This window comes from Pseudoalteromonas gelatinilytica (assembly GCF_001641615.1).
In the GTDB taxonomy this organism is placed as follows: Bacteria; Pseudomonadota; Gammaproteobacteria; order Enterobacterales; family Alteromonadaceae; genus Pseudoalteromonas; species Pseudoalteromonas gelatinilytica.
The window spans coordinates 1-115,343 of sequence record NZ_LRRU01000016.1; the positions used below are offsets into that span (position 1 = coordinate 1).

Genomic DNA, 115,343 nt, shown 5'->3' on the forward strand with positions numbered 1-115,343 from the left:
CTGTATAAATTGACTATATAGTCACTCATAAGAAATTGAGACTCTAAATTTGTTTGCTCCACTTAGTAAACTAAGCTTCGCTGTTAGAACTCAATCTGTACGAGTGCCCACACAGATGATTGCTTTATATTGTTAAAGAACGTTTGAGATACTTTTTCGTCTCAAGGGCTGTGCATTCTACGCAAGCCGTTATTTTTGTCAACTCTTAATTTTGAGAAAAGTTTATTTTTTCAAAACTCAGTCTTACTTGACTCAACCAACTCGTCGTTTTGCTTTTCTGTAAGCAGTCCGCCGTGTCGGTGGATGCGCATTATAGGGAGATCCGAATTGAGATCAACTGTTTTTTGAAGTTTTTATGAAAAAAATGACTGTTCGCGCAAAATACGAACGAAACGCGTAAAAATAGCACTAAATCACTCGTATTAGGCCTATATAGCCACTGTATTTTATATATATGCCTGTTTTTAACTTCTATAACAGAAGATGTTGCTATTAAAGAACGCGGTGTGATCTTTATCTGTGATCTTAGTTGCTAGGTGCTAGGTGCTAGGTGCTAGGTGCTAGGTGCTAGGTGCTAGGTGCTAGGTGCTAGTTGCTTCAAGATTGTATGGTGATGTTTGGGAATTGATAGAGTTAATTTATCGATAGTGAATTTCAGAAAGTAAAAAGCCGAGCATAAGCTCGGCTTTTTGGTGTCTTTACGACTTACTCTGCAGACTGCGCGTCTTCTTGAACTTCTTCGTTTGTCGCTGGGCGACCAACTAGTTCAATATAAGCCATTGGTGCATTATCACCAGCACGGAAGCCACACTTAAGAATACGAGTGTAACCACCAGGACGGTCTGTATTACGTGGACCGATTTCGCTGAATAATTTACCAACTACTTCATTATCACGCGTGCGAGCAAACGCTAAACGGCGGTTTGCTACACTGTCAGTCTTAGCCAGTGTGATTAAAGGTTCAATTACACGGCGCAACTCTTTAGCTTTAGGCAAAGTTGTTTTGATGATTTCATGTTTCACCAAAGAACCAGCCATATTGCTGAACATCGCTTTGCGATGGCTGCTGTTACGGTTTAATTGACGACCACTCTTACGATGGCGCATGACCCTATCCTTCTAACTAAACTAATATAGTGATTTAGATTATTCAGCTAGGCTTGCAGGCGGCCAATTTTCTAGGCGCATACCTAGAGAAAGACCACGTGAAGCTAGCACGTCTTTAATTTCAGTTAGAGACTTCTTACCTAAGTTAGGCGTTTTAAGAAGCTCAACTTCAGTGCGCTGAACTAAATCACCGATATATTGAATTTGCTCGGCTTTCAAACAGTTTGCTGAACGTACTGTTAGTTCAAGATCATCAACTGGACGAAGTAGAATAGGATCGAATTCTGGCTTCTCTTCTTTCTCTTCTGGCTCAGTTACATCACGTAAATCTACGAATGCATCTAATTGCTCAGCTAAGATAGTAGACGCACGGCGGATCGCTTCTTCAGGATCTAAAGTGCCGTTCGTTTCCATATCAATGATTAACTTGTCTAAGTCTGTACGTTGCTCAACACGGGCTGATTCAACCGAGTACGCAATACGTTCAACTGGGCTGAATGATGCATCAAGCAGCAGACGACCAATTGGACGCTCATCGTCATCAGAGGATAAACGACTAGATGCCGGCACATAACCGCGACCGCGCTCAACACGAATACGCATGCTGATCTCGCTGCTATCTGTCGTAAGGTGACAGATAACGTGATCTGGGTTGGCGATAGTTACATCACCATCGTGCTGAATATCAGCCGCAGTCACAGGGCCTACACCAGATTTAGTCAGGGTCAGAAAAACTTCATCTTTGCCTTCTAAAGTTACTGCTAGACCTTTAAGGTTTAACAGAATTTCAATGATGTCTTCTTGTACGCCCTCTTTCGCGCTGTACTCATGCAATACACCGTCGATTTCTACTTCAGTTACTGCACATCCAGGCATAGATGATAACAGTATACGGCGTAAGGCATTACCCAAAGTGTGACCGAAGCCACGCTCTAATGGTTCTAAAACTACTTTAGAACGCGTAGGGTTGATAGCGTCGATATCGACTAACCTTGGTTTTAGGAATTCGGTAACAGAACCCTGCATTTTATCCTCTCTTAACTCTTAACTTTACTTAGAGTAAAGTTCGACGATTAGTTGTTCGTTAATGTCCGCAGACAGATCTGAACGCTCAGGTAGGCGCTTGAAGCTACCTTCCATTTTCTTACCGTCAACTTCAACCCAAGTCGGCTTTTCACGTTGCTCAGCCAACTCTAGAGCAGCGATGATACGTGCTTGTGTTTTTGACTTCTCACGAATTACAACAGTATCTTCTGGAGTAATTACGTATGAAGGGATGTTCACTACACGACCATTAACTAAAATCGCTTTGTGGCTAACTAACTGACGTGCTTCAGCGCGTGTGCTAGCAAAACCCATGCGATATACAACATTGTCTAAACGTTGCTCTAAAAGCTGTAACAAGTTTTCACCTGTATTACCTTTAAGGCGAGCAGCTTCTTTGTAGTAGTTACGGAATTGCTTTTCTAATACACCGTAGATACGACGTACTTTTTGCTTTTCACGTAACTGTAAACCGTAATCAGATAAGCGACCTTTACGAGCGCCGTGCTGACCAGGTGCAGTCTCAAGTTTACACTTAGAGTCGATAGCTCTTACGCCGCTTTTAAGGAACAGGTCAGTACCTTCACGACGACTCAGCTTGAGCTTAGGGCCCAAATATCTTGCCATGTTATTTCTCCTAACCTATTGTTAAACGCGACGTTTCTTCGGTGGACGACAACCGTTATGAGGGATTGGCGTCACGTCAGTGATGTTGGTGATACGGTAACCAGCAGCATTCAAAGCACGTACAGCAGATTCACGACCTGGACCTGGACCTTTAATGAAAACTTCTAGATTTTTTAAACCGTATTCTTGAGCAGCAGTACCTGCACGCTCTGCAGCAACCTGAGCCGCGAATGGAGTAGATTTACGTGAACCACGGAAACCTGAACCACCTGCTGTTGCCCAAGATAGTGCATTACCTTGACGGTCGGTAATTGTTACAATAGTGTTGTTGAAAGAAGCATGAACGTGAGCCATACCATCAGCAACTTGCTTTTTAACCTTCTTACGACGAATTGGTGCTTTAGCCATAATCTACCCCACCTTATTTCTTGATAGGCTTGCGAGGACCCTTACGAGTACGCGCGTTAGTCTTAGTACGTTGACCACGTAGTGGTAACGAACGACGGTGACGTAGGCCACGGAAACAACCAAGGTCCATAAGGCGCTTGATATTTAATGTAACTTCACGACGAAGGTCACCTTCTACAGTGTACTTGCCAACTGCTTCACGCAATACGTCAAGTGTTTCGTCTGAAAGTTCACCGATTTTTGTGGTCTCGGCGATACCAGTCGCTGCTAAGATAGCCTTAGAGCGAGTCTTACCTATGCCATAAATAGCAGTTAAACCGATAACTGCATGTTTATGATCAGGGACGTTAATGCCAGCGATACGGGCCACTAACACATCTCCTATATTTGAATTTGGTTATCATCTGTTTGAAAAGCCCGTAAGGATACTCAAACGAAGACCAAATCACAACTAAAAACACAGGCCGAGTGAATAACTCAGCCTGCACGACTGTTTAATTAGCCTTGCCTTTGCTTGTGCTTAGGCTCACTGCAAATTACGCGTACTACACCAGCACGTTTAATAACTTTACAGTTACGGCATATTTTCTTAACGGAAGCACGTACTTTCATTGCTCAACTCCGTAAAATGACCTTATCGGCCGTAGCCTTTAAGGTTTGCTTTTTTCAGCACAGAATCATACTGATGTGACATCAGATGCGTCTGTACTTGTGCCATAAAGTCCATGATTACAACAACGATAATCAAAATTGATGTACCGCCGAAATAGAATGGCGTTTGCCATGCCATAGTCATGAATTCGGGCACCAGACAGATAAAGGTTATATACAAAGCACCTGCCAATGTCAGGCGTGTCATCACTTTATCAATGTATTTAGATGTCTGCTCACCTGGACGAATACCTGGGATAAATGCGCCAGATTTTTTCAGGTTATCTGCTGTTTCACGCGGGTTAAATACCAACGCGGTGTAGAAAAAGCAGAAGAAGATAATAGCCGCAGCTAAAACCATCGCATATAAAGGCTGACCTGGAGTCAACGTTGTAGCGATTGCTTGTAGCACATCAGCGACCGGACCTTCACCCTGGCCGAACCAGCTTGCAATTGTACCAGGGAACAGAATTATACTGCTAGCAAAGATTGGTGGAATAACACCCGCCATGTTTACTTTCAGTGGTAAGTGCGTGCTTTGAGCTGCAAATACCTGACGACCTTGTTGACGCTTCGCATAGTTAACGACGATACGACGTTGACCACGCTCGAAGAATACAACTAGGTAAGTAACAGCGAATACGATTACAGCAATCAATAACAGTACAAGTACATTCAGATCACCTTGGCGCGCCATTTCGGCTGTCGAACCAATAGCAGACGGCAGGTTAGCTACGATACCAACAAAAATCAGAACTGAAATACCGTTACCGATACCGCGTTCTGTAATTTGCTCGCCCAACCACATTAGGAACATAGTACCTGTTACTAAACTCACTACAGCAGTGAAGTAGAAACCGATACCAGGGTTAACAACTAACCCGTCCATCATGCTCGGTAAGCTGGTAGCAATACCGATTGATTGGATAGTAGCAAGCACAAGCGTGCCGTAGCGTGTGTACTGGCTAATTTTCTTACGCCCTTGCTCACCTTCTTTCTTAAGCTCTATAAACGGCGGATACATATGCGTTAATAGTTGCGTAATAATCGAAGCCGAGATGTACGGCATAATACCCAGTGCTAACACTGAAGCGCGCTCAAGCGCACCACCGCTGAACATGTTAAACATTTCAACAATGGTGCCCTTTTGTTGCTCGAAGAAATCGGCAAGTACAGCGGCGTCAATCCCAGGGATCGGCACGAATGAACCTAGACGGTAAATAATGATAGCACCTAATACAAATAGTAATCGACGCTTCAATTCCGAAAGCCCACTTTGTGCACTTTTCATATCTTGACCTGGTTTAGCCATTAGTACTTCCTTAGTCTTCTACCTTGCCTCCGGCAGCTTCGATAGCTTCGCGAGCACCTTTAGTCACTTTAAGACCTTTAACGGTAACTGCGCGTGAAACTTCGCCAGATTTTACTACTTTAACGAACTGGATGTTCTTTTTAACTAGACCAGCTGCTTGTAACGCGTTTACGTCTACTACATCGCCTTCAACTTTAGCGATTTCAAAAAGGTTAACTTCAGTAGATACTAATGATTTACGTGAAGTGAAACCAAATTTAGGTAGACGACGTTGCATAGGCATTTGACCGCCTTCGAAACCAACGCGTACTTTACCGCCAGAACGTGATTTTTGACCTTTATGACCACGGCCACCAGTCTTACCAAGACCAGAACCGATACCACGACCTAGACGTTTCTTTTCAGTTTTTGCACCAGCAGCAGGTGAAAGTGTATTCAAACGCATCGAATTAACCCTCAACCTTTACCATGTAAGAAACTTGGTTAATCATACCACGCACACATGCTGTGTCTTCTAACTCAACAGTGTGATTGATACGACGTAGACCAAGACCACGTAATGTAGCTTTATGCTTCGGTAAACGACCGATAGAGCTCTTTACTTGTGTTACTTTAACAGTTTTATTAGCCATGGTTTACCCCGTGATTTCGTCAACGCTAAGACCACGTTTAGCAGCGATAGCTTCTGGAGAGTTCATGTTCTCAAGAGCAGCAATCGTTGCACGAACGATGTTGATCGGGTTAGTTGAACCGTATGCTTTTGACAGTACGTTCTGTACACCAGTTACTTCTAGTACTGCACGCATCGCACCACCGGCGATGATACCTGTACCTTCAGAAGCAGGCTGCATGTATACTTTAGAACCCGCGTGGCGACCCTTGATTGGGTGCTGTAGCGTGTTGCCGTTTAGTTCTACGCTGATCATGTTGCGACGTGCTTTTTCCATTGCTTTTTGAATAGCAGCTGGAACTTCACGTGCTTTACCATAACCAAAACCTACTTTACCTGCGCCGTCACCAACTACAGTTAGTGCAGTGAAGCTAAAGATACGACCACCTTTAACCACTTTAGACACACGGTTTACCGCGATTAGCTTTTCAGCCAAATCAGGCTGTTGTTGCTTTGCTTCTACGTTAGCCATTGTCTACTCCTAGAATTGCAGACCGGCTTCACGCGCTGCATCAGCAAGCGCCTTCACACGGCCGTGATATTTAAAGCCACTGCGATCAAAAGCAATCTTTTCGATGCCTTTGTCAGCTGCACGTTCAGCAACCGCTTTACCAACTGCTTGAGCAGCTGCAACGTTACCTGTGCCTTTAACTGTTTCGCTAATTGCTTTTTCAACAGTAGAAGCAGCAGCCAGTACAGTACCCTCAGCAGTAACTACTTGAGCGTAAATGTGACGTGGCGTGCGGTGGATAACAAGACGCGTTGTGCCTTGTTCAATGTAATTTCTACGAGTGCGTTTAGCACGACGTAGACGAGCTGTTTTTTTATCCATCGTCTTACCTTACTTCTTCTTAGCCTCTTTACGGCGTACATTCTCGTCCGCGTAACGAACACCTTTACCTTTATAAGGCTCAGGTTTACGGTATGCACGGATGTTAGCAGCTGTTTGACCAACTAACTGCTTGTCTACGCCCTTAACTAGAACTTCTGTTTGGCTTGGTGTTTCAATCGTAATACCTTCTGGTACTTCGAAATTAACTGGGTGTGAGAAACCAAGAGTTAAGTCTAATACTTTGCCCTTAGCTGCTGCACGGTAACCAACACCTACTAACTGAAGTTTCTTCTCGTAACCTTCATGCGTACCAACAACCATGTTGTTGATAAGAGCGCGAGCAGTACCTGCTTGTGCCCATGCATTGACTACGCCTTCACGAGGTAAAGTTGTAATAACGTTGTCGTTAACTTGTACTTCAACAGCGTCGTTGATAGTGCGAGTTAATTCACCGTTTTTGCCTTTAACTGTGATTTCCTGGCCTTTTAATGTAACTTCTACACCGGCAGGAACATTGATTGGTGCCTTTGCTATGCGAGACATAGTTCCCCTCCGATTAAGCTACAAAGCCAATGATCTCACCACCAACGCCGGCACTACGTGCTGCGCGGTCTGTCATTAGGCCTTTAGAAGTTGATACGATAGCGATACCAAGACCACCCATTACCTTTGGTAATTCGTCACGTTTCTTATAGATACGTAGACCAGGGCGGCTAACACGCTGGATATTTTCAATAACAGCTTTGCCTTCGAAATATTTTAATTCGATAGAAAGCTCAGGCTTCGCTTCACCGCTTACAGCGTAATCTGCGATATAACCTTCATCTTTTAATACTTTAGCTACTGCTACTTTCAGTTTTGAAGTTGGCATCGTTACTGATACTTTCTTCGCTGACTGACCGTTACGGATACGTGTAAACAAATCCGCAATAGGATCTTGCAAGCTCATAGTCTTACTCCCGTGATACTATTACCAGCTAGCCTTTTTAAGGCCAGGAATTTCACCGCGCATAGCTGCTTCGCGAACTTTGATACGGCTCATGCCGAATTTGCGAAGGTAACCGTGTGGGCGGCCCGTAACGTTACAACGATTACGTTGACGTGAAGGGCTAGAATCACGTGGTAAAGCTTGTAGCTTTAATACCGCGTCCCAACGATCATCGTCAGATGTTTTCACATCGCTGATGATAGCTTTTAGTGCCGCACGCTTTTCAGCGAACTGAGCAACTAATTTAGTGCGCTTTGCTTCGCGCGCTTTCATAGAATTCTTTGCCATAACCCTACCCTTATTTCTTGAATGGGAAGTTAAACGCTTCTAACAACGCACGGCCTTCATCATCTGTTTTCGCAGAAGTAGTGATAGTGATATCAAGACCACGTACACGGTCTACTTTATCATAATCGATTTCTGGGAAGATGATTTGCTCACGTACGCCCATGCTGTAGTTACCACGTCCATCGAAAGACTTAGCACTTACACCACGGAAGTCACGGATACGTGGGATAGCGATTGAAACCAAACGCTCAAAAAAGTCCCACATACGCTCGCCACGTAGGGTTACTTTACAACCAATTGGGTAACCTTCACGCACTTTGAAGCCAGCAACTGATTTGCGTGCTTTAGTGATTAGAGGTTTCTGACCAGAGATTGCTTCTAGATCCGCAACAGCGTTATCTAGGATCTTCTTGTCAGCTAGAGCTTCGCCCACACCCATGTTTAATGTGATCTTTTCGATCTGAGGGACTTGCATGACAGAGCTGAAACCAAACTTCTCTTGAAGCTCAGCAACTACTTTGTCTTTGTATAATTCATGCAGTTTCGCCATCATTCTACTCCAACTATTAGATAGTTTTACCAGTAGATTTAAAGATACGTAATTTCTTACCATCTTCAATCTTGAAACCTACACGATCTGCTTTACCCGTTTCCGAGTTGTAGATCGCAACGTTTGATACGTCGATAGACGCTTCTTTCTCAACAATACCGCCAGCTTGGTTCAACTGAGGAACAGGCTTTTGGTGCTTCTTGATTAAGTTGATGCCTTCGACAAATACTCGACCAGATTCAGCAACAACTGAAAGCACTTTACCGCGCTTACCTTTGTCTTTGCCTGCTAGTACGATTACTTCGTCATCACGACGGATTTTTGCTGCCATGATAGACTCCTTATAGTACTTCTGGTGCTAGTGAAACGATTTTCATGAACTTTTCAGTACGAAGTTCACGAGTCACAGGGCCGAAGATACGAGTACCAATTGGCTGTAAGTTATCGTTTAAGATAACAGCCGCATTGCTATCGAAACGGATCAAAGAACCGTCCGGACGACGAACGCCTTTTTTAGTACGCACAACTACCGCGTTTTTAACATCACCTTTCTTCACTTTACCGCGAGGAATAGCTTCTTTTACAGAAACTTTGATGATATCGCCAACCGCTGCGTAGCGACGGTGCGAACCGCCAAGGACTTTAATACACTGCACTTTGCGAGCGCCGCTGTTATCAGCAACGTCCAGCTGAGTTTGCATTTGGATCATGTTAATGACCTCCGGTGTAGAAATTACAACACGCCTTAATTTTGTTTAAAATCAAGACATTTCGGTTAAATTCCACTCAAAAAACAAGCAAGTTGTCTCTTAAGGGCGGGCAATTGTAGCAGCAATGGCAAGGAAGTGGTAGGTTATTTTTTAATTAATTTGGAATTAATCGCAATGCCTGCATTGAGGAATTACAGCAGCTTGCTGGTTTGTTATTGATTATAAAACAAACAGGGCGCAAATGCGCCCTGTTTTAGTATTTAATTAAATTTTAATTAATTACCAAATAGACCTTTTAATTTGTCTTTAATTTTATCTTTAGCTTTTTCTTTCACTTCTTCTTTCGCCGCATCACTAACATCTAAGCTATAGCCAACATCATGAAATGGACCTTTGATACGCAGTGGAATTTTAAAGCCTGTGCTGTCATCGGTCGTGCCTTGACCTTCGATTGAATCAACAATACCTGTCACTAAACGGTAATCAACAGTCGTCATTGGTAAATCAACCTTACCTGAACCAGTAATACGGACAAGCGGGCTAAGTAGCGACAAGTCTTTATTTTCACCTACACCATTAGTGAATACAAAACTGCCCTTCAATGCCGAGAAGTCTGTTTGCTGTGAGTTATCAAAGCCAGTATCTAACCCTTCAGATACTGCACTTAAGTTACCTTTTATAAGCTCTTTTGCTTTACGAACCATCTCTGCGATGTTGGCACCTTTTACCGCACCATCTGCAAACTCAAAGCCTAACTTACCATTTAATGCATTAATAAAGCTCTTTTGACTTTGACCTGTGGTCGTAAGATCCCAGTTTAGAGAGCCTTTACCCATCAACTTATCGAAACCAGCTGCATCAGTCAGTAATGGCTGTGCATCAATTTTATCTAAAGCAAAGTTGGTACTAATTTTATACGGTGTTTGCTTGGCATTGACGGTGATCACACCTTTACCATTGCCTTCATAAGCAACAAACTTATCTAGGCTGATTTTAGCCACTGCATTTTTTAGGTTCACCGTTAACTGGTTTTCACCAAGAGTAATATCATTTGCTTTTAAGCCACTTGAACGCACGACTACATTTGCATCCAATGCATTTAAGCCGCTCATGTCAATTGCAGTATCATCCCAAACAATTGGCTGTGCAGGCGCATCTGCTGCAGGCTCTGCTTGTTCTTCTTTAGCTACGCCCTCCGGTAAGTAAGGGTTTAAATCAAGCATCCCTAAATCAATATCGGCATTTACAGCTAAACGGTCACCAAGCTTAATATCGCTTTTACCTTTAATTTGCAGCTCATCTAGCGTGGCTAGTAGCTCAGTAAGCTTAAACTGCTGTCCTTTTAGGTGCATTGAACCTTTTACATTAAAGGCATTAAACGCATTTTCTTTTGCATTAAGCTCTACACCTTGCCAGCTCGCAATGTTTTTAACAGAGTCACCACTAACAGAAAGAAGCCCTTGCACATCATTACCCATTTCTGCAATTGCACCTTTAAAGTTCAAGTCGACTAAGCGAGAATCAACCTCAGTGCTGACATTAAAGGTTTCGCCTTCAATTGCTTTTACCGGTGTATCTAGCGTGACATCTAAGTTAAAGCGCTCACCCATATAGGTAATACCGCCTTTTAACTCTAAGGTCTTACGAAGAGAAGGTAATAAGATGGCTAACTCTAAATCGCTTATCTGTTGTTTTGCCCCGGTTTTACCGTCTAGATAAGTAAAAGTACCGCCATAGATTGCCACTTCACCAAGCTCGATATCAAAGTTATCTGGTAAGTTAACTGCGCTAGAACTCTTTTGCTGCTCTGTCTGTGGTTGCTCAGCAACCGCATCAAATAATTGCCAGTTTGCTTTACCATTTTTATCGGTTTCTAACAAAATCGTTGGTTCGTTAATCACAAATTTATCTAGCTTAAACTCACCGCCAAATAACGACATCCAAGGGATACGAATAGCAAGTTGTTGCATGCTCGCCATATCTTTTTGCGAGCCCGTTTGCATATTGGCAAAGTGCACATCATTCAATTCGAGTTTTAATGATGGAAATACCGACAACTTTTTATCGCCGTTAATAGTCAGACTACGACCTGTGGTTTGTTCTACTTGCTCCGATACTTTATTAAATATCGCGTCTGTAGGTATGAGAAATGGTGCTGCGACTACCAATGCAATCAGTAATACGAAGATGACACCAACGATTTTCAGTAAGGTTTTCATAATCATCCTTAAAAATGGGCAAACAATGTTCATATCATAGCGGGAGTTAGGCGCAAATGCATTGCCCAACACATAAAAAGGTTCGTAAACAAGCTTAGGTACAAGAATATGAATCAGCGCTGAAACTTTTTGATACCTACAGGTTACAAAAAAAACTTGACCACATGATACCCTAGGGTTACATTGATACCTATAGGTTACATTTGAGTTGAAAATAAAAGGAAACGATTATGTCTAAGCAAGATATCAAAACGGAAGAAAAGTTTATGAGTCATAACGCATGGTTTTCAATATTCATGGGGGTCACGTTATTAATTATTAGTGTTTACCCAATGCTCAAGCAAACATCAGTGCCTTTACTGTTTATTGGTGGTGCCGCATTTATTGGTTCATTCTTTATGTTTGTAATTAGAGGTGGATTTACATGGAAACTTGGCTATCGCCTTACATATAAGGATGAATTTTTAAATACGGTTGATACCATCGCTTATAAACATGTTGTGCTTGGATTACTTTTTAGCATGGGGGCTATTTTTTTATTAGCTGATGAACTTGCTTTAAATGTATCTCATAGCATGATGGCCACATTTTACCTTGCCTTGATGTGTTTGATATATGGCGTATCAATTATTTGGCAAAGTAGAGACTAGGTGTAAAAGTGCAAAATAATATCGCTAAATTCCGTAAAGATAAGGGGTTATCGCAGCAAGAACTTGCTGATGCCATTGCAGTATCACGTAAAACCATTAGCACAGTTGAAACAGGCCGCTTTATACCCTCGGTGATTATCGCGTTAAAAATTGCTGCTCACTTTGAGCTCAGTGTTGAACAATTATTTACACTCGATGACAATGATTAATTAACCACGTCAGACGCAATCTTACTTATAAATTATCAGTAAGATTGCATCATTTCATTACTTCGGTATGATGCACGCCCCTGTTGTTTTTGCACCCTGTGTACTAAAATTAAACAACCCAATTTAGTCAAAACTGGAGTATCGATTAAGCATGAAGAAACTGCTTATTTCACCGTCAAAAATGGCGCTTGGCGAGCAAGAAAGTCAAATTTATCAAAACATCCTCAAGCAAGCCTCTGATATCAGCTTAAACCTAATGGCAGTTAAAGTAGAAAATCACCCTGAAGACTTTTTAGGTTGGTGCTATGAGCTATTAAGTGCAAGCCGCGATCGCATTAACTACGATCTGTTAGAAGATAAGCAATTACCGACACTTAAAAAACTTCATGACTTATTAATTTCTGCAATCAGCTTTTTGCAGCTAAAAACACTAAGGGTTGCGCCATGGCCTGTTATCGCAGGCTTCATCGAACAGCATAAAGAACTGATAGCGCTTGATGAGCAACTACGCTTGGCTAATTACCTTGCAGCAATTAAATCGCAATCACTCAAAGAAATGATCCCTGAAGACCGTTTAGCGTTTTCAGGTAAACACAGTGCTTCACTAGACCCAAGCAGCTATAACTTCGACGTTGAATGGTTTGCTTCTACCAAGAACGCAAAAGGTTTCCACCAAATGTTGAGTGATTTACCTGGCGCATTTGATGAAGCGCTTGCACACATTCCACTCGAGGGTGAAGTAACGCAAGAACATTATCAGCATTTTATGGTTGCTTACTTCATGGCATTTAATGGCAGCGATGAAAAACCAACGCTTGCTCCTGCTACTCGCTTACTTGCGATGCGCCGACCTGACGTGTTTACACCAATCGTAAATAGTAAGCTCGATGCTCTTTGTGCGGCATTAGGCATTACTAAGCTTAATAACCGCGATTTTGAGCGCTACTGGCAAGATGTTGTCGAAGCCATTCATAGTATGCCTTGGTTCAAAATGGCCAACGCAGCAAATGAGCTTGAACACTCTCTGGTTGAAATCAAAGCCCTATTACCGAGCTTCTTTTATTATGCAGATAAAAGTACCGCTGATAACTCAAACTATATTAAGTTGTTAAACAAACCTAAGAGTACCACGAGCTCAGCAGGTAAAAAGACCGTACGCCGTGGCAAAGAATCAGCTGAGATACTGGTAGACCGTGCACTAGCAAGCGATGATATCCCTGAACATATCAAAGCTAAGCGCGATTCAATCATCAGTGAAGTTGAAAAAGGCCGCAGCGTCGAAGAAACAATTAGTCTAATGCGTGCAATTTTCGGCTAAGTCACTCTCAAATAAGCAAAACCCGGTTGCTTCGCAATTGTGCAATCGGGTTATTTATTGCACCACACGTGTGCGCATGAATAATTCAAATAACCACCCCTTCCAAAATTAAACAAGCTTAAAAGTCTGTTTTTAAAGCGTTTAAGCATAAAATATCCCATACAAAATGAACTTGGCACAACCAGTGCAATATCGTATCCAGACAACACATAGAAAATGTCCTCAAATAATAACCAGACTGCAATCTGAAATGGGACAAAATCAACATAACAACAGGATACAGAAACATGCTAAAACTAAAAAAAACGGTCGCAGCAAGCGCCCTTGCGCTATTAACTTTGAGCTCAACATATAGCTATGCAGAAGTCACAGCAAACGCTGCGGCAACTTCAAACTACTTATGGCGTGGTCAAGAGCAAGGCGGTGGTGATGCTGCAATCCAGGGTGGTATCGACTACGCAAGTGAATCTGGCTTTTATGCAGGTACTTGGGTGTCGAATGCTAGCTGGGCTGACGACATGACTTACGAGCTAGACCTTTATGCTGGTTTTGGCGGTGAAATCAATGAAACCTTTAGCTACGATGTTGGCTACATTTATTATGCATACCCAGATGCAGCATCTTACACAGATGCAGACTTCTCAGAAATCTACGGTAGCATTAGCATGGGTAGCTTCACCTTTGGTGCAGCAATACTAGCAACATCAGCAGCAAGCGGTGACGGTACAGATTTTGGTGATTCACTTTATTTAAATGCTGACTACAGCTTCCCAGTTGGTAGTACCGGTGCAGAAATGGCCCTTCATTTAGGTCATTACTCAGGGGATTTCATTGGTGATGATGACATCATCGACTACGGCGTTTCAGTGTCGAAAGACGGCTTTACTTTCGGTCTTTCAGACAATGACATCGATGGTTCAGATGTAAAAGTGTACGTCGCTTACGCGGTTGACTTCACTTTATAAAGAATGTGTTACTTGCTGCAACACGAAGGGCCGTAAGGCCCTTTTCTCATTTTGGGCTGTACGTTAAGGCACACTATGACCAGTTGAGCCTTGCCAAATGCGATACCATTGTTCACGGTTCATTGTAAGCTGCTTAGCTTCAACCGCTGATTTAACACGCTCAATATTCCCCGTACCGAGTACCACAGACGGTGCACTTGGGTGCATTAACAGCCAAGCATAAACAACTTGATCAATGGCTGTCGCGCCAATTTCAGCACCAACCTGCTCTAGCACTGCACGTAAACGTACCGCTTTTTCATCATCACTTGAGAATATACGACCCCCAGCTAATGGTGACCAAAGCATAGGTTTGATATCGAGCAATTGGCATTGGTCTAAGCTGCCATCATCAAGCGCTTTCATTTCGTAAGGAGAAAACTCAATTTGATTGGTCACAAGCTCAAAGTCTAAACGCGACTGCAACAGGCTAAGTTGCGATGGCGTAAAATTAGATACACCAAAGTCAAGCACATCACCATTTGCTTTTAGGGTATTAAATGCTTGTACCATTTCATCGGCGTTCATTAAGTAATCAGGGCGATGGATAAGTAATACATCTAAACGATCAGTGTTGAAGTTTTTAAGTGACTGCTGTGCTGAGGCAATTATATGCGCGGCACTTGAATCATAATGGTTTGCTTTGCCTTGCAATCCTAGGCTTGCAAACGCAGGCTTGATACCACACTTAGTGATTATTTTGATTTCATCACGAATACTTGGTTTTAGTTTAAGTGCTTTACCAAATTCGGCTTCACAACCGTATTCACCGTAGATGTCAGCATGATCGGTATGTGACACCCCCATCTCTATTGCATTTTCTAAAAAACTTAAGCATTGCTGTGGCGTTATCTGCCAATCTAACAAGCGCCAGAATCCTAATACCAACTCATCAATACAACGACCTTTGCTATTCACCATAACGACCTACTATTCCTAATAAATTCGACTCAAATTAATCCTTAAACCATATCACAGATTTACTAATCACAGCTGTTAACATACAGTTACAAAACAAATTGCTAATTTGTTACTAAACAGGATATTTTAGTACCTAAAAACAAATGTTATAAAACAAGGAATAAAAAATGAAATCATCAAATGTCATGACTGCTTTGGTTGATATTTTTATCAGCCCGAGCAAAGCTTTTAATGGCTTAAAAGAAGCAAAAGGTTGGTCTTTTGTTGCCTTTATCTTACTTGCCGGCATTCTCGCTGCCAGCATGTTTGCTTTTTACAATAAAGCTGACCCGCAATTTTTAATCGATCAACAAGTCGCTGTTGCCAGTGTAGATGCCACTATTGCAGAACAAAAAATGATTCGCCAAAGCATGGAGCAAACCATTGATTTGCAAGTTTGGTTTGCAATGATTGGTGGCATTATTGGTCTAGCTGTTATCAATGCCCTGATGGCAGGCTATTACCTATTTGTATCGAAGCAAGACCCAGAAGCTAATTATGGTTATGGGGCTTGGTACGGCTTTGGTGTGTGGACTATGATGCCAATGATTATCTCAAGCCTTGGTTTACTCATCTTAGTATTAACTGCAAGTACTGACCAAATATCACAATCATTATTTAACTATGCTTCAATTAACCAACTTTTGATTGGCTTAGAAATTGGCCACCCATTTTACACCTTACTTGAAAGTCTCAATATCTTTTCTATTTGGGGCATTTTCATCGCAGCTATCGGTTTGAAGAGTTGGACTAATTTCACTTTCAATAAAGCGCTACTGTTTGCAGCCCTACCAAGTATTGTTATTTACGGTATTTGGACTGTAATCGCGCTCGTTTAATTCTGCTTTGAGCGGCAATATGCCGCTCTTAACATCAAGGAAGTAACATGAAAAAAGCCATTATAATTGGCCTCGCTGTTACAGCATTTGTCGCTTTACTAATCTCAAAACAAGTCACCGGCAATAAAGATGCACCAGAAATGCATATTGCTGAAGTTGAACAAGGCAATATTGCCGATTCAATTTTAGCCTCTGGTAACCTAGTCTTTAATACCCAAGTGCAACTGCGCTCAGAAGTGACAGGCCGTGTAGCGAAAGTGTTTGTAGAGGAAGGTGAAAGTGTCACTGAGGGCGATATTTTAATGCGCCTAGATACGACCGCGTTTGAATCTGAAGTTGCCCGCAACAAAGCCGTGCTTCGCGCGACCGAAATCGACATTAAGCATAGCGAAACCCGATTAAAAAATATCGAGCGTCAATTAAGCCGCCAAAAAGAGCTTTATGAAGTTGGCCTTGCTGGCCAAGAAGTGTATGAAAACCTACAAAATGCCCGCGATTTAGCAAAAATAGATATTGAAGCAAAACGTGAAGCTTACAACCAAGCCCAAGCATCATTATTGATTGCTGAAGACCGTTTAAATAAAAGTGTGTTTCGCGCTCCAATGAGTGGCCTACTTGCTTCGGTAAATATTAAAGAAGGTGAAACCGTTATTGCGGGAACAACCAACATTATTGGCTCAGACTTGATGCTAGTAGCCGATCCAAGCGCAATATTAGCCGAACTTCGAGTGGATGAAACCGATATCGCCGGTATCAAATTAGACCAACATGCAGATATCTATGCCGCCGCTTACCCAAATCAACCTTTTACTGGCAAAGTAATAAACATTGGCACATCAGCAAAAAATCAAGCCGGTTCACAAGGCTTATCATTTAAAGTCAAAGTACTACTTGATGCCACTGACCGCCAGCTATATGCCGGAATGAGTTGCCGCGCAGAAATCGCCACGAGCATTGCCGAAAATGGCTTAAAACTCCCCATCGAAGCCATTCAAAAAGAGGATGATAGCTACTTTGTCTGGAAGCTTAACGCAGATAACACAGTAACTAAAACAGCTGTTACGGTAGGTATTTCTTCAGATATCGAACAAGCGCTAACCAGTGGAGTTTCTCAGGGAGATCGTATTGTTATCGGCCCTGCTAGACCACTTAGTTCACTTAAAGAGGGTGATACGGTAGCCGTTAAAAACAGCCCTGAAAAAGGTGCTAAATAATGTCTGCGGTGATCAAGCTCAGCAATATCAATAAACAATACAAAATGGGCGAACAAGTTTTCAAAGCCCTTGATGATATTAATATTGAAATTGCTCAAAATGAGTACGTTGCCATTATTGGCCCTTCGGGTTCAGGTAAATCAACCCTGATGAACTTGCTTGGCTGTTTAGATACTCCCACCAGTGGTGACTACTATTTAAAAGATAAGTTAGTAAAGCGCATGACCGAAACGGAGCTTGCTCACCAGCGTAATGAAAGTGTTGGCTTTATTTTTCAAAGTTTCAATTTATTACCACGAGCATCCGCTCTTGAAAATGTTATGCAGCCTTTGGTGTATCGATTTATCTCTGCCAAAGAGCGAAAACAACAAGCGCTCGAATCATTACAACGGGTCGGCCTTGGCGATAAGGTCAATCACCTTTCGAGCCAGCTTTCTGGTGGCCAACGTCAACGTGTCGCTATTGCTCGCGCTCTAGTTACTAAACCCCATATTCTACTTGGTGATGAGCCTACCGGTAACCTGGATAGTAAAACCACCACTGAGATCATGGCGCTATTTGATGAGCTTCATAACGAAGGGCACACCATTATTTTGGTTACTCACGAACAAGATATTGCTGATCACTGCCAACGGGTTATTCGTTTGGTTGATGGCAAGGTTGTCAGTGATACCCGAAAAGGTGAAGGAGCAAGGCAACATGTTTAAATCTGCTATCGCTGTAATGGAAGGAACAAAAGCCGCATTGATGGCAATTAAAGCCAATGCAATGCGCAGTGCACTTACCTGCTTGGGCATTATTATTGGAGTTGCTGCGGTTGTGACCGTGGTGGCAGTAATGCAAGGGTTTACCAAACAAATTAATGATCAGCTTGCTGATATGTCTCCCGATGTCACCAATATCAAACCTTACACAAGTATGGAAAAAGAAATGGTGGGGCAACAAGCAAAGCTGACTTACAACGACTTTTTAACTCTAAAAGCACGCGTTAAAGAAGCCGAAACCTTTACTGCACTGATGTTTACTTGGCGCTTTTCTGGCGCAGCTGAGTATGGCAATAAAAGCCATGCTTCTCGGGTAATGGGCACCGAGCAAGACTACCAAAAAGCTTACCGCACCTACCCAGAACTCGGCCGATTTATTCGCGCAGAAGATGATGAAAAACGCCGTCGAGTGGCATTTATCGGCCCTTCAATTATCGAAAAGCTTAACCTACCTGAAAACCCTGTAGGTGAATATATCAAACTCGGTGGTGAGTGGTTTCGCATTATTGGTGTTGCTGAAAAACAAGGTAGTTTATTAGGTTTTGACCAAGACGATTACATCAATATTCCGATAAGTACCATGAGTGCATTAGAAGGCGGCAGTGTTGATACCAATGTACAAATGATGTTTCGGTTGAAAGACGATGCTAACGAAGCGCAAGTACTGGGTAAAATTCGCCGCATCTTACGTCAATTACATAAACTGAAAGACGGTGAAGATGACGACTTTGAATTTGAAACAGCTGAAAAAGCCCGTGCTAATATCGATAAATTTACCGGAAGTGCTACCGCAATTACCGCGGGGATAGTGGGTATTAGCCTGGTAGTTGGTGGTATTGGTGTGATGAATATCATGCTGGTTTCGGTAACAGAGCGTACTCGTGTGATTGGTACTTTAAAAGCATTAGGGGCAACACCAGGCTTTATAATGCTGCAATTTTTAGTTGAAGCGGTGGTGCTATCACTGTTTGGTGGTTTAATTGGTTTAGCGATAGGGTATGGTGCCGCGGCACTGATTTCGTTATCAGTGCCGAGCATGCCAGATGCCTACATACCGGGTTGGGCGATTATGCTGTCATTTGGCTTTACTTCATTGATTGGTATTGTATTTGGCTTAGCACCCGCTATTAAAGCGGCACGCTTAAACCCAATTGATGCACTGCGTTATGAGTAACTAGTCTGGCTTGTAAGGTACTTGAGCACAGCTTATTTCAACTGTTTTTGGGTACCAAATAGGCCCAACTTGGTTTACTGCAACTTCAGCTAGACCATTAGTGAACGACTTATAAGTGTGAACGGTTTGCCACTCGGAATCTGGGCACTCCTCAGATAAGTCGACTGGCTTTGAACCTTCGTAAAGCGCCGCGGCAAAGTTATGATGCCATTGCTCTGTTGCAGCTGCTTTATTAGCTTGAACGGCACTGCCGTTATCAAAGTAGATATTTGTGCAACCACTTAAGGTTGCCACTAACACAGTTGTTATTAGTAGGCTTTTCATAGTTGTTGCTCCTGTGCTTGTTGCTCACACCATACTTTTACTGTGTGAGGAGCATAAATTCCGAGTGTAACGAGTCCTAATGCGCCATCAGCGAATGTTTGTTGCGATTGCATTTGGGCAACTTTTTTATCTTGGCAAATAGCCTTTACATCAACGCGCTCTTCACCAACGAGGCCCCACAAAAAGAATGGGCGGCTATCTTGGTAATCAGCTTTAGTGGCTAATTTATTGGTTGTTTTTTCTGGCACTATGGTGACTGATGAACACGCTGTCACCGATAAGGCAAGCAGCATACAGGCCATTTGTTTCATGAGTAGTTCCTTTGTCTGAGTTGTTAAGCTCAGTAAGTATAAGAATATGAGTACTCATTTTGGGTAAGAAAGCGTATAGAAATTGTAGAAAATACTACAGTTTCTAACATTTAGTCTTTGAACTAAACTGAGGCTTACAACGACTAACTCTCAAGGAAAGTAACTAAAGGTCATTATGACGGCATATCTGCGTATATTTTTATTACTTGTGTGTTTGAGTGTGCTGTCTTGGTATAGCTTTTCAAGCGATCCTAGCTCTGATGAGCAACAAGGTATCACCAAAACCGCTGAGAACCTTGCTAATTGCCAACAGCAGTTAGCACAAAGTCGCATGCAAACTTACGCAGAACATTATATTTTGCCCTATCAGTTTAAGTTATTGAGTTGGAATATTTACAAGGCACAAATAGATGGCTTACTCACCGATTTGCAAAACCTAAATGCCGATGCTGATATTGTGTTACTGCAAGAAGCTATCGAAGAACCCGCGCTTACAAAACTCAAACCCTATTGGCGCTTTGCTAAAGGCTATAAGAGCGGCAGCGTGCAATCTGGGGTTATGACACTCAGCCGCTGGCCCGCCGCAGTACATTGTACACTCACCCATAAAGAGCCTTGGCTACGTAGTCCAAAAGCGACCAATATTGTGGAGTATGCGCTGCCAAATCAACAGTTATTACTGAGTATAAACCTGCATGCCATTAACTTTACGATGGGTGTTAGTGACTTTAAACAACAGCTCGACGATGCCGCCGCTATTATGCGAATGCATAAAGGCCCTATCGTATTTGCTGGTGATCTCAATACCTGGAGTGATGAGCGCCAAGCCTTATTACAGCAAACATTAACCCAGCTAGGTTTACACGAAGCTATTTATTTAAATGATAAACGCACCAAAGCATTTGGATTAGCACTTGACCAAGTATGGGTGCGCGGTGTCAAAATAGAGACAACTATAGTGCCTGAGCTTGTAAGCTCAGATCATAATCCAATAATTGCAACCCTAACCATAGAGCAAAAAGTACAGTGAAAGTAACAATGAAAGGATATTGGTTAATCGCATTAATGTTATTGAGCATTAGCCAATTCAGTGATGCAGCAACCCCAGAACAAGAGATAAATCACCTCATTGATTTTGTCGCTAAAAGCGATGCCGTATTTATTCGCAACGGCACCGAGCACTCAAGCCAAGATGCTGCCGAACACCTTGCTATGAAGTATCGAAAAGCGACCCGCTATGCAAAAACGGCCGAAAAATTTATCGAAAATTTGGCGAGTAAAAGCTCATGGAGCGGTAAGCCCTATAAAGTAAGACTCAGCAATGGGTCGTTACTCAATGCAAAAGATTGGTTGAGCAATGAATTAAAAGAGTACCGCCGAAACCAACATATTCATAATTAAAATCATCAACACACAAGAAGCGAAAAGCCATGCAAGAACACAAAAATCAGCCTCTCAATGACTTTATTGAGTACCCTCATGACGAGATGCTAAAACGCGCCGAAGAGTTTTTAGCCGTGAGTCAGCGTCGCCACAGTATTCGCAGCTTTAGCGATCGCCCAGTGCCAAAAGAAATTATCGAAACCTGTATTAAAGCGGCAGGCACTGCACCGAGTGGTGCCAATCATCAACCTTGGCACTTTGTAGCAATACACAGCAGCGATGTGAAAAAACAAATTCGTGAAGCCGCTGAAAAACTAGAGCGCTCATTTTATGAAGGTCGCGCAGGTGAAGAATGGTTAGATGCCTTAAAACCACTTGGCACCGATGCCAGTAAGCCCTACCTTGAGCATGCACCTTGGCTAATTGCCGTGTTTAGTCAAAAGAAAGGCGGTATTTCTGCCGATGACAAAAATACCAATTACTATGTTCATGAATCTGTTGGCCTAGCAACCGGCTTTTTAATTCAAGCACTACACAGAGCTGGCCTTGCTACCCTTACGCATACACCAAAACCAATGAGCTTTTTAACCGAAATTTGTGGTCGTGATAAAGATAATGAGCGCCCTTACATGCTGCTAATTGCAGGCTACCCAGGCACAGATGCAACCATCCCTGAGCATGCCTTAGTGAAAAAGTCGCTGGACGAAATAGCGACCTTTATTTAGCTTTAAAATCAACAGCCAGCACATCACCCGGGTTTAAACCTGAAACGATGTGCTGCTTACCATCGAGCATTTCGCCAAGGCGCACATAGCGACGCACTATCTGATTATTTTCAAGTAAATAGACCATACTCAATTGGCCATATTGCTGCACCCAGCTTGACTCAATCAACACCCCTTTTTCAGTGGCGAGTGGTAATTGTAATTGCGCATAAAGACCAGGCATTAACCCAGTTTGGGCATCTGTTTCTAAACGAATTTCCATACTACGCGCAGCACTATCAGCAACGGGCACAATTTCTGTCACTGTGGCAGGCATTGACGTAGATAAAGCAGGTAATTTGACCGTTAGAGTTTGCCCAACATTCAACTTAATTGCTTGTTGTTCTCTGACATTAAATGCTAATTGCAATTGTTGTGGGTTATACAGCGCGAGTAATGGCGTGCCAGGAGTTGCGGTATCGCCAGGCTCTGCAAAACGCTCAACCACAACACCTGAAATCGGCGCTTTAATTTGCGTAAAACTCAGTGCAACTTGCGCTTGTGTTTGCTGCTGTTTAGCAATCGCTAGGTTCGCAGTTAAATTATCGAACCTTGCTTTTGCATCGTCGTATTCGCTAACAGATACCAAACCTTGCTTGTATAAATCGTTAATACGCTTAAGTTGTTTCTCTGCTTGAGTCAGCGACGCATTAATTGCATTTATTTGTGCTTCGCTTTGAGCAAGCCCAGCTTTAAAGTCATCTTGCTGCAAGGTAATTAACACATCACCCTGTTTTACAGTATCGCCAGCGCGTACATTTAAACGCTCAACTTGTGCCATAACCCGTGATGAAATTTGCGTATTTTGTTTTGCAATCACGGTGCCCGGTACAACTTCATCACGCGCAATATCTGCCAGTGTCACTGTCACTAACTGACCAGTGTAATCATTTGCTGATGGGTTTTTCATGCCTGCAGCTTGCTTATCAGAGAAACTGCCCGCCATGTAAAGTACCGCCACAATGATCACAGATAACGCGATGATTGAACCAATAAGTTTCGATTTACCCTGCATGAGCTTGTTCCTCTTTGGCTGCATCCTTTGCAAACACTAAATAATAAACCAATGGCACAACAAATAATGAGAACAATGTTGATGCCACAATACCAAAAATAATTGCGATCGCTAGACCGCTAAATACCGGGTCTAGGGTGATCACCAAGTTACCTAATAAGGTGGTTCCCGCAGTCAGTAACACAGGGCGCATACGCACCGTACCTGCGGCAATCAAAGCCTGTTTAATTGCCATACCTTGGCCGCGAGCTTGATTAATAAACTCAACTAAAATAAGTGAGTTACGAACCACAATACCAGCAAGTGCAATCATGCCAATCATGGCTGTTGCAGTGAATAACACCGGCTCAGGAGCACCAGCAATGCTGCGCTCTCCAAATTGATTTAATAGCCAAAAGCCCGGCATGATCCCTATTACGGTTAATGGAATAGCCGACATGATAATCAGTGACAAACTCGCAGAGTTTGTTTGAATGCGTAAGATGATGAAAATGGCTGTTAGCGCAAATGCAAAGGCAATACCCATATCTCTAAATACATCAATGGTAATTCGCCATTCGCCTTCACCACTAAAGGTCACGTCAGTGCCAACAGGTAATTGCCAAGCTTGGCTACCGCCATTATTGAAAAAGTGCCTACTTTGCCAATCAGTTTGGTTAAATTCGTCAGCGCTAATACCTAAGTCGGCATTGACGTCAGCAATAATTTCAGCGGGTGTACGGCCATTTAGCTCAGCCATTACATACACAACATTACGCTGATCTTTACGCATAATTGGCTTGGCAACATCTTGATGCTGAAATTCACCTAACTCAGATAGCGCCACCAGCGGACGTGGTGCACTTTGTAGCCCAAATTCATCACTGGTTTTTGCAAGTTCCCTATCACCACGAACTTGTAATGCCAGCAATTGAGCAAATTGGTTACGATCTTGATAAGGCAGTTGTAACTTTATATCGACAGGGTCTGTTTCGCCGCTAACATATAACACCCCAACATTTTGTCCATGTGAGGCAATGGCTAAGGTCTGGGCAATATCTTGCGTAGACACCGCCGACAATGACGCTTTACTTTTATCGGTAACAAAACGCTGTAAGGGCGCATTGGCAGCAATACTGGTATCAACTTCAACCACATGCGGCTCTTGTTTTAACCTTGCAGCAACAGCAAGGGCTGCTTGATAGTGCGTGTCTGTATCAACAAATGGCTCACTGTAAACTTCAGCCACTAAGGTACTTAAAACCGGCGGACCCGGTGGCACTTCAACCACTTTAATTACAATGCCATCTGTTGCCAGTGGCGCTAATGCGGCACGCAAGCGCATGACCACGCCATGAGATTGATGATCACGCTCAGTTTTATCGAGCAGTAATACTCTGAGCTCAGCTAAATTAGCAGCTTCACGTCGATAATAACCACGCACCATACCATTAAAGTCCATGCTTGATGGCTGACCAACGTAGGCTGCCGCCTCACTTACTTCATTTAATTGCCAAGTGATGGTTTGTACTTGTCGAGTGAAAGCGGCGGTTTGCTCAAGGCTTGTACCTTCTGGCATATCGATTAAAACTTGCAACTCGTTTTTATTATCAAACGGTAATAGCTTTAAAGGCACTGCACGCATTACGGGTAACATGGCACTGGCGACAAACAAGGCTAATGTAGTCCATAAAACGAGTTTGGCGCGGCCTTTAGACTCAAGTAATGGTGATAATATGCGCTCATATAAGCCATGCTGATTGGCATCAAGTTGTACGCTGTCATCGACTGGCGCTTTAAGTAGTTTCATTGCCAACCAAGGCGTAACAAAAAATGCCACTATGGTCGAAACCATTACACTAATTGGCACATTAAATGCCATTGGTGCCATGTACGGCCCCATCATGCCAGTGATAAACGCAAGTGGGATGAACGCCACCATAATGGTTAATGTAGACATAAACAGCGCCACACGAATTTCGCTCATGGCATCAACTATGCGTTGTTTTTTATCGCCTTTGTGGGTTAAAAAACGACTTATGTTGTCTATCCCAGTAATTGGATCATCAACTAATAACCCCAAAGAAAGTATTAGTGCAAATAGTGTGACTCGGTTAATTGTATAGCCAAAGGCAAAATCAAGTGTCAGGGTGATGCCGTAGCAAATAGGCACCGCTAAACCAACCACAATTGCTGGTCGCCAACCTAAAAATACGCCAACAAAAATAACCACGGTAAATACCGCAAACACTAAGCTTGAGGTAAGGTTATTTACTTTCTCGTTCGCGGTTTGGCCATAGTCACGCAGTACAGTGTAGTCCACTTCATCAGGCAATAGATTAGCCGATAAAGTGTCCATCATGCTGTGCACTTCGTTGGCCACAGCGACCGCATTGGTGCCAGCTTGTTTAGCGACACTAATGGTCACTAAAGGAAGTTGTTGCTGGTTATCTGATTGAGCCAGCCATTGATAGCTTTGTGCTTCGCTTGGACCATCACTCACTTCGGCGACATCACTTAGGTAAACACTCTTACCGTTTACCACGTTGACAACAAGCCGTTCTATCGCAGATTGAGAGCGTAAAACATCCCCCACTTGTAAAGCAATTTGCTGCTTACCTTCAACAACACTGCCCACGTTCACCAATTGATTAGATACGCTAAGCGCATAATACACATCGGTTAGGGTTGTTTGATGTGCAGCTAAAGCGCTTGCATCAAGGTTAATCGTTAATTGACGAGTTCTACCAGCAATCACTTTCACTTCGCTGGTATTTTCGATGCGCTGTAAACTGTTAGCGATTTCGTTGGCAAAACGAGTTAGTTGATAGTCATCGTAAAGTTTTGGATCTTTACTAAATAAGCCCAGCATCACAATGGGCACATCGTTCACTTCAACCGGACGTATTTGCCATGAGCTGATCACTGACGCCATCGTGTGTTGATAGCTATAGAGTTTAGCGTAAGTGTCGAGAATGGCTTGCTCACGATCGTGACCGACTTCAAAGCGAAGAGTAACGACAGCAGCATTACTTTGTGTGGTCGAGTAAATATGCTCAACGCCCGTTAACTGCGCCAATAACTTCTCCAATGGTTCAGTTACCAGCCTAGCTACTTCTGGCGCTTCAACGTTTGGTGCTGCCACATATATATCAAGCATCGGAACCACAATTTGCGGTTCCTCTTCACGCGGGGTTTGCTTTAATGCCATTAAGCCAAGCAGCACCGACATAATAAAAATAATAACGGGAAGGCGGCCGCTCAAGCTGTTTTTTACTGCATTATCGATAGCATTCATTGCTTAACTACCTTTTGCAAAATAAACCATGAAGGGTTTCAAGGATTGCCATAACACTTTTATCGACCACGCGATAATAGATAGTTTGGCTTTCACGTCGAGTCGCGACGATCTGAGCTTTTCTCAGCGCCGCTAAGTGTTGCGATAATGCTGACTGCGCCAACGGCACAGCTTCGTTTAATTCGCTCACGCTCATTTCACCATCTTGCAGCGAACATAAGATCATCAAGCGATTTTTATTCGCCAATATCTTTAGCATTTGCTCTGCTTGCTCCACATTGTCGGCCATAGCCGCAAAATCGATGTTCATAATCACACTACTCTATATTCTTAAAATACCGCTAAAGTATAGATTGATATATTAGAAAAGTCTAATATTAGAATTTACTAATGTAGTATTTTCTAATATATTAAATACATCACTCTGTTATCGAGGTCTTATTATGAAACTAAATGACGCGCTTCGCCTAATTGCTGGTGTAATGATCTGTATTTCATTGTTGCTACAACAGTTTCACAGTCCGCTGTGGATTTGGTTTACGGTATTTATTGCTCTAAACTTAATTCAATCGGCATTCACTAAGTGGTGCCCAATGATCACTATTTTACGCAAACTTGGCATGGAGGATTAGTATGCTGACACCAATTCCTGACTTAATGAAAATTGTTGCCCCAAACCAGCGCCGCATTAGCGCTGACCAAGCAAAACAAGAATTAAGCGAAAACCATGGTTTATTAATAGACGTACGTGAACCTGCTGAGCACGCAACTAAAGCAGCAACAGGTGCCATTAATATCCCACGCGGTGTACTTGAAATGAAATTAATGGAAATTGAAAAAGATCCTGCAAGACCCATTTACTTACACTGTGCAAGTAGTGCCCGCGCCACACTAAGTGCCGAAGCACTGACTCGTGTTGGCTACGAAAATGTCACAGTAATCACCTGTAATGCAGAACAAATCTGTCAGGTTTTTTAACGCTTTTCATCTAATAGCGTAACTAACATTTGCTCAATGTTTTTTGCGCTATACGTAAGTGAACGCAGCAATTCTAACTGGCTATCTTCAGCTTGATGCTCAGGTTTTGCACTGCTGCTTTGAGTCATCTCATCTTTTTGCTTCAAGATTGCTTCGCGAAACGCCTCTGCATCAACCACTCCGAGCAATGATACCAATGCCCCTTGCCCTGATTGACCTGCCGTTTCAAAGCTCAGTCGATAAAGGCCAAATTGACGCATCAATGGACCTTGGCTAAGTGCCACATCGGTTATTTTTTCAAGGGGGATCGATTTTTCTTCTTTAAAGAAGACACCGCGTTTTACCACTAACTTACGTGTTAACAACGTGGCTGACATCGCCGCCAAAATACGCCCTGCCACTAGCCAGATTATTAACGCAACAATGGGAATGAAAGGGATACCTACCATACTAATCACACAGGTAAAAATACCCAGTAATAACCAATACTGTTTTACTTTTGGATCAAAGCTGGCACTCAATAAACTGGTTTCTGTCATCATAGGCTCCTTGATAGAGAGTTATGACAATATACAAACTTTTCATTAAACACAAAAAAAGCCGAGCAAAAGCCCGGCTTAAGGGTACTGCAGGGAAAGCTATTCCACTGCTTCAACCGTCACTGTTAATTTACTCAGATCAGGTCCTTGCACTGTAAAACGATAATCGCCAGCAGCTGCAATACTCAGGGCGATATTGGCGCCAACGGCTTCTAATAAAGCGGCTTCGCCAAGTACAGCAACAGGGGCATCACCACTGCCGCCATAATCTACGGTACTCCAATCTTCAGAAGCGACTTTGAACTCATAGTCACCAGCTTCTAAGGTCATGGTGGTACTGTACATCGCATCACCAGCATAAATTAGTGGGTTATCTGTGCCCCAACCATTAACGCTTCCGCGTAAGTACACCTGAGTTGCGCCAAACATTTCTGCATTAAATACACTCATGAGTGGCTCTTCAAGGTTGCTGGCATCAAACACAAACTGATATTGACCATCGCTTGCAATATCCATTGTCATGTTTGCACCTTTTACTGCGAGCAGTTTTTCTGTACCCACAATGACTGCCGCGCTACTTTCACCTGAGCCATAATCCACCGTGCTCCAGTCACTTGAAGCCACTTTGAATTCATAGCTACCTGCGGTTAACTGTTTAGTGAAGGTATAAATGCCTTTACCTTGATACATCAACTCATCACTGGTACCCCAATCGTTTAAGCTACCACGTACATAAATTGGCGTGCCAACAAATGGCTCTTCGTTATAGACCTTAAGCACAGGGTTATCGGTGTCTGTGGCATCGAATGAGAATACATAAATAGCATCCATTGCCGCCGTAAAGGTCATATTAGCGCCACTGCGTGTTAGCGGCTCATCTTCACCTTCGATCACTTCAGCAACATCGGCAGAAAGCGCACCAAAATCAACGGTAGACCAATCTTCAGAAGCCACTTTAAACTCATAGCTGCCTGCTGTTAGAGGAATCGCAATTTTGTACTCGCCATTACCCACATATTCAAAGCTATTTGCCGTACCCCAGTCGTTTAACGAGCCACGAACATAAACTGTTGTGCTACCAAATGGTACGATATCAGGTGCCCCCACAGTCGCATCCGCACTTAGGCCTTCGCCTTGAGCATCACCTTGTGGTTTCACAAACACAGCAACAGTATATGGCGGAACATTAAAGGTACCTTCGCCCTCACCAGCTATAAAGCTTGCCGCTGACATACTAGAGTCAACACTCGCTTTTAAAACAGGATGAAGCTCAAAACCCGCAGCCGTTGATACCGTATGCGATAAGCTTTGCTCAGTGCCGTTCATCACCACGACAATGGCATCGTATTGGCTATCTAGGTCAGTTAAACCAACGCCATCATCGATACTCATCACGACTAAGCCTTGCTGTTGACGCTTACCAATATTGTGGAAGCCAACGCGGTCTAAGATATCTTGCTCTGTGGTTAAACTAAATAATGGGCTGGCACTACGAATTGCTAAGAACTCAGTAAATATATTACTTGCGTACTCAATGTCGCTAGCCATCGCTTGCGCATTCGTATTTGCTGAAATAGGTGCTATTTCACCCCACTTCGCTTGGTTATCTTGCGCAGGCGGTAAACCTACATTCCAGTTGTTGGTTTCTTTACTGAAATCAACAAAGTTGAACCAATCACCAGAATCATAGCTGTTACGATCCATTGATTTAGAACGCAGCATATCAGCACCCATTTGCATAAATGGAATACCTTGGCTCATCAGCGGCATAGCTAAAGCCATATTGTGAACACGCACACGATCTTCAATACTTAAGTTAGTGCCATGTTTATATTGCAGCTGATCCCATAGTGTTTCGTTATCATGCTTAGAGACATAGTTAATGCTGTCAGCTGGATCGAGTGCATAAGCCGCAGGCTGACCACCCCAACTAAAGCTACTGCCTTTTGCTGAATTACCTTTAAAGTCTTTAAGAATGTAGTTTTGTAAGTTACCTGCCAGTGATAAACGCAACGTATCTTGCTCAGATAAATTGCCATCTGTGGCATTATTACTAAAGAACGCACCGCCGCGAATTGCCTCACGGATACGGTCATTAAAGGTACCTACTTCAGTGCCTGCCATATCCATTTGTTTAGCTTGCACAAATAAACGGTTATCTGCGACTTCACCAAAGTTCCACCCTTCACCGTAAAAGTAGGTATCAGGGTCAACCGCTTGTACTGCACTAAGCGCGGTCATAATTGATGCTTTTGGCATATGCCCCATCACATCAAAGCGGAAGCTATCGTAACCAAAATCACGAGCTAGAATCACCATAGAATCAGCAACAAACTTATCCATCATGACATGTTCTGTTGCTGTATTTTCACAACAGGTTGAGCGCTCGATATCGCCTGATGTTTCGTTATATCTGTGGTAGTAACCTGGTACCAGTTTATCGAAGACTGATTTATCCCAAACACCTGATGAGGTCGTGTGGTTATAAACAACATCAAGCACGACACGTAAACCAATTTCTTGTAAAGACTGGATCATCGCACGCGTTTCTTTGACTCGTGCAATACCTTCAGGTGATGAAGCGTAAGAGCCTTCAGGCGCAATAAAATGATGCGGATCATAACCCCAGTTAAAGCTATCAACACCACGCATTGCATTAGCAAGTGCTTGAGCATCATCAGAGCCAGGTAGGTATGACGCCATTAAATCAACTATCAATGCACTCTTATCTTCGGTTTTACATGCATCGGCATCATCGTCAATGCGGCTACATAAATCACCTAAGGTCGCAGTGATATCAACACGCTGACTGACATCTTCATCTATAGTGCCAATATCTGTCAGTGGCAGTAAATGGAAATGGGTTAAACCATTATCTGCTAGCTTTTTAAGATGTTGCATTGGTGCGCTATCAAGCTCAGTAAACGCAAGATACTTACCACGGTTTGCTTCACTGACTGTTTCATCACGCACACTAAAATCACGCACATGACCTTCATAAATTACCGCTTGCTCAGGGTAATCAATCGTTGGCACCATACGCTCATCCCAGCCAGTCGGTTTAGAATCTTCATCATCAAGGTTAATTAGTTGGCTATATAAACCATTGGTTGAAACGTTTAATGAATAAGGATCTGTGCTCCATAAGCTTTCAATTTTCTTAGTCGTCGGATGATAAACATCAAACATGAAACGGTAGTAATGGCGATCGTGACTGATATCGACATTGCTAGACCAAATACCCGTTGCGCTATCAAAGGTCATAGCAAGTTGTTCAAGCTCTGTTTTATTAGCATCATAAAGCGCTAATTTCATATTGCTTGCAGTCGGTGCCCATACCGACACATCAATACCATTATTGGCGTAATGCACACCTAGTTGTGCTTCATTAGCGTCACTTTCGCCACTGGTGTATAAGTCATCAAGGGCTTTAGCGGTTTGCACATAAGTGGCTTCTGTTAGCTTGCCATCAGCATCATAGCCCGCAACAACTAATTGTTGTTTAATAAGCTCTTTTGCAGCGGCTGCATCCCAGCTACCTTGGTACGCATTCCATCCAGCAAGGTGTGGTACTTTAGCGATTTGCTCATCGCTTAAAGATGTCGATGTAAGCTCAACCACTTGACCATTTAGCTCACCGGTATCTTCATCGACAGCTAAATCAGCACTGCTTGAAGAGTGTAATTTAATGATACTTGTCAGCTCATTACTTGGCTGATAAATCACAGTAGATAAATCAATCCAATGCGCTGAGGCACCAGAAATACTCACTGGACGCTCACCTAAGCTTATAATTGGATATTCAAATACTGATGGTTCACCATGAATGGTAAAGTTCATACGTTGGAACTTTTCATCGTCCTGCATCAATGGCATTTTTAAATCGACATCACCAAACGCTTTGCCAGACCCTTCTGTGCCAATATGCACGATAAAGTTAGCACACTCGTTGTAACCCTCTTTTAGTTTTACAATCCAGTACGCGCCATAGTTAGGATCAATACCATCGTATTCATGACCATTTGCCCAATCAGTGGCATCAAACGGCGCTGCGTACGCATCACAGTCATCGTTATTCCATGAGTGTAATCGATAGCCTTCGTAGGCATCATCACTGGTGCGGTTATAGAATAAGATGGCTTCGTCATCTGCAGGGAAAACCACAGGATCAGGCAAAGTGGGATCAGCGCCTACTACGCAGCTCTCATTATTCTCATCGGGTACCGTTGGTGCCGGACAACTAATCGGTGGTGGATCAACACATTCAGTCCCTGCTTCATTGGGAACTTGCGGGACACTACAGGTCAATAAAACTTGCCCAGAATCTATATCGTTACTTGCGCCACCACCACATGCTGCTAGCAATACCATGCTACATGCAATCAGTAAGCGGCTAAAATTAGCTATTATTTTCATATTATTATCTCCAGCTTACTGATCAATGGTTATAGGTAAAACCTAGATAAAACTGACGACCAAAGAATTGCGTGGTGCCTGTTTTACTGGTTGTTCCAAAGTAGCTTTGTGTAGGTTCATCAGTTAAGTTATTCACTTGTAATAACATGCCGAATGAATCTGTGAACTGATACGATGTTTGGAAATCGATAACTGTTTCCGCATCAAAGTTCACCACTTGCTCATTGACAGCAACTTGCTCTGAAACGAAATCATCGCGATAACGCACATTCAAACGTGTTTCAAAGTTTTCATAGCTGTAAAAAAGAGTGCCGTTAAAGACATTATTTGACAGGCCAGGCAAGTCTTGCGATACAGAATCACCACCTAAATCGGTAATAGATTGCACCTCACTCTCGGTATACGAGTAACTGGCGTTAATACCTAGGCCTTCAAACGGTGAGGGTAAGAAAGAGAAAACTTGCGTATAGGCAAGCTCAATACCGCGAATATAACCGCCTTTGGCATTGTTAACCGCAGTGGTGTACACACCATTTGTGGTTTCGATTTGCTCACCACTGACAGGGTCAACAATGTATTCTGGTACGTTAAAACCATTACCCTTAAAATCAAAGTTCTCTATAGCTACCGTATCTATGAATGAGTCGATATTCTTATAAAACGCAGCAACTACCAGTGCACCATCGGTGTCTTCAAAGTATTGCTCGTAGGAGATATCGTATTGATCAGCATAGAAAGGTTTTAAGAATGGGTTATTAGTACTTGAACCGTTAATTTCGCCGTCATTGTTAACCGATGCACTGGCATCACCCGCTAAACGGTTAATCGGAGCACGTGCCATCACTTTTGCCGCAGCAAAACGAATTTGTGTCGCGTCACTGACTTTAAAGTTCAGGTTTAATGAAGGCAGGTAATCAGTGTATTTAATGCCTAACACGCTTGGTGCATAAAGGTCGTTAACAATGCCATTGTCATCGACAATATATTGCGCACCGAGTTGTGGATCGCCACCGACGTTTTCGAGTACCGTCGCAGACTGATCGGTGTCTACTCGGCGAATACCAATATTACCTGTGACTGGCAGCTTGCCAATTTCGGTATCAATATTAAGCATCAGATAGGCTGACACCACTTCTTCATACACTGAACCACTTTGTAACATGGTCCATGAGTAGTTAGTGGTATAGCCTTGTGCATCTGGCTCACCATCACCATCTAAGTCAACAACACCATCGGCATTACCCCAGGTTTGTACTGGTTGCGGAATACCATTTGGGAACCATGCGTTGAGTGCTTTATCTAAATCTATCGCTAAATATGATGGGAAATAGCTAAACTCGCCTTGCCAATCGACTACTGTAGTCATGTCATCAGTAAGACGAAGCGGTGGTTGAGTCGAGGAGAATGCACCGTCGTTACCGTATTCAAATACAGAGCGATTATTGCTGTACTCACGGTCTGAATAACGAGCACCAAATTCAATTGAGCTAAACCAGTTATTCTCTAACTCATATTTAAAATCGAGTCGAAATGCTTTTACTTCATCTTCATTTTCATACGGATAAATACCGTATTTACTCACCATAACTCGGTCAATATCGCTAAATGCGTCTGCTTGGTTAAAGCCGACATCAGGCAAATTTAAGCCGTTCAATTGATAGTTAAGCGATACATTGGTATCGAACACTGGGTTCTCAACGGTAGCATCTTCTGCTACCAATGCCCAAAGTAAACCATTACGGAAATTACTCTTAGCACGTGATAGCGACACATCAGCATTGACGTTCAAACGCTCAGTAATTTGCCAATCGGCATTAATGCCGTAGCTGTCTACTTCATCAAAGTCTTGGTTATCATCATTAACGATTTCAACACGGGTAAAGCTATTTGATGTGCGGTTAATCGCACCACCAATCACCGCATTACCGTCAAGTACTGGATTAGCATACACCGCAGACGGACCACCAAACTTAACCCGAAAACCACGGGCAAATGATTCGCTATCAAAACGCGATAAAAACGCATCCCCTTTTAGTTTAAAGTTATCGGTTGGCGCCCATTCAATTGAGGTTAAATAACCATTACGGGTTTCTTCACCACCTAAATGCTGAAGCTCAAACCCTTCACTGATGTATTCATTAGCAGGGTTATCAGCTGGGCCATCGATATCATTGGCCAGCCCATCAACATCTTTATTACCGTTATAAGCAAAACCGATAAATTGCGTCGCCACACTCGGCTGGAATAAGCGCGCGTAACCTAGTGCGACACCTAGCGTATCGTCAAGAAACTTGCCTTGGTAAGAAAAACTAATACGGTCGCCATATTCGGTGGCATCAAATACCTCTGAGGCACGGTCGTTATACATACCGCGCACATTCGCGGTAAATTTGTGTTGCTGATCATTATCCAAAGGGCTTGCTGTTTGTAGCTCGACTGTACCCGCGACGCCCCCTTCAATGAGCGATGCCTTAGGCGACTTGAAGACCGCCGCTGAGCTGATTAACTCAGACGGATATTGGTCAAACTCAATACTACGGCTACCACTGGTAGATACTTGCTCACGACCATTTAATGTCGAAAAAACAAAGCCACCAGATAAACCGCGAATGTTGATTTCGGCAGCTTGACCACCGGTACGTACCGCCGAGATCCCCGGTAGACGTGTTAATGCATCAGCCATAGATACATCAGGTAATGCCCCTAAATCATCGGCTGAAAGTTGCTCAGAGACAGTGTCGCTAAAGCGTTTTTGATTTAATGATTGAATTAAGCTGCGACTAAAGCCGCGCACTTCGATTACTTCAAGCTCAGGATCGATTTCCTTTGCTGATGTGCGTTCTTCTTCCGTCGCCGCCATTGCACTGTTTGCCGCTACTAAAGCTAGCATAAGCGCACTTAGCTTGAATTTCCCCATTGGATTTCCACCCTGTTGTCGTTGGAGGTGTTGTATTTGTGGTTATTGTTGTTGTCAAAAAACAACCAATAAAGTGTAACCAAAAGGTAAATATTGTGTGATGAATACGTATGCAATAGGAGCTTGCTGGGGAGAGCAGCGATCACAACCCTTTTTTATTAGTGATGGAATCGCAATATAGAGGGATTTATAGGGTAATAACGACGCGAACAGCTAAGGCAATAAAGATCACCCCTAGCAATTTTTCGAGCCATGGATTCGTCTTGGTAAAGCCAAAACGCTTTTTTGATATGTCGGTTAACAGTGCAACAAGTAGATACCAGCCAGTATCAAGCACAAATACCGTTAAACACATGATTAACCCAACTTGCAAAGTCAGGTTCTCAGGGTCAATAAATTGCGAAAACAGCGCTAAAAAGAACACCGCTAGTTTTGGATTTAAAAAGGCAATGGCAAAGCCGTCTTGCAGCGCGCTGCGAGGGCTCGGCTTAGTTTGCTCAACATTCAGTGTTTGCGAGCTGGGTTTAGCTAACAGAATACGAATACCCAAATATGCGAGATAGGCTGCACCGCCATAGACCAGCACTTGATAAAGCGTTGGTAACTGAGTCATCAGCGCACCTAAACCTAGTAACGAGGCACACGCATAAAAACCAACCCCAATACCATGGCTTAACGCCGCCAACATGCCGTTCTTCATACCGCCATGTAAACTGTGTTTTAAAACCACAGCTAAACTCGGCCCCGGCGACATTGCCCCCATCACGCAAATTAAAACTAAACTCAACCACTCAGTTAGTGTCATTATTCGTTATTCTCGATTAGTAATAAAACGGATGTTATCTGACCATAAACCCCAGTGGCAGTGGTGATTGTTTTCACTTGCCAACCAGCTTGGCCTAATTCGAACACCCGTTGATTTAATGCATCAATATCGATGCCGCCGAAAAAGCGCTTCTTTTTAAACTCAACTACTTTTTGCATGTTAGTCCATCAGTTGGTATTCAAAGTCATAATGATGAATACCCGATTCAATTCGAATTGCCATTTTACCAGAAAGACCTTCAAGCTCTCCTGCGCCTGAGTCTGGCACCACTTCTAAAATCAATCGGTCAGCACCTTTATCCATGGTGCCAAAATGTTGCAGCACAAAACTGCCTTGTTTACCTTCTAAACTACCAACAACTTGTTCTATCGCTACATAACCTGCACTACCTTGAGTTGCAGTTATGGCACTGAGCATTTCGCCTTGGCTTGTTGCTTCTAAAGGACCTGAAAACTGTTTATCAATCGACATGCGTCCTAAATTTACGCCATCTTTACCTGTTGCATAGCCACCAATTGGGTTTAATTTTACGGTGAATTGACCACTGATCGTTGTAGATTCCATACTAATCCCTTAATAACTGTTGAATTTTAGAGCATTGATAACCATATCTATACCCTATTCACCAACAAGAATCTAGCATGTCTAACAACAAAGAAAAGGCCGCATTTAGTAGCCTGTTACCGATTTTAGCTTTTATAAAACCTTATAAATGGGTGGTGTTTGCAGCCCTTGGCGCCTTGTTGCTTACGGCCGGTGTTAACTTATCACTCGGACAAGGCGTTAAATTTGTTATCGACCATGGCTTTATTGCAGGCTCGCAAGCTCAGCTTCAACAAGCGGTGATGGTGTTGATTGGTTTGATTAGCTTATTAGCAGTAGGTACTTTTTGTCGCTTTTATTTAATGTCGTGGATTGGTGAGCGAGTCAGTAACGATATCCGTAAAGCCGTGTTTGATCGCATCGTTACATTACACCCGAGCTACTTTGAAGAAAACCGCAGCGGCGAGCTGATGTCGCGCCTGACCACCGACACCACCTTGTTGCAATCTATCATTGGCTCCTCTTTTTCGATGGCATTACGCAGTAGCTTAATGCTAATTGGTGGTTTGGCAATGCTACTTATCACCAACCTAAAGCTAACCCTTGTGGTTGTTGCCTGCGTACCTGTGGTACTACTGCCGATGATGATTTTTGGCCGAAAAGTGAGAAAGCTGGCAAGCTCCAGCCAAGATGCCATTGCCGATATCAGTACCTATGCCGGTGAGATCATTCAAAATATCAAAGTCGTGCAAAGTTATAGTCACGAAGAACGTGAAAAAGCAGCATTTAGCGAAGAAACCAACAAAGCGTTTCAAGTCGCGAAGAGCCGTATCAAACAGCGCTCGTTTTTGATTGCAGCGGTTATATTTCTGACCTTTAGTGCTATTAGCGTGATGCTGTGGGTCGGTGGCAGCGACGTATTAGCTGGCACCATGACTGGTGGTGAGCTCGGTGCTTTTGTGTTCTATGCAATTATGGTGGCGATGTCTGTAGCAACGGTTGCCGAAGTGTACGGTGAGTTACAAAGAGCAGCAGGTGCAGCTGCACGATTATTAGAACTACTCGCCGTTGAAAGCATGATAAAAAGTCCAGATACAAATCATGATGCACAACTTGAGGAAAACAAACTTAATCACCCTGCTATCGAGTTTAATGAAGTGTCTTTTCATTACCCTTCAAGGCCAGATAAAGCCGCTTTAAATGCGCTTAATTTACAAGTAAAACAAGGGCAAACTGTTGCGATTGTTGGCCCGTCAGGCGCTGGTAAAACAACGTTGTTTGAATTACTGCAGCGCTTTTATGACCCAAGCTCTGGGAGTATTTCGCTGGCAGGAATAAACATAAAAGCACTCTCTCTTGATTGCTTACGCCAGCAAATGGGGATGGTGGCACAAAACCCAATTTTATTTAGCTCAGACGTAATGCATAACATACGTTATGGCAACCCAAGCGCCAGCGACGAGCAAGTATATGCGGCGGCCAAATATGCCCATGCTGATGAGTTTATTAATCAACTCCCTGATGGTTATCACAGCTTTTTAGGGGAGCAAGGTGTTAGGCTTTCAGGTGGGCAAAAACAACGCATAGTGCTAGCGCGCGCAATATTAAAAGATCCTGCAATTTTGTTGCTTGATGAAGCAACCAGTGCACTCGACGCACAAAGTGAGTTTCATGTACAAGCAGCCCTTGAGCATCTGATGAAAGACAGAACAACACTGATCATTGCCCATCGTTTAGCAACGGTTAAACACGCCGATGTGATTGTTGTGATGGATAAAGGAGAAATTATTGCAACGGGTACGCATCAGCAATTGTTTGAAACTAATCCATTGTATAAACAATTGTGCGAACTACAGTTTAATCGAGATTAAGAAGAGAAATGTCAGGTTTGAAAGGGCATATCAAACCTGACCACAAATCTAGATGTAATATCTAACCTTGTGTATTCGGTACGATTTGAATTTCTACGCGGCGGTTTAAAGCTCGACCATTTGCTGAGTCATTGCTCGCCACAGGACGTGTTTCGCCATAGCCTTGCGTGCTGATACGTGCAGACATTATTTGATGATTAACTAAGTAATCTTTTACGCTTTGCGCACGTTGTTGAGATAACGTCATATTGTAGCTATCTTTACCTGTGCTATCGGTATGACCTTCAACGCTTAAGTAGGTTTTTTCGTATTTGTTCATCACCTTCGCAATCGCGTCTAGGGTACTGTGAAAACCCGACGAAATATAAGATTGGTCAGTTGCAAAGGTAATGTTAGATGGCATGACTAAACGAATATTGTCGCCTTCACGAACCACTTCAACACCTGAACCTGCTAGCTCATCGCGAAATGCTTCTTCTTGCTTATCCATATAATCACCAACAGCGGCACCCGCTAATGCACCAATAGCCGCACCAATAAAGATACGTTTATCGTCGTGGTCGCCAGTTGCTTTACCTAGCACGGCACCTGTTGCAGCACCAATCGCTGCGCCTTTACCTGTATTAGTTGTCTCACAACCTGTTAAAAGAACGGCTAAAACGCCCACTGTTAAAACTGATTTTGTAAAAGTCATGTGTCTCTCCATGGCAATTATTCAAATTGAATTGTTTACAATTATGAATCAGTTTCTATGAACAAGCGATGAAGAAAAGATTACTTATCAAGTGCTACAGCAGTAACCGGAGGTAAGTTATACCCTTTAACCAGCTCGGTTAAACGGCCATTGAGAACTAATGTATTGAGGCGGTCTTGAATTTTATCTGCCAGATCTGAGCGTGCAAACTGTTTACTTAAAGCAATGTGGCCATAAATAACATCTTTATAGCGATAAGGCATTTTTACGATTTCTTGTGAAGGTCGCTGCAAAAATACAGAGGCGTGATCAGCTGTGGTTTCAACAGCAATTACCAGCTCAACACGGCTTTTTAACAACATATCAAAAGCATTATGCTCGCTTAACGCTTCAACTTTAGTGAGTGTTTTATCATTATCGAAACGAGGAAAATGCGCAGCGCCTCGCATTACCGCAATGCGCTTACCAATTAAGTCTTGATAGTTGTTGATTTCAAGTCCGCTGTCAGCTCTGGCATAAAACACAAAAGAAGATGACAGCATCATGTATGGTGGAGTAAGAAACTGCATTTTTTGCTCACGCGCTTCTGTGCGAATAAGCCCGCCCATTACATCTAGCTCATTTTGCTCGAGCATTTTTAAACAACGAGAAAACGGGCAAGCGACGTATTCAAGCTTGATTGGCAGAGTACGCTGTATTTCGCGCATAATATCAACTATTGCGCCACTGACTTTACCATCTTCAGAGACCATGCCATAAGGAGGCGCATGATCAACCGCCACCACAACCTTTTCAAACGTGGTTGCAAGTGCAAAGCTGCTGCAAAGTAATAACAATAAACTTGTAAAATACAATTTCATAGTGATACTCATGACTACGTTCACTCGTTACATATATTGTAGTCGCGCTTGTGTCATAAAAACCACAAAAATGTCATACAATTTTGTCATAATAGAAACAATCACCCATTAACGGCAAAGCAATGTTACTCGTTATCTTTAAGCAATTCTTTTTATTAGGCTGTATGAGTTTTGGCGGTCCTGCGGCACACCTTGGTTATTTTAAGCGCTACTTTGTTGATAACTTAAAATGGCTTAGTGCTGAGCGCTATGCGCAATTGATTAGCCTAAGCCAAGCATTACCAGGGCCTGGTTCGAGCCAAGTTAGTTTTGCGATGGGGGTTGAAAAAGGGGGCATTTTAGGCGGCCTATGTGCTTTTATTGGTTTTACCCTGCCCTCATTTTTGATTATGTTTTTTCTAGCTCTCAGTGCTCACCAATTTGGTGATATTTACTTTGCAGTGATTGCCGGGCTTAAACTCTTTGCTGTGGTCATTGTTGCTGATGCAACCTACAGCATGGCAATGAGCTTTTGCAAAAACCATTTACACAAGCTTATCGCGGTATTGAGCACGATTGCACTCATTGTGTTCTCAGAGCTATCAAGCCAGATTCTCGTACTCATTGTTGCAGCAACCTTGGGCTGGTTTTATCCTCAGCTTAAACTGCCAGAGAACCAAGAACATAAACCATTAACAGTCGCTTGGGTACCGCTTGGTTTATTTACCACCTTGTTACTAATTAGCTTTTTACCTTTGGGTGAATGGTTTTCTGTGTTTGCCCCATTTTACCAAACTGGTGCTATGGTTTTTGGTGGCGGCCACGTTGTATTACCCGTTTTACAAGCGGGTGTGCCGAGTCTTGACACTGAGCAGTTTTTATCTGCCTATGCCAGTGCTCAAGCCATACCTGGGCCAATGTTCACAATCGCCACATACTTAGGTGCACAAGTGTCGCCAAATACGCCACTTATAGGTGCAATTGTCGCTACGGCACTTATCTTCTTACCGGGATTTTTGTTGATGTTAGCGTTTATGAAAAGCTGGCTACAATTGGCGGATAAACCTCGCTTTGCGGGCAGCATTGCAGCGTTAAATGCGGCCGTGGTGGGCTTTTTAGCCGCTGCTCTTTATTCACCTATTTGGCAATCAGCAGTGCAAAATCTATGGCAAGTTGCTTTAGTCATTGCAGCATTTACGTGGCTAAGAATGGCAAAGCCACCTATTTGGTGGCTATTGTTAGGTTTCATTGCAATTAGCTTACTGATTGCTCAGCTTTAAGCTTTTTCGCGGGGCGGATTCGTTACCTTGATACTCGGTTTTAAGCCTATTTGAGGCTCACTAGCCGTTAACTGCCCAGTGACACTTTGATAAGGTCGAAGCGCAAAAATTGGCAACACGGCAAGAAGATGATCCATGATCTCTGCTTGCAAATGCTCGTATGAGATCCAGCGTTTATCTTCACTAAAGCAATAAAACTCAATGGGTAAACCATGATTGATTGGTTGTAGCTCACGTACCATTAGGGTTAAATCACGATTAATTTTTTCGTGTTGTTTTAAGTAACCTTCGGCATAGCGGCGAAATAAACCTAGATTAGTAACTGGATCAGGCAAAGCCGTTACTTTGATATAGTCATGCAATGGAATAGCAGCATTTATTTGCTCACGAAACGCATCATCAACCAAACGAATACTATTCATATCAATGTTTAAAGAACGTTTGATACGGCGACCACCCGACTCTTGCATTCCACGCCAGTTCTTAAATGACCCAGCAACTAACATGTAGGTTGGAATAGTTGTGATAGTGTTATCCCAGTTGCGTACTTTTACCGTGTTTAAACCCAGGTCAATCACCTCACCATCGGCACCATAGCTGTCGACTTGGATCCAATCGCCATAGGTCACTAAACGATTAGCTGCAATTTGAATACTGGCAACAAAACCCAAAATGGTGTCTTTAAATACGAGTAAAGTCACCGCCGCTATCGCACCAAAGCCAGACAAAATATAAGTTGGTGACTTTTCTAGCAAAATACTCACAATAAGGATGGCGCAAACCATAAAGGTGATAAGTTTTACAACTTGGATCAAACCCTGAATCGGAATATCACGGGCAAAATCAAGTTGGTTATAGATGCCACCAGCAATGCTCACGACACTACTTAAAATGAAGCCACCATAAATGATCAGCGCAACTTGCCCCACCGTTTTTAGTACTAACGCAGCGACATCATGAACAGGATAAACATAATCGAAGGTTGCTAAATACAGTACGCAGCACAATATCCCCGCGAAACGGCGGTTTAGTTTATTGAGCATGGGTGTTAGCGCACCGATGCGCTCAGGAGATAAACGTGTAACAACCTTTTGAATGCCCGGCAGTAATAAGCGGCGGGTAAACATATAGATTATTAGTAATGAGCCAACACCAATCGCTGTAGCCGTTAATGCGCTTATTAGCGTCGCGTCGGGCATTGATTCAAACCAAGGCATCACCAACTCTTGCAGGTGAGTTTGCTTCATGGCGCTTCAACCTCTTTATTGATGGTAGCAAGGTATTCAGCTTGCTGGGTTTGATGATAAGTTAGTAGCTGAGCATCTTTTTGCAACCATAACTCATTAATATGTTGCTGAAAAGCCGTTCTAAATGCACGGTCATGCTGATAATCACCAATCATCTCTGCGCTAATTGCTTGTACATGCATTTCAACTTTGATCACGTTGAGACGACCACGCATCAGATTACGACAAATATGGTCGCCTTCGCCTTGGTAAATAATCGAGGTATTTAATAATGCATCAAACTGCTCACCTAACACCTCAAGAGCAAATGCAATACCGCCCGCTTTAGGCTTTAAAAGGTAAGTGAACGGGCTGTTTTGCTTTTTGTGTTTTTGGCACGTAAAGCGTGTGCCTTCAACAAAGTTGATAATGGTAGTTGGATGATTACGAAAGTCGCGACAACTGCGTTTGGTACGCTCTACATCGAGTCCTTTCAGCTTAGGATTTTTTGCCAGCTGCGCTTTGCTAACACGCTTCATAAAAGGCATGCCCATCGCCCACGCGCCGGTGCCAATAAATGGCACATATTTTAATTCATCTTTTAGGAAGAACTTTGGCGCAGGTAAAACATCAATCGCACTTAAAACAACAATATCTAGCCAGCTCATATGATTAGAGATAAGTAAGTACCAACCATCTGTGCTGACTTTGCCTTTAATATCAACATCAATTGTAGGGCAACCTAGCCACAGAGCTAAACGATTCCCCTTACACCAACCGCGATAAGCCACATGAAGAATATCGCTAACCACTTTAAATGGCAGTAATAATTTAAGCACACCAAGGAGCAGCACAAGCGTGCCCCAGATAATTACATTAGCAAACAAGACAATGCTCACTAGAACGCCTGTTAACCAATTAGGTAAAAATTTCTTTAACATATGTGTGCTCTCGACTGCATAAGCAATTCTACTGCGATTTTGCTTCTAACTCGGCTAGTTGCTGATTTTTTTCATTCCAAATGCGATTTAACTCAGCTTGAAAGTTAACTCTAAACTCTGCATCACCGGTGTAATCACCGATTAAATTAGGGCTTACTTCCATCACCTCGACTCGCACTTCGACCTGTTTTACACGACCACTGGCGAAGTCCACAAAGCTAGGAATACCATCCGGGTAATGAATAGTGACATTAACCACTTTTGAAATTTGCTCACCCATTGCTTGCATAACAAACGCAACCCCACCTGCTTTTGGCTTTAATAAGTGTTCAAAAGGGCTGTTTTGGCGTGAGTGTTTTTGCTCTGTAAAACGCGTACCTTCAACAAAGTTAACGATGCTCACTGGCATTTCTTTAAACTTTTCACAGGCTTTACGCGTGGTTTCTAAGTCTTTACCACGCAATTTAGGGTTTTTCTTTAACTGGGCTTTACTCGTGCGAGTCATAAATGGGAAATCCAACGCCCACCAAGCAAGGCCTAAAAAAGGAACGTAGATTAGCTCTTTCTTCAAGAAAAAGTTTAAAAACGGAATACGACGATTAAATACGCGTTGCATTACAACAATATCTACCCAGCTTTGATGATTTGCGATCACCAAGTACCAGTCTTTCGCTTTTAGTTGCTCAAGACCTGTTACGTTCAGCTTATATGAAGCAAATATGTTTTGGTTGATGTTATTGCAACTCACCCACATAGTGGCGCATTGCTTAGCAATCCAACTCATTAATTTTTGCAAAGGCTTAATGGGGATCAGTTTAATCACGCCACAAATAAAGATGGGCACAAACCAAAAAAGTGTATTGAGGGTGTAAAATATAAAACTGAACACACAACGGATCATGGACATTACTACTTATTCCTTTAATGCTTAATCTTCAAAATACGTGTAGCCAGCAAGGCCTGCATTTAGTTCTGACAAATATTGTGCCTTAGATTGCTCATCAATTGCCAGTGAGTTAACCCGTTTTGCAAAGTTTTCAGCAAGAATGTCGCTATCATAATCAACAAACTTTAATACGTCCTTAACGCTGTCACCTTTAATGGCGTTAGTCAGCTGGTAACCTGCGTCAGTGAGTTCAACATGTACTGAATCAGTGTCACCGAACAGGTTATGTAAATCACCTAAAATTTCTTGATACGCACCCACTAAGAACATCGCAATGTGATATTGCTGACCTTGTTTGTACTCAGGAATAGGTAAACTGCTCTCAATACCTGTACCTTCAACATAGTTACGAATTTGCCCATCAGAGTCGCAAGTAATGTCTTGAATAATGGCACGCTGCGTTAATGGCTGATGAAGATTTTCTACTGGCATCACTGGGAATAACTGCTGAATACCCCAGACATCAGGCAATGATTGGAATAAAGAGAAATTAACAAACAACTTGTCGGCTAGTTTTTCATTTAAATCGTCTAGCACTTCACGGTGGGCACGGGCATTTTCGCTAAGAGATGCACGAACACGGTGTAAAATGGTGAAATACAGCTGCTCGAGCTTCGCCCATTCAAGCATAGTGAGTAGACCATGCACATATTGGTCATGGGCTTCACTGAATAAATGCATTGCATCATGATAAATTTCCAGCGCCATACGCGGTGTTAAACGCTGTAAACACTGCCACATTTCATCTAGCACCAATACGCTGTCAGCCTCAGGCGCCGTTGGATTTGCATGATTAGGCGCACGCTCAACATCAATCACATCTGTAATTAATACTGCGTGGTGCGCTGTTAACGCACGACCTGACTCAGTAATAATCGCTGGGTGTTTAAGGTCATGTTGCTGACACACTTCAGCAAACGCATTCACTACATTACGGGCATACTCTTCAACACTGTAGTTCATTGAACACGAACTGCGCGAACCAGACCCTTCGTAATCAACACCTAAACCGCCACCTACATCCACTGTATTAAGTGGTACACCTAACTGCGTTAGCTCAGCAAAGTGACGAGCACATTCACGCAGTGCACGGTGAATATCACGGATATTGGCTATTTGAGAGCCAATATGGAAATGCACTAATTGCATTAAATGGAGCTTATTACGTGACTTTAGTAGCTCAACAGCAGAAAGCACTTGGCCTGCAGTTAAACCAAACTTGCCTTTTTCGCCACCGGTATTCTGCCATTTGCCCTTACCAACCGAGTTTAAGCGAATACGAATACCAATTGACGGCTCAATGCCTAAGTCATCAATTTCAGCTAACAAAGTAGTTAGTTCAGAGAGTTTCTCGACCACAATGTGAACCTTGTGACCCATGCCTTGACCGATACAGGCCAAGCGTAAAAATTCACTGTCTTTGTAGCCATTACAAACAATGGTAATTGGCTCTTTAGCAACACCTAAAATCGCCATAAGCTCAGGTTTTGAGCCGGCTTCAAGGCCCACTAAACCACTTGGGTGAGCAAGTAATTTACTTACTACAGAACGTTGCTGGTTAACTTTGATTGGGTATACACAGGTATAACTACCTTGATATTCACGGGCATTGCGCGCTTTGGTAAATGCACTGGTTAGCGTCTCGACACGATTTTGTAAGATATCAGTAAAACGCACCAAAACAGGTAAGGTAAGACCTTGCTTTTTAAATTGCTCAGTAAGTTCAGATAAAGACACCGCGGCTTTAGTTTGATCGCCATCGGGATAAGCTACCAGCTCACCTTGTGCGTTAATGTCAAAATAACCGTCGCTCCAATGAGCAACATTGTATGTTTCGCGTGCTTTGTCTAAACCCCAAGTCATGGCAATGTCTTCTGTAATTTCGTTAAATATAAACGCACATTTTAATACGCTAGGGCTGACCACGCTAACAAAAATTGCGCTATATGCCAAAGTGATAAAAAATATTCGCTATACTGATTAAAATTTGATTGAGCAATTGGCCAAGCACTGGCAGAATTGCACCCCTTTTTTACCATTAACCAAAAGTGTATAAGCAAGATGGCTAATTTAGATCAAAACAACTGGTTCACTGAAATTAGTGACCGTGATGGTAGCGCCTTTTCACTACGCATTACTAAAAAGCTTGATGAACAGCAATCGCCATTTCAAAAAGTAGAAATGTACGAGACAACTGACTTCGGTAATCTAATGATTATTGACGGTTGTACTATGGTAAGTAGCCGTGAAAACTTTTTTTATCACGAGATGATCAGCCACCCGGCATTGCTTGCACACCCAAATCCGAAAAACGTTGTGATTATTGGTGGTGGTGACTGTGGTACTTTACGCGAAGTATTAAAACATCCAGGTGTTGAAAGCGTAACGCAAATCGATATCGACGAAGTTGTGACGCAAATGTCACTTAAATACTTCCCTGAGCTATGTGAATCAAACCAAGATCCTCGCGCTACAGTAATGTTTGACGACGGTATTAAATACATGCGTGAAGCGGCTCCTGAATCAATCGATGTGGTCATTGTCGATGGTACAGATCCAGTTGGTCCGGGCGAAGGTTTATTCAACCACGCTTTCTATACTAGCTGTTTAACTGCACTTCGCCCTGGTGGCATCTTAATTCAGCAAAGTGAATCTCCACTTATGCATATGCCACTATTAGTAGAAATGCGTGATGCAATGACAGAAGTGGGTTTTGTTGACCTACAAACGTTGCCTTTCCCGCAACCAATTTACCCAAGTGGCTTATGGTCAGTCACGCTTGCTCGTAAATCTGAAGCATTTGCTGGTTTTCGTGAAGATGATGCAAATACACTCGCGCAAAGCACAGAATACTACAATGCAGGTATTCACCACGGTGCATTAGCAACACCAAATTATATGAAACGTGCTTTTGAGAAAAAGTAAGCGTTTTAGCTAGATATAAAAAAGGGCTCATTGAGCCCTTTTTTATTAGCTTTAATTACACTTTAAATCGATTCACTAAATGATTTAGCTCATTCGTGAGTTGGTTCATGCGATTAGCCACTTCTTGTGTTGAACTTGCTAAACCGCCCCCTTGTTGGGTTTGATCGTTTAAGTCTGATAAGTTTTGGCTAATTTCATCTGCTACAGCAGTTTGCTCTTCAGTCGCTTGCGCTGTCTGCATCGCCATATCATTTACTTTAATTGATGACTCTTGCATTGAATTAAGCACATCATTGGTTTGTGTGAATGACTCAACCGCTTCATCGGCGTAACGCTTACCACTATTAATAGCTTGCAGTGACTGCTCAACACTGCTTGCAAACTGCTCAACCATAGTTTGAATATCATTGGTGCTCTCTTGCGTACGAGTTGCAAGTGTTCGTACTTCGTCCGCAACGACCGCAAAACCACGCCCTTGTTCTCCGGCACGAGCCGCTTCAATTGCTGCATTGAGTGCAAGTAAGTTAGTTTGCTCGGCAATAGCACGAATAACTTCAAGCACTTTGGCAATATTGTCTGAGCTTTGTTGCAACTCAGTTGAACGCTGACTGGCATGCTCCATGTTGTCTGACAAAGCAATAATTTTACGGCTTGAGTTATCAACCGCAGCTAAACCTTGTTTAGCAAGCTGCTGTGAATTATCAGCTTCGTGGGATGAGTTTTGCGCCACATTGGCCACTTCGCGACTTGCTACACTCATTTCGTGTACAGCGCTAACTATCGACTCAGACGCTTGGCTGAGCTTTTGGTTTACTTGGTGGTTTTGATTTGCAAAGTTATCTAAATCATTACCTAGATTATGCAGCTCTTTCGCTTGCTCTAAGATATCTTTGATTAACTGCTGCAAATTATCTAAGAAGCGATTAAATGCGGTTGCTAACTCAGCAAATTCATCTTGCGTTTTAACATTGATACGACCTGTTAAATCGCCATCTCCAGAGGCTATTTCGTTAATTCGTTCTGTGACAAAGTTAATTTGTTTTGTAAGCTGACGCGGCACAAAATAACTAAACCAACCAGCCACTGCCAGAACCACAGCAATCATCACCATTAGCATCACTTTAAAGCCCATCACTTTATCCATTAGCTTTTCAGTTTCTGCTTGAGAGGTCTTTTCGGCGACTTCACCGGCTTTGTCTAAAATATCACGAAGCGCCGAAAAGCTTTGCTCAGACGCTTGTTGTTGCGCAGCATTTGCGGGGTTATTGATGTAAGCTGTTGACGCTGTATACCAAGTATCAAACGCGCCATCAAAGTTACGAAACTGACCCACAATCTCAGAGTATGGCGACATATAAGATAAGTATTGCTTAAAACGGTCTTTCACTTGATCGGCATTGTCTTGGTGATCAGTAAGCTGGCCTTTATCGCCTTTCATTTGGGTAACCAGTTGTAGCTCTGCGACTTTAGCTTGGTATAGGTCTCGGTCAGCATTAACAACCACAGAGACCGCATTTAAGAAACGCTCTGATTGTGCATCAATCGCTTCTTTTTGAAGGTTAATTAGATAGGTATAGCCTGCAATTAAAATGACGATAGCAATGCCGAGCAGCACAATAGGCAAAGAACTTTTGACGCGAATGCTTTGTAACTTCATACATTATCCTAATTCAAATTCTAATCAGCACGTTCATTAGAATGTTAGTAGAAAAACTAAAAAAGTGTATGAAATTAAAAGTGCCAACTCGCTGAAAATTGCAATTGCTGCTGCGAGTTATGCTCATTGAATCCCATACCGGGTCTATTTTGAGCGTCACTGCTCAGCACTGAATATTCAGCACCTACTTGCCACTTGGTTGACAGTTGATAACGCCAACTTGCGGTTAAAGCTTCTCCACGACTTTGGTTAGGATCAAATTGCCAATCATCATGATCGCTAACCTTAAAATAATCATACCTAATTGTGAGACGATGCTGGTCTAACTTGTGGCTTAATAGAACAAAGTGACTATAAAAATCATTGTCTACCCCACGATTTTTGCCCATTGCAGTTTTGCCATCGAGTATCTGCACTATGACACGCGTTTGGCTGTTAAATTTATACAACCACGCCGCACTTAAAAAACGTGTATCCCATGCATATTGACCAGTACGAGTATTCAACGCACCTGGATCGCCATTGTTGTCATAATAATAAACACGTAACTGCGATTTCTTTTGATAATCCCAGTGTGCACCAAAATAATAGCCAAAGCGCCCATCTACTTCTTCGAAAGGCTCCACATGCTCAGCTTGCTTATCTAACTGCGTCCATTCAAAAGAATGTGGAACAGCAAAATCGATTTGTTCGTTAAAGGTGGTTTGCCGGTCATGCATAGCAAATCCTCGCCATGACAGGAGTGTTCCGGCTGGGTCGTTACCTTTAAAAACCGAAGCAAAGCCCTCAAAGGTATGATCACTTCTAAATTGTCGACCAGGGCGCTTAATGCTTGCCTCTAAACCAAAAGCGCGCACCTCTTCGCCAATCCAAGTATTAATTGCAGAATTAGTGTAGTTATAAGGTGACATCCAGCCATTTTGCGGGTTTTCAAGTGACATTTTCGGATAAAAGCCACCGGCTTTCACTGCCCATTTGTAACGACTTGCCGTGAGCGGTTGATATTGTAAATAGGCCTGACTAAAGCCAACGGTTAGTTCAGGATCAGGATGAGCATTAAGCACAGTGTGCGCAGACCAATCACTCGTTAACTCAAAACGACTACTCAGCATAGCTTGGGATATCACAACACCATCATGCTCTTGGTCATAACGGTATAAGCCAATTCCTTTGCGCTGATAGCTCGTTAGTTGGTCACCACGCACAGCCGAAACCGTTACCAGCCCATCATGCTCAGCAAATGCCACTGCAGGCAACCCAAAAACACTCGCCAATGCTAAGGCTTGCCATTTATTCATAATCATCAAACTCGTCGCTGCTTAGTTCTAGTTTTGGTAATAAGGCTTGTTTTAACTGATAACTCAACGGCTTCGCATTGCTCGTCATCTCGATGGTTTCCGGTGTGCTGATATCGTTAAAGCGATCATGCCAAACGGCCAAAGTAAACGTCCCATCGGGTAAGTTTAGATCAACCATGCCTTGCTCATCCGTTTGCCCATAAATCCCACCATCGACGACCACAATGTAACCCAGCATCCAGTCATGAATATTACAACCAAGCTCAACAACTCCCGTTTGTGCAAAGTTAATCGGTTGCTCTGGTTTATCGTGGTAAAGCTTTAACTCAAATTGTTTTGTTTTAGAAAATGAATAAACGTGGTGCATGATTGAATCAAGGTTAGGAAACTCAACATTAGCCCCTTGCGGTACTGCCAATACATGAGGCACAAAGGCACGCTTTTTTTGGCTCATTGTGTAATGGCTATCAGGAGCAGCAAGTTGTTTTGAACCTTTAATCCAAACCACGGCATTTTTGACAGGCTGATTCTGCTTATCCACTATTTGTATTTGCTGTGCCAATAAACTTTGGCTAAACAATAGTAGTAGCAACAGGGTTATTCTTATCATTTTGCTAAACCTTTTTCAGTGCTGGGCTTGATATCGCGACGTTCACTTTGTTGAATACGTATGCAGATCCCTCGTATTAACCGGCAAGTCACTTTATGCTTTAAGGATATATGTGAATACGTGACAACAATCCATAACCATAAGCCGCCAAGGAACAACAATGCGATTAACTGCCTTAATGTTAGCAGCCTTTTCAGGTACTTGCCTAGCACAAACCACAACCGTCAGCTCACCTGATGGGCAGATCAAAGTAACCATTTCTGATGAACAACACACACCTAGCTACGAAATCAGCTTTGCAGGTAAACAGGTCATCGCTAACTCAGCGTTAGGCCTTGTTTTTAAACAACAACCAGCAATGAGCGAAGGTTACAAAATTAGCGGCCAAACCACTGATTCTGTAAAAAGTAGCTGGGAGCAACCTTGGGGTGAACGCCAAACGGTAGTTGATAACCATAACGAAGTTGCTGTTACTTTTAAAAAGCCACAACCACAAGGTGGCACGTTCACAGTACGCTTTCGCGCTTTTAATGATGGTGTAGGCTTTCGATACGAATTACCAAAGCAAGCAGGCTATGATGATGTAGAAATCACCAAAGAGCTGACTGAATTCGCTATTACAGACTCATCAGATGCAACGGCATGGTGGATACCTGCGCGTGGTTGGAACCGTTATGAGTATGTTTATAACACCACGCCACTACATAAAGCTGCACTTGTGCACACACCATTTACTTTAAAAAATAAAGAGGGTGTGCATATCAGTATTCACGAAGCTGCCCTTGTTGATTATGCAGGCATGGTATTAAATCAACGCCGTGATGGTACTTTCCAAGCTGATTTAACTCCTTGGTCAGATGGTGTCGCGGTTAAAAAGCACGGCGCATTTAATACTCCTTGGCGTACAATTCAAATTGGCGATGAAGCTGTTGATTTAATCAACTCAGATATCATCTTAAATCTAAACGAACCAAATAAACTGGGCGATGTATCTTGGGTTAAACCGGGTAAATACGTAGGTATTTGGTGGGGTATGCACATCAATGAAAATACTTGGGGTAGCGGTAAAATTCATGGTGCAACCACTGCAAACACAAAATATTACATGGACTTCGCAGCTAAATATGGCTTCGATGGTGTGCTAGTCGAAGGCTGGAATATTGGCTGGGATGGTGACTGGTTCTATAACGGTGATGTTTTTAGCTTTACGCAACCTTATGACGACTTTGATATCGAAGAGCTGACACGTTACGGTAAAGAAAAAGGCGTGCAACTTATTGGTCACCACGAAACGTCGGGCAACGTAACAAACTACCGCAACCAAATGGAAGGCGCATTTGAGTTATATGAAAAATCAAATGTAAGCCAAGTTAAAACAGGTTATGTCGCCGACGGTGGCAACATCAAGCGCATCGATGAAAATGGCATTGTACGCAAAGAGTGGCACGATGGTCAGTTCATGGTAAACGAGTACCTATACAACGTGAAACTTGCTGCTAAGCATAAGATTAGTATCAATACGCATGAGCCAGTAAAAGACACCGGCCTACGTCGTACATACCCGAACTGGATTGCCCGTGAAGGTGCTCGTGGCCAAGAGTTTAACGCATGGGGTACACCGCCGAACCCACCTGAGCACATTCCAATGCTTGCTTTCACGCGTATGCTTGCAGGCCCTATGGACTTCACGCCAGGTATTTTTGATATGAGCTTTAACGGTTTAGGTGCCGATACCAACCGTCCGCAAACAACCCTAGCGAAGCAATTAGCGCTATATGTTGTAATGTACAGCCCAATTCAAATGGCCGCAGATTTACCTCGTAACTACTTAGCGAAGCCTGATGCATTCCAGTTTATTCAGGATGTACCGACTGATTGGCAACAAAGTATTGCATTACAAGGCGAAGTTGGCGATTACGTTGTGTTTGCACGTAAAGAACGCAAGCGTGATCAATACTCAGGTAACGATTGGTATTTAGGCGCAGTTACAGACGAAAAAGCCCGCACTTTAGAAGTGAAGTTAGACTTCTTAGATAAAGGTAAAAAGTTTGAAGCGCAAATCTACCGCGACGGTGACAAAGCTGAATGGGTAAATAACCCTTACGACTTAAAAGTAGAAAAACGCATAGTGACTGCTGATGATAAGCTAACGTTAAAGCTTGCCACCAGCGGCGGCACAGCGATTCGTTTTAAAGCAATCTAAGCTAAAAGCTGTAAGTTTTAAGCTTTACGTAAAAAAGAGCGCGGCATTTGATGTCGCGCTTTTTTATGGCAATAAAAAAGCAGCCTACTCGGGCTGCTTGAAACTTATAGCTTAAGGCTTAAAGCTAAATACTTTTAAAACGGTAAATAAATCTGGGCACTGAGGCCACCTTCTGGGCGATTAAGTAGCTGCACTCGGCCGCCGTGCATATCGACAATACGTTTAATTATCGCAAGACCTAAGCCACTGCCTTCACTACCACGTGCCGCATCACCTTGTTTGAACGGTTCAAATACGGTTTCAAGTTCGCTTTCAGGGATCCCCGGGCCGTGATCATTAACCACCACCATGGCAAACTTTTTATTACTGCTCACGCGAGTTTCGACCTCGATATCACCATCTGAATAGCGAATTGCGTTTTCAATCATATTAGTAACAACACGCTTTATTGCTACCATACTCACCGGCACTTCACCTAAGCTTGGGTTTTCTTTGAAGGTAATGGTGCGATTATGCTTTTGCTCAGCCTCAACGACCTCTGAAACAATCGCGTTTAAATCTTCTAACTCAAGTTCTTCACGTTTGTGATGACGTAAGTATTCAATGAATTGGTCGATAATCGCGTTCATGTCTTCAATGTCATGAATGATCCCTTCTCGCAGGTAATCTTCATCGTCCGACATCATTTCAGTGGCTAAGCGAATACGTGTAAGCGGCGTGCGCAAGTCATGAGAAACACCTGCCATTAATAATCGACGGTCGTTCTCAAGGGCAGCAATCCCCCGTGACATTTGGTTAAACGCACGGGTTACTTCAATCACTTCAGTAGAGCCTTGCTCTTCTAATTTGGTAGAAAAGTCACCTACTCCTACTTTAACAGCCGCTTGTTGCAGTGCTTTCAAAGGTCTATTTAGATGACGGGCAAACAACCACCCACCGAGTACACTTAAAAAACCAATACTCGATAAATAGAAGGTTAGAAACTTTAGGTTGTTTTCTTGCAGGCCTGTGAGCGGCACGCGCACCCAATAACCCGGAGCTTGCGGGGCTTCAACCCAATAAACAAGTGGATCGGTCTGACTAATGCGTACTCGAGCAGAACCATTGAGCTCTTTCGACATACTGCGCGACAGCATAGAATACTCGCGAGTTTCAGCAAGCCCTTCACTCATCGCTTGGCGCTGCGTCATCACTTCTATGCCGGTGATCTCAAAAAACTTGTCAGAGGCTTCTTTGCTAACCTCAACGCCCTCTTCCCATTCAATAAACACGGTTTTCACCTGTTTCGATAGGATCAAGTTAACTTGCTCTATGGTGGGTTTAACAACATAAAAACTGACAGTGATATAAGAGACAATTTGATTGATTAACAGCAGGGCCGCAACCAAAAATACCGTTTGTCCAAACGCACTACGTGGAAACATGCCCATTACTGTTATTTTTCACCATCTGGCACAAATACGTAGCCTAAGCCCCATACTGTTTGGATATAACGAGGATTTGCCGCATCCACTTCAATCATACGACGTAAGCGCGATACCTGAACATCAATACTACGCTCTAGCGCACTGTAGTCACGACCACGTGCTAAATTCATTAGCTTGTCGCGACTAAGCGGCTCACGAGGATGTGTTACCAAGGCTTTTAAAACTGCAAACTCACCACTGGTTAACGACATTGTTTTGTCACCATGACTCATTTCGCGGGTCGCAAGGTTAAGAGTAAACTCACCAAAGCTAATTTCGTTTTCTTCGGCAGCAGGGGCACCCGGCACTTCTTTAGCACGACGACGTAAAATTGCTTTGATACGCGCGAGTAATTCACGTGGATTGAATGGTTTAGGAATGTAATCATCTGCACCGAGCTCTAAACCAATGATGCGGTCTACTTCATCGCCTTTCGCTGTAAGCATAACAATAGGAATGTCATTTTCTTTTTGACGTAAACGACGGCAAATTGAAAGACCATCTTCACCTGGTAACATTAAATCTAATACAATCAAGTGGAAGTTTTCGCGCTCTAATAAGCGATCCATTTGCTCTGAATTTGCTGCTGTACGAACAATAAAACCTTGTTCTACAAGGTAACGCTCTAGCAAACTGCGTAAGCGCATATCATCATCAACAACCAATACTTTTGTCGTTTCGTGTCCCATAACTTTCATTCTTTTTGTAATATGTTACTTATTAATATAAATGAAAAAGTTAAGAATAAAAAACGAATTGCGCGCTTAGATTGTTACTGAACATTTCAAAATCCCACTCGACAAAGGCAATAGACTTTTATAACTTGCAGCTGGTTTTCTTTTTTGGCTAAGTAAAATGGCAAAGACAAATTTAATAACCCGTGAAGGGTATCAGCAATTACAACAAGAACATGATTACTTATGGCATGAAAAGCGCCCAGAAATTACCAAAATTGTTACCTGGGCGGCGAGCCTAGGCGATCGTTCTGAAAACGCCGATTATCAGTTTAATAAACGTGTTTTACGACAGATCGACCGCCGTGTACGCTATCTTCGTAAACGTATGCCAGACCTTAAAATCATTGATTACAATCCACAGCAAGCGGGTAAAGTTTTCTTTGGCGCTTGGGTCGAAATTGAGAATGAACAAGGTGAAACTAAGCGTTTTCGTATTGTCGGGCCTGACGAAATTTACGAACGTAAAGACTACATTTCTATTGATGCACCGATGGCTCGAGCGCTACTTGGTAAACAGGTGGATGATGACTTTTCGGTGATGACGCCTGAAGGCGCAAAGGAGTGGTTCATCAATGAAATAACGTATCCAGATGCAAAATAATTTTTCCCAGAAAATTCAGAAAGCGTTAATTAGTGATTGTTTAGTCTAAAAATGTGATCTATAACTAAAGGTACTCAAGATAAATCATTACTTGAGGTTTAGAAGGTAGTAACTATGTCAAACGCAATACAACGCATAATAAGTAATGCCATTGTATTCGCACTTTTAATGAGTGTGAGTTTGATATCTTATGCCAGCGACATAGAAAGCCATTCAGACAGTGTTACGCCAACCGCTCATTTTATTGCGTGTGATAGTGCAGAGCCTGCCAACGTAGACACCGACCTCGACAAACATACTGCTGCGTTCATCGCTGATGTAGCCCAACCACTGCCAGATGCACGTGTTGTTTTGTATGTTAATGCTTGTTCTAAGGCGTCTGTTTATAGCGCGCACCAGCGAGGGCCACCTGTTTTTTAATTAACTCAAATTTTTCTATTTCAGTTTTATTAAAATGTATGGTGACCAAAATGAATAATTTCAAAGAATTACGTCTTCAAGATATCTCTAATGGCGCATTATCTAATGCAGTGAATGAAGTTGAGCCAACACTCGATCTCACTTCTCCAGCTTTAAAAGTACTTAACAGCTTTACGCAAAAAGACCCATTACGCGCTCATTACGGCACAACCATTGTTGATGCGTTAAAACAAACGAATAGCTGTTGCTCAGATTTTATTTTAGTTGTTGATAACGAAGATAAACTACTCGGTATTACCTCTAGTGCAGACTTACAAAGCTCAAAAATTATGATTCTTGCGCAGCGTTTAAACTTACATCGTGACGAAATCACCTTGCATGATGTGATGACTCCTCTAGGCAATTTAGCGGGTGTGAGCCTGCAAAGTATCAGCTACGCTTGTATTGGTGATGCGCTACAAACAATGGAGCACCAAGGTATGATGTTCCTACTGGTGACCAGTGCTAAACAAGAAATTTGTGGTTTGATTTCAGCCCGTGAAATCGCTAAAAAATTACATATCCCTGTTAATATCAACCCAATCGCTAATGGCTTTAGCGAAGTATTACAACAGGTAGATCACCCACACTAAGCGTTAAAAACTGCATTGTGTAAGACTATTTTTGCAGGCCTTAAAAGCAGTGCTTTTAAGGCCTTCTTATTGTGATATTATTCAGGCAATTAATCTTCAGTTTTACTGATTTTCTATTTTTAAAAAGGTTTATGCATGAGCAATATCTCTGCACGCTTAGCGACCGAGCTAAATGCCCAGCAATCACAAGTTGTTGCTGCAATCAAATTACTTGATGAAGGTGCCACAGTCCCTTTTATCGCCCGTTATCGTAAAGAAGTGACTGGTGGTCTAGACGACACCCAATTACGTTTACTTGAGCAGCGTCTATCTTATTTACGTGAATTAGAAGAACGCCGCAGCTTTATCCTTGCTACTATCGAAGAGCAAGGTAAGTTAACTGCCGAGCTAAGTGCTGACATTAATAGTGCTGACAGTAAAACTGAGCTTGAAGACTTATATCTGCCTTTCAAACCAAAACGCCGTACGAAAGGACAAGTAGCCATTGAAGCAGGTATTGAACCGCTTGCTGATGCACTATTTAACGACCCTAGCCTCGACCCAGAACAACACGCGACTGATTACATTAACGCAGAGGCAGGCTTTGCTGATACAAAAGCGGTACTCGATGGCGCTAAATTTATTTTGATGGAGCGTTTTGCAGAAGACGCCAAACTACTTGCTAAATTCCGCAGCCACATTGCTCAGCATGGTCAAATTGAAAGCACTGTAATCGCTGGCCAAGAAAATGAAGGGGCTAAGTACCGCGACTACTTTGAGCATCAAGAACCACTGAAAAAAGTACCATCACACCGTGCACTTGCTATGCTGCGTGCTCGTAATGAAGGCGTATTACAACTTAGTATCAACCCTGAGCCAAGTGCTGAAAATCCGGCACAAGTGTGTGCACAAATGATTGCCGATCATTACCGCTTAGATGTTAGCAACTCGGCAGCAAGCAGTTGGTTAATGGGCGTAGTGCAATGGGCATGGAAAATTAAGTTAAGTCTGCATCTTGAGAATGAATTTTTAGGTGCAATGCGTGAAAAAGCAGAAACCGGCGCCATTGATGTTTTTGCGAAGAACTTAAAAGATTTATTAATGGCTGCACCTGCAGGTCCACGCACTACGTTAGGCCTTGATCCTGGTTTACGTACTGGTTGTAAAATTGCCGTTGTTGACAGCACAGGTAAGCTATTAACAACACAAACTATTTTCCCGCATGCACCGCAAAACCACTGGGAAAAATCACTTCGTACTTTAGAACAACTATGCCGCCAGCATAAAGTTGAGCTAATCGCTATTGGTAATGGTACGGCTTCACGTGAATCTGACAAGTTAGTTGCAGAGCTGATCAAAGCGAACAGTGAGCTTAAGCTAAATAAAATTATGGTTAGTGAAGCCGGTGCATCTGTTTATTCAGCGTCTGAGTTTGCAGCTAATGAATTCCCAAACCTTGATGTTTCACTACGTGGCGCAGTATCTATTGCGCGTCGCCTTCAAGATCCACTTGCTGAGCTGGTAAAAATTGAGCCTAAATCAATCGGTGTAGGTCAGTATCAGCACGATGTATCGCAAAGCCAACTTGGTCAAACGCTAACATCAGTCGTTGAAGACTGTGTAAACTCAGTGGGTGTAGACTTAAATATGGCGTCGGTACCACTATTGACTCGCGTATCTGGCTTAAACAAAACATTAGCGCAAAATATTGTTAGCTACCGTGATGCAAATGGCTCATTTAGCAAACGCTCTGAACTTAAAAAAGTTGAACGCTTAGGTCCAAAAGCCTTTGAACAAGCGGCCGGTTTCTTACGTATCAGCACAGGCTCAGATCCTCTCGATAACTCGTCAGTTCACCCTGAAGCCTACCCTGTTGTTAAGCGTATCTGCGAGAAGAACAGCTTAGATGTAAATAGCCTAATTGGTAATTCTGACATTCTAAACAAGCTCGTTGCGAACGATTACACAGACGAAAAGTTTGGTTTACCAACCGTTACCGATATTATCAAAGAGCTTGATAAGCCGGGTCGTGACCCGCGCCCTGAGTTTAAAACAGCTGAGTTTAAGGCCGGTGTTGAAACCATTAACGACCTAAAACCAGGTATGATTTTAGAAGGTGTCGTGTCTAACGTTGCTAACTTTGGTGCCTTCGTTGATGTGGGCGTACACCAAGACGGGTTAGTGCATATTTCTGCAATTACTAACAAGTTTATCTCTGATCCGCGTGAAGTGGTTAAAGCTGGCGATATTGTTAAAGTAAAAGTCGTTGAGGTAGATGCTGCGCGTAAACGTATTAGCTTTACCATGCGTTTAGACGATGATGTTGATACCAGCAACAAAGCCGCACCCGCTAGCAAACCTAAGCCGGCTGCTATAGCGAAAAGTGCACCTAAGCAAAAACGCGAATTTGGCAATGTTGCCATGGGTAATGCCTTTGCAGATGCATTTGCCAATGCAAAAGTGAAAAAATAATACCAGTTCACTTAATCAAACTGGTATCAATCGATAATAAAAAACCGCGTGAGTGTAAACTTACGCGGTTTTTTATTTGTATAACAACTTACTTAATCAAATACGTTGCTATGAAAGGCTCATGAGCTGAGCCTTTATCGCTATTACTTACGACGACGAAGTGCAAGTAATGGCAGTAGTAACACTATAAAGTGACCTAATGAGCCGCTTGAAGAGCTCTTAGCTTTCGCTTCAGTTTCTGGTGTTACTTGTGAAGCGTATTCACAGCTACCATCATCTTCATTCGCTGTCGCATCATAGTTAGATGCTGCAGTATCAGTACAACCAAGCTCTACACCATCAGATTCAACCATAAGTAAGAACTCTTTACTTACTTTGTCTGCTGGGTTTGCTTTATCTTGCACTGTGACAGTCACCATTGTTTCACCATGGAAATGTGCATCAGGGATTAGGTTAAACGACATTCCGTCAATTTCAGCCGTTACATTCTCACCCGTTACCACTAATTCATTTGGCGACTGATCTGCATCAACAACCATCACATCAACACCATCGATACGGCCATTTTCAGCTACCGTCATATCAGCAATGTCGCTCATTTTCAGGTTGCTTTGCACACCGATAGAGTGCATTAACGACCCACCTTCTTGGCTACCAAGTTGGTAATCAAGAGTGATATTTTGCACTGAACCTTTCGCATCAGGCATAACCGTAGCAGTAAAGTTAAACTCAACTTCACTTTGCTCTGGGCCGACATAATCAAAACAGATCACTAAGTCATCTTGTAAGATCTTGCCAAGGTCGTCATAACCAATCACATTGCTTAATGCACCCTCTTTAAAGCCAGCCGTTGTTGAATAAACACTATCGCCACCTTCAATAAAGATGGTTCCTTCGTCAACACCAGCGCCTAGGTTATCGTAAGCAAAGATAGCTTCGAACATACCTTCATGGTCATCAATACCACTACGCAAAATCACTTCGTAGTCGAACGTGTCACCGGTATTTTTATCAGTCACATTATCGAATTCCATGAATACGAGATCACCTAAGTCAGGACGCTCTTCTTTGTATTGAGAAGCAATCGTTAGGCCTGTTGGATCAGTCGGATGGCGAAGGTTTTCGATTTCAAACGAACCACGCCAGAATGGTGCCAATGCTTCAACTAAGAAACCAGGACCACGGTGCGCACTCATCATCCACCAGATAGGTGTGAACTGCATTGCTCCTGTTGGGTGTAAACGTACTTCGTTATTATTTACTTGATTGTAAATTTCAAACTTCGCACCATTTTTATAGAATAACCAATCGATTGGAACATCAAAGAACACATTTGAACCACCTTCATACCAAGCAGCTTCAGGTTGAATGCGGAAATCACCCCATAAATCGATATATCCTCCTGTCGAGAATTCATCAATCATTGGCGTTTTACACATTTCGTTAGTGATGTTGTTGGTTACCACATAATCACGTTGTACGTTACGTGTTGCGTCTTGTGTACCTTGAATTGTCAGGGTATTGCCTTCAACGATTAACGAAGCAGCCACCGACTCATTATTTGAAGTTAGTGTTTGTGGCCAAACTTGCATGCCCTCAGGAATCGTCAATGACAATGAATAGTCACGCGCTTTTGATTCATAGTTGGCTTTAAGTTTTACATTAACGTTAACTAGGTCCATAGCGCGAGCCGTGTCTTGGTCAACATTTAGTGTGAGTGCTTCGGCATCACGCTTTAAGTTAACCGATGTAAAACCGAGGGTGCCTTCAGCACCTTCAGCATTACCTAATGCAAAGCCGCCATAGTAAACATCATTCGGTTGCGCTTCAGGTAGGTCCCAATTTACCGCAATTTCATAGTTACCATTGCCGCTGTGCTGCTGTGGCGCTGATACACTGAATTCACCGGTATTTTGCTCTTTAACAATGGCGTAGTGCGTCACTGTTTGGTAACCAACATCACGTAAACCTGCTAGAGCTGCAGTCGCAAACCAGTATTTACCAGGCTTAGGGTCAATAATGTTACAGTAGTTATCTTCAACACTACTTGAAGAATAACAAATCATCTCTTCATTTAGCGCTTTGATCAGTGCAGTAGAATCTTCCGCAATCTCTTCATCAGACACCATGAATGAGCCGCTTTCATTAGCATCATAACCCACAACCAAGTGTGCTTTTTTCATTTGCCAGCGAGGCTCAGCAAGATCTTCTAAATCAGTCGTTTGTTCGGTAGATGCAACTTTAACCATTAAGCGTTTTGTACCTTCTGGTACTTCAAACGATTGAATATCCCACGCTTTTTCAACGCGGTCTTTCGTCACGTAAGGTGCAACACCTAAGATATTTGCAGTAACTTCAGTTGGTTTTACAAGACCATAATAAGTCGGCGTAAACTCACTGTAGCTATCGGTATTAACAACGATTGATTCTGATGCACTGGCACGTGCCATATCGATATCAACCATGGTTGGTAGCTCATCAATAACATTCTTAGCAACCAATGTGAAATGAGCGTCTGGTAAGTCGCCGTCAGTGTTCTTAAATAGCACTTTGCCGTTGAACCAAGCATCTTTATTTAAGATGTTATCCCAAGGCGCACCCTCTTCAACGGGATCAAGTTTAGACTCGATGATATTTGGCAACTTCATAGTAACCATTACATCTTGTGTCTCCCCTGCTTTCAGCGTGAAGTTACTTGGTGTTACGCTAACTTCTACACCAAAGCTTTCGTCTTCACCCTCAACAGCCCAACCATAAGCAGTTGCATCCCAAGTACCATCTTTTGTTGCCTTTACAGTACGCATCCATGAACATTCAAGCTCACAGTCTTTGTTCACTAAAGAAGGTAAATTCAACCACTCAACTAAACCACCGTTACGAGGGTTAGCATTATGGTAGTTTTCAATAGTCTCATCCATGATAAGACCTGCATTTGCAGCTTGTGCTACGTCAATTGCACCGCCACCAGCCATGAAGTTGTAATATGGGTCAATTAAAGTCACGCCGTTAGAAATACGCACTTTATTTGCCGTCATCATTAGTGCTGATTGAATTTCTGCTGGCGTCCAATCTGGGTGCATTTGCATCAATAGCGTCATTGCGCCGGTAACATGTGGCGTAGCCATTGAGGTACCACTCATGAAAGTCCAATCTGATGCACTTGGGTAAGCTGTAAATGGTTGGTCATCAGCATTCGCAGCATAAATATCAACACCCGGTGCAGTCACGTCCGGAACAAGGTTATTGATGTAATAACTTGGCCCCATAGAACTAAAGATAGCAAGCTGATTACCCGCTTCTGCATCAAATGAATAGTTATTTTCTGGCTCGCCAATCGTCGCAATAGCAGCACCACCAGGATTAGCATTCACCCAGTTACGAATTGTGTAACGAGCACTTGCTGGTAAGTGAATACCCGGGATCACGTAGTTATCAGCAACAATACTCTCTGCCGAACTAATGTTTTGTAAAATGAAGCCACCTGCTCCACCTGCAGCAACGTTCTTGGCTTTATCAACACGCGCAATGTCACCACGTAAACATACTACAATTTGGTCAGCCGTAAACGTGCCTGCAGGGAAAGGTGCGTTACAGCTTGCAGCATCGTAACCATCACTTTCATTAGGGTCGTCGTATTTTTCAGCAAGAACAACTTCGCCAGTAATACCGCCAGAGAAACTCTTACCTGTGTACTCACCAGCATAAGGCGTGCGAGTGCCTTGGAAGTTATTAATGGTTTTAACACCTAAATCCATCACGCGGTCATGGGTTGATGCACCAACAGTGGTTACCCAAGGTGATGTATGATCCGCTGAAATATAATAAGGACCCGAGTTACCCGCTGCCGCTGCCACTGAAATGCCCGCTTCGCGCGCACTTAAGAAAGCCATTTCCATTGGGTCTTCCCATGGGAAGCTTTCGCTACCACCAATTGAGAAGTTAATAGCATCGACACCATCTTCAATCGCATCTTCAAATGCAGATAAAATTGCTGATTCAGGACAGCCTGAGTATAGATCGCCAGAACGGCCAGCATAACAAACTTGGTACGAAATGATATGCGCACGCGGTGCCACACCGCTGGTGCTTTCAAACGTGAATGGTAAGTTTTCACCATCACTGACTTTCTCACCTGTTGCAGCTTGAAGTGGCGTGTTTTCTATGTAGTTACCCGCCGTGGTACTCGCTGTGTGAGAGCCGTGACCATTGTAATCTTCACCATTTTCAGCACGACGATCAGCTCGGGCAAATTGATAATCCGCATTCATCGCTGTGACTTCTGGATAAGAGCGAACACCAATCAGCTTGTCATTACATAGCTCAGGTTCTTCTTCACAGTCACCTAAAAAGTTACCGGCACCTAATGGATTTTTTTTGCTGTACTCTTCGTCGCTTGCAAATGCCGGGTGGTCTGTATTGATACCAGTATCAATAATACCGACAACCATACCTTCACCTTTAACACCAACCGATGAAGCAGGTGTTGAACCCTGCCATAATTGGTCTGCGCCAATAAACTCAGGACCGCGGTCTGTGCGTAATTCAAAAATACGGTTAGGAGTAATACGCTTTACGCCTGATTGCGTCGCAAGAAGCTCTGCATCAGCTTGTGTCATTTCAACAACAACCGCGTTATTTGCAAGGGTAAATTGCTTTTTAATCGCAATATTGGCACCCATTGCACGCGCCTTACTTAATACTGTTGATTGACGCTGTTTTAAAAAGCTTTGATACGCGCGCACGCTTTGCGAAGCTGTATCAATGCGCTCTTTTACCATTAAAGAACGTGACTCTGTAATGGCTGTAGCGCTGAAGCCTTGAATATCACCTTGATAACTTGCTACAGGTTCATCATGCATTTGTACAATGTATGTTTGAATACCTGTCACCCCATCTTGAGGTTGAAAAACATGTTCCGGCTGCTGACTTTGGTAATGCTGATTTAAGCGCTGAGCACTCCCCTTTAATAAGCTTGGATGATCTTCGATTTGTTTTTCTTGTTGATAATTCGCGATATCTTCCGCTGTAAATGTTGGCTGATAAAAGCCTTTATCTGACACTTTGTTAAAGCCTGGCTCTGCCGCAGCATAGCCTGTAGCACCGACGTACAATGCTGTAAGTACGGCAACTGAGCTTTTCTTCAAGTGTGTGATTTTCTTATTGCAAGGTTGCATATGATTCCCACTGATTTAATTCTAAACAGCTCATAAATTACTTGAGCTGACACACTAAATTATTTAGCAGGCAAACATATACAGAGGGGGTTTTGCATGGTCAAACCGAGTCGTACACAGTTAGGATACAAAGTTAACAGCAAATAAACATAAGAGTGTTAATAATAAACGCTTTGCGGGATATTTATACAAAATGTAGCATTTTGTAGAGAATGCGATTACAGAAACAAAAATGGGGAAGGGAAAGCAGCTAGAGAAAAACTTCTCTAGCCGCTAACTAGTTAGAAATTGTAACGAACTGCCAGTGAGATATCTGAGTAATCATTTGCATCACGATAGCTTGCGCTGACAAGCCAAGCTGGCGTGAAGGCATAGTTTGCACCTACATGAAATACTGCATTATTTTCGCTCTCTTCATCATGTAAACGCTCGTAGCCAACGCCTCCATTGATCTCAAATGAATCAGTTAATAAGTGCCTGATTTGTACGTTAGCAGATAAAATATCTGCAGTTTCTGAATCTGAGTAGCTATCTGAGTAACTTTCAAGTACATAATCTTGATATGTTTCTTCCACTGAAAAACTTGAATCCACCTCAAATTTAAGCTGACCAATTTTTGCTGAGAAATCAAGGTTAGTGCGATCAGAAAGAGAGTAGATATAGCCTAGGCCTAGCTCAAAGCGAGTAATATCAAGGTCGACTTTGCCTAAATATGAAATTTGAGATTCACCAATCAAATTGCCAAATGAATCATAGACGTTATAGCCATCGTAGTAGCTTGATTCTTTATCGTCATCCGAAGCTGTTGAGTAGTGTCCTAATACAAACCAATTCTCAGCAAATTGCTTACTAAAATTAATACCAATACCTGAAAGAGAAAAATCGTTTAGCTCATCAATTTCTGTCTTTTTATATCCGGCTTCAACATAGTCATAGCTTAATGGTGAAGTGTTTTCAGCCATTACTGTTGTCGAGGCAAGTGATAATGCGCAAGCAAGAAGAGTGTATTTCATTGTTTAATCATCCTAATTATAAATCGGGCACAATTTACCAAAGCGAAGACAAACCCACAATAGAAACAACATTCGTTTTTGTAGGCTAAATGTAAGAAACTGTTATAAAAGTTCGATTAAACATTTAATAAATTGAGCTATTTTGAGGCAATAAAACCTCGTTAAGGACAGGTTTAATCCCACTAAATGATGAATTATTAATGTGAATTAGTATGGGCTTAAATAAAAGCAGAGAACTGATTTTGATTAGCTGGAGAGGTTGCTGCTTGATAAAAATTAGCAATACGTGTGGCGCGCTCATCGACTTCTACATCACGCTTTGCTGTTTTTGTTTCGCTACTTTGAGCTACGCTATCTTCAGCATACTCATTATGAATTTTAAATGTTGATTTGCCTGAATCAGCATCGTCATCATCAGATTGATTGGCTAGCTCAGCCTGCGCTGCAACGAGTTTTTGTGTGGCATCTGCGGCAATAGAACGATCTGCACCTGATGGTTCTTCAGGGGCGAGCGCTGCTGCACGCACTGTTTTCATTTTTTCGATTGTGGCTTGCGGGTCACCGTTGATTTCAGCAACATCAATTTGTACCTCGCCGCCCACAGCATAGTTTGTACCATCAGGGCCGCGCTGATACTCATAGCTTGGTGAGCCTGCATATTGCCCCCCGACTGTTGCATGCGCTTGTTCATGAATACGCACTTCGGTATCACGGGCTTTTAGCTCTTTAATTTGCTCAGCGTCTTGTTGCTCTTGCTCTGCAACCTTTTGCTCTTTTTGCTGTTCTTGCTTAGCTTCTTGTTGCTCTTGTTCTGATTGCTCAGGCTCGCCTTGCTCGCTACCTTGTTGGCGTTCTTCAATCACTTTGTCTTCAGCAAGACGACCTTTAGCATCATAAGTACCCGCATCAGTACCTGGTTGTTTTGCTTTATCACCATCACTAAGCGTTTTATTTTCAGCGTTACTTGGCTTAGCAGCAGCAGGTGGCGGGATCACTTCACGTAACTGATTATCACGGCGAGCACTTTCGGTGTGCACATTCGCCGTGTTGATATTAATCGAAGGAAACGGAGTGACGATATTCATAAGTACTAAACTTTGATATCAATTAAGGTACCGAGCACTTCATCAGCAGTCTGAATCGTGTTGATATTAGCTTTGGCATTAAACTCTTCAACTTTTAAATTAACAAGCGACTCATCGATTGGGGCAGGTTGTGAAACTGGCGGAGTTACAGCTTCATTTGGTGTTGCCGCTTGTAATTGGCGTTGTTGAGCTAATTGGGCATCATCTTGCTGATCAATTGAGGCACGGCTAATCTCAGCGCTTGCCTTTTCGATACCTTGGCTTGCACGGTTATAACCTTCTACCGCATTATTAAAAACAGAACTGATTGGCATAACACCCTCCAACAGTGAGATCTACTCGTTAAGTATCGCTCATAAAACGAGCAAAATAAAGCTAAATCCCACGATTTTTCTGGCCTCTCAGAGAGGCAGGCTTAACACATTGATTTCAGTGCTGATATAAATGCCGCTTTATGAGAAATAAAAGGCGCATGTGACGCCTTATCTAAAACCTCATATTCAAACTGAGGCTGTAAGGCATGCATTTTTTCAATCGCACGATAAGGAACTAATGAATCTAAGCGCCCAAAAATACCTCTTACTGGCACGGTAAGTTTCGCGAAAAGCTCACGTAAATCATCTTGCTGTAAAATATCTAAACCTGCACTTAGAGCTTGCTCTTGTGGTGCAGGGTATTGGTTTAAAAGTGCTTTAAGTTGCTTAATATCATCCCGAGCTGATTCACTGCCCATTGCTTGTATCGCCAAAAACCGTTCTATCGTTTTTTCTCTATGGCTAACCAGCTGATCTTTAAATGCGTTCAATACGTCAGGTTTGATACCCGGCCATTCGTTGGTTTGGGCAAAAAATGGGGTTGAGGCGACCAACACAACCTTTGCTACTTTGTCAGGCCAATGTGCTGCAATATACAAGGCAAAAAGCCCCCCTAACGACCAGCCAACAAGAATAGACTGATCATTGAGCTGTGTACTTAGTTGCTCAGCTGCAGCATGCAAAGTGTAAGGTGTGGGAATTGACTGCGCATTACCAAAACCAGGTAAATCAAGGCAACGGACTTCACCATCATGAAAAAACTCAAGCTCAGGTTTGATCACTTGCCAAACCCCTTGGTTCATTCCCCAGCCATGTAATAACACCATATCATTTTGCATATTTTGTATTTCCCAACCACACTTAGCGCTCATAATAGCGTTTAAAGGAATGAATGCAATGTCTCGCTTCTCTCATGCCTTAAAACTAGGACTTGAGGCACTATTCCCCAACTTTTGCATTAGCTGCCAAAATCACATACAAGCTAATCAAGCTTTGTGTCAGCATTGTTTAGATGACCTTAATTTATTTGACCTTACACGCCACCCAAACCTGTTACACAGGCCAGATATCTGTGATGCATTTCCTGATAGCCAATTTGATCATTTAATTGCCTGTGCGTGGTATCAAGCACCTTTTAAACTTTGGCTCAAGCAATTGAAATTTAACGACCAGCAGTTTTTTCGTGTGGCACTTACACAAGTGATAGACAAACAGTTGCAAATAGCTCGTCAGGTTAATGTAACTTGGCCCGATCTTTTTATTGTGCTGCCACTTCATAATCAGCGCTTTTTAGCACGCGGCTTTAATCAGGTCAGTCAAACTTGGTTACCTGTTTTAAAAAGCCAGCAATGTAGTGTTAGCGCTGCTCTTTTCAAGCAAAAAGCAACCAAAGCGCAATCACAGTTAAGTAAAGCGAAAAGAGTTAAAAACCTACAAAATGCGTTTGTTTGTCAGCAAGATTTAACGGGAAAAACGGTGGCAATTATTGATGATGTGATGACCTCTGGCGCAACCATAAATGCTGCGACAGAAGCCATAAAAAATGCAGGAGCTAAGCAAGTATGGGCTATGCTCACTTGCCTAACAGGATTAGGTAACCTGCATTATGATTAATTATTATTATTTATCACCAGAGGCATGAAACGCATTACCAAAAAATAAGGCATTGCTCAGTAATCGGCTCGTGCCATACCAGTAACCACGGAACACTGGGTTATCAGTCATACCTATCACGCTGCCTTTGCCATATGAATGCGCAATGAGACCTGCCGCACCGGCGACTTGCTCTACGTTTACGTCATCAGTAAAGCCAGCTAAAAGCGGTTTATCTGTGTAAGTAAGTACGTTAACAAATGGGGCATCTGACTTCTCAAGTAGCCAAGTGCTATTCTTAAACACAGGTAATGTATTACGATTCAGCGAATAGGTAAGTGGATGAGATAAATCCACTGAGGTATTAAAAATAGCCCCTGCAATACGCTGACGGCCTGCTAAGTCATCTTTATCGGCATAGCTAAGCCCTGTTGTATCAAAGGCACTGGCTACATCACGGCGAGATAAGTAATTAGCTTTTAGTAGCTGCTGATCAGCTAAGAACTTCGCCCCCCCTTTGTGCCCCCAAATAACGCCGCCTTTACGAACCCACGACTTAATAGCCACTTTCGTTGCATCATCAAGACGGTTGTAATTACCGTGCGCAAGAATGATATGACTATAGTTTTCAAGGTCGATACCATCTAAGCGGTTCATTTCGATAATGCTTGGCGCTGTACCAACAAAGCGATCTAAGTAGTACCATACCTCACCAAGCTCATACTGGCTGGTACCTTCACCACCCACGAGTAACACTTTTGGTGCTTTTACTACGGCCATTGAACGAGAACCTAAATCGGCACCTTTCACCGTTAAGCCTGAGCTAATGGGTGTAATTTCAATACCAAATTCATTTTGTGCTTGGTTTAAATAACTCACCCAGTTGCTGTCAGTTTGCAGACCCGCAGGAAGCAAAATACTGCCAGCTGCAAAAGCAATCTCACCTGATGGTGTTTTTGCTGTGAGTGGGCTTAACGCCACGCGCGCTTTTACACCTTGTTCGAGTAAACTATTTAGCATTTTTGGCGCGAGATAATCATCCCACTTAAATGCGTACGCATAGCTTTGCGGTAATGCTGCAAAGCTTGATTTAACACTTTGCTGCCAAGGCATTTTGGCAAGATTTAAGCCCCAATTGCTGCTTACTTTTGCAAATTCTAGATTGAAGGCATGAGCTAGTGTCCAGCCCGATACATCATAAAACGTGTTATCAACAAAGCGCTGTTGCTCACTGAAAATCGCTTTAATTAAACGAAATTGTGGCTGTGCTAATGGCACATAATAGCTCTGTTCAGAAAAGCTTTGACCGTTTACTTTTAACGGCTCTTCTAACATGTATGCATTGATTTGATGTTGTCTAAGTAAATCAAGGAAGTATTGCATGCGGCTGTGATCCGCGCCGCCTTTAATAACATAACCTTTAAAGTCTTCATCACCAGCAAGATCAACTGCTTTGTTGTAAAATTTTGCTTGATAATCAAGTAAGTCTGTACGGTTATCAATCGCCGCTTGGAACGTTGATAGGCTAGTTAATAACTGATTTTTAATCGTAAACGGGAAGCTTAGCGGTCCGTTGATCGTTTCTTGTAAGTGACCACGCGAGCTCGCTTGTTCAAATAAGATGCCTACACCACCATTTACGTCTGGGTAAGTTGAGCCCTTACCATAGTAAAAGTCATCGAAGCTTTCTTCAGTAAAATAAAGCGCATTGTGCTCATCAAGTGTTTTCGCATGATAGTTTGCAATTGCTTTGGTTAGCGTGACATTTTCTTCAGGTGTGATTGGGTGCTTGCGAGTTGGGATCCCCGGCTGGAAGAAAAACGTGCTATTAGGGCCCATTTCATGGAAGTCTGTTAGGATATTTGGCTTCCATTGATGAAATTGAGCAATACGTGCGCGTGATTCAGGGTGCTGTAACAACAACCAGTCACGGTTTAAGTCAAACAAATAATGGTTAGTACGGCTGCTCGGCCAACTTTCAATATGCTCGCGAGTTTCTGGATCTGACGATAACTTCATACCACGGTTGCTGTTAGCCCAATTAGCAAAACGCGCTAACCCGTCTGGGTTTAGTGATGGGTCGAGTAAAATAACCGTATTATTAAGTAACGCATCGATTTCTGGTCCCTGTGCTGCTGCAAGGTAATAAGCAACGAGTAATGATGCATTGCTGCCTGATGATTCATTACCATGCACACTATAGCCCATCCATACAACCGCAGGCTGTTTGCTTGAGTCACTCGCCCCACCATTTAAGCGAGCTAAGTGCGCCTTGCGAATTTGCTCCACTTGACCCAGCTTATCTGGCGCTGTGATAGTTAACATCACCAGTGGGCGCTGCTCATGAGTACGACCAATCACTTTAAAGTTCATTCGGTCGCTTTTTTCGGCCAAAATTTGCATATATTGCACAAGCTGATCGTGACGTACATGCCACTCACCGACTTCGTAACCTAACACCTGTTCAGGGGTTGGAATACTTGGGTCAAATTTCACATCTTGTTCAAAGTAATAAGAAAGAGGTTTTGCTAATGCGCTAACGCTCACTAGCATGGTTAATATTGTTATTATTAAACGCATAGATAGCACCCGTAATTATTTGATGTTTTAACGCTACCATTCGATAAAATAGATGCAACTTTTTACGCTCAACACTGGCGACAACACGATGAGCGGAGTATGATAGGCAGTATCCGAGTAATTTAGTCAAGTATAGTCCGTTTTATGATCTCTATTTCTGAATCTGCACAATCTCATTTTGCTAAACTTTTAGCAGACCAAGCTGAACAAACGAACATCCGTGTGTTTGTAGTAAACCCAGGTACTTCGCAGGCTGAGTGTGGTGTTTCTTACTGCCCAGAAGACGCCGTTGAAGCGACTGATATTCGTCTACCATTTAATGGTTTTGATGCCATTGTTGATGCAGAAAGCGCCCCTTTCTTAGAAGAAGCTGAAATCGATTTTGTAACAGACAAAATGGGTACTCAGTTAACGCTTAAAGCGCCAAACGCAAAAGCACGCAAATTAAGCGACGATGCATCACTACAAGAGCGTGTACAACACATGCTTGAAACAGAAGTGAACCCACAGCTTGCAAACCACGGCGGCCAAGTTAGCCTAGTAGAAATTACAGCTGACGGTATCGCGGTACTGCAATTTGGTGGTGGTTGTAACGGTTGTTCAATGATTGATGTCACGCTTAAAGAAGGCATCGAAAAAGAAATGATCGCCAAGTTTGATGAAATCAATGGTGTAAGAGACATTACTGATCACCAATCTGGTGAGCACTCTTACTACTAACGGTATCTAAGCATGCTTAAAAAGTGGGTATTTCGCTTAGGTAGCGACCCCAAATTAAGCTTAAAACGCTTTCTTCGCGGCCTAGCACTGTTTGTGCTGGCCGTGATTTTTATTGCCATAGGTTACTATGGGCCTGCACTATTTCAGTTAATTGGCCTGATTATTTTAGCTCTCGCTTTATTCTTGGCAGGTTGGGGCTATTTAGGTATTTTTGCCAACCGTTTTGCACAGGTTTTAGAGCGCTCATCCCCAAAAGATCACGACCCCGATCTTTGGAAATAAATCTTCAGCGATAATTTACTCTAATAATTGCTGGTTGTTGACGATTCTACGGTAGCGAAACCACAGCGTTAATCCACGCATCAGCATAAAGCTCGTCATCGCAAACCATAAACCATGATTTTGCCAACTACTCACTAGCCAAAACAGCCCAAAAAAGCCCACCACAGCACTAAATAGCATGGTGTTACGCATGTCTTTAGCACGGGTTAAACCGACAAATACGCCATCAAATAAGAAACAACCCATCGCCGCAATAGGCAATATAATCACCCAAGGCAAGTAAACCGTTGCAAGGCTAATAACTTCGGGCACATCGGTCAGTAAGCGAATAATTGCCTCGCCAAATAATAAAAATATAAGGCTATAAAACAGCGCAAATAACCCACCCCAAAACAGGCTTAATTTCACCCATAACTGTATGTGTTGGCTACTGTGTTCACCTTTGGCCTTTCCAACCTTTGCCTCACTCGCATAAGCAATACCATCAAGTGCAAAGCTCACCAACATTAAAAAGTTTAGCAATACCGCATTAGCCGCTAAGGTTGTTTCACCGATACGCGCGCCATAAAAAGTCATAAAGCTAAAACACAGTTGGAGTGCCAGTGAGCGAATAAAAATGTCGCGATTTAAGCTCACTAAATCAAGCAACTTAGCAACACTCAACCAGGCTTTCACGGCAAGGTTAACACCTTGTTTTTTCGCAAGTTGAGTAACGAGCATAAGTGCAAAACCGAGGGCGATATAATCAGCAATTAAAGACGCCCACGCAGCTCCAGCCACACCCCAATCAAGAAACACCACAAAATAAATATCGAGTACAATATTGGTTATATTGGTGATAAGTAATAAATAAAACGGCCCTCGACCATAATGCACCCCCAACATCCAACCAAGTAAAACCAAATTACATAAAGCAGCAGGTGCACTAAAAATACGAATCGAAAAATAGCTATTTGCTTGTTCTAAAACAGCTTCATTGGCATTTGATAAATATGCCATTAAGGATTGAATAGGTATACTCAGCGCAATTAAGAGCAGCGCAACCGCTGTCGCTAGTAACAAGCTGCGCTTTAATAGCTCGGCAAGTAAGGTGTGATCGTGTTTACCATAAGCCTGTGCAACCAAGCCTGTGGTACTCATGCGCAAAAAGCCCGCTAGCCAAAATAATAACGAGATAACTGCTGAACCGAGCGCTATACCAGCCAAATAGTGAGCGCTTCCTAAGTGGCCGATTACAGCAGTATCAACTAAACCTAACATTGGCACGGTAATATTTGATAAAATCATCGGACCGGCTAATAACAGTAAACTTTTATGGTGTGCCTTATGACGTTTAAGAAAATGTTTCATGTAGTATTTGCAGTCCTGTTAGGTTTATCTTTGCGTGCCCATGGCGCAGTCATTCTACAGTATCATCACGTCAGTGAAACCCTTCCAGCGGTAACCAGCGTCAGCAGCGAAACATTCACTGAGCACATGCAATATTTACACGATCACAAGTTTACGGTTATTCCATTAAACGAGCTTATTGCCTCACTACAAGCAGGCCAACCGCTAACAGATAAAACGGTCGCAATTACCTTCGACGATGGCTACAAAAACAATTATGAAGAAGCAGCGCCTATCTTAGAAAAGTTTGGCTACCCGTATACTATTTTCGTAAATCCTGAGCTTATTGATGAAGGCAAAAGCTATGTGATGACGTGGCAGCAATTAAAAGAGCTAGCAAATAAAGGGGCGTTAATTAGCAACCACACGCAAATTCATAATTACTTGCATCGCAAACAGCCGGGCGAGAGTGAAGAAGCATGGCTTGCTCGTACTAAGGAAGACATTTTATCTGCCCAGCAGCGCATTAAAGAAGAAATTGGCCATGATTACAAATACCTTGCTTACCCTTATGGCGAATTTAATAATGCATTGCAGCAGTTAGTTAAATCACTTGGATATGTTGGCATCGGACAGCATTCAGGTGCTGTAGGTATCCACTCTGACTTTACTCGATTACCACGCTTTCCGGCATCAGGGTTTTACTCAAAGCTTGATACGCTTGCTACTAAACTCGACTCTCAAGCCTTCACTATCAAACAGCTTACCTACTCAGACAGCGTGACAGACGAAAACCCACCTAGTTTAACGATGCAATTTGATATGCAGGACTTCCATAAAAGTCAGTTTGCTTGTTATGTCTCAGGCATTGGTCAAGCTGATTTAACCTGGCTTAGTAAAGATACGGTGAAGATCACCTCACCTGAAAAACTGAAAAAAGGCCGCTCTCGCTTTAACTGCACGGCCCCTTCTATTGCGATGAAAGGCAGTTATTACTGGTTCTCACAACCTTGGGTTATTGTACCTTAACCGCTTGTTTTAGCATTTGTGCTGTCACTTTATCAAGGCGAACCACTTCATTAGCCGCATTGAGTTCTACTGCGGCTTTTGGCATTCCCCACACCACCGACGATAATTCATCTTGCGCGATGGTGTAAGCTCCTGCTTGATTTAATGCCAATAAGCCTTGTGCGCCATCACTGCCCATACCGGTCAATAACGCCGCTACTGTCGCTTTAGGGCAAGCAACAACGAGGGAGTTAAATAGCACATCGACTGCTGGGCGATGGCGATTAACCAACTCACTCGAATCAAGCTGGCAAAACAGGCCTCCGGCTTTTTTCACCACACTTAAATGCTGATCCCCCGGTGCAATATACGCCCATCCCGGTTGCAGCTTATCGCCATGTTCAGCTTCTTTAACGTTTATTTTGCACGTTCTATCCATGCGCATCGCAAACGAGGTACTAAAAACCGGCGGAATATGCTGAGTAATCACAATCGGTGGGCAATTTTCTGGCATGCGCACGAGTACTTCTTTAATTGCCTCGGTGCCACCCGTCGAAGCCCCAATGGCTAGTACGCTATTGGCCTTAAATTGCAATGTAGCTAAGGCGCTGTCGTCTTCAACTTTTAATTCTTTAAAGGCGCGTATTCTGGCACCTGCGGCAGTGCGAACTTTTTGATGAAGTAAATGCGCATAGCGTTGCAGGTTTTCTGTGACATTGATGGTTGGCTTAGCAATAAAATCAACAGCACCAATTTCAAGGGCTTCCAATGTGATGGGTGAGCCTTTTTGAGTCAGTGTTGAAATCATTACCACTGGCATAGGTCGCAGGCGCATCAAGTTTTTTAAAAAGCTTAATCCATCCATTTTTGGCATTTCGATATCCAGTGTTAAGACATCGGGATTAAGGCGCTTAATTAAATCTCGGGCTTGATAAGGGTCTTCTGCCGCACCAACGACTTGAATGTCTTGCGCTTGCTCGAGAACTTCCTTGAGTAAACCACGGATCAAAGCAGAATCATCAACTATGAGTACTTTGATCATATGCTCTCCTAAAATAATTCAATATCCGTTTCTGCATCTTGCTGCTCAATATCGTGTAAGTATTTAATTTCACGTTTTTCGAGTTTATCAGAGTGCAATTCACGCATTTTTTTGACCTGAGCCTTGCCTGTTTGCGGATCAAACATCACCTTACGTGGCCAAGGTCCGCCAACATCATGGGATACTAAATCTAAACCCTCTTCAAGTACATAGGCATTTGCAAAACGAATGTTGCCAACACCAATATCTGTCATTGAACGGATAATCTTCCCTCCGCCAAACAGTTTCACTTTGAGATTGCGTCTAGAAGCACCATTTTTTAGGATTTCATTGATCAAGTATTCCATTGCCCAGTTACCATAACGGCAATTAAGGCTATGTGCGTTGCTAGGATCAACGCCTTTTTCTGCTGGCAGCATAAAGTGATTCATACCACCAATGCCTAAACCTTCATCGTAAATGCACGCAGCAATACATGAACCTAGCACCGTTGTAATTAGTTCATCAGACTTGGAAACATAAAACTCACCCGGCAATACTTTGGCAACCACTTTGTGGCGCTTGCCATCCCAAAACCGCTTAACGTGATCAAAACCGGGAAGTACAGGTTTAAAATGACTACTCATAGACCACCTTTTTGATAGATAGTTTGGCCTAAATTCTTAAACTCTTTGTGATCCTTACCGAGGGTTTCTGAATGCCCTAAAAATAAGTGACCAGACTCGGTCAGTATGTCGTAATAACGTTTAAACAAAGTATCTTTTGTCGGTTTATCAAAATAGATCACTACATTGCGGCAAAAAATAACATCAAATGGCCCTTGCATTGGCCAGTTCTGTAATAAGTTTAGACGTTTAAAGAAAATATTCTTTTGCAGCTCAGGTTTTACTTTATACAACTGACCATCGTGACTTTTTAAAAACCAGCGTTTCAGATGACTTTGGTCTAAACCATTCACATTGGCAGCGGTATAGGTGCCGCCTTGTGCTTTAGCAAGTACATTTGAATCTAAGTCGGTCGCTAAAATTTTCACATCCCAATCAGATGGAAATAAACCGCTTAAGGTCATGGCAATGGTATAAGGCTCTTCGCCCGTTGAGCAACCGGCAGACCACACCCGCACGCGCTTTTGCTTGGCATTACTAACCAATAGCTTTGGCACTATGGTATTTTTTAGATAACTAAAATGATGTGGCTCGCGAAAAAAAGAAGTCAAGTTAGTGGTGATAGCATTGATAAACTCACTAAACTCTTGCTCTTTGTGCTCTTCAAGAAAGTCTAAATATTCTTTAAAGTTCTTCAGTTTATGGTGGCGTATTCGCCTTGCTAAACGCGAGTAAACCATCTCGCGTTTATGCTCAGCTAAAACAATGCCGCAAGCATCGTATACTTGTGAGGAAATAGCTTTAAAGTCACTATCCGTTAGTAGAAACTCTTTCATGTGCCTGACCCTGCAGCTTTAGCATTAGATGCAATTAACTAGTTAGAATTAAATTGGGAAGAGTTTAAAACTCTTCCCACTCATCACTAGGGTCAACAAAGTTATTGCCTTTTGGTGCTGAGCGCACTGGTGAGCTCGGCTTTTTAGCTGCTGGCGCCGAACTTGCGCGGCTAGTAATATCCATCTCGTTATTTGACAACGAGAAGAAGTTTAACAAGCGACGCATATCATTAGCTTGCTCAGCCATTGATTCGCCTGCAGCAGAGGCTTCTTCAACCAAAGCAGCATTTTGCTGGGTCATTTCATCCATTTGAGCAATGGCTTTATTAACCTGCTCAATACCAGAGCTTTGCTCTTCAGAAGCTTGGGCAATATCAGAAATCATTGCTGTTACTTTTTGTACAGCAGTGACAATCTCTTGTAATGTTGAACCTGATTCATTAACTAGTAATGTACCATCTTCAACTTTGCCAACACTGTCTCGGATCAATTCTTTGATTTCTTTTGCTGCGGCTGCTGAACGTTGCGCTAAGTTACGAACCTCACCTGCAACAACTGCGAATCCACGACCTTGCTCACCAGCTCGTGCAGCTTCGACTGCCGCATTCAGCGCAAGTAGATTTGTTTGGAAGGCAATTTCATCAATAACACTGATGATGTCTGCAATCTTCTTACTTGATTCATTAATTGCCGACATACTGGTTACAGCGCGATTTACAACTTCACCACCTTTTTGTGCTTTAGTACGTGTTTCTTCAGCTAGTTCATTCACTTCTTTTGCGTTATCAGCATTTTGACGAACCGTACTGGTCATCTCTTCCATGCTTGATGCTGTTTCTTCAAGTGATGAAGCCTGCTCTTCAGTACGTTGACTTAAATCAGCATTACCTTGTGAGATTTCTTCTGCACCACTGGCCACCAACGTTGCTGAGGTATTAATACGATTAATCACTTCAGTAAGCTTATCAGCCGTGGCATTTGCATCACGTTTTAGCTTATCGAATGAACCTTGATAGTCTTGCTCAATACGTTTTGATAAGTCACCGTTCGCCATAGCATCAAGCATATTGCCTGTGTCTTTTACTGCATCATCAACGATGCTGACAAGGCTATTTAAGCCCTGCGCTAGACGTAAGAAGAAACCTTGTTTACCCGCTTCTTCAACACGGGCTTCTAAGTCACCACTCCCCGCAGCAGCAACAAGGCCAGCAATTTCTTTTTCAATCGCCACTTCAGCCGTTCTGTCTTCCCATTCAACGACCGTACCAATACGTTCGTTCTCAGGGGTAAAAATAGGGTTTGCGACCAAACCAAAAGTACGACCGCCAACTTGAATTTCAGTGCTGTAAGTACTGCTTAGCTTAGCAAGCATATTGCGTTGATGAGCTGGATTCTTGTGGAATACATCGATATTTTGACCCACTAGATTATTACTGTTGAAGTTAGGTAAATCTTTGCGTAGATCACTTTCAGCAATCTTCATCATATTCAGAACCGCTTCGTTCATGTAAATGATGTTGTTCTCAGCGTCAGCAATCATGGTATTGGTTGCCACACGGTCTAACGCGCGTCGAACACGAAGATTTTCTTCTGCTTCACGTTTTTCCGCTTCAGCTTTATTTACGCTATCAGTAATATCTTGCCACTCAACAATAGTACCTAATCGCTTACCAGATGCGCTCACCCAAGGTGTCGCAATCAAGCTAAAAATAAGCCCTGCCAAACGCAATGTGGTTTTGTATGGTTCAGATAATGTTTTTAGTAATTCACGTTGATGCGATGGCTGTTTATGAAAATCATCAACGCACGTGCCCACTAAATTTGCCACAGAAAAGCTAGGTAGCACTTTTTGTAGCGTTGATTCACGAGCTTGCAGCATTTGCTTTACTTGCTCATTAACGAAAATAATTTTTAAATCGTTATCGGCAATCATCACATTTGCTTGGCATACGCGCAGCGCATTTGATAAATCAGCATCACGTTTTGACTGACGTTCAAGTTCTTTTTGAGGTGTGATGTCTGTAGCAAATTTGATAACTTTAGTGACATTACCATTGCTATCAATAATTGGGTTATAGGTGCCTTGGATCCAAACTTGTTTGCCATTTTTACCGACACGCTTGAATTCATCAGTGAAGAACTCTCCGCTGCGTAATCGCTGCCAAAACTGTTGATATTCTGGGCTTTGCGACTCTTTTTCAGCAACAAACATAGAGTGGTGTTGCCCTTGAATTTCTTCGAGTCGGTAACCCATGGTGTTTAAGAAATTAGCATTGGCAGTAATGATCTGCCCCGACGGTTGAAACTCAATCATCGCTTGTGACTTTTTAAGCGCCGCAATAACTAAATCATTTTCCGACTCAACATTTTTAGGACTGCTAAACCATCCCATACCCTTCACCTTCTTGTTAATCTACCCAGTTAAATGTCCATTGTTTTTTGTAGGTCAAGTAATGCGACCATTTTCTCACCCACATTGACTAAACCCGCAACAAATTGCGCGTTGTCTGAGTCAGACAAATGTGGCACCGCCTTCGCTTCATGCTCAGCAATGCTATAGACATCCGAGACGGCATCAACTGCGATGCCCATAATTTTACATGCGTTTTCAAGTTTTACTTTTAGTACGATGACAACGGTTAACGGTCCGTATTCGATGGCTGAAATACCAAAACGAAGTCTTAAATCAATAATCGGCACTATGGTGCCGCGCAGATTGATAACCCCTTTGACGAAATCCGGTGAGTTAGGGATCACCGTAATTTCTTCCCAACTGCGAATTTCTTGCACCGTTAAAATATCAACACCGTACTCTTCTTCAGCCATGAAGAAGGTTAAAAACTGTTTTACATCTTGATCTTGTTCAAGATTGAGCTTGTGATGCAGGTCGTCGTGCTGTGCAATCATGACGCCTCCAAATTTGCTTTTGATTCAATAATCAATTCCTGGCTCCCAGGCTTTCTAAGTCCAGATAATTTGATCAAACCGCTAATATCTACAATCAATGAGACACGACCATCACCTAAAATTGTCGCCCCTGAGACACCATCAACTTTTTGATAATTGGCCTCTAAGCTTTTGATTACTACTTGCTGTTGCGACAATAAGTCATCAACTAATAAACCTACTTTTTGATTGTCACTTTCAACGACAACCAACAAGGTTTTATCAAGCGTTTCAATCGCCCCTTTATGATTGAAAATATTGTAAAGCCTTAAGATAGGGATATATTCATCACGTAAGCGCAGCACATCTAAGTCTTTGCCCACTCGACTCACTTTACTAATATCGATTTGCAATGACTCAATTATCGAAATCAGCGGAATGATATAAGTGTGCTCAGCAATCCGGACTAATTGCCCATCTAAGATAGCCAGCGTTAGCGGGAGACGAATGGTAAATGTCGAACCCACGCCTGGTGCAGAAGCCACTTCAACAGAGCCGCTTAGTGCTTCGATATTGCGCCTTACAACATCCATACCAACGCCACGACCCGATAAGTCGCTTACTTGATCGGCTGTAGAAAATCCTGGTAAGAAAATAAGCTCATTGATTTCGTTATCAGACAAATCATCGGTTTCTGAAATTAGGCCGTTTTTAATCGCCTTTTCACGGATCTTAGTGGTATTCAGGCCCTGACCGTCATCCATAATCTCGATAACAATATTGCCGCCTTGATGGAACGCATTCAAAGTCACAGTACCAACCGGGTTTTTACCCGCTGCAACGCGTTTATCAACGGTTTCTAAGCCATGGTCTAGGGAATTTCTCACTAGATGCACCATAGGATCAGACAGTTTCTCCATCACGGTTTTATCTAATTCGGTTTGTTCACCAAGTAACTTTAGCTCGACTTGTTTATCAAGCTTTTGTGAGATATCGCGTACTAAGCGTGGAAAGCGACTAAACACAAAGCTGATTGGCAACATACGGATACGCATGACATTTTCTTGTAAGTCACGGGTATTATGTGCCAGTTGTGCTAAGCCTTCTTGTAACGAGGCGATAGTTGCTTCAGTGATCTCTTGCTCACCCAATTGACTTAACATCGCTTGGGTGATCACTAATTCACCTACCATGTTGATCAATGAATCAACTTTGTCGATACCAACCCTAATTGAAGTTGATTCGGCATTTGCCGTGGCAGCTTTAACTGGCGCTGGCTTTTTAGGATCTATCGCAGCTTTAACTACAGCAGGCTCAGCCTCTTGCGCTGGCGCAGCCTCTTCAGCAACAGTTTCAACAGCTACATCCTCTTCATCACCAAACAAACCACCGCATAGGGTGATAGTGATATCAGCGTCATCTTCAACCCATTCGAAAATTTCTTCGATGCAGCTTTGTTCTTTATCAGTGGTTAAGAAAAAGCGCCACGACAGAAAACAATCTTCAGGGGCAAGGTTCGTAATATCTGGCACATCATCTTGAAAGGCTTGTGTTTCAAGTTCTCCCAATTCTGCTAATTCACTGATCATGTACAGTGGTTCATTACCGGTTTTAAATAAATGGTGGTGTGGTTTGAAATCGATTTGGTAGGTATTAAAACTGCTTTCGCGAACAGTTTCTGGTGCTTGCTCTGGTGCTTTACTTGCAGCACGCATACCGAGAATTTCTTCGAACTTAACGCGCAGTTCATCCGCTTCTGTTAGGTCAGGTTGCTGCTCAGCTTGTAAAGCTCTAAGCAGCGCACGTAAACAGTCGACTGATTTTAGGAGTAAATTAACATGCTCAGCAGTAAGATCGCGGGAGCCTTCACGGATTTGATCTAACAGCGTTTCGAGAACATGAGTAAAATCTGCAACAGAACTAAAACCAAAAGTACCGCTACCCCCTTTAATTGAATGCGCGGCGCGAAAAATTGTATTTATGGTCTCTAAGTCTTCTTCGCCAGGCACTAAGTTTAATAACTCAGCCTCCATAGCATCGAGTCCTTCGAAGCTTTCTTCAAAGAATACTTCAAAAAATTGGCTTAGATCTATACTCATGCCCCGCTCCTATTATTAGCGAATCACTTTTTTCAATACCGCTAACAATTGCTCAGGATTAAATGGCTTAACAATCCAGCCCGTAGCCCCAGCAGCTTTACCTTCAGACTTTTTATCTAATCCTGATTCTGTGGTCAGCATTAGTAAAGGTGTGAACTTATAATTAGGTAAGCTACGTAATTCACGAATAAGGGTAATGCCATCCATTACCGGCATATTCACATCAGAAATAACAGCATCAAAGCTTTGTTGTTTTGCAATATTTAATGCTTCACTGCCGTCTTTCGCTTCTGTCACATCAAAACCTGCTTTTTTAAGCGTAAAACCAACCATTTGGCGCATAGATGCAGAATCATCTACTGCTAAAATTCTTTTCATAAAAACCTCTTAATTGGCATTCTCAAGCACAAGATAATGGCTCAAGCCCAAACTATTAATTGCCTGTTGCAACGGCTTGCTTTCGCCAACCCAAATAATTTTGTGTTGCACCGAAAGCAAATGCTTCTGTAATGCACATAAAAGCTGAATTGATGCTGTGTCAGCACGGGTCACTTCACTGATATCCAGACAGATATCATCATTTGCTGACAACTCTTGGAGCAAATCTTGATGGAGTGTTTCGACCTGAGTAATAGCTAATTCAGTAGGGAGCTTTAACATTACTTATACTTTCCCTGCTTTAAACAATTCATAACAAAAGCTTAGACTGACTAAATAAAAATGCCATAATTTGAATCAAAAAATAGTAAAATTTTTTAGTAGCTTAGCCATTTATATCAAAAAAGGAAGCATTTCTTTTATTGAAAATGAGTCCTCTTACCAAGAAAAATTACTTAGTGTAATAATCTGCTATTTTTTTGAACTCTTCAGTCAAAGTTGTGGCATTGATTAATGGCACACTGCCTTGTTTAAATTCAGGCTTAAAAATCGCACGAACCGCACCTTCGCCATCAACCATAACCACAGATGCACTGTGATCAACGGCATATTCCTGCTCATCACTGTCGTTAATCGCATAAATTAAGCCAAGCTCTCTAACAAATGGAAAAAGCTGTTTATGTGGACCTGATACCGCAAGAAACGCTGGGTTAAAGTAATCAATGTAAGCTTTTCGCTTTTCGGTTGTATCACGCTTTGGATCTACTGCAACAAACCACACTTGCACTTTATAGTCTTGGCTCAGCTGCTTTTGCACCGCAGTTAGCTTAGCCAACGTCATCGGGCAAATATCTGGACAACTGGTGTAGCCTAAAAAGACTAAATTCCAATGCCCCATAAATTGGCTGTTATCAGCAGGCTCACCATGTTGATCGGTTAACAAAAACGGGCTAATCGGCTTTGCTTGCTCATAAACCAGCGCCTCAACTTCAGGAGCGGTATTACTTTTGCCACATCCTGCTGCAAACAACACCGCACTAAAACATAAAAAAGCGACGATTCGCGTCATAAAACTAACCATTTATCAATAAATAAGGCGATAAAGAGTAGCATTAAATGCACGATTGAAAAACGAAATAAATCCATTGCAGTATCATCTTTTGGGGCAATTTTTAGTTTTAACGCTTTATATATAAATATCGCATTTAAAACACTCGCACCAAGCAAGTAAATCAGCCCTGACATGCCAATTAAATAAGGCAGCACACACACTAGGGCAAGTAAAATGCTATAGCCAACGACGCACGTTTTACAAAACTCAATACCATGAGTAACAGGCAACATTGGAATTTTGGCACGCTCGTAATCACTTTTACGCGCTATCGCTAAAGCCCAAAAATGCGGCGGGGTCCAAGTAAATATAATCATCACTAATAACCAGGGCGCGGCAGCCATGTGGCCTGTTTCAGACACCCACCCTAACAGCGGCGGCATCGCACCCGCTAAGCCCCCAATCACAATATTTTGTGGAGTAGCACGCTTTAAAAACGACGTGTATATAAAGGCATAGCCGACGAGTGCAAATAAAGTCAGAATTGCCGTGAGTGTATTAGCCCACACCATAAGCATAATGAAACCTAGCACGCCAATAACAGCTGCAAAGCTCAATGCATGCTGTTTACTGAGCCGACCTTTAGCCACAGGACGGTGTCGAGTACGTGCCATTTTGCTGTCGATTTCACTATCTACTACATGATTGATCACGGCAGCAGCGGCCGATAACAAACCAATACCCAACAAACTTGCAAGCTGCACAAACACGCCTCGTCCAACATCAGGCGCCAAAGCTAATCCAACCCATGCCGTTAGCACGAGCATCGCCACCACTTTAAATTTACTGATCGCTAAATAATCTTTCAGTAATTCTGAACTTTGGCTCAAAAAAGACTTTTCTGTACTTAATAATAGTGCCATCACAGCCTCCTAGGTTCTTACTTTTAAGTGGAAGCATAGTCGTACCATGCTAAGCAGTAATAGTGCTGCCATTAAATTATGTGCAAGCGCAACACCTAACGGGAAATGCCAATGCACAACGGCAAGGCCTAAACAAATTTGGCATAGCAAAGCGACTAAGACCGTTACCGTGCAGTGCTTAATTTTTCGTGAGTAACATCGTGAATAAATGCGCCACATGATTAACGCTAATACTACACAGGTAACCAGTGCCCAAATACGGTGTAGAAGATGAATAGACATACGCGCTTGCTGCGATAACACACCATATTCATAGGTACTATGCTCAAGCGGTAATTGAAACACGCTCTTTAAAGAAAACGGTTGCCCGTAGCTACACAGCGGTAAACCATTACAGTGTGGAGCGGCATAATTTGCAGCAAGCCAACCACCCAAGGCGATTTGCAGCACAAGTACCACCAACCCCACCAGAGCTAAACGATAATAGGGCTTTGCACCACTATCACGACTTGCAATAGGCTCTGTAGTGAGGCGTAAATACAGCAGAAACACCAAAGATAAAATACTAAAGCCGCCAAGCAAGTGCCCCATAACAACCAAGGGCTGAAGGTTCATGGTTACTGTCCACATACCTAGAGCAGCCTGAAACACAACCAACAATAAAAGTGCTAAAGGCAGTTTAACCGGTGTTGCTGGGTATTGGCGTTTTAACCAGGCAAAAACAAACAAAGCTAAAATAAGTAAACCGAGGGCACCGGCAAAATAGCGATGGATCATTTCTTTCCACGCTTTTGCGGCTTCAAACATCATATCAGGGTAGTTTTGTTCAACATGTAATAAAGCACTTTCATGTTTTGGTACAGTCAAAAAACCGTAGCAACCTGGCCAATCAGGACAACCAAGCCCTGCATCACTGAGACGAGTGTAAGCACCAAGCCCCACAACCAGAATTGAGAAGAAACACGTAATTAAGACAAGGTATTTATAATTTTTATACATCTTTATCCCCTTACTGAGGTTTAGCTCGAACGCGCATAGTTAAGTAATTTTTTTAAATCTTTCAGTAAGCCTTTTTGAATGAGTCTGTTTTGTTCGGGCTCAGCAGTGTAAGGGTAATGCAGCACCACCAATCCCATGTGATCAACCAAGTATAAGTCTCCCGCTTTCAGTTCAGGATTTGCCGCTAAAAGACGCCAACTTGCTGATACTTGCTGTTGATTTGTCAGTACAGCAACATCCACTTTTTGCTGATTTTTACCTAACGCGACATACAAGTTATCGAGACTCGCTAGCTGGCTTTCACACACAGCTCGGCACTCTTTGGGGTAGTTGAGCGCTATAGTCCATTGTTTGGGCTCACCGTGTTGCCAATCTGCTAATTTCACTTCTTCACTTAAAAGCTCACCGTAATTACTTGAACCACTCGGTAACCAGTCGAGTTTTAGTGCTGCATATGCCAGTGCCAGCGGCACAAAACAACAAAGTGCAAATAAACTAAGTGGGTTTATTTTCATAACCTCTCCTTCTCATCGCAAAATAAGCAATTACGACACACGCTAAACCAATTAACAGCCATTGCACGGCATAGGCGTAGTGTTTATCAGGCCCCATCACGACACTTTTATAATGCGGGGTTGCGATACCATCTGCTTCATTACGATAACCAATAAAACCTTGTACTGGCTCTGCCAACTGAGCACTAAAAATCGCTAAATCAATACCTTGAATACGCTTTGGCCAGCCTTGTTCTGCACCAATTTGATCTGCTAGCGTAAAGCCTTTTAAGTTGCCTTGCTTTAATTGCACAGTAGCAGCAAACGTGGCTGTGCTTGGCCATGCAACTACAGGTAACTGGTTTCGATCTTGAGGGGCTTTAAGCCAGCCAAAATTAACGATTAATGGTGCTTTTTCACCTGCAATTGTTACCGCTGCCAGTAAGTCATAGCCCACTTGCCCTTGATAAATTTGATTATCTAGCAACCAGTAATGCTGTTTATTTACTTCCCCAGAAACCTTTACTTGCAAGCCCGTTTTATTCAAATCTGCTGGCAAGCTTTGCAGTGCTTGCCAGTTCATAACTCCTTGCTCTTTAGAAACGGCTAACTGACTTAATTGCTGCTGCTTTTGTTCGCCTCGCTGGTATTGCCAAACACTGAGTCGTAAACAAATAAGCACTGCAAGTACCACAACGCAAATTGCGATAATTGAGCTAAGCTTTTGTTTACGCCACAAAATCAACTGCATTTGGAAGACCTAACATGATTAAAATCATCATTGTGTTGTTATTGTTATATATCGTGTTCAACCTATTCAGAGCCTTGTTTGTGATGATTTCATCAAAAGAGCACTCAAAGCCCATGTCTCATTATTTAGGTCGTCGAGTGCTGTTTTCGGGTGTTGTACTGATCATCATCATTGCAGCCTTAAAACTGGGTTTAATTCAAACCAATCCGTCACCCATTCACAAAGCTACAGCACGTACACAAATACAAATAAACACAGCCACACCACATCTACAAAGTGCCAATACCAAGCAGCTGCCTGAAAAGCAAAGTGCTTATCACTCGTGAAGTGGCCTTTAAAAATTCGCAGTAATACAACTAACAGTATGATGGTACCCAAGGTCACGTGCATTCCGTGGAAACCGGTTAACAAGAAGAAGGTATTACCATAAACCCCCGCATCTAAGGTCAAACCTAGATCTTGATAGGCATGCATATATTCATAGGCTTGCAGGCCTAAGAAAATGGCTCCCAGAACGACCGTCATCGATAAAAATACCTTTAGAGCGCCGCGCTTATTGTTTTCCATAGCAACATGGGCAAAATGAATTGTGACCGATGAGGTAAGTAGAATCAGCGTATTGATCAGGGGTAGACCTTGCCAGCCCATAGCCTGTGTGGTCTCGCCCGCTGGCGTAGTTAATAGCGGCCATACGGCTTCAAAGGTTGGCCAGAGCACTTCGTTGGTCATGGCATTATTGCCAGCGCCACCAAGCCAAGGCACTGAAATCATACGGGCATAAAAGAGAGCGCCAAAAAACGCCATGAAAAACATCACTTCAGAAAAAATAAACCAGCTCATACCCTGTCTAAATGAACGGTCCATTTGTGCTGAGTAAAGCCCTTGGTGAGACTCTTCAATAACATTTTTAAACCAGCTAAATAGCATATAAAACAAGATAGCTAGGCCCAGATATAAAACATACTGCGCACCACTGGCCTCACTGCTTGCTTGCATCACAGTTAAACCGGCACCAACAGCAATTAAAAACATTGCGATGGCGCCAACTATTGGCCAAGGGCTTTGTGCTGGAACATAATATTTTTCGTAATTTTGATTCATTTTGTTTGCTCCCAATTAGCAATTAGCTTGGCGGCTTTTAATCGTTTTTAGCCACAATCTGCCCGCTAATATCAAACATGGTGTACGACAATGTCAGTTCCTCAACATCGTCGGGTAATTCAGTATCAACATAAAACAGCAAGGTAAATTCAACTTCTTCACCTGCCTTTAAAGGTTGTTGATCAAAACAAAAACAGGCAATTTTATGTAAGTACTTGGCCGCTTTTCCCGGTGATACTGATGGAATTGCTTGCATGACTTTGTCTTCATTACTGGTGTTTTTTGCTGAGAACTTAACTTCTCGCATTGCGCCTGGTTGCACCGATACGCTGTACTGCTCAGACTGCACCTTAAATGGAGCGCCACTTTGAGCATGCGTCGTAAAACTGACATCAACTTGGCGTTGTGTATTTATTGTTTCACTTGCGCTCGCTTGCTCAAGAGATGGCTTACCGTTTAATCCTGTAACATCACAAAACACGTCATAAAGCGGCACCAGAGCGAAAGCAAATGCGAACATGAGTAAGCATGTGATCAGCAATTTCTTTAGCAAAGGTGCATGGTTCATTACTTGATCTCCGGCGGTGTTTCAAAGGTATGATAAGGCGCAGGAGAATCAACCTCCCATTCCAGACCTTCGGCACCTTCCCATACTTTGGCAGGTGCTTTTTCGCCCCCTCTGGCGCACTTGAATACCACCAGCACAAACAACAGTTGCGATAGCCCAAATGCAAAGCCACCAATACTGATAATGGCGTTAAAATCAGCAAACTGCAGAGCATAGTCAGGGATACGACGTGGCATACCCGCAAGGCCAACAAAATGCATAGGGAAGAACAATACGTTGACACTAATTAGCGATAGCCAGAAATGCCATTTCGCTAGTGTTTCGTTGTACATGTTGCCTGTCCATTTTGGTAGCCAGTAATAAGCTCCCGCCATAATTGAGAACACGGCGCCTGTTACTAACACATAATGGAAATGTGCCACCACAAAGTAGGTATCGTGATACTGGAAGTCAGCCGGAGTAATCGCGAGCATCAAGCCAGAGAAACCACCCAAAGTGAACAACACGATAAAGGCGATGGCAAACATCATCGGAATTTCAAAACTAATTGAGCCGCGCCACATAGTAGCCACCCAATTAAACACCTTAACCCCTGTGGGTACCGAAATGAGCATAGTTGCGTACATGAAGAACAGCTCACCGGCTACAGGCATCCCGGTAGTAAACATATGGTGTGCCCACACAATAAAACTCAAAAGAGCAATCGATGAGGTTGCATACACCATAGAAGCGTAGCCAAATAACTTTTTGCGTGAAAAGGTTGGCACAATAGTCGAAATAATACCAAAGGCCGGCAAAATCATGATGTACACTTCAGGGTGACCGAAGAACCAGAAGATATGCTGGAACATCACGGGGTCGCCCCCTCCTGCGGCATCAAAAAAGCTCGTTGCAAAGTATTTATCGGTCAACACCATTGTGACCGCCCCTGCTAAAACAGGCATTACAGCAATTAACAAAAATGCGGTGATTAACCAAGTCCAGACAAACAGTGGCAGTTTCATCCACGTCATACCGGGCGCTCTTAGATTGACGATAGTCACGATAACGTTAATCGCCCCCATAATTGAGCTGATACCCATGATATGTACGGCAAATACAAATAGTGCAGTGTTATCGTTACTGTAAGTGGTGGAAAGTGGTGCGTAGAATGTCCAGCCAAATGCAGGACCGCCCCCCGGCATGAGTAAAGAAGCTAGCAGGATTAAAAATGCGAAAGGTAATATCCAAAAGCTCCAGTTGTTCATGCGCGGCAGCGCCATATCAGGTGCACCAATCATCATAGGCACCATCCAGTTAGCAAGCCCAGTAAATGCGGGCATAACAGCACCAAACACCATGATCAAACCATGTACCGTGGTCATTTGGTTAAAAAAGTGCGGATCGACTAACTGTAATCCTGGCTGAAATAATTCAGCGCGGATCACCATAGCCATCGCTCCACCAATCAAGAACATGGTAAGAGAAAAGATCAGGTATAAACTCCCAATGTCTTTATGATTGGTGGTGTAAAGCCAACGCTTAAACCCTTTCGCAGGATGATGATGGTCGTGATGCGCATGCCCTGTTGCTTGCTCATTAATAACGTTACTCATTATTTCGCCTCCGCTGCTGCATCAATCGCGGCTTGAATTTGACTCGGTTGGATCACATCGCCTGTATCATTACCCCATGCATTTCGCTTATAGGTAATAACCGCAGCAAGTTGCTTAATTGAAAGCTGCTTATCAAACGCTTGCATCGCCGTACCAGGGCGGCCATGTAACACAACATCAATGTGGTCTTTCACATCACCTAACACGATTGGGCTGCCTTTCAACGCAGGAAACACGCCTGGCAACCCCATACCTGTTGGCTGATGACAAGCGGCACAACTAGCCATGTAGACTTGCTCACCCAAGGTCATGAGCTCTTCTTTTGGTAATGTTTGATCGAGTAAAGCTGCATCAGCGGCTGCTGCATTGGCTTTTTCTTGTTTGGCATCAGCAAGCCAATTAGCAAACTCATCTTCAGGAAGGGCTTTCACTACAACGGGCATAAAGCCATGATCTTTACCGCATAACTCTGCGCATTGACCACGATACACACCCGGCTCGTTAATACGAGTCCACGCTTCATTAATAAACCCTGGGTTTGCGTCCTTTTTAACCGCAAAGTCAGGCACCCACCACGAATGAATCACATCGTCAGAGGTCATTAAAAAGCGAACTTTTTTATTGATAGGCAGTACCAAGGGTTTATCAACTTCAAGCAAATAATGCTCAGTTTTTTCTGCTTGGTTGTCTATTTGATCTTTCGGTGTAGCTAGAATTGAGTAGTAGGCAATATCTTCACCCATGTACTCGTAATGCCATTTCCATTGCGAGCCAGTCACTTTAATTGTGATATCGGCTTTAGAGGCATCTTCCATAGCAATGAGGGTTTTTGTTGCAGGCACAGCCATCGCGATTAGTATAACAAACGGAATGGCAGTCCAAAGTATTTCAACTTTTGTACTTTCATGAAATTGGGCTGGCTTAGCCCCTTTAGATTTACGGTGGTGTATTAAAGCCCAAAACATCACCGCAAAAACGATGATGCCAATCACACAACAGATAATAAATATCGTCATGTGTAACTCATAAACATTATTACTTATATCAGTCACCCCTTTACGCATATTGAATTGGCTGTTTGCCAATGCAAATTGCACAGGTGCGAGTAATATAAGCCACAAGGCGTAACGCAGTTTACCCATGTGACGGCTCCTTTAAATGCTATTGCAAGACGCAAAGCGAAAAGGCGTTACAGCAAGGTGCCCATTCGTATTTTTATTGTTTAGAGCGAATTCGTATCATCACGACGCAATGAAATGATACAAGCCCGTTGTATAACTCCCTGACACGTTTAGGTGTGTCAATTTCGTAAATAGGTGTTAATACAATGTACTAACCAATTAGTTAAAAAATGAGCAATAAGCAAGTTTTAGTGATAATAAATGTTTATTTTGGTGCAAAAATAACAACTATAATCAGCGCGTTATTTAATGTTTAGGCGTACAAACAAAATACAAAAAGAGAGGGAAACTGCGCCATATAAGGCTTTAAATGATGAGTAAGGATTCACAAATCCTAATTAAGTAGCAAAATTTCGATGGTGCACCAAATTAAGTCAATTTAATGCACCAAGTTGGGAACACTTACATCCAGTCAGCGTTTCGAATAACCCCTACCGCTAATCCTTCGATATTGAACGATTCGTGCTCTAGGTCAACTTCAATAGGTGAAAACTCTTCGTTCTCAGCGTGTAAAAATACTTTTCGGCCAGCTTTTTCTAAACGCTTAACAGTCACGTCTTCATCAACTCGTGCAACAACAACTTGGCCATTTTCAGCAACTTGTGTTCTATGTACTGCAAGTAAATCACCGTCCATGATGCCAATGTCTTTCATACTCATGCCATTTACACGCAGTAAGAAATCAGCGGCAGGCTTAAATAACGACGGATCAACTTGGCAATGGCTTTCAACATGCTCTTGGGCCAAAATAGGTTCGCCCGCTGCAACACGGCCAATTAAAGGTAAACCTAATTGCTCTGGTTCATCTTCTTCGATTAATTGAATACCACGACTCGCCCCAGGCTTCATTTTGATCATGCCTTTTTTTGCCAGTGCTTTTAGGTGCTCTTCAGCGGCATTGGCACTTTTAAAACCCAATGTTTGAGCTATTTCAGCACGCGTTGGTGGCATGCCTGTATCTTTAATAAAGACTTTAATGAGTTCTAAAATTTGCGATTGGCGTTTAGTTAATGGGCGCATACAACTGGTTTTCCATACAGTACATTTAACTGTGAGTATATACAGTTATCTGAAAATCGCAAATTTAATTAACACTGTCATATTGCTACAAAACTTACATTGAACCTCACTCTAAGATGCCATAAGGTATTAGCTTTAATTAGCAGGCTAAGGAAACACAATGAGCATTTGGCACCACCCAATCACGCTAGAGCTATGTAAAGAATTGGAGCAAGGGATCACCGGGCAAGGCACTTTAATGAAAACCATGGGTATTGAAGTGACAGAAATTGGCGATGACTATTTAGTGGCGACGATGCCTGCCATCCCAGAACATCATAACCCTATGGGCATGGTACATGGCGGAGCAAACGTTGTGTTAGCCGAGACAGTGGCAAGCTATGCAGCCAACTTTGTTGTTGATTTCAATAAATTCTACGCTGTTGGCCAAGAGATTAATGCCAACCATATGAAAGCATCACGTAAGGGAGTTTTAACTGCAACGGCTAGACCGCTGCATTTAGGAAAGCGCACCTCTGTTTGGGATATTAAAATTACCAATGCCGCAGGAGAGCTATGCTGCGTATCAAGAATGACCGCAGCGGTAGTAGAGCGCTAAATTCGACCTATTTTTCAACAGGATAAATAGTAATTTCAATCCCTGCGCCAATTGCTGAGATACGTAACAAGGTATCGGCATGCAGGGGTTGATTAAAGCATTTTGGCGAATTACCTGATTCAAAACCTATATCAAATGTTCGTTTTGAGCACGATAACCACTGTTTTAATGCATTGCGCGAGCAAGACTCAATAAGCTCGCAAAGCTGGTTAATCGCTTTATCTGGAGAGCTGATATCTGCGGTTGCTTCAATCCGTGCTAGTTGGCGGTATTCATCTTGGTCATAATGTAAAACCATGGCGTTTTTCTTCAAATCAGCAACAAGCGCACTAATATCGTGCTTTGATTCAAGCTCCAGATCTACATTTAAAAATTGAATTTCCGACATACTCTCGTTTTTACCCTCTATTGATATCGACTGAAACTTTAACTCAGTTTTGTATATATACCAAATCTAGAATACAGTTAATGCGACATTATGCCGCATTGGCAATACAGTTAAACAACTTAAAATAGCACCCATACAACAATAATAACGGGGTAATAATGAATAAACGCATGTTCAAGTATGCTCGTAAAGGGCATAAATGGCTTGGCTACTTGCTCGCTTTACAGATCTTCTTTTGGCTCTTAGGTGGGCTGGTAATGAGCTCATTACCGCTTGAAAAAGTGCATGGTAAACATTTGGCTAATCGCAGTTTAAGTAGCCCATTTATAGTGTCAGACTACCCTGCTTCGATTGATAAAATAACCGCGCAATTTGAGCAAATCGAAGGTATTAAATATAGCCATTTTTTAAACACCCCGATTATAGAAGTCACCACCCCTCGCGGTGTCTTCAATTTTGATGGTAGAACGGGTGATAAAATGCCTACTCCAAATGAAGCTCAAATCATTGAAAATGCACAAGCTCATCTGCTTATTGATGCTAACATGACTCAAGCGCAGCTATTACCAAATGGGCCAAGAGAAGTCGGTCACAAAGCCAATGTTTGGCAAGTAAGCTTTGATGATTGGCTAACAACCACCTTATATCTAGATAGCCAAACCGGTAACGTTATTACTGTGCGCAGCACCCTGTGGCGCATTTTCGACTTTTTCTGGATGCTGCACATTATGGATTATGATGAGCGAGAAAACTTTAACAATCCATTGCTTATCAGCTTCTCAGCCACCAGCGTGCTGTTTTGTATAACTGGGATTATTTTGTTACTGCAAAACATTCGTTTAAAGCGTAAAAAACCAGCTATACGTGCTGGTCAATCAAAATAGGATTGCCGTCTGGGTCGGTGATAATAAAACTCGCGTCACCGGCCTTTTGTATCTCTAACCCCTGTTGCTGAAAACGTGTCGCTAATTGCTCAAAAGTAGCAAACTCAGTCAGCGCCTCAGCGTTTTGATCCCATCCGGGGTTAAATGTCAGCATGGTTTTATCAAACATGCCTTGGAACAAACCAATTAAATGTTCACCGTTTTTCATGATCAACCAATGTTGTTCAATCTCCCCAGCAAACTCTTTAAATCCTAGCTTTTCATAAAACTGCTTTGAAGCATGGATATCTTTTACATTTAAACTCACAGAAAAGGCACCTAATAACATAGTTGTAATTCCTTTAATAAAAACGGCCTAACAACTATAGCTGAGTTGAAATACTTTTCCTTTTTAGAATAGTCACTCTAAAATAACCGTTCCTGTAGTTCACTCATGTGATGGATATGCGTTTAATTTCTTTTGCTGTACTGTGCTTTTTAATCAACTTTTCTGCTTCTGCTGAGCAATTTTCTAGCTTTTCGAGCGCCAAAAAACACCTTATAAAATCGCTGCCTGAAAATAGCAAAAGCTTATATTGTGGCTGCGACATAAAGCGACAAGGTAAAAAGCTGGTACCCGATCCAGATTCATGTGGCTATATTCCACGCAATGCCATCACCCGAGCCGGTAACGAAAATGCCCGAGCAAAAAGAATAGAATGGGAGCATATTGTGCCAGCCTGGGAATTTGGCCATCAATTACAATGCTGGCAAGATGGCGGTCGTAAAAACTGCGTAAAGGTCAGTGAAAAATTTCGTCAAATGGAGGCCGACATAAATAACCTCGCCCCCGCAATTGGCGAGATAAATGCAGACCGTTCAAACTTTCGCTATGGGATGGTGACAACATCAAGCGCAAGTTACGGTGCTTGCCCAGTAAAAATCGATTTTAAACAACGTGTATTTGAGCCGCCAATTTATGCAAGAAAGCAAATAGCCGATACCTATTTCTATATGCAAAAAACCTATGGCTTAAAGATATCTGACAAACAACACAAACTGTTTGAATCATGGCAAAAGCTTGAAATAGCTGAAATAAGCAACCGTAAGTCCCTGTAATTATTTGCACATTTTTTTACATGCAGGGTTAAACAACTGGTTGCTTTAAAAGTAAGTAATTGTTAGTTTTTAAACAATTCATACAAGAAAGGAAGCACCATGTTTAAAAATACCAAACTCGCTTTAGCTGTCTTCTTAGCGGCTTCAGGCATGTCTTTATCTGGCTGTGGCGGCGGTGGCTCATCAAGCAATACCGATACGACTAATCCGCCACCAACAACGACAGAACCCACTTGGACAGCTGGCACCTTTGCCGCATCAAGTGAATTTAAAGATCAGTGCGCCGTACCGCGTACTGGTAATGATCCGTATAACGATAATCAACCTTACCCAGATACCGCTGGCTCTGAGTTTACTGAGAAGATGTGGCTACGTTCATGGAGTGATGAAACCTATCTTTGGTACGATGAAATAGAAGATAACGACCCAGATAACTTCAGCTCTGTCGCCGCTTATTTTGATCAATTAAAAACCTTCGAAACAACAGACTCAGGAGCTTATAAAGACAATTTTCACTTTAGTGTGCCAACTGAAGACTATTTTCAAGAGTCTCAATCAGGCGTAGTTTCAGGCTATGGAATCAACTGGGCTTTAATTAGTGGCACACCTCCTCGTGACTTACGAGTTGCTTATTTAGAAGATGACTCCCCTGCCGCTAATGCAGGCTTACAACGAGGCGATCGCGTTATTTTAGTGGATGGTGTCAGTATTGATACAAATACGGAATCAGGTATTGATACATTAAATGAAGCTTTATTTGGGCCAACCGCTGGCGATACACATACCTTCAAGGTAATTAGTAATGATGAGACAGAAAAAACATTCTCTTTAGTGGCTGGTAATATCACCCAAACACCGGTACAGAATGTCGATACTATTACCACAGAAGGTGGCAATAAAGTTGGCTACATGCAGTTTAACAGCCATATAAGTATTGCCCAGCCTGAGCTGATAAGTGCTGTGAAAAAGTTCAAAGCCGACAACATTGACGAGCTTGTCATCGACCTTAGATACAATGGCGGTGGCTTATTAGCGCTTTCATCACAACTTGCCTATATGATTGCAGGTCCTGCCAATACGAGTGACTATTTTTACTATCAAATCATTGAAAATGACAAACAGACCGAGAGCGATCCATACCCGTTTATTGATGTTGAAATCGATTATTCTACTTTCGAGGGAACGAATAACACGCTCCCTGACTTAAACTTATCGAAAGTCTATGTACTCAGTACAGCAAACACTTGTTCGGCATCAGAAGCCCTAATCAATGGCTTAAATGGTATTGATGCTGAAGTTATTTTAATTGGCGGGACAACGTGTGGTAAACCATATGGTTTTACCCCAACACATAACTGTGCGACGACTTACTATACAATTCAGTTTACTGGTACCAATTACAAGGGCTTTGGTGAATACTCAGACGGCTTAGTACCGACTCCTACACCACAATTTGCTGCCGATGTAAAAGGCTGTGAGCTTGATGACGACTTTAATCACCAGTTAGGTGATAGTGACGAAACACTATTGAGTGCAGCACTTTATCATATCGAAAATGGTAGTTGTCCAGTGGTAGCGCAAAGTGTCACAGCTAAGCAAGCGACAACCTCATCTTATAAAGCTGATGAAACAGGTATTGCACTTAAAGCCAATACCACACTTTACAAAAATAATATGGATTTAACCCGTCCACTGCTAGCTAAGGAAGGTGATAATGAATAAAGCACTGTTATTAACCTGCACCTTACTGGCAAGCATAGCTGGCTGTAAAAGTACTCAAGCGGAGCAACCGCAAAATGCCACGCTTGTTCGGGTAAACCCGGGAGTGATTACTGAGCTACAGCAGGCTATTCAATCAGCTAAAGGCGGTGCACTGGTCACCTTAGCCGATGATGTGTTTACTAAGAGCGCAGAGTTACTGATTGATCACGGCACCAACAAAGGACCTGATGGTCTGCCAATTATGGGCGCCCATTCAATTCCTTCTGAGAAGTTTGTGTTGCAAAAAGCAGGTGAGCAATGCCTGCTTTACTACCCCAAAAAAGAGCTCCGTATTCCACTTCCTAATGTAGAGTGCGAAGTTAACTAACAAAAAGGCGCAGCTCAAGCTGCGCCTTTTACATCATAGGCTTTGGTGAGGGCCAAATACCTCATAATGAATACGCTCACTTGCAACCCCAATACTTAGCAGTTGCTCTTTTATCATTGCCATAAAGGCGATTGGGCCACACAGGTAAAAGTCACCTTTACTAATTGGTAAGCTGTCAGCAATGTCGTTTACATCCATCAAGCCCGCAAAATCACCCCCTTTGCCATCTTTAAACCAGGTAACACAATGTAATGAAGCGTGCGCGTTTTGTTGCTTTATTAAGTACTCTTTAAAGGCAAACTGCGTCTCACTGTCGCAAGCATGTAGGTAATGGATTGACTGGTTAGGGTGATTACTTAATAGTGTTTCTAGCATCGCCATCATTGGGGTTTGACCAACTCCCGCTGAAATCAATACAACAGGCGAGTCAATTTCGCGAAGCACAAAGTCGCCTGCGGGTGGGTAAATTTCTACCTCTTCCCCCTCAGTTAAGCTGTGTAGGTAGTTAGATACCAAGCCTTCTTTTTTCACGCTAATACGGTAATTACAACCATTACTTTGCTGCGATAAAGAGTATTGCCTCACTTGCGTTAAATCACTGTTTGCAGGCGTTACTTTAATCCCTAAATATTGGCCAGGTAAATACGCCACTACAGGTTTTGCATCAGCAGGCGTTAATGTGAAACTACAAATTTGCGATGATTCCATACGTTTTTCTGTAATAGTGAAAGTACGGGTACCAAACCATCCTCCCGGCGCCTTTTTGGTTTTTTGATATAACGACATCTCCTCGTTGATACACACATCCGCTAATAATGAATAGGCTTCACGCCATGCATACTCGACCTCAGGGGTAAATTGTTCTGGCAATAACTCTTTTAAAGTCGCAATCAAATGTCCACCAACAATGGGATAATGCTCTGGCAAAATATGGTAACTGGTGTGTTTATGATTAATGCGCGCAAGCGCACCTTTTAACACTGCCAAGTTATCAATATTTGCCGCGTAAGCAGCTAAGGCATTAAACAGCGCAAATTGCTGAGAGCCCGATTGCTGATGTGTCATATTAAAAATATTTTTAAGCTCAGGGTTGTAGCTAAACATACGATCATAAAAATACTCAGTCACTTGAGGGCCTGCTTGTGCAAGTAAAGGCAAAGTACTTTTAACAATCTGGATCGTTTTTTCAGATAACATAGTTTTTCCTATTGGAGAGATTAACCGCGGCGACCATCAACACGACGATTCACTAAGATGGGCGCACAATGAAATAAAAATAAGCTAAAGCCAGCAACCCACAGCAACGCACTTAACTGCCATGCAAGGTGATGACCTAAATAAACGGGAAGTAACGAGCGTACAATGGCAGCTAACGCAATGAGTATAAATGCCAAACTAATGTACGCAGGGGCTTGTAATGCACGCCCTGTATGACCGTGAGAGACACGAACCATCATGGCGATGATCATCACACCTATGGTGCCAACAGTGATCAGATGAAGCGCGTCTTTGAATAAGATAATAGGGCTGAAATAACTCAGCGCGATGAGTATTAAACCAACCGATAAAGCCCAATAAGCCACGTGTAATGACCATAGCAAAGGTACTTTTAAAATCCCTTTATGCCACCACAAAACACACCGAGCCCCATGTAAACAAGCAAGCCAAGCAAAGATCCAACCAGTACTCATTGCACTAAAAAATAGCTGACTCATAAAGAACCACGCAATGGCGAAAAATGAGCTAACAACGACTAATTTATCGAGTTTGGGGGTGCTAACTTGTTCACTTAAATTAAGACCGCGTGCGGTAAAAAATGGCACAACTCGCCCAGCCACAACACCAACTAGCAGTGTCATGATAAGTACAGCGGTATCAACAACCCCCAGTGCCAGCGACATTTTATTAAGTACAACTAAGCTCAAAAAAATCACATTGAGCGCACAGAGCAAAGATGCGATGACAACAAATAAGTAGTTATGGCTGCTTTTTGCCTGTATTAGCATGTCAGCTAGAATAATAATTCCAGCTAGCCACCAAACGAGTTGTAGCGCACTAACAAGATAAAGGTTCAGCTGCTCGAACCCTGCAATCTCAATAAAAAAACTAAGCCTTGCAGCAAGCCAAATCATGCTAAGCAAACAAAGCTTAATACCACTTACACTCGCCACACCTGTCCATGTTTGTGCGGCGGTTAGCAAAAAGCCCATGGCAACCACGCCTGCAAAGCCAAACAGCATTTCGTGAGCATGCCAAAGCGTTGCGGGCATTGTTAGGTGCCACTGTGCATAGCCCGCCAAGATTAAAAACCAGTAACTCATAGCAAATACAGCTAAGGCACCTGCCGCCAAGAAAAAAGGCCGAAATGCTAATGCCCATAACGGCCACTGGCTGAGTTGATAAAATTTGATCTTAGTTGGCATAGGTTCAGTTAAATTAATGACTTTCATTCGTGCTCTCAGCGTTTAATTTCCCCAGCTATTGCACAGTTCAAGCCAAAAATAAAAACCATTAAATATCAATCTATTAAATTTTGACACTTGATAAATAAGTCAAAATGACACATCATTAAAAACATCAATAAAACACATTCAGGTCAAATTGACATGGTACTCAAAAAATCCCTTCTTGATGTTGCACTTGCACTTACCAAAGCAAGCTGTGTTGATCATAATTTCAGTTATCTGTTGAGTTGCATTAATGATTGGCTTGAATGTGATGCAGTTGCCTTATTATTGAAACAAGGCGATGTGTTAAAGCCCGTAGCCCTACATGGATTGTCGGACGATACGTTAGGAAGACGCTTTAAAATAGCGGAGCATCCGCGCTTATTTGAAATATGCCGTGGCAGTGAACCGCTAAAATTTGCCAAAGATTGTGGCCTACCCGATCCCTACGATGGTTTATTACAAAGCCAACATGGAGACTTTCCTGTTCATGCCTGCATGGGCGTGCCGCTGCTGAGCAGCAAAGACAACAACGAACTATTGGGTGTTTTGACCTTTGATAGTTTAGATGAACATGCCTTTGACGCTTTAGCAATGAACGAGCTCAATCAACTAAAACAGCTAGCTGCAGGCTATGTTGAGCATGCCCTAACCTTGCAGCATTTTATGCAACACGCACAGCACAGCCATCAAGTTGCACAGCAGCTTAACCTTGAGGCACTAACACGAGAAGGTGTCGAAATTATTGGTAATAGCCAAGCAATGCAGACCCTTAAAAATGATATCCAGCTCGTAGCTGCCTCAGAATTTAGTGTATTAATACAAGGTGATACAGGCGTCGGTAAAGAACTCGTTGCGCGCAATATCCATTTAAACTCAAAACGCCGTGACATGCCGTTGATCCACTTAAACTGCGCATCGTTACCAGAGAACTTAGCCGAAAGTGAATTTTTTGGTCACAGTAAAGGCGCATTTACTGGCGCACATACTGCGCGTCAAGGTAAGTTTCAACTCGCCGATGGCGGCACGCTATTTTTAGATGAAATCGGCGAACTTCCGCTTGCCATGCAAAGTAAGTTATTGCGCGTTTTACAAAGTGGTGAAGTACAAACGGTGGGGGAAGATCAAAGCCGTTATGTTGATGTCAGAGTGATTGCAGCAACCAATCGCGATTTAAAACAAGAAGTCGCTGCGGGGCGCTTTCGTGCAGATCTTTATCACCGATTAAGCGTTTACCCATTGCATGTTGCACCACTAAAAGAGCGCGATAACGATGTTATTTTATTGGCAGGTTTTTTTATTGAGCAAACATCTAAAAAACTGGCAATTAAGCAACTTAAACTTAGTAGCGATACACAGTTACTGCTGCGTCAATATGATTGGCCAGGCAATGTGAGAGAGCTTGAACATGTGATCAGTCGCGCAGCACTCAAAGCCAAACAACAGCAATGGCAACAAAGCATTGTCACAATCGAGCCTGAGCATTGTGATATTGCTAAAACGGCCGTTGCTGCACCAAGCCCTGTTGCAGTTAACGAACAAAAAACCACTCGCTTATCGCTGAAAGAGGCTACTGATGCTTTTAGTTATCAATTGATTATGCAACAACTTGAACTGCACAACCTAAACTGGGCAGCCACAGCACGCAGCTTAAGTGTTGATAGAGCCAACCTTGTGCGCCTAGCCAAACGGCTAGGCATTAGTGTTAAAAAATCTGTTTAAGCTTTTAAATCTTTAAAATACGCTTTTAAAAGCTGACTAAATGCTTGTACTTTGGCTGTGCGATGCACCAAGTGATGCGTCACCAGCCAAAGATCTGTTGGCCAGTTTAGCTCTTTAGGAAGCACTGGCAGCAGATCAGGGTATTGGCTTGCCACTTCATGCTGTAAACCACCAATTCCTAAGCCTCTCACAATCGCCCGTGTAGCTTCTGATGTTTCAGACACCCGTAACTTAATTTGCGAAGGTTCAATGTGTTGATCAACCCATGCAAAATAAGGCACTTTACCGTTGTAGCCAGCCACCCCAGAAACAAAACTATGCTGCTGCAACTGCTCAATGTTTTTTGGCATGCCATACTTTTCAATATAACTTTTAGAGGCATAAAACCCTGACGAAAGTTCAGCTAAATGCTGGGCAATATAGTCGCCTTCATCAGGCCGAGGGCCCGCTCGAACGGCAATATGCGCCTGACCGTGATCAAGACGTAAGCGGTTTTGATCAAGAATAACTTCGAGTTGCACTTGCGGGTGCAGGTTTTGAAACTGCTCGCAGACATCACTAAGCACATCAATAAAACCACTGACCGTGGTTAATAATAAACTGCCTCGCAATTGGCTATCAGCGGCAATAATATCGTTGTGAAGTTTTTCAAGTTCAGCGTTAATCGATTTTGCAGCCGCAAACAACTTAGCGCCAATTTCTGTCACTGTATAGCCACGGGCATGACGGTGGAATAACCGCGCATCAAGGTTATCTTCTAAATTGTTGATTCTTCTAAGCACTGTGCTGTGATGAACACCTAACGATTCGGCAGCAGCGGTTAACGTACCGAGTCTTGCCACTTCAAAAGCAACTTTTACATCTTGCCAATCATCAAATTGAATCGCCATAACGGCTCCTTGTGTGCATATACGCACATAAGTTTTGCGTTTATTTGGCTTTTCTGCAAGCTGTTTTTTGCTACAGTGAATATATCAACAGTGAAGCTTAAAAAAAGGAAGCCATCATGACAGCACCTAAAATTATTGCCCTAGCAGGCAGCCTACGTAAAGACAGCTTTAATCAAAAATTGATTAATGAAGCTGCGCGCTTCGCCCTCGAAAGTGGTGCTGAAGTAGAAGTGATTAAATTAAGCGATTTAAACTTACCTTTATTTGACGAAGATATTGAAGCGCAAGGTACACCTGCTGGCGCACAATTATTGAAAGATAAGCTTCGCGCAGCTGACGGTATTTTATTAGCAAGCCCAGAATATAATGGCTCAATTACAGCACCACTTAAAAACGCAATCGATTGGGCATCTCGTACAGAGCAAGGTGCAGTGCCTGCTTTTCGAAATAAAGTTACTGCTCTTTATGCATCATCACCGGGTGGTTTAGGTGGCTTACGTGGTTTAAATCACGTACGTGATATTTTATCGGGTATTGGTAGCTTAGTACTTGCAGATCAACTAGCAGTGCCTGCTATCCACACTAAATTAGATGAACAAGGCCGCATCAGCGATGCTGATACAGCCGATAAAGTTGCCAGCCTTGCCCAGCAACTTGTGAGCGTAGCAAGCAAATTAAATAAGTAATATAAGGGCGTGTTGACCTTTTATGATTAATTTTGCAGCAGTGTGTTTGGTATTTAGGCAAGGCAGAGCCTATGTAGTGTGGTTGTTCCACATAAATAGGCGATAACGCAGTATCAATGCCACACACGCGCTGCCCTTCGGGTTCTTCCTAGGGACGATTAACTCTTTGTTGCTCGATTTTTACTTAGCCCACTAGGTTACAAATCTCGCGCCGCGATTAAATCGCCCCTAGAGTGAACAAATTTTAATCCACAAAGGTCAACACGCCCTAGCTTAGCTTTGTCGCTGCTAGCTTAGCAGCGATAAAATCTTCATGGGTTACATACAATAAACTTGCGACGCGGCGAATAACCATTTCTTCATGCTTATCTAAATTGCCATCTGCGTAGGCTAATCGCCACAACAGTTCGATGATATCAATACGCTGCTCGGCGCTGCACTGGGCATTAATTTGCTTTGAAAACTGAAAATAATCTATTGCATCATCTAGACTTTGCGATGCACTTGCAACTAACTCTTGAACCTCTTCTTCGTTAAGCGAGAAATACTTCTTTAAGGTCTCATTCAGGGTCTGTTGCTCATCATCTTGTAACTCATTATCTGCACGCATAACCTCAATTAATAACGCAGCAACGGCGGTTTTTAGGTCATGCTCAGTAATGCTAGATTGGGTATCATTCAGCGCTGAAAACAGCTGTTTTATTTTATTGAGCATCACATTTTCCCTTTTTGGGTGTTAGACTACATGTAAGACATAACGTTACCTTAGTTTGACTATGGATGCTAATTCAGGTTCAACATCACGATGAAACAAGGTATTAATCACATGGAGTTAAGTGTTTATGAGTGAAGTGAGAAGTACACAAGCACTATTAATCAGCGCCGTTTTAATGTTAGCGGGGTGCAGTAATGCGCAGGCAGCAAAAGGCGAAACCGAAAAACTCTATGACTTTGACGAAAAAGTCCATTACTACCAAACTAAGTTGGCCGACGGCCGCTACCATCTCGAAATTCAGTCTGACGACTACAAGCACTTTCGCAATCAAAGCGTATTTTTACTGCGCCATGCAAACCGCTTATGTAGAGACAAACCATTTATGCTAAGAGTGACTGATGGGGTGCAGGAGTACGAACGTTTTCCAACTAAACCACGCGCCTATCAGCCACCTTTAACGGTTGTTCTACAGTGTGAAGACGAAGCTAAATAATATTAGTCTTCATATCCCCACGGCGCGCTTGGCGGCGTGATAGGTTTTGTTAAGTCAAAATCAACGCGAAACTCACGTCCTTCACGCACTAAGCGATACGTAAATTGCTTTGGATAAATATACATTTGCCACGTGTTACCCATTGATTGGGGAATACCTTGGCTCACAAACAACTCTTTTGAGTATTGATCAGCCGGGAACGACTGTGCGTTAGCAAAACCCGCATCAAGGGTATGACCACCATACATGGTTGATTTATCATCGCTGCCATCTTTATGGCGATGATCATGCTTTAAACTAAGTCCACTGCCTGTTTTTGTGATGATCCAAGTACGAGATGCATCATCACCTACATGAAATGGCACTTGTAACTCACGCTCGTTACAACGACGTACATGCATTACTAACTTTTTGCCTGCAAACGAACTCGGGCCAGCAGCGTTATCAACGCTCACTTTACCTTCGTAAGCTTTACCGCAATGGGCAGCAATATTATCAAAAAAGCCATCATGGCTTGGAATTGACACTAACGGTGCAGGTCGCGCAGCCGCTACTGATGATGCAGCTACGAGCATCGATGCCACTAAATATTTCATGGTGTGTTCCCTAAATAAAATTTCAGCCTAGCCTAATTGCTTAATAGCCATAAAGAAAACAATTACGATAAGCTGCTAGACAGCGAGTGGTCATCCTGCTTTTACAACTCATTTGTTGTCATTTTCAGCGCGAACTTTCATTAGCTTGAGAAGTGCTCGGTGAAAGTCCTGAAAGATCACCTCCCCCCATACTCGCGAATAAATGCCAAAGTTAGTGTTATCAAGTACCGTCGTTTTAAGGCTTAACAGCGTTTGATTATTACCACTTGTAACTAACTCATAACCGCCATGCAGCGGCGAAAAATATTCACCACCTAATTTCACATGCTGATCAAGTGCATGATCAGGAATTAATTGTGGGTCAATCTCAAAGTTATATAGCATTTTCTCATTCGGCAGCCACTCGGTTATCACTTCTTTAAATACAACATTTTTCTGCCACTGGCTGGTTCTAATTGCACCGACTCCATCACCACTCATATCAGCTCGAATTGGTCTAGGAATACCAATTAATTGCGAAAATGAACTTGGATATTCGCCCTCATGAATTTGGCTAACATTAGCCAATTGTTGCCACACAACATCAACAGGCGCATTGATAACAATCGTATTTTTAACTTCGTAAGTTTTCGATAAGTGTAAAAAGTTGAGCTCTAAAGGAGAAAAGATTAAAGGCAACAAAGCTACCGACATCACCGCTTTGTTGCTTTTCTTTTCCCAAAGGCGGTGGCATAGCCCTGCTAACATACCGCCAATACTAGCAAAAAACATAAATGCAGGGAGAGCCATTGCAACGCAGATACTCCCTTCTAATAGCGTTACTACACTGACAAATAAGAACACAAAAATAGGTTGCCAAGCGACTACCGCCATTCTTCCATATGTCATCGGCGATAGTTGATTGTACTCAAAATGTACCCGTATAAACCCAATAGCCACAGGCACTAAAAACATAAACGAAATAGTAACAAGACTACCGAAATTAAAGGTTCCGCTAACTTCAAGAAAGATGCGCATGCTGATGCCATAAAGCACACCCATCAAGATGCCGATAGATTTAGGAGAAAGAGGCCACATAGTTATTTGTTGTTTTCGTTATTTTACCAACCAAATTAGCAACTTTCTTTTTTAGAAACAAATAAAAACGCGGCCTTGGCCGCGTTTCAATATCTATAGTTATTGATTTAATGGTACTGCTGAATTAAATCGAATATAAGCTTTTAACTCTGGGGATTCTCCACTTCCACATATCTGTGTAAGATTTACAGCTAATTTTTGAATTTCATCATTAGAACTTTCTTCTAATTCAAATATTTCAAAATGTCCATAAAGCGTATTGCACCCTCTATGCATACCAGAAAGCTCTAATCCTGCTGACGATTCATCTTGAAAAGGGTAGCGAGTAGCATTTAAATATTCGCCAACAGACAAGCTTGAATCACGAGGGGCTTTCAGGTTTATATTCCAATAACTTTCATCATTATAAAAAGAAAACTGCAAATGGGATTGATCATTTGAATCACGAGATACAGAAAAATCCCCCGTTGTCAGCGTCTCTACTATCTTCTCACCTTGGCTAACGTAATCACCTTCAATACCATCAATAAAAATATATGTTCCTGAGTAAGGTAAGTACTGCAAAATTATCCTTTCTTTTGCAACATCACCTAGATCATTAGTCATCACCACTTCAATGGTTATATCTGACTCAACTCCTTCTGGTAAGCTAAAACTTGTAGAAACTGCATTTTCGTCATCAAATTCTATACCAGCATTATATAAATCAACCCATTTATAAGATTGAGCTTGGCCTTCATTGAAAGTACTACCTACAACACTCAGCGTAGGATAATGATTGTCTTGATAAAAATAGCTAGAACTTGTTAGATTAGGAATAATACTATCAGTAGTTTTTATATCCAAATCTATCCAGCTATACTCTTGTCCTGTAATACTTGTAATACCCGAAACATGTAACTCATAGTTTGTATCAGCTTTTAAAGGCTGTTCTGGATAAATATTAATTAATGCACCATTAACCTCAACTCTAGCTGGAATATTAATATACTTATACCCTAATGGAGTTTGAAAATATGCACTGGCAGAGGTATCAGCAGCTACAGGTCTTGAAAAAATTAACGTTACTGGACCATCTAACTGAACAGAATTATTATTAACACTTCCAGTATCAAGCACATGCTCAAAGTTATCTGCCCGAAATGTTTTTATATTGTTAAATATATTAAACGAAGACATAGCTGAAACGAGGTAGCTGGACCAATATATTTGACGCTGCTCTTCACTATAGCTAACGTTTAGCTTTTCAGAATCTGAAACAAAATTACTAGCAAGTAGAACTGACTCTTTTGCTGAGCTAATTTTGATAGAGCCTTTATGCGGATACTCCATAAAGTACCCATACCATGCATCTTCTTGAGAGAAACTATACTCACCATTTAAATTTGTATCATTAACAGTACCATTGATATCTATAGTGTAAGTCGCTGTATTAAAGTCGATTACTTTTTCAATGTTTAATTCTTTAATATTGACGTAATAAAAAGCTTCTTCGTAGCTAAATGGCTTTAAAGATATACCTTGGAGTTTTTCATCTGCTGCTATAGCTATAGTTCGAACGCTAGGTGAATATGAAAAGTGAGTAGAGTAGCTCCCCTTAAACGTCATCAACTCATTATATGAGTAAACACTTTCCAGTATTTCAATATCACTGTTGTTGACGTTAAACTCAATAATACCGTTTTGCAGGTCAGCCTCTAAAATCGTAACTATTCTGAGACCACTTAAGGTATTCCGGTAATAATCAGAACAATCCTGGAAAGATTCCTGTAATACATCCCCTACAGAAATAGTGCTAGAATCATCATTATCCAAAAATGAAAGAGTATATAACCCTCCATTTTCACATACTTTATCGAGGTCGATATTTTTTCGTTCAAGCTTTGCTAACAAGTGATTACTAATAGTTTGTGCTTCATCGAGAAGTACGTTTTGCAATAGCAAAACTGTTTTAGCTGCATCTAAAGGTTGTTTCCAAACATTAATGCGATGCTTTACATTAATTGTATGCTCAGCCTTAAACTCTTTACCTTCATAGTATACGTATAACCTGTATTTAAAAGCAGTATCTTCAACCACATCAAATGATTCTACTTTTAATGTCGCCTTATCACTTACGATGCTGTTTTCTGAATCAAGCCATTGAAATGAGACATCGGTATCACTTTTGTTTATATTTGCTTGCAGCGTAAACCCGTCATCCTCTGATACACTTACAGGGCCATCTATTGAAACTGTTAATGGCTGCTCATTGGGAGCTTCTGAGTCACTTCCACCACCGCCACATCCAACCATCATTAAAGCAGCGACTAGAAGCGCTCCAAAATTCCTTTTTAACTTGTAACTCACGCAATTCACCTTACTTTTATTGTTTGTAGATTGTAGATTGTAGATTGTAGATTGTACCCATAAAACTAAATATTGTAAGTTTAATTAATGCACCACAAATAAAAACGCGGCCTTGGCCGCGTTTAGGTTCACATGGAAAAAACAGGTTATTGCCAAGGGCGTTCTGCTGCAAGTTGCTGCTCAAAGGCATCAATTTGGCTGTTAAGTGTTTCAGTCACACCGATAAAGTCTAAGCCGCTTAATAAACGCTCTTTAATGTCATGGCGAATATCAAAGTGAATAGTGTCAAACTTATCGCTACGAAGTTGTTGGTTTTCTAAATCAACTTCGATATGAATATCATCATGCTGTTCACTCAGCACAAATAATTGCTCAAGTGTTTCTGCAGGTAATGCGATAGCAAGCATTTGGTTATTGCCACAGTTATTAAAGAAAATATCAGCAAAGCTTTCCGCTAAGATCACTTCAAAACCATATTGCTTTAATGCCCATGGCGCGTGCTCACGCGATGAACCACAACCAAAATTGTCGCGAGTTAAAAGAATTTGCGCACCTTGGTAACAAGGGCGGTTCAAAATAAACTCAGGGTTTGGCTCGCCGTTATCTAAATAACGCCAATCGTAGAAAAGCGCCGCATCAAAGCCATCACGGCTGGTCGACGTTAAAAACTGCTTTGGAATAATTTGGTCAGTATCAACATTGTTTTTATCTAACGGGGCCATTAAGCCACTAAAAAATACGCTCATTAGGCTTCTCCTCTGATATCAACAAAACGACCATGAATTGCCGCTGCCGCAGCCATTGCTGGGCTCACTAAGTGAGTGCGTCCACCACGACCTTGGCGTCCTTCAAAGTTACGATTTGATGTCGACGCACAGCGTTTGCCGGCTTCTAATCTGTCGTCATTCATTGCTAAGCACATTGAACAACCTGGCTCACGCCATTCAAAGCCAGCTGCTTTGAAGATATCTGCAAGACCTTCGTCTTCGGCTTGTTTTTTTACAAGGCCAGAACCAGGAACAATCAGCGCTTCAACACCCGCTGCAACCTGCTTACCTTCAACAATTTGCGCAGCAGCACGTAAATCTTCAATTCGGCTATTTGTACATGAGCCAATAAATACGGTATCTACAGTCGCAGAAGACAATTTATCACCGGCTTTTAAACCCATATATTTTAGTGCACTACGAATCGCATCAGCTTTGATTAAATCTGGTTCTTGCTCAGGATCAGGAATACATTCATCTACGCCAATCACTTGCTCAGGGCTGGTACCCCAAGTAATTTGCGGTTGAATATCAGCGGCCTCTAATTCAACAACATGATCAAACTCTGCGCCTTCATCAGTTTTTAGTGTTTGCCAGTAGGCAACGGCACTATCAAAGTCAGCACCTTGTGGTGCAAATGGGCGACCTTTTAAATAATCATAAGTTGTTTGATCTGGTGCGATTAAACCCGCTTTTGCGCCCATTTCAATACTCATATTACAAAGCGTCATACGCGCTTCCATAGACAGCGCTTCGATCCCTTCGCCACAAAACTCAGCAACATAGCCAGTACCACCCGCAGTGCCTAATTTACCGATCACCGCCATGATTAAATCTTTTGCAGTAACAGTTGGGCGCAGGCGACCATTAATTTGAATTTTTAATGACTTGGCTTTTTTCTGCTGTAGCGTTTGAGTGGCTAGAACATGCTCAACTTCTGAAGTACCAATACCGTGCGCTAGTGCGCCAAATGCACCGTGGGTAGAGGTATGGCTGTCACCACACACTATGGTTGTGCCCGGTAAGGTAATACCCTGTTCAGGCCCCATTACATGCACAATACCTTGATTAATCGAATTTAAATCATAAAGTTGAATACCAAACTCTTTACAGTTTGCATCCAGTGCCATTAATTGATTTTTCGACACTTCACTCGCAGCATCTAATGAGCGACTTTTTGTTGAAACGTTATGGTCCATGGTCGCAAAGGTTTTTTCTGGGCAACGTACTTTGCGGTTTTTCTCACGTAAACCCGCAAAGGCTTGCGGCGATGTAACTTCATGAACTAGGTGACGGTCGATATAAAGTAAATCGGTTTGATCATTTATGCTGGCGACTACATGAGCTTGCCAAATTTTATCGTATAAGGTTTGGGCCACTTGCTATTCCCTCATTTTAGTTACGCTGAGTGACGAGCTCAGCGCAAACAATTTTTAATTAAATACGTGCCACAATTGCCGCAGCAACATCACTAGTGGTGTACCCTGCATTTGGGTAGATATCTGGCGTACCAACACCTGCTTCAACCGCTTCTGCTACCGCTTTTTCAATCGTACGAGCCGCTTCATCTTGCCCTAGAGAATAACGCAGCATAAGCGCAGCACTTAAAATTTGTGCGATAGGGTTTGCAACCCCTTTGCCAGCGATATCTGGTGCTGAGCCACCAGCAGGTTCATATAAACCAAAGCCAGACTGATTTAAACTCGCTGATGGTAATAAGCCCATAGAGCCGGTGATCATCGCGCACTCATCAGACAGAATGTCGCCAAATAAGTTATCGCAAAGTAATACATCAAACTGACTTGGCTGTTTAACTAATTGCATTGCCGCGTTATCAACATAAATGTAGTCAAGGCTCACTTCTGGGTAGTCTTTACTCACTTCAGTGACCACTTCACGCCAAAGTACACTTGACGCTAATACATTCGCTTTATCAACCGAAGTAACATGATTACTACGCAACTTAGCAGCTTCAAATGCAAAGCGTGCGATGCGCTCAATTTCTTTACGTGAATATGTTTGGGTATCGAAAGCAACTTCTTGTTCCCCTTCGCCACTGCGGCCTTTTTCACCGAAATAAATACCACCGGTTAGCTCACGAACACATAAGATATCAAAGCCTTGTGCACTGATATCTGCACGTAGCGGTGATGCAGCACTTAGTGCTGGTAATAATTGTGCTGGGCGTAAATTACAGAACAAACCAAAATGCTTACGTAGTGGCAATAGTGAAGCTCGCTCAGGTTGCTCATTCGGTGGTAAGTTTTCCCACTTAGGGCCGCCTACCGAGCCAAATAAAATCGCATCGGCATTTTCGCAGGCACTCAGTGTGCTTTGCGGCAGTGCCTGACCAAATTCATCAATGGCTGCACCACCAATTGCGTGGTGATGACGAGTCAAAGTAAAACCAAATTTTTCGCTCACAGCATCCAAGACGGTTTCTGCTGCTGCCATAACTTCTGGACCAATCCCGTCGCCTGCTAATACTGCGATACTGTAATTCGATTGACTCATCCTGCTTTCCTCTGTTGTTTTAAATCAGACACTTTTTGTGCACGATAAATTAAGTTATAAACGCGGATCATAGCGCGTACCGACGCTTCAACCACATCCGCTGCAATGCCCGCGCCGTGATATGGGCGACCATCGTATTTAGCGATAATATTCACTTGTCCTAGTGAGCTGGCACCTTGGCCTGTTGCTTCTAGGTTGTATTCAATCATTTCGACCGACATACCCGTTAAGCGCTCAATTGCTAAGAATGATGCTTCTACAGGACCATTACCCGTTGCTGCCTCTTGCTTAGACTCGCCATCAATTGTCATGCCGATTGTTGAGCTCGCCACTGATTGTGAGTTAGACGTAGAGTTAACAAACTCAAGTTGATACTTTTCGTCTTTATCTTTGATTTGATTAAAGTAAATCATCGCTTCTAAATCATAGTCATACACAGTGCCTTTTTGGTCTGCTAATGCTAAGAAACTCTCATATAAGCTATCCATATCGTAATCAGATTTTTGATAGCCTAACTCTTCTAAACGATGCTCAATAACATGACGACCTGAACGCGAAGTCATGTTTAATTGGTTATTAGGTACACCGACACTTTCTGGCGACATTATTTCGTAAGTGTTTTGGGCTTTTAATACGCCGTCTTGGTGGATCCCTGAACTGTGTGCAAAGGCATTTTCACCAACAATTGCTTTGTTTGGTTGTACTGGCATATTACAAATCTTCGCGACTTGACGCGAAGCACGGTAAATTTCTTCACTGCGAATATCGGTATGCACTTTTAAGTGGTCTTCACGCATCTTCATGATCATCGCCACTTCTTCAAGCGAACAGTTACCTGCGCGCTCACCAATGCCATTTATTGTACATTCGATTTGGCGAGCACCGGCTTGTACTGCAGCGATTGAGTTAGCAACCGCTAAACCTAAATCGTTATGGCAATGCACGCTTAAACGCGCCTTGTCGATATTTGGTACATTGTTCATTAAGTGGTGGATCATCGCAGCGTATTCGTCTGGCGTTACATAGCCTACGGTGTCAGGTAAGTTGATAGTTGATGCACCGGCATCAATAGCACTTTCAACGATACGGCATAAATCCCAATGCGGTGTACGACCTGCATCTTCACACGAAAACTCAACGTCATCGGTGTAGTTACGCGCAAGTTTAATCGACTTAACAGCCATCGCTGTTGCATCGTCTAAGCTCATACGTAATTTGTGCTCAAGGTGTAATGGGCTGGTTGCAATAAATGTATGAATACGGCCCTGCTCTGCCGGGCGAAGTGCTTCACCACATGCTTCAATATCTTTTGCTACAGCACGTGCTAAGCCACAAATAATCGGCCCTTTCACTTCAGTCGCAATGCGCTGTACAGAGCGAAAATCTGCCGGGCTAGATACCGGAAAACCCACTTCCATTACATCCACATTTAAGCGGCTAATGGTATGCGCAAGTTGAATTTTGTCGTCTTCGGTTAGGCTTGCTTTTAATGCTTGCTCACCATCACGTAACGTTGTGTCAAAAATCCAAACCTTATCTTTCATAAACTGTCCTCGTTCCCAATGACCCATTAGCGAGATAAAAAAAACCCCGCGGTTGCGGGGTTTTTTAATGTTCTACAAATGCAAATACACTAAGCCCCGCTCACTGATTTAAGCAGTAAGAGGTTTAGTTTTAATGTAATTGAATGTGTAATTTGCATCTTAATTTACTAAATGTGTGTTCAGTGGCTGTATTTTTAACATTCAAAAAACCAGCTTGCAAGCATAATTTTTCCACAAAATCGATTTTTAAATCGCCTTACTGAAATTAAAAATCCACAAAAGCACACTTTAAAGGTTAATTAAACCTAATTGAATGCATTGAACGTTTAAAGTTTCGGAAGGTAAAGCTTCTATTGCTTAGATTAACTTTTAAATGTGATAGTTATCACATACACATAAAGTAACAGTACGAGGAAAAAATCTAATTATTTAGTGAGGTGATCTAAAAACATCATTGATTCTCACGCCATTGCGCTTGACCAGAGCCAAGTTCATGTAATACACGATCAGTTCTATTTCTTCCCGAGGGCGCATTGGATAGCCAAACGTTAATTTCGCCTGTCTCGCTCATTCCTATTATTAAATAAGGTATGATTTCTTTTGCTTTGCGCCCAGTGCTCACAACGGTGTATCTAGGTAAGTTTTTAGCTAATTTATATCCCGCTTTATCTATGGCCACTTCACCGTAATAAATTCTATTTTCTGATTTATCGAGCCATTCAATCGCCACTTTTTCGGGGAACTTTTGGTCGTACAAACTGACTGTACCGCCAGCCTCAGCATAACAACACTCAACTGCCCCTGATGGTATGCCCCATGTATCATCAAATACCACTGAGCGCCCCCAAATAGCATTTCCACTCTCAGTGCCTACGCCTGCTACCATGTAATCTATTTTTCCCGTTGACGAGCAACCAGCTATGAGCAAAGCACATGCAATTGAGATGAGTGGTTTTATAAACTTATCCATAGTCGGTTTTTATTTATTCTCGCGCCATTGCGCTTGCCCAGAGCCAAGTTCATGTAATACACGGCCTGTGAATCCTGCTGAAGGTGTATTTGATATCCACACTTTTATTTCACCTGTCTCACCCATGCCAATAATTAGGTAGGGAAAAATCTCGTCCTCAACTTCACCTGTGTAATAACTAAAATTAGGTAAGTTTTTAGCTAATTTATACCCCACCTTATCTATGGCCACTTCACCGTAGTAAATTCTATTTTCTGATTTATCGAGCCACTCAACTACCACTTTTTCTGGGAATTTTTGGTCGTATACACCACTTGTTTTGCCTGCACTTTCCCAACAACAACCGAGGCTTCCCATAGGAACCCCCCAACTATCATCAAAAGTAATTGCCTGCACCCAAATTTGGTTACCTTTTTGTGTCGCACCTCCTGCAACCATGTAATCTATTTTTCCCGTTGACGAGCAACCGGCTAAAAACAAAGCACATACAATTGAGATGAGTGGTTTTATAAACTTGTCCATAGTCGGTTTTTATTTATTCTCGCGCCATTGCGCTTGCCCAGAGCCAAGTTCATGTAATACACGACCAACCCTATTCATTTCTGAGCTTGTATTTGATAACCAAACCTTAATCTCGCCAGTTTCTCCCATACCAATAATCAAGTAAGGGGTTATATTTGTTTCTATCTCTCCTGTGCTTACCCATGTATAAGCAGGTAAGGTTTTAGCTAATTTATACCCAGCCTTATCTATGGCTACTTCACCGTAATAAATTCTATTTTCTGATTTATCGAGCCACTCAACTACCACTTTTTCTGGGAATTTTTGGTCGTATACACCACTTGTTTTGCCTGCACTTTCCCAACAACAACCGAGGCTTCCCATAGGAACCCCCCAACTATCATCAAAAGTAATTGCCTGCACCCAAATTTGGTTACCTTTTTGTGTCGCACCTCCTGCAACCATGTAATCTATTTTTCCCGTTGACGAACAACCGGCCAAAAACAAAGCACATGCAATTGAGATGAGTGGTTTTATAAACTTGTCCATAGTAACTAAATGCATTTTTAATTATTCTCGCGCCATTGCGCTTGCCCTGAGCCAAGTTCATGTAATACACGGCCTGTGAACCCTGCTGAAGGTGTATTTGATATCCACACTTTTATTTCACCGGTCTCACCCATACCAATAATTAAATAAGGTTTTACATCGTTAAAAACTTTACCTGTGTGCGCAGTGAATGGGGGTAAGTTTTTAGCTA

At 42.5% G+C, this 115,343-nt stretch carries 117 protein-coding genes (1 of these 117 running past the window's edge); 34 read left to right on the forward strand and 83 right to left on the reverse strand.

Annotation, left to right across the window (positions count from 1 at the left end; translation table 11 throughout):
- Positions 1-705: 705 nt before the first annotated feature.
- The 18 genes from rplQ to NH153_RS07060 all read right to left on the reverse strand — a co-directional run bounded on the left by rplQ (position 706) and on the right by NH153_RS07060 (position 11,406).
- Positions 706-1,107: a 50S ribosomal protein L17 gene (gene rplQ, locus NH153_RS06980; protein WP_004589197.1), complete on the reverse strand. Its 402-nt coding sequence runs from the start codon at positions 1,105-1,107 to the stop codon at positions 706-708.
- Positions 1,108-1,146: 39 nt separating this feature from the next.
- Positions 1,147-2,133: a DNA-directed RNA polymerase subunit alpha gene (locus tag NH153_RS06985; RefSeq protein WP_004589198.1), complete on the reverse strand. Its 987-nt coding sequence runs from the start codon at positions 2,131-2,133 to the stop codon at positions 1,147-1,149.
- A 24-nt stretch (positions 2,134-2,157) separates the two neighbouring features.
- Positions 2,158-2,778 carry a 30S ribosomal protein S4 gene (gene rpsD, locus NH153_RS06990; RefSeq protein ID WP_036974007.1) on the reverse strand — a complete coding sequence of 207 codons (621 nt, stop codon included), beginning with the start codon at positions 2,776-2,778 and terminating at the stop codon, positions 2,158-2,160.
- Between the two features lie 21 nt (positions 2,779-2,799).
- On the reverse strand, positions 2,800-3,186 hold the full coding sequence (rpsK, locus tag NH153_RS06995; RefSeq protein ID WP_036974009.1) for a 30S ribosomal protein S11: 387 nt from the start codon (positions 3,184-3,186) through the stop codon (positions 2,800-2,802).
- A gap of 13 nt (positions 3,187-3,199) precedes the next feature.
- Positions 3,200-3,556 (reverse strand): 30S ribosomal protein S13, encoded by a 357-nt coding sequence (gene rpsM / locus NH153_RS07000; protein WP_036974011.1) that lies wholly within the window; start codon positions 3,554-3,556, stop codon positions 3,200-3,202.
- A gap of 128 nt (positions 3,557-3,684) precedes the next feature.
- Positions 3,685-3,798 (reverse strand): 50S ribosomal protein L36, encoded by a 114-nt coding sequence (gene rpmJ / locus NH153_RS21585; protein ID WP_002959476.1) that lies wholly within the window; start codon positions 3,796-3,798, stop codon positions 3,685-3,687.
- Positions 3,799-3,820: 22 nt separating this feature from the next.
- Entirely contained in the window at positions 3,821-5,149 is a 1,329-nt protein-coding gene (gene secY, locus NH153_RS07005; RefSeq protein WP_063702319.1) for a preprotein translocase subunit SecY, read from the reverse strand.
- Positions 5,150-5,159: 10 nt separating this feature from the next.
- Entirely contained in the window at positions 5,160-5,594 is a 435-nt protein-coding gene (gene rplO, locus NH153_RS07010) for a 50S ribosomal protein L15 (protein WP_036974015.1), read from the reverse strand.
- A gap of 4 nt (positions 5,595-5,598) precedes the next feature.
- Complete coding sequence (gene rpmD, locus NH153_RS07015; RefSeq protein WP_016710201.1) at positions 5,599-5,781, reverse strand: 50S ribosomal protein L30; 183 nt, start codon at positions 5,779-5,781, stop codon at positions 5,599-5,601.
- Positions 5,782-5,784: 3 nt separating this feature from the next.
- On the reverse strand, positions 5,785-6,291 hold the full coding sequence (rpsE, locus tag NH153_RS07020; protein ID WP_063702321.1) for a 30S ribosomal protein S5: 507 nt from the start codon (positions 6,289-6,291) through the stop codon (positions 5,785-5,787).
- A 9-nt stretch (positions 6,292-6,300) separates the two neighbouring features.
- Positions 6,301-6,651: a 50S ribosomal protein L18 gene (rplR, locus tag NH153_RS07025; RefSeq protein WP_036974021.1), complete on the reverse strand. Its 351-nt coding sequence runs from the start codon at positions 6,649-6,651 to the stop codon at positions 6,301-6,303.
- 9 nt (positions 6,652-6,660) lie between these two features.
- Entirely contained in the window at positions 6,661-7,194 is a 534-nt protein-coding gene (rplF, locus tag NH153_RS07030; protein WP_063702324.1) for a 50S ribosomal protein L6, read from the reverse strand.
- A gap of 13 nt (positions 7,195-7,207) precedes the next feature.
- Positions 7,208-7,600, reverse strand: coding sequence for a 30S ribosomal protein S8 (gene rpsH, locus NH153_RS07035; RefSeq protein ID WP_063702326.1), 393 nt, complete (start codon positions 7,598-7,600; stop codon positions 7,208-7,210).
- 21 nt (positions 7,601-7,621) lie between these two features.
- On the reverse strand, positions 7,622-7,927 hold the full coding sequence (gene rpsN / locus NH153_RS07040) for a 30S ribosomal protein S14 (protein WP_063702327.1): 306 nt from the start codon (positions 7,925-7,927) through the stop codon (positions 7,622-7,624).
- Between the two features lie 10 nt (positions 7,928-7,937).
- Complete coding sequence (rplE, locus tag NH153_RS07045; protein ID WP_063702328.1) at positions 7,938-8,477, reverse strand: 50S ribosomal protein L5; 540 nt, start codon at positions 8,475-8,477, stop codon at positions 7,938-7,940.
- 16 nt (positions 8,478-8,493) lie between these two features.
- Positions 8,494-8,808: a 50S ribosomal protein L24 gene (rplX, locus tag NH153_RS07050; protein WP_054554391.1), complete on the reverse strand. Its 315-nt coding sequence runs from the start codon at positions 8,806-8,808 to the stop codon at positions 8,494-8,496.
- Positions 8,809-8,818: 10 nt separating this feature from the next.
- Positions 8,819-9,187 (reverse strand): 50S ribosomal protein L14, encoded by a 369-nt coding sequence (gene rplN, locus NH153_RS07055; RefSeq protein ID WP_010378257.1) that lies wholly within the window; start codon positions 9,185-9,187, stop codon positions 8,819-8,821.
- 275 nt (positions 9,188-9,462) lie between these two features.
- A complete protein-coding gene (locus NH153_RS07060; protein ID WP_063702332.1) occupies positions 9,463-11,406 on the reverse strand; it encodes an AsmA family protein in 1,944 nt (647 codons plus the stop codon).
- A gap of 230 nt (positions 11,407-11,636) precedes the next feature.
- Between NH153_RS07060 and NH153_RS07065 the strand changes: the two genes are divergently transcribed.
- From NH153_RS07065 to NH153_RS07080, 4 genes are all read left to right on the forward strand, one after another.
- Positions 11,637-12,056 carry a hypothetical protein gene (locus tag NH153_RS07065; RefSeq protein WP_063702334.1) on the forward strand — a complete coding sequence of 140 codons (420 nt, stop codon included), beginning with the start codon at positions 11,637-11,639 and terminating at the stop codon, positions 12,054-12,056.
- Between the two features lie 8 nt (positions 12,057-12,064).
- Complete coding sequence (locus NH153_RS07070; protein ID WP_063530018.1) at positions 12,065-12,265, forward strand: helix-turn-helix transcriptional regulator; 201 nt, start codon at positions 12,065-12,067, stop codon at positions 12,263-12,265.
- Positions 12,266-12,416: 151 nt separating this feature from the next.
- Positions 12,417-13,583, forward strand: coding sequence for a hypothetical protein (locus tag NH153_RS07075; RefSeq protein ID WP_063702344.1), 1,167 nt, complete (start codon positions 12,417-12,419; stop codon positions 13,581-13,583).
- Positions 13,584-13,870: 287 nt separating this feature from the next.
- Positions 13,871-14,548, forward strand: coding sequence for a TorF family putative porin (locus tag NH153_RS07080; protein WP_063702346.1), 678 nt, complete (start codon positions 13,871-13,873; stop codon positions 14,546-14,548).
- 63 nt (positions 14,549-14,611) lie between these two features.
- Here NH153_RS07080 and NH153_RS07085 read toward each other — a convergent pair whose 3' ends face one another.
- Positions 14,612-15,508 (reverse strand): aldo/keto reductase, encoded by an 897-nt coding sequence (locus NH153_RS07085; protein ID WP_205630228.1) that lies wholly within the window; start codon positions 15,506-15,508, stop codon positions 14,612-14,614.
- Between the two features lie 167 nt (positions 15,509-15,675).
- On the opposite strand from NH153_RS07085, the gene NH153_RS07090 reads away from it, so the two are divergent.
- The 4 genes from NH153_RS07090 to NH153_RS07105 are packed head-to-tail and all read left to right on the forward strand — an operon-like array spanning position 15,676 to position 19,538.
- On the forward strand, positions 15,676-16,386 hold the full coding sequence (locus tag NH153_RS07090; RefSeq protein WP_063702348.1) for a YIP1 family protein: 711 nt from the start codon (positions 15,676-15,678) through the stop codon (positions 16,384-16,386).
- Positions 16,387-16,433: 47 nt separating this feature from the next.
- Positions 16,434-17,600 (forward strand): efflux RND transporter periplasmic adaptor subunit, encoded by a 1,167-nt coding sequence (locus NH153_RS07095; protein ID WP_063702349.1) that lies wholly within the window; start codon positions 16,434-16,436, stop codon positions 17,598-17,600.
- A complete protein-coding gene (locus NH153_RS07100) occupies positions 17,600-18,307 on the forward strand; it encodes an ABC transporter ATP-binding protein (RefSeq protein ID WP_063702351.1) in 708 nt (235 codons plus the stop codon). Before NH153_RS07095 ends, NH153_RS07100 begins: the two co-directional genes overlap by 1 nt.
- A complete protein-coding gene (locus NH153_RS07105; RefSeq protein WP_063702354.1) occupies positions 18,300-19,538 on the forward strand; it encodes an ABC transporter permease in 1,239 nt (412 codons plus the stop codon). The genes NH153_RS07100 and NH153_RS07105 overlap by 8 nt, the downstream gene beginning before the upstream one ends.
- On the opposite strand, the gene NH153_RS07110 is transcribed toward NH153_RS07105, so the two are convergent.
- On the reverse strand, positions 19,539-19,862 hold the full coding sequence (locus NH153_RS07110; RefSeq protein WP_063702356.1) for a Bor/Iss family lipoprotein: 324 nt from the start codon (positions 19,860-19,862) through the stop codon (positions 19,539-19,541).
- A complete protein-coding gene (locus tag NH153_RS07115; protein WP_054554401.1) occupies positions 19,859-20,173 on the reverse strand; it encodes a Bor family protein in 315 nt (104 codons plus the stop codon). Before NH153_RS07115 ends, NH153_RS07110 begins: the two co-directional genes overlap by 4 nt.
- A 175-nt stretch (positions 20,174-20,348) precedes the next feature.
- On the opposite strand from NH153_RS07115, the gene NH153_RS07120 reads away from it, so the two are divergent.
- From NH153_RS07120 to NH153_RS07130, 3 genes are read left to right on the forward strand one after another with little or no spacing between them, the layout of a single operon-like run.
- On the forward strand, positions 20,349-21,203 hold the full coding sequence (locus NH153_RS07120) for an endonuclease/exonuclease/phosphatase family protein (RefSeq protein WP_063702358.1): 855 nt from the start codon (positions 20,349-20,351) through the stop codon (positions 21,201-21,203).
- Entirely contained in the window at positions 21,200-21,574 is a 375-nt protein-coding gene (locus tag NH153_RS07125) for a YfeK family protein (RefSeq protein WP_240494358.1), read from the forward strand. The genes NH153_RS07120 and NH153_RS07125 overlap by 4 nt, the downstream gene beginning before the upstream one ends.
- A gap of 29 nt (positions 21,575-21,603) precedes the next feature.
- Entirely contained in the window at positions 21,604-22,281 is a 678-nt protein-coding gene (locus NH153_RS07130; protein WP_054554404.1) for a nitroreductase family protein, read from the forward strand.
- Here NH153_RS07130 and NH153_RS07135 read toward each other — a convergent pair.
- The 3 genes from NH153_RS07135 to NH153_RS07145 are packed head-to-tail and all read right to left on the reverse strand — an operon-like array spanning position 22,274 to position 26,922.
- The gene (locus NH153_RS07135; RefSeq protein ID WP_063702361.1) at positions 22,274-23,335 is read right to left on the reverse strand and encodes an efflux RND transporter periplasmic adaptor subunit; all 1,062 of its coding nucleotides are present in this window, start codon (positions 23,333-23,335) and stop codon (positions 22,274-22,276) included. The genes NH153_RS07130 and NH153_RS07135 overlap by 8 nt on opposite strands.
- Positions 23,325-26,612, reverse strand: a complete 3,288-nt coding sequence (locus NH153_RS07140) for an efflux RND transporter permease subunit (RefSeq protein ID WP_063702363.1) — start codon at positions 26,610-26,612, stop codon at positions 23,325-23,327. The genes NH153_RS07135 and NH153_RS07140 overlap by 11 nt, the downstream gene beginning before the upstream one ends.
- A 7-nt stretch (positions 26,613-26,619) precedes the next feature.
- Positions 26,620-26,922, reverse strand: coding sequence for an ArsR/SmtB family transcription factor (locus tag NH153_RS07145; protein WP_063702365.1), 303 nt, complete (start codon positions 26,920-26,922; stop codon positions 26,620-26,622).
- 133 nt (positions 26,923-27,055) lie between these two features.
- Between NH153_RS07145 and NH153_RS07150 the strand changes: the two genes are divergently transcribed.
- Together NH153_RS07150 and NH153_RS07155 are read left to right on the forward strand one after the other, a co-directional pair.
- Positions 27,056-27,244: a YgaP family membrane protein gene (locus tag NH153_RS07150; protein ID WP_054562832.1), complete on the forward strand. Its 189-nt coding sequence runs from the start codon at positions 27,056-27,058 to the stop codon at positions 27,242-27,244.
- Position 27,245: 1 nt separating this feature from the next.
- Entirely contained in the window at positions 27,246-27,590 is a 345-nt protein-coding gene (locus NH153_RS07155; RefSeq protein ID WP_063702368.1) for a rhodanese-like domain-containing protein, read from the forward strand.
- Here NH153_RS07155 and NH153_RS07160 read toward each other — a convergent pair.
- From NH153_RS07160 to NH153_RS07185, 6 genes are all read right to left on the reverse strand, one after another.
- Positions 27,587-28,129 (reverse strand): PH domain-containing protein, encoded by a 543-nt coding sequence (locus NH153_RS07160; RefSeq protein ID WP_063702370.1) that lies wholly within the window; start codon positions 28,127-28,129, stop codon positions 27,587-27,589. The genes NH153_RS07155 and NH153_RS07160 overlap by 4 nt on opposite strands.
- A 99-nt stretch (positions 28,130-28,228) precedes the next feature.
- Positions 28,229-32,545, reverse strand: a complete 4,317-nt coding sequence (locus tag NH153_RS07165) for an alpha-1,6-glucosidase domain-containing protein (RefSeq protein WP_063702373.1) — start codon at positions 32,543-32,545, stop codon at positions 28,229-28,231.
- A 22-nt stretch (positions 32,546-32,567) separates the two neighbouring features.
- Positions 32,568-35,462 carry a TonB-dependent receptor gene (locus NH153_RS07170; protein ID WP_063702375.1) on the reverse strand — a complete coding sequence of 965 codons (2,895 nt, stop codon included), beginning with the start codon at positions 35,460-35,462 and terminating at the stop codon, positions 32,568-32,570.
- Positions 35,463-35,649: 187 nt separating this feature from the next.
- Positions 35,650-36,267 carry a LysE family translocator gene (locus NH153_RS07175; RefSeq protein WP_063702377.1) on the reverse strand — a complete coding sequence of 206 codons (618 nt, stop codon included), beginning with the start codon at positions 36,265-36,267 and terminating at the stop codon, positions 35,650-35,652.
- On the reverse strand, positions 36,267-36,446 hold the full coding sequence (locus NH153_RS07180) for a DUF4177 domain-containing protein (protein ID WP_054554414.1): 180 nt from the start codon (positions 36,444-36,446) through the stop codon (positions 36,267-36,269). The genes NH153_RS07175 and NH153_RS07180 overlap by 1 nt, the downstream gene beginning before the upstream one ends.
- Position 36,447: 1 nt before the next feature.
- Complete coding sequence (locus tag NH153_RS07185) at positions 36,448-36,852, reverse strand: DUF3224 domain-containing protein (protein WP_063702379.1); 405 nt, start codon at positions 36,850-36,852, stop codon at positions 36,448-36,450.
- Between the two features lie 77 nt (positions 36,853-36,929).
- Between NH153_RS07185 and NH153_RS07190 the strand changes: the two genes are divergently transcribed.
- Positions 36,930-38,702: an ABC transporter transmembrane domain-containing protein gene (locus tag NH153_RS07190; RefSeq protein WP_063702382.1), complete on the forward strand. Its 1,773-nt coding sequence runs from the start codon at positions 36,930-36,932 to the stop codon at positions 38,700-38,702.
- Between the two features lie 61 nt (positions 38,703-38,763).
- Here the strand turns inward: NH153_RS07190 and NH153_RS07195 are convergent, their stop codons facing one another.
- On the reverse strand, positions 38,764-39,396 hold the full coding sequence (locus tag NH153_RS07195) for a YiaD family glycine zipper/OmpA-like lipoprotein (protein ID WP_063702385.1): 633 nt from the start codon (positions 39,394-39,396) through the stop codon (positions 38,764-38,766).
- Between the two features lie 80 nt (positions 39,397-39,476).
- The gene (locus NH153_RS07200; protein ID WP_063702387.1) at positions 39,477-40,256 is read right to left on the reverse strand and encodes a substrate-binding periplasmic protein; all 780 of its coding nucleotides are present in this window, start codon (positions 40,254-40,256) and stop codon (positions 39,477-39,479) included.
- Between the two features lie 122 nt (positions 40,257-40,378).
- On the opposite strand from NH153_RS07200, the gene chrA reads away from it, so the two are divergent.
- Complete coding sequence (gene chrA / locus NH153_RS07205) at positions 40,379-41,515, forward strand: chromate efflux transporter (RefSeq protein ID WP_063702389.1); 1,137 nt, start codon at positions 40,379-40,381, stop codon at positions 41,513-41,515.
- Here the strand turns inward: chrA and NH153_RS07210 are convergent.
- The 4 genes from NH153_RS07210 to speA are packed head-to-tail and all read right to left on the reverse strand — an operon-like array spanning position 41,512 to position 46,491.
- Entirely contained in the window at positions 41,512-42,762 is a 1,251-nt protein-coding gene (locus NH153_RS07210; RefSeq protein WP_063702391.1) for a mechanosensitive ion channel family protein, read from the reverse strand. The two genes, chrA and NH153_RS07210, sit on opposite strands and share 4 nt — an antisense overlap.
- Complete coding sequence (locus NH153_RS07215; RefSeq protein ID WP_063702393.1) at positions 42,759-43,682, reverse strand: 1-acylglycerol-3-phosphate O-acyltransferase, YihG family; 924 nt, start codon at positions 43,680-43,682, stop codon at positions 42,759-42,761. Before NH153_RS07215 ends, NH153_RS07210 begins: the two co-directional genes overlap by 4 nt.
- A 28-nt stretch (positions 43,683-43,710) precedes the next feature.
- Positions 43,711-44,589 (reverse strand): 1-acylglycerol-3-phosphate O-acyltransferase, YihG family, encoded by an 879-nt coding sequence (locus tag NH153_RS07220; RefSeq protein WP_063702395.1) that lies wholly within the window; start codon positions 44,587-44,589, stop codon positions 43,711-43,713.
- 21 nt (positions 44,590-44,610) lie between these two features.
- The gene (speA, locus tag NH153_RS07225; protein WP_063702542.1) at positions 44,611-46,491 is read right to left on the reverse strand and encodes a biosynthetic arginine decarboxylase; all 1,881 of its coding nucleotides are present in this window, start codon (positions 46,489-46,491) and stop codon (positions 44,611-44,613) included.
- 198 nt (positions 46,492-46,689) lie between these two features.
- Here speA and speE point away from each other — a divergent pair, with 198 nt between their 5' ends.
- Complete coding sequence (speE, locus tag NH153_RS07230; protein WP_054562846.1) at positions 46,690-47,553, forward strand: polyamine aminopropyltransferase; 864 nt, start codon at positions 46,690-46,692, stop codon at positions 47,551-47,553.
- A gap of 55 nt (positions 47,554-47,608) precedes the next feature.
- On the opposite strand, the gene NH153_RS07235 is transcribed toward speE, so the two are convergent.
- The 3 genes from NH153_RS07235 to NH153_RS07245 form a co-directional block, all read right to left on the reverse strand.
- A complete protein-coding gene (locus tag NH153_RS07235; RefSeq protein ID WP_063702398.1) occupies positions 47,609-49,210 on the reverse strand; it encodes a methyl-accepting chemotaxis protein in 1,602 nt (533 codons plus the stop codon).
- Between the two features lie 74 nt (positions 49,211-49,284).
- Entirely contained in the window at positions 49,285-50,514 is a 1,230-nt protein-coding gene (locus NH153_RS07240; RefSeq protein ID WP_063702400.1) for a hypothetical protein, read from the reverse strand.
- A complete protein-coding gene (locus NH153_RS07245) occupies positions 50,501-51,118 on the reverse strand; it encodes a methylamine utilization protein (RefSeq protein WP_063702401.1) in 618 nt (205 codons plus the stop codon). The genes NH153_RS07240 and NH153_RS07245 overlap by 14 nt, the downstream gene beginning before the upstream one ends.
- Before the next feature lie 160 nt (positions 51,119-51,278).
- Here NH153_RS07245 and NH153_RS07250 point away from each other — a divergent pair, with 160 nt between their 5' ends.
- Complete coding sequence (locus NH153_RS07250) at positions 51,279-53,321, forward strand: glycoside hydrolase family 97 protein (RefSeq protein ID WP_063702403.1); 2,043 nt, start codon at positions 51,279-51,281, stop codon at positions 53,319-53,321.
- Positions 53,322-53,455: 134 nt separating this feature from the next.
- On the opposite strand, the gene envZ is transcribed toward NH153_RS07250, so the two are convergent.
- Together envZ and ompR are read right to left on the reverse strand one after the other, a co-directional pair.
- Positions 53,456-54,751, reverse strand: a complete 1,296-nt coding sequence (envZ, locus tag NH153_RS07255) for a two-component system sensor histidine kinase EnvZ (RefSeq protein WP_063702405.1) — start codon at positions 54,749-54,751, stop codon at positions 53,456-53,458.
- Positions 54,752-54,756: 5 nt separating this feature from the next.
- Positions 54,757-55,476, reverse strand: coding sequence for an osmolarity response regulator transcription factor OmpR (gene ompR, locus NH153_RS07260; RefSeq protein WP_063702407.1), 720 nt, complete (start codon positions 55,474-55,476; stop codon positions 54,757-54,759).
- Between the two features lie 166 nt (positions 55,477-55,642).
- On the opposite strand from ompR, the gene greB reads away from it, so the two are divergent.
- The 4 genes from greB to NH153_RS07280 all read left to right on the forward strand — a co-directional run bounded on the left by greB (position 55,643) and on the right by NH153_RS07280 (position 59,628).
- Entirely contained in the window at positions 55,643-56,125 is a 483-nt protein-coding gene (gene greB, locus NH153_RS07265) for a transcription elongation factor GreB (protein ID WP_063702409.1), read from the forward strand.
- A gap of 114 nt (positions 56,126-56,239) precedes the next feature.
- A complete protein-coding gene (locus NH153_RS07270) occupies positions 56,240-56,545 on the forward strand; it encodes a hypothetical protein (protein WP_063702411.1) in 306 nt (101 codons plus the stop codon).
- A 50-nt stretch (positions 56,546-56,595) separates the two neighbouring features.
- Entirely contained in the window at positions 56,596-57,177 is a 582-nt protein-coding gene (locus NH153_RS07275) for a CBS domain-containing protein (protein WP_063702413.1), read from the forward strand.
- A 135-nt stretch (positions 57,178-57,312) separates the two neighbouring features.
- A complete protein-coding gene (locus tag NH153_RS07280) occupies positions 57,313-59,628 on the forward strand; it encodes a Tex family protein (protein ID WP_063702415.1) in 2,316 nt (771 codons plus the stop codon).
- Positions 59,629-59,771: 143 nt separating this feature from the next.
- Here NH153_RS07280 and NH153_RS07285 read toward each other — a convergent pair whose 3' ends face one another.
- The 5 genes from NH153_RS07285 to bioH form a co-directional block, all read right to left on the reverse strand.
- Positions 59,772-64,802 (reverse strand): S8 family serine peptidase, encoded by a 5,031-nt coding sequence (locus tag NH153_RS07285; protein WP_063702417.1) that lies wholly within the window; start codon positions 64,800-64,802, stop codon positions 59,772-59,774.
- Positions 64,803-65,083: 281 nt separating this feature from the next.
- Positions 65,084-65,815, reverse strand: a complete 732-nt coding sequence (locus NH153_RS07290) for an outer membrane beta-barrel protein (RefSeq protein WP_063702419.1) — start codon at positions 65,813-65,815, stop codon at positions 65,084-65,086.
- Between the two features lie 218 nt (positions 65,816-66,033).
- Positions 66,034-66,900 carry a putative metalloprotease CJM1_0395 family protein gene (locus NH153_RS07295; RefSeq protein WP_063702421.1) on the reverse strand — a complete coding sequence of 289 codons (867 nt, stop codon included), beginning with the start codon at positions 66,898-66,900 and terminating at the stop codon, positions 66,034-66,036.
- Positions 66,901-66,905: 5 nt separating this feature from the next.
- Complete coding sequence (locus NH153_RS07300) at positions 66,906-67,214, reverse strand: hypothetical protein (protein ID WP_054554434.1); 309 nt, start codon at positions 67,212-67,214, stop codon at positions 66,906-66,908.
- Between the two features lie 101 nt (positions 67,215-67,315).
- Complete coding sequence (gene bioH / locus NH153_RS07305; RefSeq protein WP_063702544.1) at positions 67,316-68,053, reverse strand: pimeloyl-ACP methyl ester esterase BioH; 738 nt, start codon at positions 68,051-68,053, stop codon at positions 67,316-67,318.
- A 58-nt stretch (positions 68,054-68,111) separates the two neighbouring features.
- Here bioH and NH153_RS07310 point away from each other — a divergent pair, with 58 nt between their 5' ends.
- Positions 68,112-68,828 (forward strand): ComF family protein, encoded by a 717-nt coding sequence (locus NH153_RS07310; protein WP_063702424.1) that lies wholly within the window; start codon positions 68,112-68,114, stop codon positions 68,826-68,828.
- Positions 68,829-68,834: 6 nt separating this feature from the next.
- Here the strand turns inward: NH153_RS07310 and NH153_RS07315 are convergent, their stop codons facing one another.
- Positions 68,835-71,387, reverse strand: coding sequence for a M14 metallopeptidase family protein (locus NH153_RS07315; RefSeq protein ID WP_063702426.1), 2,553 nt, complete (start codon positions 71,385-71,387; stop codon positions 68,835-68,837).
- Between the two features lie 144 nt (positions 71,388-71,531).
- On the opposite strand from NH153_RS07315, the gene nfuA reads away from it, so the two are divergent.
- Together nfuA and NH153_RS07325 are read left to right on the forward strand one after the other, a co-directional pair.
- Positions 71,532-72,107, forward strand: coding sequence for a Fe-S biogenesis protein NfuA (gene nfuA, locus NH153_RS07320; RefSeq protein WP_063702428.1), 576 nt, complete (start codon positions 71,532-71,534; stop codon positions 72,105-72,107).
- 12 nt (positions 72,108-72,119) lie between these two features.
- Positions 72,120-72,389: a hypothetical protein gene (locus tag NH153_RS07325; RefSeq protein ID WP_063702430.1), complete on the forward strand. Its 270-nt coding sequence runs from the start codon at positions 72,120-72,122 to the stop codon at positions 72,387-72,389.
- A gap of 15 nt (positions 72,390-72,404) precedes the next feature.
- Here the strand turns inward: NH153_RS07325 and dinF are convergent, their stop codons facing one another.
- Positions 72,405-73,739 carry an MATE family efflux transporter DinF gene (gene dinF, locus NH153_RS07330; RefSeq protein WP_082874012.1) on the reverse strand — a complete coding sequence of 445 codons (1,335 nt, stop codon included), beginning with the start codon at positions 73,737-73,739 and terminating at the stop codon, positions 72,405-72,407.
- Between dinF and NH153_RS07335 the strand changes: the two genes are divergently transcribed.
- Positions 73,716-74,747: a polysaccharide deacetylase family protein gene (locus NH153_RS07335; RefSeq protein WP_063702432.1), complete on the forward strand. Its 1,032-nt coding sequence runs from the start codon at positions 73,716-73,718 to the stop codon at positions 74,745-74,747. The two genes, dinF and NH153_RS07335, sit on opposite strands and share 24 nt — an antisense overlap.
- Here NH153_RS07335 and NH153_RS07340 read toward each other — a convergent pair.
- The 13 genes from NH153_RS07340 to NH153_RS07400 form a co-directional block, all read right to left on the reverse strand.
- The gene (locus NH153_RS07340) at positions 74,734-75,768 is read right to left on the reverse strand and encodes a protein-glutamate methylesterase/protein-glutamine glutaminase (protein WP_063702434.1); all 1,035 of its coding nucleotides are present in this window, start codon (positions 75,766-75,768) and stop codon (positions 74,734-74,736) included. The genes NH153_RS07335 and NH153_RS07340 overlap by 14 nt on opposite strands.
- An 8-nt stretch (positions 75,769-75,776) precedes the next feature.
- Complete coding sequence (gene cheD / locus NH153_RS07345) at positions 75,777-76,394, reverse strand: chemoreceptor glutamine deamidase CheD (protein ID WP_063702436.1); 618 nt, start codon at positions 76,392-76,394, stop codon at positions 75,777-75,779.
- Complete coding sequence (locus tag NH153_RS07350; RefSeq protein WP_063702438.1) at positions 76,391-77,209, reverse strand: CheR family methyltransferase; 819 nt, start codon at positions 77,207-77,209, stop codon at positions 76,391-76,393. Before NH153_RS07350 ends, cheD begins: the two co-directional genes overlap by 4 nt.
- A 64-nt stretch (positions 77,210-77,273) precedes the next feature.
- Complete coding sequence (locus tag NH153_RS07355; RefSeq protein ID WP_063702440.1) at positions 77,274-79,601, reverse strand: methyl-accepting chemotaxis protein; 2,328 nt, start codon at positions 79,599-79,601, stop codon at positions 77,274-77,276.
- A 29-nt stretch (positions 79,602-79,630) separates the two neighbouring features.
- Entirely contained in the window at positions 79,631-80,116 is a 486-nt protein-coding gene (locus NH153_RS07360; RefSeq protein ID WP_063702442.1) for a chemotaxis protein CheW, read from the reverse strand.
- Positions 80,113-82,194, reverse strand: a complete 2,082-nt coding sequence (locus tag NH153_RS07365) for a chemotaxis protein CheA (protein WP_063702444.1) — start codon at positions 82,192-82,194, stop codon at positions 80,113-80,115. The genes NH153_RS07360 and NH153_RS07365 overlap by 4 nt, the downstream gene beginning before the upstream one ends.
- A gap of 15 nt (positions 82,195-82,209) precedes the next feature.
- Positions 82,210-82,572 carry a response regulator gene (locus NH153_RS07370; RefSeq protein ID WP_063702446.1) on the reverse strand — a complete coding sequence of 121 codons (363 nt, stop codon included), beginning with the start codon at positions 82,570-82,572 and terminating at the stop codon, positions 82,210-82,212.
- 9 nt (positions 82,573-82,581) lie between these two features.
- Positions 82,582-82,854, reverse strand: a complete 273-nt coding sequence (locus NH153_RS07375; RefSeq protein ID WP_063702448.1) for an STAS domain-containing protein — start codon at positions 82,852-82,854, stop codon at positions 82,582-82,584.
- A gap of 169 nt (positions 82,855-83,023) precedes the next feature.
- Positions 83,024-83,641 (reverse strand): SCO family protein, encoded by a 618-nt coding sequence (locus tag NH153_RS07380; protein ID WP_063702450.1) that lies wholly within the window; start codon positions 83,639-83,641, stop codon positions 83,024-83,026.
- The gene (gene cyoE, locus NH153_RS07385) at positions 83,638-84,546 is read right to left on the reverse strand and encodes a heme o synthase (protein WP_063702452.1); all 909 of its coding nucleotides are present in this window, start codon (positions 84,544-84,546) and stop codon (positions 83,638-83,640) included. Before cyoE ends, NH153_RS07380 begins: the two co-directional genes overlap by 4 nt.
- Before the next feature lie 9 nt (positions 84,547-84,555).
- Positions 84,556-85,545 (reverse strand): COX15/CtaA family protein, encoded by a 990-nt coding sequence (locus tag NH153_RS07390; protein WP_063702454.1) that lies wholly within the window; start codon positions 85,543-85,545, stop codon positions 84,556-84,558.
- 20 nt (positions 85,546-85,565) lie between these two features.
- Positions 85,566-86,060 (reverse strand): redox-active disulfide-containing membrane protein, encoded by a 495-nt coding sequence (locus NH153_RS07395; protein WP_063702456.1) that lies wholly within the window; start codon positions 86,058-86,060, stop codon positions 85,566-85,568.
- Entirely contained in the window at positions 86,041-86,790 is a 750-nt protein-coding gene (locus NH153_RS07400; RefSeq protein ID WP_063702458.1) for an SURF1 family protein, read from the reverse strand. Before NH153_RS07400 ends, NH153_RS07395 begins: the two co-directional genes overlap by 20 nt.
- A gap of 14 nt (positions 86,791-86,804) precedes the next feature.
- On the opposite strand from NH153_RS07400, the gene NH153_RS22025 reads away from it, so the two are divergent.
- Positions 86,805-87,116 (forward strand): DUF2909 domain-containing protein, encoded by a 312-nt coding sequence (locus NH153_RS22025; protein WP_082874013.1) that lies wholly within the window; start codon positions 86,805-86,807, stop codon positions 87,114-87,116.
- On the opposite strand, the gene NH153_RS07405 is transcribed toward NH153_RS22025, so the two are convergent.
- From NH153_RS07405 to lexA, 5 genes are all read right to left on the reverse strand, one after another.
- The gene (locus NH153_RS07405) at positions 87,016-87,891 is read right to left on the reverse strand and encodes a cytochrome c oxidase subunit 3 (protein ID WP_063702460.1); all 876 of its coding nucleotides are present in this window, start codon (positions 87,889-87,891) and stop codon (positions 87,016-87,018) included. The two genes, NH153_RS22025 and NH153_RS07405, sit on opposite strands and share 101 nt — an antisense overlap.
- Before the next feature lie 37 nt (positions 87,892-87,928).
- Positions 87,929-88,459 (reverse strand): cytochrome c oxidase assembly protein, encoded by a 531-nt coding sequence (locus tag NH153_RS07410; protein ID WP_063702462.1) that lies wholly within the window; start codon positions 88,457-88,459, stop codon positions 87,929-87,931.
- Positions 88,459-90,054, reverse strand: coding sequence for a cytochrome c oxidase subunit I (ctaD, locus tag NH153_RS07415; RefSeq protein ID WP_063702465.1), 1,596 nt, complete (start codon positions 90,052-90,054; stop codon positions 88,459-88,461). Before ctaD ends, NH153_RS07410 begins: the two co-directional genes overlap by 1 nt.
- A complete protein-coding gene (gene coxB / locus NH153_RS07420; protein WP_063702467.1) occupies positions 90,054-91,196 on the reverse strand; it encodes a cytochrome c oxidase subunit II in 1,143 nt (380 codons plus the stop codon). The genes ctaD and coxB overlap by 1 nt, the downstream gene beginning before the upstream one ends.
- 441 nt (positions 91,197-91,637) lie before the next feature.
- Positions 91,638-92,255: a transcriptional repressor LexA gene (lexA, locus tag NH153_RS07425; RefSeq protein WP_063702469.1), complete on the reverse strand. Its 618-nt coding sequence runs from the start codon at positions 92,253-92,255 to the stop codon at positions 91,638-91,640.
- Positions 92,256-92,415: 160 nt separating this feature from the next.
- Between lexA and NH153_RS07430 the strand changes: the two genes are divergently transcribed.
- A complete protein-coding gene (locus tag NH153_RS07430) occupies positions 92,416-92,853 on the forward strand; it encodes a PaaI family thioesterase (protein ID WP_063702471.1) in 438 nt (145 codons plus the stop codon).
- Between the two features lie 7 nt (positions 92,854-92,860).
- Here the strand turns inward: NH153_RS07430 and NH153_RS07435 are convergent, their stop codons facing one another.
- Positions 92,861-93,241 carry a hypothetical protein gene (locus NH153_RS07435; protein WP_054554459.1) on the reverse strand — a complete coding sequence of 127 codons (381 nt, stop codon included), beginning with the start codon at positions 93,239-93,241 and terminating at the stop codon, positions 92,861-92,863.
- A 158-nt stretch (positions 93,242-93,399) separates the two neighbouring features.
- Between NH153_RS07435 and NH153_RS07440 the strand changes: the two genes are divergently transcribed.
- Positions 93,400-94,125: a hypothetical protein gene (locus NH153_RS07440; RefSeq protein WP_063702474.1), complete on the forward strand. Its 726-nt coding sequence runs from the start codon at positions 93,400-93,402 to the stop codon at positions 94,123-94,125.
- Here the strand turns inward: NH153_RS07440 and NH153_RS07445 are convergent.
- Positions 94,100-94,453: a VOC family protein gene (locus NH153_RS07445; RefSeq protein WP_063702476.1), complete on the reverse strand. Its 354-nt coding sequence runs from the start codon at positions 94,451-94,453 to the stop codon at positions 94,100-94,102. The genes NH153_RS07440 and NH153_RS07445 overlap by 26 nt on opposite strands.
- Positions 94,454-94,563: 110 nt before the next feature.
- Here NH153_RS07445 and NH153_RS07450 point away from each other — a divergent pair, with 110 nt between their 5' ends.
- From NH153_RS07450 to NH153_RS07460, 3 genes are all read left to right on the forward strand, one after another.
- Complete coding sequence (locus NH153_RS07450; protein WP_156503619.1) at positions 94,564-95,223, forward strand: endonuclease; 660 nt, start codon at positions 94,564-94,566, stop codon at positions 95,221-95,223.
- A 99-nt stretch (positions 95,224-95,322) separates the two neighbouring features.
- Positions 95,323-96,945, forward strand: coding sequence for a S41 family peptidase (locus tag NH153_RS07455; RefSeq protein WP_063702478.1), 1,623 nt, complete (start codon positions 95,323-95,325; stop codon positions 96,943-96,945).
- Positions 96,938-97,312, forward strand: a complete 375-nt coding sequence (locus NH153_RS07460) for a hypothetical protein (RefSeq protein ID WP_063702480.1) — start codon at positions 96,938-96,940, stop codon at positions 97,310-97,312. The genes NH153_RS07455 and NH153_RS07460 overlap by 8 nt, the downstream gene beginning before the upstream one ends.
- A gap of 33 nt (positions 97,313-97,345) precedes the next feature.
- Here the strand turns inward: NH153_RS07460 and hmpA are convergent, their stop codons facing one another.
- A complete protein-coding gene (gene hmpA, locus NH153_RS07465) occupies positions 97,346-98,509 on the reverse strand; it encodes an NO-inducible flavohemoprotein (protein WP_063702482.1) in 1,164 nt (387 codons plus the stop codon).
- 20 nt (positions 98,510-98,529) lie between these two features.
- A complete protein-coding gene (locus NH153_RS07470) occupies positions 98,530-99,762 on the reverse strand; it encodes an NnrS family protein (protein WP_063702484.1) in 1,233 nt (410 codons plus the stop codon).
- Positions 99,763-99,918: 156 nt separating this feature from the next.
- Here NH153_RS07470 and norR point away from each other — a divergent pair, with 156 nt between their 5' ends.
- Positions 99,919-101,481 (forward strand): nitric oxide reductase transcriptional regulator NorR, encoded by a 1,563-nt coding sequence (gene norR, locus NH153_RS07475; protein WP_063702487.1) that lies wholly within the window; start codon positions 99,919-99,921, stop codon positions 101,479-101,481.
- Here norR and NH153_RS07480 read toward each other — a convergent pair.
- Complete coding sequence (locus tag NH153_RS07480; protein WP_063702489.1) at positions 101,478-102,371, reverse strand: LysR family transcriptional regulator; 894 nt, start codon at positions 102,369-102,371, stop codon at positions 101,478-101,480. The genes norR and NH153_RS07480 overlap by 4 nt on opposite strands.
- Positions 102,372-102,487: 116 nt before the next feature.
- Between NH153_RS07480 and NH153_RS07485 the strand changes: the two genes are divergently transcribed.
- On the forward strand, positions 102,488-103,057 hold the full coding sequence (locus tag NH153_RS07485; RefSeq protein ID WP_054554467.1) for an NADPH-dependent FMN reductase: 570 nt from the start codon (positions 102,488-102,490) through the stop codon (positions 103,055-103,057).
- Positions 103,058-103,325: 268 nt separating this feature from the next.
- Here NH153_RS07485 and NH153_RS07490 read toward each other — a convergent pair whose 3' ends face one another.
- Entirely contained in the window at positions 103,326-103,772 is a 447-nt protein-coding gene (locus NH153_RS07490; protein ID WP_054554468.1) for a tellurite resistance TerB family protein, read from the reverse strand.
- A 127-nt stretch (positions 103,773-103,899) separates the two neighbouring features.
- Between NH153_RS07490 and NH153_RS07495 the strand changes: the two genes are divergently transcribed.
- A complete protein-coding gene (locus NH153_RS07495; RefSeq protein ID WP_063702492.1) occupies positions 103,900-104,265 on the forward strand; it encodes a hypothetical protein in 366 nt (121 codons plus the stop codon).
- Between the two features lie 2 nt (positions 104,266-104,267).
- On the opposite strand, the gene NH153_RS07500 is transcribed toward NH153_RS07495, so the two are convergent.
- The 11 genes from NH153_RS07500 to NH153_RS07550 form a co-directional block, all read right to left on the reverse strand.
- Positions 104,268-104,861 carry a hypothetical protein gene (locus NH153_RS07500; protein WP_054562892.1) on the reverse strand — a complete coding sequence of 198 codons (594 nt, stop codon included), beginning with the start codon at positions 104,859-104,861 and terminating at the stop codon, positions 104,268-104,270.
- Positions 104,862-104,969: 108 nt separating this feature from the next.
- Positions 104,970-105,878, reverse strand: a complete 909-nt coding sequence (locus NH153_RS07505) for an SRPBCC family protein (protein WP_338052252.1) — start codon at positions 105,876-105,878, stop codon at positions 104,970-104,972.
- Positions 105,879-106,037: 159 nt separating this feature from the next.
- Entirely contained in the window at positions 106,038-108,287 is a 2,250-nt protein-coding gene (locus NH153_RS07510; protein ID WP_156503620.1) for an Ig-like domain-containing domain, read from the reverse strand.
- 146 nt (positions 108,288-108,433) lie between these two features.
- Complete coding sequence (gene leuD, locus NH153_RS07515) at positions 108,434-109,033, reverse strand: 3-isopropylmalate dehydratase small subunit (RefSeq protein ID WP_054562894.1); 600 nt, start codon at positions 109,031-109,033, stop codon at positions 108,434-108,436.
- Positions 109,033-110,433, reverse strand: coding sequence for a 3-isopropylmalate dehydratase large subunit (gene leuC, locus NH153_RS07520; RefSeq protein WP_063702498.1), 1,401 nt, complete (start codon positions 110,431-110,433; stop codon positions 109,033-109,035). Before leuC ends, leuD begins: the two co-directional genes overlap by 1 nt.
- A 58-nt stretch (positions 110,434-110,491) precedes the next feature.
- A complete protein-coding gene (gene leuB, locus NH153_RS07525) occupies positions 110,492-111,568 on the reverse strand; it encodes a 3-isopropylmalate dehydrogenase (RefSeq protein WP_063702500.1) in 1,077 nt (358 codons plus the stop codon).
- Positions 111,565-113,112, reverse strand: coding sequence for a 2-isopropylmalate synthase (gene leuA / locus NH153_RS07530; RefSeq protein WP_063702502.1), 1,548 nt, complete (start codon positions 113,110-113,112; stop codon positions 111,565-111,567). Before leuA ends, leuB begins: the two co-directional genes overlap by 4 nt.
- A 451-nt stretch (positions 113,113-113,563) precedes the next feature.
- Positions 113,564-114,082 (reverse strand): DUF2931 family protein, encoded by a 519-nt coding sequence (locus tag NH153_RS07535; protein WP_063702504.1) that lies wholly within the window; start codon positions 114,080-114,082, stop codon positions 113,564-113,566.
- 9 nt (positions 114,083-114,091) lie between these two features.
- A complete protein-coding gene (locus NH153_RS07540; protein ID WP_063702506.1) occupies positions 114,092-114,604 on the reverse strand; it encodes a hypothetical protein in 513 nt (170 codons plus the stop codon).
- A 9-nt stretch (positions 114,605-114,613) separates the two neighbouring features.
- Positions 114,614-115,147 (reverse strand): DUF2931 family protein, encoded by a 534-nt coding sequence (locus NH153_RS07545; protein WP_240494359.1) that lies wholly within the window; start codon positions 115,145-115,147, stop codon positions 114,614-114,616.
- A 2-nt stretch (positions 115,148-115,149) separates the two neighbouring features.
- Positions 115,150-115,343, reverse strand: the end of a protein-coding gene (locus NH153_RS07550) for a hypothetical protein (RefSeq protein WP_063702508.1). It continues 319 nt past the right edge of the window; 194 of the gene's 513 nt are visible here — the last part of the coding sequence; its start codon lies off the right edge, out of view — the gene reads right to left on this strand; its stop codon occupies positions 115,150-115,152.

What these genes read in the sequence shown, in the direction of transcription:
- rplQ (WP_004589197.1), bottom strand. Translation starts at nt 1,107, where the DNA reads ATGCGCCATCGTAAGAGTGGTCGTCAATTAAACCGTAACAGCAGCCAT.
- NH153_RS06985 (WP_004589198.1), bottom strand. Translation starts at nt 2,133, where the DNA reads ATGCAGGGTTCTGTTACCGAATTCCTAAAACCAAGGTTAGTCGATATC.
- rpsD (WP_036974007.1), bottom strand. Translation starts at nt 2,778, where the DNA reads ATGGCAAGATATTTGGGCCCTAAGCTCAAGCTGAGTCGTCGTGAAGGT.
- rpsK (WP_036974009.1), bottom strand. Translation starts at nt 3,186, where the DNA reads ATGGCTAAAGCACCAATTCGTCGTAAGAAGGTTAAAAAGCAAGTTGCT.
- rpmJ (WP_002959476.1), bottom strand. Translation starts at nt 3,798, where the DNA reads ATGAAAGTACGTGCTTCCGTTAAGAAAATATGCCGTAACTGTAAAGTT.
- secY (WP_063702319.1), bottom strand. Translation starts at nt 5,149, where the DNA reads ATGGCTAAACCAGGTCAAGATATGAAAAGTGCACAAAGTGGGCTTTCG.
- rplO (WP_036974015.1), bottom strand. Translation starts at nt 5,594, where the DNA reads ATGCGTTTGAATACACTTTCACCTGCTGCTGGTGCAAAAACTGAAAAG.
- rpmD (WP_016710201.1), bottom strand. Translation starts at nt 5,781, where the DNA reads ATGGCTAATAAAACTGTTAAAGTAACACAAGTAAAGAGCTCTATCGGT.
- rpsE (WP_063702321.1), bottom strand. Translation starts at nt 6,291, where the DNA reads ATGGCTAACGTAGAAGCAAAGCAACAACAGCCTGATTTGGCTGAAAAG.
- rplR (WP_036974021.1), bottom strand. Translation starts at nt 6,651, where the DNA reads ATGGATAAAAAAACAGCTCGTCTACGTCGTGCTAAACGCACTCGTAGA.
- rplF (WP_063702324.1), bottom strand. Translation starts at nt 7,194, where the DNA reads ATGTCTCGCATAGCAAAGGCACCAATCAATGTTCCTGCCGGTGTAGAA.
- rpsH (WP_063702326.1), bottom strand. Translation starts at nt 7,600, where the DNA reads ATGAGCTTGCAAGATCCTATTGCGGATTTGTTTACACGTATCCGTAAC.
- rpsN (WP_063702327.1), bottom strand. Translation starts at nt 7,927, where the DNA reads ATGGCAAAGAATTCTATGAAAGCGCGCGAAGCAAAGCGCACTAAATTA.
- rplE (WP_063702328.1), bottom strand. Translation starts at nt 8,477, where the DNA reads ATGGCGAAACTGCATGAATTATACAAAGACAAAGTAGTTGCTGAGCTT.
- rplX (WP_054554391.1), bottom strand. Translation starts at nt 8,808, where the DNA reads ATGGCAGCAAAAATCCGTCGTGATGACGAAGTAATCGTACTAGCAGGC.
- rplN (WP_010378257.1), bottom strand. Translation starts at nt 9,187, where the DNA reads ATGATCCAAATGCAAACTCAGCTGGACGTTGCTGATAACAGCGGCGCT.
- NH153_RS07060 (WP_063702332.1), bottom strand. Translation starts at nt 11,406, where the DNA reads ATGAAAACCTTACTGAAAATCGTTGGTGTCATCTTCGTATTACTGATT.
- NH153_RS07065 (WP_063702334.1), top strand. Translation starts at nt 11,637, where the DNA reads ATGTCTAAGCAAGATATCAAAACGGAAGAAAAGTTTATGAGTCATAAC.
- NH153_RS07075 (WP_063702344.1), top strand. Translation starts at nt 12,417, where the DNA reads ATGAAGAAACTGCTTATTTCACCGTCAAAAATGGCGCTTGGCGAGCAA.
- NH153_RS07080 (WP_063702346.1), top strand. Translation starts at nt 13,871, where the DNA reads ATGCTAAAACTAAAAAAAACGGTCGCAGCAAGCGCCCTTGCGCTATTA.
- NH153_RS07085 (WP_205630228.1), bottom strand. Translation starts at nt 15,508, where the DNA reads ATGGTGAATAGCAAAGGTCGTTGTATTGATGAGTTGGTATTAGGATTC.
- NH153_RS07090 (WP_063702348.1), top strand. Translation starts at nt 15,676, where the DNA reads ATGAAATCATCAAATGTCATGACTGCTTTGGTTGATATTTTTATCAGC.
- NH153_RS07095 (WP_063702349.1), top strand. Translation starts at nt 16,434, where the DNA reads ATGAAAAAAGCCATTATAATTGGCCTCGCTGTTACAGCATTTGTCGCT.
- NH153_RS07100 (WP_063702351.1), top strand. Translation starts at nt 17,600, where the DNA reads ATGTCTGCGGTGATCAAGCTCAGCAATATCAATAAACAATACAAAATG.
- NH153_RS07105 (WP_063702354.1), top strand. Translation starts at nt 18,300, where the DNA reads ATGTTTAAATCTGCTATCGCTGTAATGGAAGGAACAAAAGCCGCATTG.
- NH153_RS07110 (WP_063702356.1), bottom strand. Translation starts at nt 19,862, where the DNA reads ATGAAAAGCCTACTAATAACAACTGTGTTAGTGGCAACCTTAAGTGGT.
- NH153_RS07115 (WP_054554401.1), bottom strand. Translation starts at nt 20,173, where the DNA reads ATGAAACAAATGGCCTGTATGCTGCTTGCCTTATCGGTGACAGCGTGT.
- NH153_RS07120 (WP_063702358.1), top strand. Translation starts at nt 20,349, where the DNA reads ATGACGGCATATCTGCGTATATTTTTATTACTTGTGTGTTTGAGTGTG.
- NH153_RS07130 (WP_054554404.1), top strand. Translation starts at nt 21,604, where the DNA reads ATGCAAGAACACAAAAATCAGCCTCTCAATGACTTTATTGAGTACCCT.
- NH153_RS07135 (WP_063702361.1), bottom strand. Translation starts at nt 23,335, where the DNA reads ATGCAGGGTAAATCGAAACTTATTGGTTCAATCATCGCGTTATCTGTG.
- NH153_RS07140 (WP_063702363.1), bottom strand. Translation starts at nt 26,612, where the DNA reads ATGAATGCTATCGATAATGCAGTAAAAAACAGCTTGAGCGGCCGCCTT.
- NH153_RS07145 (WP_063702365.1), bottom strand. Translation starts at nt 26,922, where the DNA reads ATGAACATCGATTTTGCGGCTATGGCCGACAATGTGGAGCAAGCAGAG.
- NH153_RS07150 (WP_054562832.1), top strand. Translation starts at nt 27,056, where the DNA reads ATGAAACTAAATGACGCGCTTCGCCTAATTGCTGGTGTAATGATCTGT.
- NH153_RS07155 (WP_063702368.1), top strand. Translation starts at nt 27,246, where the DNA reads ATGCTGACACCAATTCCTGACTTAATGAAAATTGTTGCCCCAAACCAG.
- NH153_RS07160 (WP_063702370.1), bottom strand. Translation starts at nt 28,129, where the DNA reads ATGACAGAAACCAGTTTATTGAGTGCCAGCTTTGATCCAAAAGTAAAA.
- NH153_RS07165 (WP_063702373.1), bottom strand. Translation starts at nt 32,545, where the DNA reads ATGAAAATAATAGCTAATTTTAGCCGCTTACTGATTGCATGTAGCATG.
- NH153_RS07170 (WP_063702375.1), bottom strand. Translation starts at nt 35,462, where the DNA reads ATGGGGAAATTCAAGCTAAGTGCGCTTATGCTAGCTTTAGTAGCGGCA.
- NH153_RS07175 (WP_063702377.1), bottom strand. Translation starts at nt 36,267, where the DNA reads ATGACACTAACTGAGTGGTTGAGTTTAGTTTTAATTTGCGTGATGGGG.
- NH153_RS07180 (WP_054554414.1), bottom strand. Translation starts at nt 36,446, where the DNA reads ATGCAAAAAGTAGTTGAGTTTAAAAAGAAGCGCTTTTTCGGCGGCATC.
- NH153_RS07185 (WP_063702379.1), bottom strand. Translation starts at nt 36,852, where the DNA reads ATGGAATCTACAACGATCAGTGGTCAATTCACCGTAAAATTAAACCCA.
- NH153_RS07190 (WP_063702382.1), top strand. Translation starts at nt 36,930, where the DNA reads ATGTCTAACAACAAAGAAAAGGCCGCATTTAGTAGCCTGTTACCGATT.
- NH153_RS07195 (WP_063702385.1), bottom strand. Translation starts at nt 39,396, where the DNA reads ATGACTTTTACAAAATCAGTTTTAACAGTGGGCGTTTTAGCCGTTCTT.
- NH153_RS07200 (WP_063702387.1), bottom strand. Translation starts at nt 40,256, where the DNA reads ATGAAATTGTATTTTACAAGTTTATTGTTATTACTTTGCAGCAGCTTT.
- chrA (WP_063702389.1), top strand. Translation starts at nt 40,379, where the DNA reads ATGTTACTCGTTATCTTTAAGCAATTCTTTTTATTAGGCTGTATGAGT.
- NH153_RS07210 (WP_063702391.1), bottom strand. Translation starts at nt 42,762, where the DNA reads ATGAAGCAAACTCACCTGCAAGAGTTGGTGATGCCTTGGTTTGAATCA.
- NH153_RS07215 (WP_063702393.1), bottom strand. Translation starts at nt 43,682, where the DNA reads ATGTTAAAGAAATTTTTACCTAATTGGTTAACAGGCGTTCTAGTGAGC.
- NH153_RS07220 (WP_063702395.1), bottom strand. Translation starts at nt 44,589, where the DNA reads ATGTCCATGATCCGTTGTGTGTTCAGTTTTATATTTTACACCCTCAAT.
- speA (WP_063702542.1), bottom strand. Translation starts at nt 46,491, where the DNA reads ATGACTTGGGGTTTAGACAAAGCACGCGAAACATACAATGTTGCTCAT.
- speE (WP_054562846.1), top strand. Translation starts at nt 46,690, where the DNA reads ATGGCTAATTTAGATCAAAACAACTGGTTCACTGAAATTAGTGACCGT.
- NH153_RS07235 (WP_063702398.1), bottom strand. Translation starts at nt 49,210, where the DNA reads ATGAAGTTACAAAGCATTCGCGTCAAAAGTTCTTTGCCTATTGTGCTG.
- NH153_RS07240 (WP_063702400.1), bottom strand. Translation starts at nt 50,514, where the DNA reads ATGATTATGAATAAATGGCAAGCCTTAGCATTGGCGAGTGTTTTTGGG.
- NH153_RS07245 (WP_063702401.1), bottom strand. Translation starts at nt 51,118, where the DNA reads ATGATAAGAATAACCCTGTTGCTACTACTATTGTTTAGCCAAAGTTTA.
- NH153_RS07250 (WP_063702403.1), top strand. Translation starts at nt 51,279, where the DNA reads ATGCGATTAACTGCCTTAATGTTAGCAGCCTTTTCAGGTACTTGCCTA.
- envZ (WP_063702405.1), bottom strand. Translation starts at nt 54,751, where the DNA reads ATGGGCATGTTTCCACGTAGTGCGTTTGGACAAACGGTATTTTTGGTT.
- ompR (WP_063702407.1), bottom strand. Translation starts at nt 55,476, where the DNA reads ATGGGACACGAAACGACAAAAGTATTGGTTGTTGATGATGATATGCGC.
- greB (WP_063702409.1), top strand. Translation starts at nt 55,643, where the DNA reads ATGGCAAAGACAAATTTAATAACCCGTGAAGGGTATCAGCAATTACAA.
- NH153_RS07270 (WP_063702411.1), top strand. Translation starts at nt 56,240, where the DNA reads ATGTCAAACGCAATACAACGCATAATAAGTAATGCCATTGTATTCGCA.
- NH153_RS07275 (WP_063702413.1), top strand. Translation starts at nt 56,596, where the DNA reads ATGAATAATTTCAAAGAATTACGTCTTCAAGATATCTCTAATGGCGCA.
- NH153_RS07280 (WP_063702415.1), top strand. Translation starts at nt 57,313, where the DNA reads ATGAGCAATATCTCTGCACGCTTAGCGACCGAGCTAAATGCCCAGCAA.
- NH153_RS07285 (WP_063702417.1), bottom strand. Translation starts at nt 64,802, where the DNA reads ATGCAACCTTGCAATAAGAAAATCACACACTTGAAGAAAAGCTCAGTT.
- NH153_RS07290 (WP_063702419.1), bottom strand. Translation starts at nt 65,815, where the DNA reads ATGAAATACACTCTTCTTGCTTGCGCATTATCACTTGCCTCGACAACA.
- NH153_RS07295 (WP_063702421.1), bottom strand. Translation starts at nt 66,900, where the DNA reads ATGAATATCGTCACTCCGTTTCCTTCGATTAATATCAACACGGCGAAT.
- NH153_RS07300 (WP_054554434.1), bottom strand. Translation starts at nt 67,214, where the DNA reads ATGCCAATCAGTTCTGTTTTTAATAATGCGGTAGAAGGTTATAACCGT.
- bioH (WP_063702544.1), bottom strand. Translation starts at nt 68,053, where the DNA reads ATGCAAAATGATATGGTGTTATTACATGGCTGGGGAATGAACCAAGGG.
- NH153_RS07310 (WP_063702424.1), top strand. Translation starts at nt 68,112, where the DNA reads ATGTCTCGCTTCTCTCATGCCTTAAAACTAGGACTTGAGGCACTATTC.
- NH153_RS07315 (WP_063702426.1), bottom strand. Translation starts at nt 71,387, where the DNA reads ATGCGTTTAATAATAACAATATTAACCATGCTAGTGAGCGTTAGCGCA.
- nfuA (WP_063702428.1), top strand. Translation starts at nt 71,532, where the DNA reads ATGATCTCTATTTCTGAATCTGCACAATCTCATTTTGCTAAACTTTTA.
- NH153_RS07325 (WP_063702430.1), top strand. Translation starts at nt 72,120, where the DNA reads ATGCTTAAAAAGTGGGTATTTCGCTTAGGTAGCGACCCCAAATTAAGC.
- NH153_RS07335 (WP_063702432.1), top strand. Translation starts at nt 73,716, where the DNA reads ATGACGTTTAAGAAAATGTTTCATGTAGTATTTGCAGTCCTGTTAGGT.
- dinF (WP_082874012.1), bottom strand. Translation starts at nt 73,739, where the DNA reads ATGAAACATTTTCTTAAACGTCATAAGGCACACCATAAAAGTTTACTG.
- NH153_RS07340 (WP_063702434.1), bottom strand. Translation starts at nt 75,768, where the DNA reads ATGATCAAAGTACTCATAGTTGATGATTCTGCTTTGATCCGTGGTTTA.
- cheD (WP_063702436.1), bottom strand. Translation starts at nt 76,394, where the DNA reads ATGAGTAGTCATTTTAAACCTGTACTTCCCGGTTTTGATCACGTTAAG.
- NH153_RS07350 (WP_063702438.1), bottom strand. Translation starts at nt 77,209, where the DNA reads ATGAAAGAGTTTCTACTAACGGATAGTGACTTTAAAGCTATTTCCTCA.
- NH153_RS07355 (WP_063702440.1), bottom strand. Translation starts at nt 79,601, where the DNA reads ATGGGATGGTTTAGCAGTCCTAAAAATGTTGAGTCGGAAAATGATTTA.
- NH153_RS07360 (WP_063702442.1), bottom strand. Translation starts at nt 80,116, where the DNA reads ATGATTGCACAGCACGACGACCTGCATCACAAGCTCAATCTTGAACAA.
- NH153_RS07365 (WP_063702444.1), bottom strand. Translation starts at nt 82,194, where the DNA reads ATGAGTATAGATCTAAGCCAATTTTTTGAAGTATTCTTTGAAGAAAGC.
- NH153_RS07370 (WP_063702446.1), bottom strand. Translation starts at nt 82,572, where the DNA reads ATGAAAAGAATTTTAGCAGTAGATGATTCTGCATCTATGCGCCAAATG.
- NH153_RS07375 (WP_063702448.1), bottom strand. Translation starts at nt 82,854, where the DNA reads ATGTTAAAGCTCCCTACTGAATTAGCTATTACTCAGGTCGAAACACTC.
- NH153_RS07380 (WP_063702450.1), bottom strand. Translation starts at nt 83,641, where the DNA reads ATGACGCGAATCGTCGCTTTTTTATGTTTTAGTGCGGTGTTGTTTGCA.
- cyoE (WP_063702452.1), bottom strand. Translation starts at nt 84,546, where the DNA reads ATGGCACTATTATTAAGTACAGAAAAGTCTTTTTTGAGCCAAAGTTCA.
- NH153_RS07390 (WP_063702454.1), bottom strand. Translation starts at nt 85,545, where the DNA reads ATGTATAAAAATTATAAATACCTTGTCTTAATTACGTGTTTCTTCTCA.
- NH153_RS07395 (WP_063702456.1), bottom strand. Translation starts at nt 86,060, where the DNA reads ATGAAAATAAACCCACTTAGTTTATTTGCACTTTGTTGTTTTGTGCCG.
- NH153_RS07400 (WP_063702458.1), bottom strand. Translation starts at nt 86,790, where the DNA reads ATGCAGTTGATTTTGTGGCGTAAACAAAAGCTTAGCTCAATTATCGCA.
- NH153_RS22025 (WP_082874013.1), top strand. Translation starts at nt 86,805, where the DNA reads ATGATTAAAATCATCATTGTGTTGTTATTGTTATATATCGTGTTCAAC.
- NH153_RS07405 (WP_063702460.1), bottom strand. Translation starts at nt 87,891, where the DNA reads ATGAATCAAAATTACGAAAAATATTATGTTCCAGCACAAAGCCCTTGG.
- NH153_RS07410 (WP_063702462.1), bottom strand. Translation starts at nt 88,459, where the DNA reads ATGAACCATGCACCTTTGCTAAAGAAATTGCTGATCACATGCTTACTC.
- ctaD (WP_063702465.1), bottom strand. Translation starts at nt 90,054, where the DNA reads ATGAGTAACGTTATTAATGAGCAAGCAACAGGGCATGCGCATCACGAC.
- coxB (WP_063702467.1), bottom strand. Translation starts at nt 91,196, where the DNA reads ATGGGTAAACTGCGTTACGCCTTGTGGCTTATATTACTCGCACCTGTG.
- lexA (WP_063702469.1), bottom strand. Translation starts at nt 92,255, where the DNA reads ATGCGCCCATTAACTAAACGCCAATCGCAAATTTTAGAACTCATTAAA.
- NH153_RS07430 (WP_063702471.1), top strand. Translation starts at nt 92,416, where the DNA reads ATGAGCATTTGGCACCACCCAATCACGCTAGAGCTATGTAAAGAATTG.
- NH153_RS07435 (WP_054554459.1), bottom strand. Translation starts at nt 93,241, where the DNA reads ATGTCGGAAATTCAATTTTTAAATGTAGATCTGGAGCTTGAATCAAAG.
- NH153_RS07440 (WP_063702474.1), top strand. Translation starts at nt 93,400, where the DNA reads ATGAATAAACGCATGTTCAAGTATGCTCGTAAAGGGCATAAATGGCTT.
- NH153_RS07445 (WP_063702476.1), bottom strand. Translation starts at nt 94,453, where the DNA reads ATGTTATTAGGTGCCTTTTCTGTGAGTTTAAATGTAAAAGATATCCAT.
- NH153_RS07450 (WP_156503619.1), top strand. Translation starts at nt 94,564, where the DNA reads ATGGATATGCGTTTAATTTCTTTTGCTGTACTGTGCTTTTTAATCAAC.
- NH153_RS07455 (WP_063702478.1), top strand. Translation starts at nt 95,323, where the DNA reads ATGTTTAAAAATACCAAACTCGCTTTAGCTGTCTTCTTAGCGGCTTCA.
- NH153_RS07460 (WP_063702480.1), top strand. Translation starts at nt 96,938, where the DNA reads ATGAATAAAGCACTGTTATTAACCTGCACCTTACTGGCAAGCATAGCT.
- hmpA (WP_063702482.1), bottom strand. Translation starts at nt 98,509, where the DNA reads ATGTTATCTGAAAAAACGATCCAGATTGTTAAAAGTACTTTGCCTTTA.
- NH153_RS07470 (WP_063702484.1), bottom strand. Translation starts at nt 99,762, where the DNA reads ATGAAAGTCATTAATTTAACTGAACCTATGCCAACTAAGATCAAATTT.
- norR (WP_063702487.1), top strand. Translation starts at nt 99,919, where the DNA reads ATGGTACTCAAAAAATCCCTTCTTGATGTTGCACTTGCACTTACCAAA.
- NH153_RS07480 (WP_063702489.1), bottom strand. Translation starts at nt 102,371, where the DNA reads ATGGCGATTCAATTTGATGATTGGCAAGATGTAAAAGTTGCTTTTGAA.
- NH153_RS07485 (WP_054554467.1), top strand. Translation starts at nt 102,488, where the DNA reads ATGACAGCACCTAAAATTATTGCCCTAGCAGGCAGCCTACGTAAAGAC.
- NH153_RS07490 (WP_054554468.1), bottom strand. Translation starts at nt 103,772, where the DNA reads ATGCTCAATAAAATAAAACAGCTGTTTTCAGCGCTGAATGATACCCAA.
- NH153_RS07495 (WP_063702492.1), top strand. Translation starts at nt 103,900, where the DNA reads ATGAGTGAAGTGAGAAGTACACAAGCACTATTAATCAGCGCCGTTTTA.
- NH153_RS07500 (WP_054562892.1), bottom strand. Translation starts at nt 104,861, where the DNA reads ATGAAATATTTAGTGGCATCGATGCTCGTAGCTGCATCATCAGTAGCG.
- NH153_RS07505 (WP_338052252.1), bottom strand. Translation starts at nt 105,878, where the DNA reads ATGCGCATCTTTCTTGAAGTTAGCGGAACCTTTAATTTCGGTAGTCTT.
- leuD (WP_054562894.1), bottom strand. Translation starts at nt 109,033, where the DNA reads ATGAGCGTATTTTTTAGTGGCTTAATGGCCCCGTTAGATAAAAACAAT.
- leuB (WP_063702500.1), bottom strand. Translation starts at nt 111,568, where the DNA reads ATGAGTCAATCGAATTACAGTATCGCAGTATTAGCAGGCGACGGGATT.
- leuA (WP_063702502.1), bottom strand. Translation starts at nt 113,112, where the DNA reads ATGAAAGATAAGGTTTGGATTTTTGACACAACGTTACGTGATGGTGAG.
- NH153_RS07535 (WP_063702504.1), bottom strand. Translation starts at nt 114,082, where the DNA reads ATGGATAAGTTTATAAAACCACTCATCTCAATTGCATGTGCTTTGCTC.
- NH153_RS07540 (WP_063702506.1), bottom strand. Translation starts at nt 114,604, where the DNA reads ATGGACAAGTTTATAAAACCACTCATCTCAATTGTATGTGCTTTGTTT.
- NH153_RS07545 (WP_240494359.1), bottom strand. Translation starts at nt 115,147, where the DNA reads ATGCATTTAGTTACTATGGACAAGTTTATAAAACCACTCATCTCAATT.